Genomic DNA, 115343 nt, shown 5'->3' on the forward strand with positions numbered 1-115343 from the left:
GTGTGGTTGAAATCCCCGTGCTTTTAGCCGGGAAGAAGGCCGCCGAATACGAGAAGGCGGAGTATTTAGAGTCAAGCGACACGGCCCAACTATATAAACGCACCCACGACGCTGTTGTGCATGTCGTTCTAGAGATTAAGCCCAGTGAGTTGTTGAAACACGGCTTAATGGACAAGGACTTGTACAAGGAGCTTACCAAAGAAGAAAGGCAAACTAAGCTGAAAAACTCTGCAACAGGTTTTTTCATATCTTCGGATGGAATTTTGGTTACCAACTACCACGTAGCGCACATAAAATGCGACTTGAGCGCTCAATGGCCTGACGGCAGGAAAGTTAGCCTACGCAAGATAGCCGAAAATAAAAAAGCCGATCTCGCCATTCTTAAAATCGACAGTCCGGAACCAATGCGCGTAACTGCATTATCGCTTGCCAATGACGATGTCTTACCTAACGAAAAGTTGACTGCACTTGGTTATCCCAACCAATGGAACGCCTTACACCTCTCACCCGGAGAACTTCTCAAATCAGGCAAACGCAAGGATTTCTTGCCTAACTCTACCTGTCCGTCAGTAAAAGGTGTTCGTCAGTCACTTTCAATAATGCAAACCAGCTGCCATGAAGCACCAGGAGCATCTGGCTCACCGGTTTTAAATGAGACTGGAGAAGTCGTGGGAATAAACTTCGCCGGACCGTCACCGGATGCTGAGGACAAACCAATGCACAGCTTTGCTATTCCGGTTAAGGAATTGAAAAGGATTATGACAAGACTGCCGGAATTGCGAAACGTTATTGGCGAAACTAATTCACCAGCTCGACGATAGTTGCTATTCCTTGTCCTACTCCGATGCACATAGTAGCCAGCCCATAGCGGACTTTGCGACGCCTCATCTCGTGTACAAGTGTAGCCATCACGCGAGCACCAGTCGCACCTAGAGGATGTCCTAGGGCAATAGCTCCGCCGTTGACGTTCAATTTGGATTGATCAATGCCAAGATCTTGCACGCAGGCTAAGACTTGAATGGCGAATGCTTCGTTCAATTCGACAAGACCTATGTCGTTCATCGTCAATCCAGCTCTTTCAAGAACCTTCTTAGTAGCTGGAATTGGACCAAGTCCCATAACTGCCGGATCAACACCAGCGACTGCTGATGCTACATAGCGGGCCATCGGCTTCAAACCTAGCTCTTTGACTTTCTTGTCAGAGACAATAAGAACAGCAGCGGCTCCGTCGTTTATCCCGGAGGAATTACCGGCTGTAACCGTGCCGCCTTCGCGAAAAGCTGCTTTCAGTTTTGCAAGGTCAGCCATACTTGTTTCCGGACGCGGATGTTCGTCTTTGGAGACAACTATTGGAAGACCTTTTTTCTGCTTGACGGAAACCGATACTATTTCGTCGTTGAACTTGCCATCTTTGAGAGCGGCACCATATTTTTGCTGGCTGGACAAGGCAAACTCATCTTGCTCTTCGCGCGAAATTTTGTATTTTTCGCAGACATTTTCCGCTGTTTCACCCATGGAATAGGGGTGATACATTTTGGACAGCTTATCATTTATAAAACGCCAACCAAGTGTGGTATCAAACATTTTTAGATCGCCACGCGGCATAGCACTTTCAGGCTTACCCATAACGAAGGGCGCGCGTGTCATGGACTCAACACCACCGGCTATGTAAATGTCGCCACTGCCTGCAAGAATTGCCTGGCAGGCTTCATTGACTGCCATAAGCCCTGAACCACAAAGCCGGTTTACCGTGCCGCCGGCAACACTTACCGGCAGTCCGGCTAAAAGAGTCGCCATGCGTGCCACGTTGCGGTTGTCTTCACCTGCCTGATTGGCGCAACCCAATAAGACATCTTCGATTTGATTGGGATCAATGGCATTGCGTTTTACAAGCTCGGCAATAACCAGCGCTGCAAGATCATCCGGACGCATAGAGCCTAAGGCTCCTGCATAGCGCCCGATCGGTGTTCTCAATGCATCAACAATAAAAGCTTCCAAAGTTCCCCCTACGGTTGCACTAACCAAAACTGATTTTCTCTTACAAGCTCTGCCAAGACTTCCGCAGGGCAATTTGCATTACTTGCTACTTGTTCGACAACGCGAATATCCTGGTCATGCGCAAGACGCATCAGAGTATCGGCACTTGTTTTGTCCGAACCGGCCACTGTCCCACGCACGCGATAGTCCTTATCCTTAGCAAGTTCATCGAGCTTTGCCGCATCAGCAAGCGGGCTAAATACAAAAGCTGCTCTTACCATAGGACTTGTATCTTGAATAAGGTCTTTTGCTAAGTCAGCCGGCAATGACGGATTTTGTGCCGCCACACTCCTTACAAAAGTGTCGTCGGATTTAGTCAATTGTCCAAGAATGTACTCAGGACACTCTTTTTGGCCCGCCAAAAAGATCTTTACTGATACATCATTATCGTCAGCCAGCTTGATCAAAGCTTCCTTCGGCAAATCAGCACGAGCAAAAATAAGTTTTTCGACTTCCGAATCGCCGTCGCCGGCCAATGTAGTAAGTGCATCTTTCGGACACGACTTGTTTTTAGCTAGAGTTTGACGGACCCGAGACTGCGAATCTGCAGACAATCTGGTCAAAATAGTGCCCGCAGCATTCTCATTTCCGGCAACAGCTACTCGTACTTCCAATTCAGGATCTGCAGCAAGTAATGTTAGAGCCGCCGTTTCGAAAGTCTTATTTGCCAATCTTCGCCTTACGGATGGTTCTGAATCTTTAGCAAGTTTTACAGCCATGGCTGAAGAAAGTTTTCCATTAACGGCCAGCATTTCCTTAACGACCGTTGAAGGATGCTGAGAAAGTTTCAACATTATTGACTCAGGCAGATCAGTTCTTGCTGCCACTACTTGCACAACAGCAAGAGAGCTGTCATCTGCAAGTTTGGACAATTGTTCAAGGCCAGTATGGAGATTTTCCGCAGTGGCTGCTCTGACAATTGCTTCAGTGTCGACACTGAGCATTGCCAGCATAGACGTGCTGCAATTTGGATTTGCTGCCAATGCCCATCGTACTTTCGTATTAGCATCCTTTAGCAAGGCATTATGCATGTCAGAGGGCAAGTTCGGGTTTAAGGCTACTTCCGCTCTAACTTCCCATGCCGGATCCGCGGCTAGAACTCTCAATATGTCTGCCGGCGTAGATTCATTTGCGGCAACTGCTTCTCTAACAACAAGGCTTGAGTCTTTAGCCAAACCCTTCAATGTTTCGGCGGATGCTTTTTTGTTGGATGCAACAAACGACCTTACACCTAAATCTCCATCAGAAGCAAGGACGGAAAGACATTCAGGAGTTGCATTTACCTGGCGAGCAAGAAAAGATCTGACAAGACGGTCGCCCATTTTGCTCAAACGTTGCACAACATCGGGTGGCACATTCGGGTTTCGCGCCAAAGATAAAAGCAAGAATTCCGTTTGCCCTAGATTATTTGCTAAATCACGCAGAGCCTGAGGAGATGTTGCCGGATCAGATGCAATTAATTCATAGACACGGACTTGTTGATTCTTGGTCAACCTGCTCATTACAGTCGGCGAAAACGGCCGACCGCCTTTTACAAGTGCTTCAACAACAAATTGATCGGCATCACCTGCCAAACGGGACTTTATTTCGTCCGTGCATTTCGGATTTTGTGCAACCTGAGCACGCACTAAATCAGATGGATCTTTTGCCAATGTACTGAGTAACGAAGGTGGGCAATTGGCGTTTTTAGCTACTGCTAGGCGCAATCTTGGCGCCGGACCTTTTTCATTCCATACAGCAAGCTGTTGAGTTGGTTGAATAACAGCAGCTCTTGCTCGCGAAATATCCTTGCCGGATTCCTGCGAGAAAGCGGCAGTATTAGAAAGAGCCAAGGCCAATACGAACGGCACAAATTTTTGCGTCATGACAAGCTTCACCTCACCAAGAAATTTTAGTTCATTGGTGGACTTTCATGACGATTTCTTTGAGTTTTTCTCGGTCTATTTCCTGACTGGCATATTCGATATATTTCACCTGCCAGTCATCAAGGTCTTTCAATATCTCGGACAATGCCTGCCCGACGGCTCTGGCTGCAGCCAGGTCAATGCCCACTTCGCCGCCGGAGCCAATAGCAAACATACGAGCGCGCACCGAATAGCCCTGGGTGGCCTGAAGGGACAACTTCAGAAGGACGGAATTACGTTCTGATCCAACTGCCTGCCCAATGGCATAGACAATTTGCTGAAACTTATCCAGAGGTGCGGCAATGCCCTCTCTAGGAGCACCGACGAGCTTGTAATGCAAAAGCCTGTCTACTGCTTGCGAGAATGCCAAGGTAGTTATTGACTGCTGGTTATCAATGGCGTTTGAAATGGGTGTTAAACCATCACTCATTTCCCAGACAATCCGCATCAAATCAATTTCATCGCTTGTCAGCTCAGCTTGCGTACTAGGGTCCATCATTCGTCCGGAAGCGAGCAAATGATGCGAATCAGGATATCTTTCAAGCGGTGAATGCACGCCTTTTGGTAACTTGCCCCAGACAACCAAAATATTGTCTTGCGCCAATGCGCTATCAAGAAGCAGTTTGTCCAGAGGCTTGGTTACTTTCGCCGATTCGTGAGCAAGATCTGGTGGTGGTTGTCTTTGAATAAAGACGAAAATTCCTTCTCGCCATACAGAAGCAAATTCCAAAACTGCCGCGTTACCCAAGATACTTCCCAGCTTGGCATTAGTTAAAATGCCTTTTTCAAACAATGCTCTAAATTGCTGTCCTTTATACTCCACAGATAAGACTCCGGTTTCCCTGTTAGTGGAAAGAGTCTGCAAAACACCTGATGGATCCGTTGTGCCTAAATAACCAACCAGAGACTGGACGGATTTTTCTTCAGGGCTAGTTGTAACGACACGTTTAGTTTCTTCAGCACCCCCACCTTGTCCATAAAATGCTTGATCAGACAAAGCAATTTCCAATTGCCGACAACTCAAATAGCCTTTGGAAATAGCTAGTGATCCTAAAGACAACCGAACACTGTTGGATGTATTTTGCTGTTGAAAAAGCATCTCATCAAGTTGATCCTGGCTGACTATTCGCGACGCCAAAAGATATTCGCTCAGCTGAAAAGCAATTTTGTTCTTGAAGCAATTGACCAAAAAAGGCACTTTGGCAAATAGCGGATAAATTGCCTTCGACTCTTCAAGCGATCTCAATTCCTGTTTCAACTCATCCATTGTCAGTTTTCCAGGCTCTTTGGTCAGACGTTGAGAAAGGACGTTCAAAGGTGAGTAATTGTCGATGGCAGCCAATACTTTGTTGCGCTTGCGATGCGACTCTAGACCACCTTTGAGTTTGATACCAAAAGAGGTAAGTACGGGAATTGAAGACATAAGAATTTGTTCGGCTAGATCAGTCGACTTTTCCAGCTCGGCACCTTCTTCGGCAAATTTCCCGTAGACATGTTTCGCCAGCAATGGCGAATAGTCATAAACTTCAGCATGAGAGTCAAAAACACTGAAGCCTTTAGGTCCAAGTTGCGAATCCTTGGTAAAAACAATTACCTTGTCTTGTTTTACGACAGCCATGGCACCCGTGCTGCTAAGCACATTTTCAGCATGGGAAGCCAACTCTATTAGTGATTCGAACGAAAACAAAAAACCTGATTTGCGAGCATCAACTATCACAAAGTCGCACAGTTGTTTCACTTGTTCTAGTTTTTCCAGTTCAAGAACTGCATCAGGTCCAAATACCAAAAAGACAATTTTTTCTTCTGAGGCGGCATTAGCGACCTCACTTTGTCTTGTTTGCGACTGATTGGACTGAACGGACACGTCAACACCTTGTAATTGGCTTGTAATTTACACAGCCTGTAAATTACTATGCCCGCAATAGTGCCAAAAACAAACCCTAACAGGCTAAAGCTTCCAGAATTTCGTCGGCCAGCCAGCCTCTTTCAACCAGTATCTTACCTAAAGGCTTTTCGGAAGTACGCTGTTCAACCAGCGCAATACGCACCATATCTTCTGTTACCAGACCCAAGCCAATTAGACGCTGCCCAATCTGGTGAGGCGCATCGGCGGGGAGATTTATCAGCCGCTGGCTAAGTAAGAAACTGTCCAATTCCATCTGGGTTACAAGAGAGGCACTCTTTAATATTTCCCCAAGCGGTAAATTCAATATAGCTTGCTGTCCGAGAGCTTCCTGTAATTGTTCAAGACTGATTTTGCCGGAGGCGACCAGAAGCTGCCCTAATTTGGGCGGCAGCAGGGACTCTATGTCATCAGGCATTTTACTGGGCGAATCCTCGTCACCATCTAGAATCCGCTTATAAGCATCTTCAATACCTAGCGCAGCCTGGCGAGCCTGGACCCAAGACTGTGGTGTGGCCAGACAATCATCTTCATCAAGTGATGCCTTAAGGGCTTCATAAACCTGTGCAACTTCGTCTTTGCCGGCTGCTGGTGTCAGTCCGAGCAATAAATATGGACAAGTGGAACGAGCTTTTTGCAAGACTGTCATCGTAACCGTCCTCAATTCCAGTTTACCCCCGAACGCCCAGAACGGGAATAGACTTGTAACAGCAAGCGCCAATTAGATGCTGGACGGATTCTTAATGTTCCGGCTAAGCAAACCCAGAGAGCGCTTCTTTAAAGGCTTCCAGCTCATTAATTGGCTTTTGGCAGGTAAAGTTACGGCAAATATAAGCTGTCGGCTTACCTGATACTAATGGACGGTCTTTTAATAACGGCAGTTCAGAATGGTTGCTGGTGTCGTTTAGGACAACCGCGCTATTAGGCAAGTACTTTTTGCCGGCGGCAAAAACCATTTCTTGCGTTTCGTTAGTTCTGGCCGGATCAACAGACAAAACTATTTCAGCACCATTAGCCAAATGAAAGTCTAAAGCAGAAAGGAAATATGCAAACTGCTCGGCACCTTTGCCAAAATATGGTGCATACAAAGAAATGGTTGATTCAGCTTTTTTCCTATAAGACTCGCTGTCTGTAACTTTGGCCAAACGCAAAAGAGCAAACGCACAAGCAGCAGATGCCGATGGAATTGGTGCATCATAAAAACTCTTCGGGCGGGTAATTAGCGACTCGTGATCCGCACTTGTGTAGAAGAAACTACCATCATTCTTATCGAAAAATTGTTTGTCCATCACGTCGGCAAACTCAATTGCTTTTTCCACCCACTTAGGGTCCGCATCAACAGATGCCAAATCTAAAAGCGCCTCAGTAAAATATGCGTAGTCATCAAGGTAGCCATTGAGCTTGGATTTACCTTTGCCCCAAGTTCTAAGCAAACGCCCGTTTACTGACAATTTGGCAAGAATAAATTCGGCTGCTTTCTTTGCCGCCTGCAAATAACGCTCGTCGCAAAGAACGCGATAACCGGCGACAAAGCCTGAGATCATAAGACTATTCCAAGCGGTTAAAACCTTTTCGTCACGGGCCGGACGCACACGCTTGTTTCTGTAAGCCAATAATTTCTCGTTGATAGCGGACAAACGCTTATTAAACTCATCCACGCCGAGATTGGCTCTACGGGCCAATTCAGATGGGGTATCGGTCAAGTTCAAGACAGTGGTCTGGTGTTCAAAATTACCAAAAGGTGTAACACCATATACCTGGCTGGCGAAAGTAGCTTCATCAGAAGGAAGAATTTCGTCAATTTCCTTGGGCGTGAATACGTAAAACTTGCCTTCTTCACCTTCACTATCGGCATCGAGACTGGAGTAAAACGCGCCATCTTCAGATGTAAGCTCCCGCAAAACAAATTCCAAAACGTTTTTGCCTACTATTTTGTAGTAGTCGTTTTCATATACAAGTGATGCTTCCAAATAGAGTCTGGCTAAAAGCGCATTGTCATAAAGCATCTTTTCAAAATGTGGCACCAGCCATTGGCGATCCACTGAATAACGAGCAAAACCACCGCCAATTTGATCTTGAATGCCGCCCTGAGCCATTTTATTCAAAGTAAGTCCAAGCAAATCGTGTAATTGCCTGTCGTTTTTAACTTTGCGCAAAAGAAAAAACAATGCTGAGGCTTGAGGAAATTTCGGCGCACCGCCGAAGCCGCCCCACTGACGATCAAAGATCATCATCAGCCTTTCAAGAGCCGGCTCAAATACATCGAATGTCAGTTTGGCACCGGTTGGTTCCACTTCGGTCATTTGCCTTAAGTAAATGGCCATCTCATTGGAACTGGCAAGAACATCTTCCCGTTTTTCATGCCAAGTCTTGGCTACAGACAAAAGCACGCGCCGAAAACTCGGTAAACCATGTCTGTCTTGTGGCGGAAAATAGGTACCACCATAGAATGGTTTTAAATCAGGCGTCAAAAACACAGTCATCGGCCAGCCGCCGTGACCGGTCATCATTTGTACGGAGCGCATGTAAATATCATCAAGATCAGGTCGTTCTTCGCGGTCCACTTTTATTGGCACGAAATACTCGTTCATGATCTCGGCAATTCCGGGATCTTCAAACGACTCATGCTCCATGACGTGACACCAGTGGCAAGCAGCGTAGCCGATGGAAAGCAGTATTGGCTTATCGTCAAACTTGGCCTTTTCCAAAGCTTCGTCAGACCAAGCAAACCAATCGACAGGATTGTAAGCATGCTGCAAAAGATACGGACTGGTTTCTTCAATTAGGCGATTTGCTTTGGACTTGGTCATTTAGACTACCTTTCTCAATTGCTTGCGAAGACTTGTTTGTCCTATTCTGCAAAGCGATTTCATAAGCCCTTAAGGTGTCTGCTACGGTTTTGTCCCAGGTCAATTCTTGCGCTCTCAATCGAGCCGCCTCGCCCATGGCAGCGCAACGTTTTCTGTCGGCCATTAGATATTCCATTTGCTTAGCCAGTTCTTTTGCATCTAAGTGATCTTCCAAAACTAATCCGGTTTCACCGACAATTTCCGACACACCGGAGACGCGGCTGACAATCGGTGTAAGTCCTTTGAGCATGCCTTGCAGGGCAGTCATGCCAAACGGTTCCACTCGTGAAGGCAAAACAATGGCCATGCCTTGCTTATAAACGGCATCCATATCTTTGCGGAAGCCTAAGTAAGTAACCAATCCCGTTAAATCCATTGCCTTCAAACGCAGTTTATCCAAGGGACGCAAAGAAATACCGGCAACAATTAGATGGAATAACTTGCCTTGTTTTCTCAAGTGATAGCAGGCGGACAACAGCACATCCAGTCCCTTTTTGCGGTAACCGCGACCGACAAACAAGAAAGTAAACGGCTGTTTACCGGCAAGCTCGCTTGGCGCGCCTTGAACCTGACTAATATCTTGTACTGTTTCAAAAATATTCTTCTCTTGCACTTTAGGTTCAGCAAGCTTTGCTCCTGGATAGGCAATGACTGACGGCTTGCTTTCACTGATGTTGTAGTTGCTGTAAAAATCATCGCGGCAAACTTTAGCGGAAAAGACCAGACACTTTCCCTCGTTCAACAACAGTTGATCGTATTCATCGCGCAAACGATAACGAGCCAATAATTGAAACTTCGTCCAGTTAACCAAATTCTCCCAGCGTTTACCGACTTTATAGAGACGGTGCACACTGTGATTGTGAAATGTCACTACATCAACGCCATTAACAGGCAGGTGCTGGCTGTGCACGATATCAAATGAGCCGGCTTGTTTAAGCGCTCGACTAGCAGCTTCAAAATAATGAGTTAGGCGCTTATCTTTCGATGTACCGGCGGCAGGAGCAGGGAGATAATGGAAAGACAAATTGTCCGACTCTATAAGTGTGTTGCTCACTTCGCAAATCACTTTTACTGTGTGTCCGCGCTCAAGTAGACCTTCAACGAGTTTATGGGTGTAAAGTTCCAAACCGCCGTTTGTAGAAAACGAACGAACAACCATAGCGATATTTAGCTTGTTCAAAGCAGTCATCGGTACCACCTGCTTACTTAGCTACTTTGGCCTTGTTTGCTTGTTTTTCAGCGGCTTCTTGTGCTTCCAATAGCCACTGAGCTTCAAGAGCTGCCATACAGCCTGTTCCCGCAGCAGAAATTGCTTGTCGGTAGAGAGGATCTTGCACGTCGCCGGCAGCAAACACTCCCTTAATAGCAGTCTTCACGCCGTCAGTAACGATATAACCACTTTCATCCAATTCAAGCTGACCGACAAATAATTCGGTATTCGGCTTGTGGCCAATAGCAACAAAGACGCCGTCGGCAGGCAAATCTTCAACTTTGTTGGTTTTCAAATTGCGCAACTTAATGGATGTCACATGTCCAGCATTAACATCATCAATTTCATCGATGACGCTATCCAGGACAAATTTGATTTTCGGGTTGTCCATGGCGCGATCAACCATAATTTTGGAAGCACGGAATGAATCACGACGGTGAACAAGTGTCACCGATGAAGCGAAACGAGTTAAGAAAATAGCTTCTTCCATAGCCGTGTCGCCGCCGCCTACAACATAGACAACTTTGTCCTTGAAGAAAAAGCCGTCGCAAGTGGCACATGCGGAAACTCCATGTCCCATCAGTTTGGATTCAGATTCCAATCCTAATAATTTGGCAGATGCGCCTGTGCAAATAATCAAAGTGTCGGTTACTATTTCTTCGCCGCTTGTTTTGATAACAAATGGGCTCTTACTTAAATCGACACTTTCAGCATTGTCGAATATGAACTGCGTGCCGAAACGCTCAGCTTGTTTGTGCATGAGCTCCATAAGATCGGGACCAAGGATGCCATCGGGAAATCCTGGGAAATTTTCAACATCGGTAGTAATTGTGAGCTGTCCGCCGGCTTGCAAACCTTGAATGACCAATGGTTCCAAATCGGCGCGCGCGGCATAAATTGCCGCAGTCAGACCAGCTGATCCGGATCCTAAAATCGTTACTTTCTTACGAATGGCCATTTATCTTCCCGTACATCCCAATATCTTCTCGCTATATCGACTAAAAAGCGCTTGATGTCCCGGACATCAACATCACCAATTGTATGGCTGTGGAAGGCACATTGAGGGCAATTTGAGAATTACTTAAATAAGTGGCGATACTACAGTGGGGCGTAAGCCGTATGGAAGCTGCTTGCGGCTTTTGGCAAACAGTTTCATGGCGTGCTCGTTCTGGTTCTTGATAGCTTCAGAAGCCGCCATTTCCTCTGGTAAGTCCTTAATAAGCTCGCCAATGCGCGTCAAATCGTTAAAACGTCCTAAATCCTGCTGCGTTTTGTAAAGCCCAATACTGGTCAAGCCAAAGAATTCAGCCAGGAAAAATCGCCAAGACTTTACTCCCAGACGCAGTTGATGCAGCTCGGGTGGCGTTTTTGCCGACCTTTCCATATCCAAGACGGCTTTTTCCTGCTCAACCAGATATCTTTCCAGATGCTGATAGGCAGTTTCTTGTCCATAGCTACTTTCAAAAAGCCTGCGACTTAACTTTCTGGCTCGGCTGTTTAAACACTTGTCGAAATCTTTCACTAATTGATCAACATCTAATGCTTTGACGTACTTCTTGGCTTTCTTGTTCAGAACCTCTTGCTCAGTTTTCCACTTGTCAAGAGTTTCTTTGGTTACCCCAACCTTTGACCCAAGTTCAATGTTTACATCCATGTCTCGGGCTGCTCCTAATACTTTTAGTAGCTTCTGCAACTTCTTACCGACCTTTTTGGCAAATTTCTTGCTCTCAAATCCATCCCGCCGCAAAACCTCCCACACAGAATCCCAGCGCCTCAAAGCAATCCGAGCATCGTGCACTCTTTTGGAGCTGAATTTTTTCGACAATTGAAATAGTTCGCGCTCAAGTGCGTCCCAGACGGTAAAAGCGGTGTCTCTTTCAGAAACAACCCAGGTCAATGCAGCTAAGTGAGGTGGAATATGCGGTTCATAGGGCGCACTAAGACTAGCTTCTAGAGCCTTTCTAACCGAGGAACCACCCGACCCCGATTTCATTTGTCACATCCTTCAAATTTGTCTTCTCAATACAATCAAATCATTTGTCAGAACGCGCTGGAATATCCTGCTACTCAATCACTTAATATTGCGCAACAGCATCTTAGCTGATTCGATTATCGTATATCCGGGTAATCAATTTGTGTTACTCATTTAGTATGGATTGTAGTCTGGAGTCGCTCAATGCCCCAAAAAAGTTGTCTAATTGCGGTAAGCCTTTTACTATCTTTTGGTTTTGCTTTACCAACTGTCGCGCAACCGCCTGCAACAAATCCAGCTAAAGAGGTCGAAAAACCAGCAGCAAATCCCGCGGGCTTTGAAGAACATATGACTTTGGCCGCCGATCTATTCAAGAAAGAAAAAATTGAAGAGGCAATCAAGGAATTTGAAGCAGCTCTCGCCCTTGATCCAAATAATGTCGTAGTGGAAAACTGGCTCGGTTTTTGCCATCAGCAATTAGGGTTCAATTTGCAAAGACAAGACAAACAAGATCCAGCCGTTGCTGAATTTGAAAAGGCCATTCACAACTTTGAACGAGCAGTGGAACTCGATGATGATTATGCCGAAGGTCACAACAATTTGGCATCTGTTTATCAACAATTGTCGCGCAACGAGAAAGCCGAAGAGGAGTTCAAAAAGGCGCTCACCTTGAAGCCTGACTTCAAGGAAGCTCGCTTCAATTTAGCTTATGTATTGGCTCAGCTTAAGAAAAACGACGAGGCAATTGCTGAATTTCAAAAGGTAATTGCAGCCGATCCTAAATTTGCCGATGCTTATTATCAAGTCGGTTGTCTCTATCACAAGAAAAAGGACAACGCGAAAGCCGTTGAGTTTTATAATAAATGCTTGGAATTAGACTCCAAAAATGCCGCAGCTATAACCAAATTGGGCGTTATTGAATTACAGGCAGGCAATAAGGAAAAAGCCTTTGCCCAATTCGCTCAGGCCCTTTCAATTGATCCTAATTTCTACGAAGCTCACATAAACCAAGGCACCATCTACCTAGACAGCAACGACACATCTAAGGCACTGGAGAAACTTGCTAAGGCTTTAGAGATAAATCCTTATGATGATCAAGTGCATTTCCAACTAGGTAGGCTCTTTTTCCGCCAGCAGCGATTCAAAGACGCCATTGATCAACTCAATCAAGCAATTTATCTCAACCCGGAAAACGCCGATGCCAAACTAGAACTGGAAAAGGTAGTTGAGGCAAAGAAGAAGGTCTAAGTCGAATTAGCTTGCAGAATCCTTAGAAACCGCAGCAATGGAAAAGCAGACGAAAGCTTGAGAATAATGTTGCGACGAGCTTACTTCTTTAGCAAGTCAGCCAAAACGGCTCTGGAACGCTTGAGTACCAGATCCTTGCCGCCACGTGAATAGACAGCGCGGGCACGCTCCATAACAGAAGGCATCTTAACCGGTTTGTGCGCCGGCAATCTGTGGGGATTGCGACAGAATTCCTTGAGTGGCAGGACTGTTTTATACCATACAAAGTCCTGCGATAACGACTTTGCGCCCTGGCTATATTTATCGCGCAAGTCGTTACTTGAAATTAGTGCATCAATTGCATTGACCCAAGCTTTGACGTCTTTGTATGGCAGTGCCATGCCGGCAGAATTTTGGGAAATGAGATCGGCCAATTGATCTCCGCCTGTAGTCAAAATTGGCAATCCAGCCCAGAGATAATCAAGAATTCTTGTGCGGAAGGAAAATCTTGTTTCCGGAAGATCATAGTGAGCCGAAACAGCAACATCGGCGTCCAGCAAATAATTGACTCTGTCGGCATAAGAAATCCACGAGTCACCAAAGAAAACGTGTTTGTCCAGAACTCCTAATTCTGCAGCCAATTTCTTTGCTTCAATCACAATAGGCATTTGCGCAACTTGTGGGTTGGGCGACTTAATGCCCATGAAGTACAGCTTCAAATTCTTCTTGGTCTTGGACAGCTCTGCTACTGCTTTAATTATGGTCAAGGGATCAAACCATTGCCATATGCCACCACCCCAGACGAGAACAAAGTCGTCTTCATTTATTCCAGCGACCTGTCCTTTAATACCTGGTCCTGTTTTCTTAGCCGGATTTGCGGGCAATCCAAATGGCACTACATCAATTAGCTTGCGGAAACTGCCGTCGAATTTGTACATTTCGGGTGTCATGCGACCAAGTTCACAGAAGCGACCTAACCAATAATCTCGTTGTCGCTCCGATGCGCAAAGACAGAAGTCCGCTCTGAGCATGTGCTTTTTCAGGACTTGATGCATCAGTCGATAGCTGGACGAAGCAGTAACAGGATCATCTGCATACTCAGCTAAAATCGAGAGCAAATAAGGGTCGTAAAGATCTACAACAATTGGTTTATCCAAGTCTGCCAAATGCGGGTAAGTCTTCAGAACATTTGCTTGAACAAAAATAACATCAGCTTTCTCCGCGACCTTGTAAAGCTTGCCTTTACCCAGACCAGCTAAAAGTTTCACGCTGGACGGAGCGCCCTCAATGCCTTCCAAGTCCGTTGATCTTGGAGAATAAAGGATTACATCAAATTCATCTGCCAACTGCTTACCTAGCTCGACAGCCCGAATGGCAGGGCCTGCCATCTGTTTGGCGATAGGTTCGAGCGTAATAATGAGAATTTGGCGTCGCACTGTCATATCCGGCATATCTATGCCCTAAAGCAGCTGTATATCGGGCTCATTATATCCTGATAAGGCCCAATGCATTCCAGCTTTTAGGGGTCGGTTATAATTAGTGACTCATAAGTTGAAGGGGTTCCATGGCTGTCCAGGATCTTGTCAGCATTGTTATACCGAATTGGAACGGCAAGAAATTTCTTACCGGCTGTCTCGATTCGCTTGCCAAACAAACGTACAAGCCTCTAGAAGTGATTGTCGTGGACAACGGCTCACATGACGGCTCTGTAGAATTTCTGCAAGCAAATTATCCCGATGTAAAAATTGCCCGCTTTGATGTGAACACAGGTTTCAGCAAAGCAGTCAACAGAGGCATTTTGGAATCAGATGGTGAATTTGTCGTTTTGATGAACAATGACACCACTTGCGAAGACACTTGGATATCCGAACTAGTAAAAGCAATCAAGCAACATCCGGAAGCCGGCTCTGCCGGATGCAAGATGTTGGCTTATGACGATCACCGCATTCTCGATGGCGCAGGAGACGGCTACAGGCGAGGCGGCCTTCCCGGACGCATCGGACACAGAGAGTTCGATAACGGGCAATTTGATACAGCTCGCTACATTTTAGGTGCGTGCGGTGGGGCAGCATTATATCGCCGCAGTCTATTTGACGACATTGGTCTTTTTGACGAAGACTACTTTGCCTATCTCGAAGATGTCGACATGGGATTGAGAGCGCAAAATGCCGGTTACAAGTGCATTTATGTGCCGTCGGCAATTATTTACCATCTCGGTTGCGGCACAACAGGCAGCGGCTATTCACCGCTTGTAGTAAAACTGTCCGCCCGCAACAACTGGAACACTATCATCAAAAACATTCCAGGCAAATTGCTCTGGAAGTTCATGCCGCAAATACTTTATTGGCAAACTTACTATTTGGCAGTAGTCACCATACGTGGCGGACAAGTGCTGCCATATTTCCTGGGCAGCCTGCAGTCACTTATGCTTTTGCCGAAAATGCTCAAAAAGCGCAAAGAAATAAAGTCCAAGCGCCGTGTGCCTGTCGCCTACCTTGAACAAATTATTGTGCAATCAGAGCACGACTTAAAAGAATCTCGCGCTCGTTTAATTCAGCAAGAAGCAAAGTTAGCGCATTCTAGATAATTACAAACACGGAGGGTCCATGACCGTTACGACAGAAATCAATACCACCGAGCTCAACAAATTTATCGATGGTATTCGTCCGACATTTGAATCTTCGCTTAAAGAATTAGTGGATATCCCAAGTGTCTCAATGGATCCAAACCACAAGAAAGACATCGAGAAAGCAGCACAATCAGCTGTAAAGTTTCTCAAATCAATCGGGGCAACAGCTGAAGTAATCCCAACGGACGGCAATCCGGTTATTTATGGCGAAATTATCGCCGGCAAACAATTCCCCACAGTATCTGTCTATAACCACATCGATGTGCAACCTGCTGACGCCGACGAGTGGCTGAAGCCTCCTTTTGATATGCAAATTGAAAATGGTGTTTATCGCGGACGCGGCACAACCGATGATAAGGGACCGGCACTAACAGCCATGTTTGCCGCTAAGTTCGCCAAAGAGCAAAATATTCCGGTGAATATCAAATTCATCTGGGAATTGGAAGAAGAAATTGGCAGCCCATCTTTTGAAAAATTCTTGAACGACAACAAAGAGAAACTCAAGACGGATTCGATTTTAATTTCCGACACTATTTGGATTTCACGCGATCGTCCGGCTATTTCATACGGACTAAGAGGACTGCAAGGTGTTGTCGTTCGCCTGAAAACAGGTAAGAAAGATGTTCACTCAGGACTTGTCGGCGGACTAGCACGCAATCCAATTGGCGAATTGGCTAAACTCATTGCCGAATGTTATGACGCAGAAACAGGCGAAGTGAAAATTCCCGGCTTCTACGACGATGTAAATCGGGCTTCCGACACCGAGCAAGACAACTTCGTTAATTCCGGTTTTTCCACCGATGAGTTCAAGCGTGCTCATGAACTGACTTCTGTACGCAAGACCAAAGACATGAAAGAAGCTGCTGAACGTATTTGGGCGATGCCCACTTTTGAAGTGCACGGAATAGTCGGCGGCTACTCTGGACCGGGCGTCAAGACAATAGTGCCCCATCAAGCAGAAGCAAAAATAAGCATGCGTCTTGTGAAAAACCAAGATCCCACTAAGATGCTAGCTTTGCTCACCAAATTCGTAACGCAAAAATGCCCTGATGCGGAAGTTATTGCTGAAGGATCATTGCGTCCATATCTCGGTGAGTTCAGCGGACCATTTAACAAAGCGGCTTCTGAAGCAATGAAATTCGCCTTTGGCAAAGAACCGGCATTCACCCGCGAGGGCGGTTCAATTGGAGCAGTCGTAAGCATGAACGACATTCTCGGTGTACCGATTACATTCTTGGGATTGTCGCTGCCGGAACACGGGTACCACGCCATTAACGAAAACTACGATTGGCAACAAGCCTCAGGCGGCATGAAAATGTTCGTCAAATACTTTTCGCTCGTTTCACAAATCAAATAGACTAAAACCAAAGTTGCCGGTCCACCAAGGAACATATTGCTGCAATAGTTATCTATGCAGCTAGCACTTTTTGAGCGCAAACTAACAGCAATTTGCCTCGACACAGGAGCAAACTGGTCTCTTAAGGAAACATCAAAACTACTCTGGTTGTGTATAGTGTCCTCAGGGTTTTCCCCAGCAGAGTTGATTTAATGCGCGCAAAACTTTTTATGATGGCAGTGTCGGTCATCATGTGTGGAAGCCATTATGAGACGAGAATACACCGCAATTGCTTTTTTATAATTGCAAATTTTACTCTACGGTTATTACCAACCATAATTATGCCGCTGCAAGGGGTCTCTTTGCAAAAGTCCTCAATTAGATTTTTCGATGAGGGCAACTGCTTGAACAGCAATCGCCTCACCTTGACCAATAGGACCTAAGCGTTCTGCCGTTGTTGCTTTGACACTCACTTGATCGATATCTATTTTCAACACACCAGCTAGTCCGCGGCGCATTTCCTCGTAATGAGGTGACAGCTTCGGCTTTTCACAAATTACTACAGTGTCGACATTAGTAATTGAATAATTCAGTTCGCCCAACTTTGCCACAACCGCGGCCAACATTTCAAAGCTGCTGATGCCTTTTATATTTGGATCCGTAGGTGAAAACCAGGTGCCGATATTTCCTTGAGCAGAGGCACCTAATAGCGCATCTATTACCGCATGAGTTAGAGCGTCACCGTCAGAATGTCCTTCGACTCCCTTGTCGTGAGGGATTTCCACACCGCCCAATATCAGCTTGCGCCCTTCAACAAGGCGATGAATATCAAAGCCATTGCCAATACGCATTGCCTATGAATCTCCAACCACAAGCATGACAGCTGCGCCTTCAACAGTTTCGCCTGCTTTTACTTTGATCGTTTTAACAGTACCGGCTTTCTTCGCAAGAACTTCCGACTCCATTTTCATTGCTTCAAACAAAACAAGCTTTTGCCCTACTGAAACTTGCTGCCCTTCTTTGACAAAGATTTCTTTCACAAGTCCATGCATCTCGGCACGCACGTTACCGGAGTGACCGTTAGTCTCAGCTTTGATTGCCGGTGCAGATTGGGTTGAACTTACGGCTGGGGCAGAAATTGCTGTTTTGCCTTCCACCAATTCTGTGACAGCAACAGTAAATGTGCGTTCATTTACATTCACTTCAAAGCTGCGTGGACCAACACGTTTGACTTGCGCATTATCTGCCGGCGCCAAAGAAGTCCCTTTAGGTTGCGCAGGGGAAGCCACAGGTTTTGGAAAATCGGCGGCACGCTCTGTCAGGGTTTTCTTGAAGTCTCGCTCGACAAACATAGTGTCGATTTTGCCTTCCACAAAATTCTTGTCTTCAAGTAAGAGCAAATGGAAAGGAATAGTCGTTGCGACCCCTTCAATAACAAAGTCTTTTAAGGCAAGTTTAGTGCGAGCAATAGCTTCATCTCTGGTCCGACCCCAGACAATGAGCTTAGCCAAAAGCGAATCATAGAAAGGTTGAATTTCATAGCCCGAATAGCAAGCCGAATCAACACGCACCCAAGAGCCACGAGGCTCTTTCCAATTTGTAATTTTTCCCGGCGACGGCATGAATTGCTTGAACGGATCTTCTGCGTTGATACGACATTCAATTGCATGTCCGCGAGCGGTTATATCGCTTTGCTTAAAGGAAATTGGCTCGCCTGCTGCAATGCGAATTTGTTCTTTGACGATATCAACGCCTGTAATCATTTCCGTAATCGGGTGTTCTACTTGTACTCTGGTGTTTACTTCCAGGAAATAAAACTCGTCACCGAAGACTAGGCATTCAATGGTGCCGGCTGAAGTGTAACCCAATGCTTTTGCACCGGCAATACCGGCATCGAACATTCTATGTTTCAGTGCTAGAGGTAAGTGCACACCCGGACTTTCTTCCAGCAATTTCTGATGACGTCTTTGACTTGAGCAGTCACGCTCAAACAAGTGAACGACATTTCCTTGGTTATCACCCAGAATTTGAATTTCGATGTGGCGAGGTTTGTCCAAGTATTTCTCAACATAGACTTCGCCGCTGCCAAAATAGCTGGTGCCTTCTCTTTGGGCGCCGGCCAATGCCGATTCAATTTCCTCTTCCTTGCGAACAACACGCAACCCGCGTCCGCCGCCACCGGCAGAGGCTTTAATTGCCAAAGGATAACCGTATTGAACACCGAGCTCTTTTACAGCTTCAACTGTAGAAACCGGATTCAATGTACCGGGCACGACAGGCACTCCTGCTGCTTCCATCACACGACGTGATTCAACTTTTGAACCCATGCGACGAATTACATCAGGCTTTGGTCCAATGAAGGTAATTCCAGCTTTTGCACAGGATTCAGCAAACTCAGCATTCTCAGCCAAAAATCCATAACCTGGGTGAATGGCCTGGGCGCCCGATTTTTTGGCAATCTCAATAATTTGATTTCCATCCAGATAAACCTTATTGGGTGGTCCTGTGAGTTCATATGACTCATCAGCCAATGAAACATGCCTTGATGGCTTATCAGGCGCTGAATAAATAGAAACCGCCTTTATCCCCATCTCACGCAATGCTGTAATTACCCGAACGGCAATTTCACCCCGGTTAGCGATCAGAACCTTCGAAAATAACATTTATAGCTCCGGTCACATGCCACTTAACGACATGATTGGTTTTTTACTTGTGCCTTCGCCCGCTATCCAGCAACCGAAGTTCGCTCGGCTGCGTATTGCTCATCGCAACACTTGCCTCACTTTTCATATAGCTCCATTAGAGCTTACATAAATCTATCACGCCTGCCAATGGTAGGATCTTCAAGTTTCACAAGACTAGATGCCAAGCGCTCTTGCACCTCAAGGAAAGCCACGTTATGACCTTTTCGCACGTTTTTGTCGCCGGAGCCGGACTCATGGGTTCTGGTATCGCCTACCTCATTGCCAGCAAAACAAATGCACGCGTCAATGTATACGATATATATCCACAATCTCTTGAGCGCTCTAAAGCATCAATAGAGAAAATGGGCAAAGGCGCTGTCGAAAAAGGATTTATCAGCCAAGAGCAGCTGGCTGACGTCATGAAGCGGATCAAGTTCAGTGATTCCGACAAAGATGCTGCTGATTGTGACTTAGTTATTGAAGCAATTGCCGAAGATGTCGAAGCCAAAAGAGAACTCTTCGAAATTTTGGATAAGACTTGCAAGCCCTCAACAATTTTTGCCTCCAACACGTCTTCGCTGCCAATAACCACCCTGGCATCGGCAACCAAGCGCCGTAGTCTTTTCATCGGGATGCACTTCTTTTCGCCGGCGCACATCATGAAGTTGGTGGAAATTATTCCTGGACTGGATACATCGACTGAAACCATCGAAAAAATTCGCCAGTTCGGTCAACATCTAGGCAAAGTGCTCATCTGCTCGCGTGACATGCCTGGTTTCATCACCACACGCTTAGGACTAGTGCTTATCAACGAAGCAGCGTTTGCCCTGATGGAAGGCTTATCAAGTCCAGAAGAAATTGACCTGGGTATGACACTTGGCTACAACCACCCAATGGGTCCTTTGGCCTTAGCCGACTTCATCGGGCTGGATATTTGCCAACACATTTTAGAAACGCTAAACGAAGGTTTTGGCGATCCCAAATACCGTCCTTGCCCCCTAATAAAACAACTGGTATCGGCTGGTCATCTTGGTCGTAAAACCGGTCGTGGTTTCTATGAGTACAACGGTAAATAGGGTTTGACACCAAAGGTCAGCCTAAGTACTCTTTACGAGTTAGGAGGAATTCGTTTAAATGTTTGTTGGCGGACAAGAGCACAAAGGCCCATCAGTGGCGGAAATGCAGCGTCTCATTCGCGAACAGGCAAAAGTAGAATTCCATCTTGTCAACGGCGACAAACTAACAGGCAAAATTCGTTGGTTTGATGAGTACGCATTTTCACTCGTTGCCGACGGGCAAGAACCGATGACGGTATTACGTCAGGCAGTCATGGCCTACAGAGTCGTCTCTGAGACGAAGTAATTAGCGAAGCGAACTTGGGTTGCCGGAGCGTTAAATAAGTCATGCGCCCGTTCTTTAAATAATGCTATATTTAGCTCAATTGGTGGCATTTCCTTCTTTGCAGGTTGCTCGAGCTTATGTTTAAACGCCATTTTTGTCGCGCTGTAGGAATAGACCTCGGTACCGCTAACACTTTGATTTATGTTGACAATCAAGGCATTGTTCTTCGTGAACCATCAGTGGTTGCCGTTGACGATGAAACAAGAGTTGTTCTGGCAGTAGGCGAGGAAGCCAGAGCAATGATCGGACGAACACCTCAGGGCATTAAGGCTACGCGTCCACTGCGTGACGGTGTCATCGCCGATTTCAAATACGCTCGCTTGATGCTCGAGAAATTTATCGAACGCGTCATCGGCAAACAGACTTTTATGAAGCCCGATATCGCCATCGGCGTTCCGTCCGGCGTGACAGGTGTTGAGCGTCGAGCCGTCAGAGATGCAGCTTACAACGCAAGAGCCGGACAAGTTTATCTTCCTGAAGAACCAATGGCTGCCGCTATCGGAGCGGCGCTGCCTGTAACGGAGCCGACAGGCTCAATGATTGTCGATATTGGCGGCGGCACAACCGAGGTTGCTGTCATCTCCTTATCTGGAATTGTCGTCAACGAATCAATTAGAGTTGCCGGGGACGAATTGAATGAGTCAATCATTCAATATATGAAGAAGGTTCACAGCCTGGCAATTGGGGAAAGAACTGCCGAGGAAATTAAGTTCCGTCTCGGCTCAGCTTTCAAATCCGGCGAAAACGATCGCTATGAAGTGCGCGGCTTGAACTTAATAAACGGCTTACCACGGACAGTAACAATTAGCCGTGGCGAAGTACGCGAAGCTTTATCCGAGCCGCTCGTTTCAATCGTTGAAGCTATTAAGAGAACTCTTGAGAGAACTCCACCGGAACTAGCTGCCGACATTTTCAATCGCGGTATTGTTTTATCCGGCGGCGGAGCGCTTCTGCAAGGCTTGGATGAATTAATCACCAATGAAACAGAAGTACCTGTATTTGTCGCCGACGATCCATTGTCGTGTGTGGCAATAGGCACGGGCAAAATGTTGTTCGATCCGACTTACAGGCGCGTATTAGAGCAGTCTGCTAGCGAGAACTAAAAATGGCAGCCTCCAATCCAAGTAGGCTACCTATAAGTACTGAGGCTGTTGCAGAAGTACTCTTCTTGCTATTGCTCATTTGGATGATAGCTGGTCCTGTTAGTGGACTGGTTTTAACGACACATAGTCTTGTAACCGCCTTTATAAGCAAGAGCGCCTATCAGTTGCAATCAACAGGCGACATGGCCAAAAAATTACTTGCCTCATCGCAGAAGATAAAGGACCTTGAGAAAAAACTAGCCGACTCGGAATTGGAAGTTACCCGTTTTAAGCAACAAGCCAAAGACGTAGAAAAACTTCGCGCGCTGTTAGCCCTGCGTTCGTCTTCTGATAGACGTACCATGGCCGCCGATATCATTGCGCGCAATCCCGACAATTGGTTTGAACAAGTAACAATCGACCGCGGCAAACTGGACAATATTAAGGCCGGTTCTGCTGTAATTACGAGCAACGGCGTAGTTGGACAAGTGGTAAGTGCTTCCGACAAGGCAGCGGTTGTTCGCTTATTGACCGACCCCGATCAAAAGCTTGGTGTATTAATTGAACGCATAAATCAACCAGGTGTATTAGTCGGACGTCAACAAAAATCACCGGTAATTGATTACATTCCTGTTGGAACATCAGTAGAAGTAGGCGACAAAGTTACCGCGCTGGGCAACGGTGGTATATTCCCTTCAGGACACCCGGTTGGTACAGTTGCCGCCGTTCGCAGAGATGCAAATGGCACAACCTTATCCATTGACGTGAAGCTTTCAGAAAACTTCTTCAACTTGACTCAAGTTTTGGTGGTAGCGCCACAGGAGCTATAGAACGATGGCTATTCTGTCGATGAAAACTCGCAAAAAGTCCATCGATCTTGCCATCGTTACTTTGGCATGTAGCGCCGCCTGGATCTTACAGCTAACGGTTCTCAATCAACTCTTTTTTCAGGGAGCTATTTGTAATCTGCCTCTCACGGTTACTGTGTTGTGGGGTTATGTAGTTGGCTCATCACTTCCGGAATTGCGAGCGGATCAACTGAGGATTTTGCCTGTATCGGCAATTTTCTTGAGGCAACTCTTGTCCGGATCTGTTACAGGTTTATTAGTCGGTGCTCTGTTTGCCGCACTTTATTCGTCTGTTTCGCCCGTTTATCCAATAGCGTTTCCTCTAATTGGATTTATCACCGGCTATTTTTCAATGAAAAATTTGAATCAAGAAACGCTTTTTTGTATTCCACTGACTCTTTTAGCAACTGTTATGGCCGAAGGAATTATGGCTTTGCAATTAGGAATCATGGGCAGACCCTATGTATTTGATCATCTATCCCACATGATATTGCCGGAGGCATTGCTCAATGCATTGATTGCACCCTTTGTTTATTTCCCGCTTCGTGATTGGTACGAATTCCGCAGATCAGAGGCAGTGCTTGAACAATGACGCAGTCCCAATCACCACAAGATTTACTGCGTAAATTGGCTGAACAACAGAACCAGAGAAACATTGTTCGCGAGATAAGCTCGGCAAAAAGCAAAGGTTTTGTCATCGCCGCCATTCTTTTAGGCGCAATGTTGCTTCTGATGGCTCGTCTTGTTTGGCTGCAAGTAATACAAAACCACTACTACCAGACAATGTCCGTAGCTAATTCCACTCGCGTCACATTCTTGCGCGCACCACGCGGTTTGATATATGACCGCCACGGTAATTTGATAGCCACCAACAAGCAGTCACTTTCTCTGACAGCCGTATCACGACAAATTCCTGATGACGGCAAGCAACTTACCGACTTAGCTTTGCGTTTGGGCAGAGTTCTGGATCAGCCGGCGCTTGAACTTTATGAACGCTTGAAGAAAGCCAAGCTATCCAATTCAGTAGTGCCTGTTGTAATTGAGCGCGACTTAGATTTAAAAACTGTCGGTCGCTTTTTTGAACAGCAATTGTTTTTGCCGGGCGTAGATATTCTGCCGGATATTAGCCGCAACTACCCTCAAGGACCATTGGTAGCACACGTACTTGGCTATACAGGTGAAATAACTTCCTCACAGCTTAGTCGCAGACCGGAAAGACGCATGGGTGACATTGTTGGTCAGGACGGTATAGAACGCCTCTACGATGAGCAGCTGCGCGGAGTAGATGGTGAACAGCGCGTCAGAGTAAACGCACTTGGGCAATCTTTCTCAGCCGAAACAGCCAAGCCTGTTGTGACCAAAGACCCACAAGCTGGACTACCAGTCGTACTAAGTATTGATCTCGATCTACAAAAGGCCGCCTATGACGCTTTGGGCAAGAGGCAGGGCGCGGTTGTAGCCATTGATCCGCAAACCGGCGAAGTGCTTTGTCTGGTTAGTCGGCCAAGCTTTGATCCCAATGTTTTCACCAGACGTATTACACCAAGCGTCTGGAAAGAATTGAATGCTCCCGACCATCCTTTATATAACCGAGCTTTGTCAGGTTTCCCTCCGGGTTCAATTTGGAAAGCCATTACTTTGTTAGCAGCTCTGGATAATAAGGTAGTAAATCCGGACACGAAGTTGCACGTCTCAGGCGGCATGGCTTTAGGTAACTTCTTCTTCCATGACTGGACTTCGACACCGGGACTCTATGACCTTGTTAAATGTCTTGCCTGGTCACGCGACTCGGCCTTCTACCAAATGGCCCTTAAATTGACCCCTGAACAAATTCGCGAATGGGGGCTAAAGTTCGGCGCCGGTCGCCCAACAGGATTGGAATTGCCGCACGAGGGAAAGGGACTTGTTCCTGATTCAGCCTGGAAACTCAAGAACTGGCATGAACCCTGGTATCCAGGCAACACCCTGCACATGTCCATTGGACAGACTTTCTTGCAGGTCACACCTGCTCAGGGCGCGCGCATGTTTGCCGGCATCGGCATGAAGGGTCAAATCCCTGACGAACACTTCGTTATTAAGATTGGCAACAGGCAAATTCCGCCCCCTGCCAGAGAAGTCGTGAAGGTTAAGCCGGAATATCTGGATGTAGTTTTGCGTGGACTGAAGGCGGTTGTAGCCTCCGGTACAGGCGGCGCCACTAAGCTTGGAAATGTTGAGGTAGCTGGAAAGACGGGATCTGCCGAAGCGCCACCGGCTGGAAGCAAGACCCATGCCTGGTTTTGCTGTTACGCACCAGCCGATAAGCCCCGAATTGCCATCTGCTGCTTCGTTGAGCACGGCGGTCACGGTGGCTCAGCGGCGGCGCCAATTGCCCGACAGGTGCTGGAGAAATTCTTTGCCATAGGACCGGTGGAAAAACCCGCCGCCGAAGGTACACAGGCGCCACAAAAACCCAAACGGCGTCACTAAGTTTATAATGGAAATTCAGGGGACTGGTAGGTTCTAAAGATGTCCGATATAACAGCAAATAACCCGACAGTAATTCTGTGCAAGTATTGCCTTCGCGTCATGACCGAAGCAGAGTGTTCATTCTGCAAAGAACATGCAGTTGGTGAACATCGCACAGCAACAGTAACAAAGGCAAATACACCCAAGCCTGCTGAGGTGATGAGTCTTGCTCAACTTCGTCCTGTCGTTAATTTCCGCCTGAAGTCTAACAAAGCAATCATTGGTCGCGATCCTGATTGTGATGTGCAGCTAGGTGAAGACTTTTATGTCTCACGGCACCATGCACAAATTACTTTTGAAGGCGGTAAGTATTTCGTCGAAGATTTGGGAAGCAAGAACGGCACCAAACTAAATGGTTCACAAATTATTGTGCGCGAACCTTTAAAGCCAGGCGACATTATCACAATTGGACAAACACATTTCGTTGTTCAATGAGATCGACATAACTTATCCGGTTATCCATTTTCAAGTGGTATCACTAGCAGTGGCTCATATTAGACTGCCATAGCTGTTTTTTAGCAAACTAATGTAATAATCTAACAATTTTGTTTTTAAACATGTGGTTGATTACCTCAATCCTCCTGTTGGCTACAAGCAAGACAGCATACTGCTTTTGCGCATTTTGAAAGGCCGTGAAAAGAGAGGAATTTTCTTTGCACAATTGACCACCAGACATATTGGCTTGATACGCCGATCTTGATTACGCGGAAAAACAAGGTATTAATTACTTGTGCTGATTTTCAGTGTAGGTAACAAATGAGCAGCGCTCAACCGGGGACCAATTTAGGTAACTATCTTCGGGAGACAAGATTGTCTCGCGGATATACCAACGTAAATGAATATTTGCGCAAATACCAACTGCCGATTAGTTATGTCTATTACCGAGATATTGAGATAGGCAAGCGCAAGATTGGTCTTGAAAGTGCCAAAGTTCTCTGTTCAGCACTCCATGTCGACTATCGAGTCTTTTACACGCATCTGCTCAAGGATTTATTGCCCAAAGATGTAATGGACAGCTTTGTGCATTTGATTCTGCAGAATAACGGCACGCTTGATGTGACAGATCAGTCCAAAGAGCTGAAAAATATGCTCAATGAAACTAAGCAATCTGTAAAGCAACTGAATGATTCATTCGACGACGATCTCATTGACCCTAACTTGCATCAAGGAGTCACTTCGTTGAGCCCTTCGGAGCGCGAAAAAGTTTTGAATCGTATTTCCGATCTGATATCTGAATTAACAGCCGGACAAGACACCCCAAGCAAGACCGCCAAGCCATATTTCTACTCGCTTACTTTGGCCGCAAGACCTGATTACAGGCGCCCAAAGAAGAAATCATCTTCAAAAATGGGTAAAACCGGGCCCTAAGCATGGGAGAAACCGATCCCTCACCAATTGCTTAATTATTCTGTCTAAAGCAATATAGACAGTAAGCAGCTGGGAGCGACCAATGGCTAGTGATCGATTAGTCGGTTCAATTACAGAAACAGACGTACCGGACTCCCTAAAAGAGTTCGCGGCCCAAGCATTTTCTCCTAAAGCTAATTCTCAAGAAAAGCCCATCCTCATTGCCGACGGCATGGTCGATATGCCTGGTGTACCGCAAGGCGAAGATAAGCCTGTCGAGAAACCGGTTGAAACTCCAGTACAACTGCCGGATTACGGCAACGTGCACGGCAGAGAAAAACATCCGTATCCTGAATCCTGGAAACAAAATCCTTATCCTGAATGCTTGCCTAAGCTCCCACCCTATAATCCGGGATGCTACACCTACCAGCCTGGAACTCCATTCTGCCGCAGACCTTATGCGCCCACGCTTCCTACAATGCCTCATCCTATGGATGTGCGAAAAGCATATAGAAATCCGGAGAATGCAGTTGTTCAGTCAACCATGCGCATTGCTCTCGATCTAAATCAGCATCCTATGATGGATTCACATCCATCAGAAATAAGCAGGATGGATCCCTCTGCATGCTTCCTGAACATGATTCTTCAGCGCGTAGTCGGACGGCAATCGATGGGCAACACTGTTGAAGAGATTGCTTTTACGCTAGGAGACATTAAAGACCCTAATCACTTTTACGCGCATCCGCTTGGACAAGAGCAGCCCGGCGATATTATCATCGCCTACCCTCATGGCGGACACAGAGCCGAAGGTGCTGTTTACCTCGGGAACGGACGTGTAGCGTCTTACGACCCATCAACAAAACTGGTTTCAACAACAGACAGCATAAAAGCGTTCTATCCACCTAAAGACCCAAAAGAAAAACCCATCTACGATAAAGTCGTACTTTATCGCTGGGCGTCTTGGAAGAGTTTCTAAATCTACACTGCCACCATATGTGACACCATTTTTGACTTAAACTATTAGCCTAAATAGTTAAGTCCACCAGCGGCTTTAAGCTTGGCAACATCGAGATGTTGACGCTTGCGTCGATACGGTTATAATGACGTCTTTAATGAGCAGTACAACTTCTACTAGTACGCATCTCGGAAATTACCTACGGTCAGTGAGATTGAGCCGCGGGTATACCAACGTCAATGAATATCTGAGAAGTTACAGATTACCAATCACTTACGTTTATTATCGCGAGATAGAGATAGGCAAGAGGAAGCTAGGGCTCGAGACGGCCCGCTCGTTGTGCGACGCGCTAGAGGTCGATAGTAAGGCCTTTTATTACCATCTGCTAAAAGACATTCTTCCAACCGATGTGACAGAGCATTTCAAGAACATGTTGCCTGCCAAACAGCGCATGAGCGGTGAAGAGTTGGCGCAAGAGAAAGAAAGCATCGATCAAGCTTATCGAAATAGTTTTCTTAATGCGCTACGACTAAATTTCAGCATGTTGGAAAAAGAAGCTGCCAGATATTTCAAAGACAATTTGGATTTGATGCCTCTACTATGGTTCATTCATAGCGAAGAAGAAGTAAGCGAAAGCGATCTGGAAGAAGCAGCAAAGTCCAACGAAATAACAAAGCCGGTAAAGAAAATAATTAATGACTTCAAACGTCTTGGCGTTATCGAAGTTGACGAAGGAAAAGGTTCGAAATCAATCCGCAGGGTATATCCCACTTTTGTTTGGCGCGACAAACAATTACATTCAGCATATTTGCTCAACGAGACGGAAAAGACTCTTGAACAACAAAAGGAAACTGAATCGCCTGAAGAGCCAATTATCAAGTTCGGTATGGCAATGCTGTCAGATGAACAACGAGAGCGCGTGATGAACCGCGTCTCCGATCTACTTGCCGAACTCAAAGCAAGCAACGACAACGCAGCAGACAAAGACAGCGAACTTTATTACTTCTCCGTTCTTTTAGCTTCGCGCTAATTCATTTTACGCGGTCACTTCTTCAAGGCGCTTGAATATTGGTCCTTCATTGCGAACAGCTTGTCCGGCTGGTATTAAATCCCAAGCACCTTCAGCCTTCAATTCATCAAGCTTGTCGTCAAAGCCTAGCTGATACCAGATATTTTGCGCAAGCGTAGGCGTGAATGGATAAATCTCAATGGCCGTACGGCGCAAAATATCCAGCACTGTGTACAGCACTGTCTTGCCTTGCGCAGCGTTGCCATCTTTGAACAGAGTCCAAGGCTTTTCATCATTCATGTATTTGTTTGCTTGATCAACTAAAGCAAAAATTGCTTCTATCGCTTTTGCAAACTCGCACTGCTTAATGTGCTTTTCGACAACGGCATGAATCTCATTAGATTCTTCGCGTAGATTGTTCTCAAATTGACCATCAGGTACTTTGCCTTCGCAGTTACGACCAACAAGTGTCAAAGTTCTGTTGAGCAAATTACCTAAGTTGTTCGCCAATTCGGAGTTGACTTTGTTCAAAAAGTCTTCGTGACTAAAATCACCGTCCTTATCAAACGGCGCCGCAGCGAACAAATAAAAGCGCACAGCGTCTGCACCAAAGCGCTCCACTAATTGCTTGGGATCAATCACATTACCCAAACTCTTGCTTATCTTCTGACCTTCTACCGTTAAGAAACCATGAACAGAAATGCGCTTCGGCAACGGCAAATCAGCTGCCATCAACATTGCCGGCCAATAAATAGCATGGAACTTGGTGATGTCTTTGCCTATCAAATGTAAATCAGCCGGCCAGAATTTTTCAAACTGCTCTTTGTTGCCACCGTAGCCTACACCGGTCAAATAATTTGAGAGCGCATCAATCCAAACATAGATAACTTGATCAGGCGAGCCAGGAACTGGAATACCCCAAGACAGAGAGCTTCTTGCGCGAGTAACACTGAAGTCACCAAACTCCTCATCATCTAACTGATTAAGCACTTCCTTACGTCTGCCATCAGGAATTAACACATCCGGATTATCGGTGAGCCACTTGCGCAACTTGTCTTTGTACTTTGTCAGCTTGAAGAAGTAATTCTCTTCCAGACACATAATTGGTGGCTGTTTATGATTGGGACAATTACCGTCTTCATCTAAATCACGCTCGCGAACAAAGTCTTCGCAGCCTTCGCAATAAAGACCCTTGTAGGTATTCTTGTAAATGTCACCCTTCTTCTCCATAATCTGGAAAAGTTCTTGCACTGCGCTGCAATGCTTTTCGTCAGTCGTGCGAATAAAGCGATTGTAGGAAAGATTCAATTGCTTCCATGCGTCTTGAAACTTAGCGGCCATCTCATCACAAAATGCTTGCGGTTCTAACCCCTTAGCCTTGGCTGCTTTCTCAACTTTTGAACCATGCTCATCGACGCCTGTAAGAAAGAAAACATCATGACCCTTCAAGCGATAGTAACGAGCAAGAATGTCTGCAGCAATCTTCTCCAAGGCATGCCCAATGTGCGGAGCGGCATTCACATAATCAATAGCGGTAGTAACATAGTATTTGGACATAAATTTCTCATTTCAGTCATGTCAGGCTCAAGAAGCGGAGCAAGAGCTGCGATGAGCAGGTCGCAGCATAGCGATTAGCGGTTGCCGGAAGGCAAGCGAAGGTGAAGCAAAGCGCAACCGGAGCGTAATCGTCGATTATAATACTATATAGGACATAGTGAAAATGCTGGACAAAGTCGGGAAATAATTGGCATGAGAAGATCAGACGGTGAATCGTTGAAAGAGTTGAAGCCATTAAACGGTAAAACTATCATTCTGGGCGTTTCGGGCGGGATCGCAGCATATAAATCATGTGACCTGGCATCCGGGCTAAGACAGATGGGCGCCAGCGTTCACGTCGTTATGACTAGCAACGCCAAGGAGTTTGTCAGCCCCCTAACATTTCAGACTTTGACCAGAAATACTGTCCATTGCGAACAATTTGACTCGCTTGGCGAATGGAAGCCGGAACACATAGAATTGGCTCAGAAAGCTGATTTGCTGCTCGTGGCTCCTGCTACGGCCAATCTCATCGCCAAATTGGCGACAGGTATTTGCGACGATCTTTTGACGACTATTGTCATGGCAAGCAGAGCCAAAGTAATGCTGGCTCCAGCCATGAATCCTAATATGTTTGAGCACCCGGCAACTCAACACAATTTGAATGTCCTCGAGAATCGCTATCGTTACGAAGTTATTCCACCTGACATTGGCGAAGTTGCCTGCGGTGATTTCGGTCAAGGAAAGATGGCCTCACTTGACGTCATCTTGACAAGCATCGCGTCAACTATGTTGACCGGACCGATGCTTAGCGGACGCCATATTTTGGTTACCGGTGGTGGCACACGCGAAGCAATTGACCCGGTTCGTTTTATTGGCAACCGCTCGTCAGGCAAGATGGGAATTGCCATGGCTGACGCTGCCTATGCCCGAGGAGCTGACGTCACTCTAGTTTCAACCGTAGGTGTTGAGCGCCCATATCCCGTGATACTCGTTGAGACGGCACAAGACATGCAAGAAGCAGTGGAGTCGGAATTCGACAGTTGCGATGCTCTTGTTATGACGGCTGCCGTCGCCGACTTCAGACCACTAGCTTTTTCCGCTCATAAAATAAAGAAGACTGAATCGGATGACTTGGTTTTAGAGCTGACAAAAAACCCTGATATTCTGGACTTGCTTGGTCGGATGAAACAAAACGACCAAGTGATAATAGGTTTTGCCGCAGAGTCGGAAAGCCTTATGGTGCACGCAGCAGAAAAGCTGGCGCGCAAGAATCTGGACGCAATTGTAGGCAATGACATTACAGTGCCTGATATTGGATTCGGCTCCGACGACAATGCAGTAGTAATTCTCACTGCTGATGGTGGCAAAGAAAATCTGCCCCGCATGCCAAAACGCGCCATTGCCGAGCACCTATGCGATTTGCTCGACGAACTCTTCCATGCAAAGAGTACAGTAGCTGTCAGCAAGTAAGTAAGCCCTGAATTTGGTGTATACTCCTAGTAAAGTGTTAATTTACTAAGGTTTCGCCTTTTCGTGACCGGCGAAATCAAGAGGTTGTCAAAAGCCTAATTAGCTGACCAAAGTCACGGAATTGGAGAAAACCCCATGGCAAATGAATCCTCAAATAGTGGCTCCGGAATTGGTTCACTGTTTCTCGGTTTGGCAATAGGAGCCGTGGGCGGATTCACAGTAGCGTTGTTGACCGCACCAAAACCAGGCTCCGAAGTTCGTGGTGTCATTAAAGAACACGCTAAAGAAATTCCTTCACGCATGAATGAATTAGTAGATGACTCAGTTGATGTTTATGCGTCCGCTTTGAATTATCTGCAGCTGGTTGTTGAAGAACAGACCATGCGTCTAAAGCGCGCCGTTGCCGCAGGCAAACTTGCTGCTGCCAAAAAGCGCGAAGAATTAGAAATGGGATCCTCCGTACTGCCTTTCCAACACCGCTAGAAAGGGGATTTCCGTGGATCCAACTTTGGCACACGCAGGTGCAAGTTCATCAGTGCTCGATGTCTTCGTTGCCGTATCGGTAGCAGTTCTTGCATTCATTGGTTGCATGTTGTTTTTCTGTATCTCGCAGCTAACAGCGCAGGCCAACCGCACACTCACTGCATATGAAAGACTTGCCGATACTTTGGACCGCGAAGTGGTTCCCACAGTTGTTGAAGTGCGCGAAGTAATGGATGGTATTAAGCGTTTGCCCAACGTTACGGCTGCCCGCCTTACCGAAGTTACGCATCAAGTGGAAAACGTAGCCGGTTCGGTTGGAGAAGCAGCCGGGCAGGCTAAGAAACACTCCAGCGTTTTTGGCGCCGGATTATTTGCCGGACTAAAAGCTTACCTTTCTGGGAATGATGATGATGACATCGATTACCCGGCAAAGCAGCTTAGCGAAGCAAGAGGAGAAACTAATGTCAAACTCAAGTAATTTCCTAGGTGGACTCTTATTCGGAGGACTCTGCGGCTTTGTTGCCGGAATTCTCTATGCTCCAAAGACGGGCAGAGAAATGAGAAAGCAAATCGCCGAAACATCGGATGATCTCTACCATGAAGCCGAGCACCAAATTTCCAACTTCAAGGACAAAGCTGAAGTTGCATTAGGCGATATGCAAGTCAAAGGACAGGACATGCTGCGCAAAGCAAATGACACTGTTGTCGGCACAAAAGAACATTTAAAATCTCGCTTTGACGAAATTAGCGGACAAGGCAGCCGCGCTCTTGTCGAAGACATAGAGTAACTGCCACCAGATATGGTGCCCTCTTCACGCGCAGGCAACAAGAAGCGAAGCAAGAGCGGCGATGAGCCGGTCGCTGCGAAGCAAACGTGGAAAAGCCGGAAGGCAAGCGAAGGTGAAGGCGAAGCGTTGACAAAACGCGCAGCCGTAACCGGAGCGTCAAATGAATCACTTCGAATAAACCAGGCTATTGCCAAAACTGGGTTTTGCTCACGCCGAAACGCGGATGAGTTGATTGCAGCTGGAAGAGTGAAACTCAATGGCAAGGTTGTGAAAGACTTTGGCGTCCTTGTCTCGGATAGAGACAAGCTGATGGTCGACAACAAGCCTATTGCCGTAAAGCGCTACACATACGTTGCCATGTACAAGCCCTTTGGGATTGTGACCACTTGCCAAGACGAGCAAGAACGTGAAACGATTCTTGATTTGCTCCCGGAGAATCTTCAACACTTAAGACCGGTCGGACGACTTGACCTGGCATCGGAAGGACTGATGATTCTGACCAACGACGGTGACCTGACCCAAAAGCTTACCCACCCGTCCATGCACACCGACAAACGATACGTCGTAACTGTCAAAGGTTCTATGACACCCCGAGATCTAAAACTCATGGCATCAGGTATTGAACTCGACGACGGAATTACTCTGCCGGCAAAAGTTAGATTGTTAGAACACGGTAAAAAAATTCAATCAACAACATCATTTGAGCTGGTCATTACAGAGGGAAGAAACAGACAAATTCGACGCATGTGTGAAAAGCTTGGATATTCAGTAATTCGCTTGGTCAGGACTGGTATAGGTGCGTTACAATTGGGTAAGATGACTCCAGGAACCTGGCGTTACCTTACAGTAGAAGAAATCAATGCAGTCAACAATCAATATGGACGCTCCACTAGCTCAAATCGGTCAGAAACTAAAAACCGCTCGTGAAGCGCAGAATCTCACGCTTCGCAATATATACGAGAAAACAAAAATTCCTGTAGCCCACTTGCAAGGTATCGACTCGGGTAATGACGAAGATTTGCCGGAGCCGGTCTATGTCGCCGGATATATACGCCGCTACGCCGACATTGTTGGGCTTGATGGACATGGGCTGTCGGAAGAATACCGTTTTGCTGTTGAAGGACCTTCTACCAAAAAGGCAAAACCGGCCGGCGAATCGCATTACGTACCTCCGATAAATTACGGCAGACGCCACAATGATGCTCCACCAACATTTAAGACAATCTACTTCAATGCTATTTGGATTGTTGTCGTAATAGGTTTGATTTCCTATCTTTCAATGACGCAATTGAACAATCAAGCCAATCAGTCAGATCCTTCATTGGCTTCTCTAAAAGATTCCGCCAGCCGCTTTGCACAATTGTCCGGACAATCAACAGGTCCGGGAGGAGCAGCAATTGAACCCGGCACACCTGGAGATGGTTCCAGCCGCCTATCTTTGTCGGCCAGCCAACACGTCTGGGTAGAAGTTAAGTCCGTAGCATCCGGCGACAGCCTTTACACAGGCTACCTTGAGCAAGGTGACCGCAGAGACTTCCAAGACGCACAAGGTCTGCGAGTCCGCGCCGACAACGGCGGCAGCTTAGCTGTCTCCTTCGACGGCAAGTCAGAGACATTTGGTGAAGCCGGCAAAGTTGCCGAACGCACTTTTATGGCTAAAACAGCAGCCCCAGCCACCGAGCCTGTACAAGCTACTGCTCCAACATCAGCTCCAAGTGATGTAAAACCGGCTGCTGTTACCAGAAGACCAACTCGCACAGCTCAGTCCACAGAAAGACGTGAACGCTACCGCAATGTCGATGAGACTCCAAGCCGCGACTATATCCCGGGCGAATCCCTGGGCGGCGGCGGCACACGCTCAATTGACGTGCCTTACCGCTACACCGAAGGCCGTCTCGACAGCGACTAGTTATTAACATTGATGTGGGAACCACTAATGGATTCCTGGCTTTCTAGCCGGGAAATGCCATAATGTAGGGCTTCCAACCCCCTGACAAGCTTAAGTCGGGTTTATCTCTGGGAAAAGTCACGAGAAGGCGTAGCAGAGAGCTGCGATGAGCAGGTCGCCGCGAAGCCGCCAACGGTTGCTTGATAGCAAGCAAGGAGACGACACTAAATGTGTCGTCGAAGCAACCTCAAAAAAGACGGAACCGGAGCGTTACAAAAAGGATCTCCCCGTGAAAAATCCTAAAATTGGCGTAGTTACACTTGGCTGTCCGAAAAATACGACGGACACCGAAGTTATGTTGGGCATCCTCAAGGAAGCCGGGCTGGAAGTTACTTTCGATAATGACGAGGCTCAGCTTTGCCTCATAAATACCTGTGCCTTTATTGAAGATGCTCGTCGCGAGTCGGTTAAGACATTGATTGAGCTAGCTGACGAGGGCAAAGAGCTGATCATTACCGGTTGTTTGGCACAACACTACAAAGAAGAATTGCTTGGTGAAATTCCGGAGGCTCGTGCACTAGTCGGTACAGGCGATCTGACAAAAATTGCTGATGTCGTAAAAGCAGTGATTGCTGATTCGTCATTGCGCATCGTTGAAGTAAGTGATGTTCCAAACGACTATCACGAGGAAGTGTTACCTCGTCTCAATATCGGCTTTGGCGCTTCAGCGTATTTGAAAATTGCAGAAGGCTGCGATCACCGTTGTACGTTCTGTATCATTCCAATGCTGAGAGGAGATTTCCGTTCACGCACCATTGAGTCGCTCGTCGAAGAAGCAAAATACTTAGTGAAAAATGGCGCGCGCGAAATCATCCTCATTTCGCAAGACTCAACTTATTACGGTCTAGATATCTACAAGCGCATGGCACTGGCTGATTTGCTGCGCGCGTTGCACGAGATAGAAGACTTGCACTGGATTCGTATCATGTATTTCTACCCCAGTGAAACAAATGTCGAACTTTTAAAAACAATAGCTGAATTACCGAAAGTAGTTAAGTACGTTGATATTCCGCTGCAGCACAGCGATCCACAAGTATTGTCCAACATGGCGAGACCACAAAAGCCGGAAGTAGTTATTGAAGCTATCCGCAAATACATCCCCGATGTGGCTATCCGCTCAACGTTCATTGTTGGTTTTCCTGGTGAAACCGATGAGCAATTTGAGCATCTGTATAACTTCATTGAAGAACAGAAGCTCAATAGACTTGGCGTATTTACTTATTCACGCCAGACAGAAGTTCCTAGCGGCAATATGCCCGATCAGATTCCGGAAAAAATCAAAAAATCACGCCGTAAGCGCTTAATGGAGTTGCAACACGAAATCTCCACTGCAGCAAATCAGAAATTAGTCGGCAGAACAATTGAAGTTCTCATCGAAGGGTTCGACGAAGCTAAAGGCCTATACGTAGGTAGAAGCCAGTGGGATGCACCACAGGTAGATAACCAGGTATACGTCAAAGACCCGGCAGGCGACGTAATTATTGGTGACTTCGTGCCAGTGGAAGTTCAAGAAGCCCGCCCCTATGACCTTATAGGCATAGCGAAGCCGACCAGTTGACAGTTTGAACGTTTAGGTGGCAAGCTAATAAGATGATCCCCTTGGCAGCCCTTGGATACCCTTTATCCCTGGTCGCATGAGAATCTGGGTTTGCAAATGAACGAAGACGAACTAGCTGGCGGGCAAGACATCCATTTAATGTTGGGTCTATCTGAGTCGACTTCGCTCATGGAAGTGAAGAAAGCATACGCCCAGATGCTCCGCGCACTCTACTCCACTGATATGGCAAAATCCAAAACCGGTCTTGCGCGTCTAAAGGATATTCGACAGCGCATTCAAGGAGCACTCGACCAGCTAACTAAACTGCACAGGGAAGAACTCATTAACGAAATTGCCAAAAATGGTGTACGTCCCAAAATTGGACAGATGCTTGTAGCATGTGGACTTTTGACTATCGACCAGTTGGATGCTGCACTTGAAATTCAACGCAACACTCAATCGCACCATATTTTCATTGGTGAAATTCTCGTCAATGCCGGTTACATCACAGAAAAACAATTGGGCCATTATCTAAAACAACAAGAGCTTCTGCGCCTGCCACCTGATCATGAAGACAGATGGGGACAAAGACTCGTAGAACTTGGACTTGTCACCGAAGATCAACTCAATGTAGCATTGATTGATCAAAACAACAAATCAGTAACATTGCGCGAAGCGCTCATCAGCAGAGGCTGGCTGACAGCCGATGTCTTAGATCACATTTTCTAACCGCGCGTCAGTCTTAGACTTTGCCTCGAGAGGTCCTGCGAAATGCGGACTAAACTCTCAGCCATAGTCAAATGCGAGTAATCAAAATTCTTGCAAAAGAAACGCATCTCTTCAAGCGCATCTGCAGCTTGCGCAATTGAATAGCGCATCATGCGCACAGCAGCATCCAGTGATCTGGGACATGGCTCACGACTAAGTGAGTTGGATGCTTTGCGCAAAATTTGCTCGACGAGGTCCACATAATTTGCAAAATTTTCTACTAATTCGTCATCGTAAATATCCAATGACAATTCTCGAAGTTGTTTCCTGTACGCTGACAGAACACGCCCAACATCACGTCTTACGGGGTGGAATACTTTGCCCAAATACATTTCACGAGCTTGATCCTCACTAACCGCGCTGGTATCGAATGAAAATCTGCCGCGTTTAGATATACCTATTGAGCGGTCATAGTAAGCACGGCGTTCTTTGTCCATGAGCGTCTCATAGGCATCAATGAGAGCGCGCATATGTTCGTTAGCTTTTTCTTTTTCAGAATCACTTTTCTTGTGGTGCTCAAGGTCGGGGTGGTGGCTCTTAACCAGTTTCCGATAAGCGCGTTTAATCTCTCCTGAAGCAACATCAGGATCGACTCCCAGAATCTGATAGTGGGTTTTTGTGCGCTTGTATGCCACTTTCACATACTCCTTAACATAATTATGCCCGTAGAATATGTGCTGGGTGACGTCAGCCCGGCAAAACTGGGCAAAGTAATAACATGCTCGTATGTGAAAATTGCCAATCCCCCATAGAGCCATTTGAGGTCAAATGCCACCATTGCGGCACGGACCTCGAAACTGAGCCGGCGCTAACGGTGCCGGAAGACATGGTTGCGGAGCCTGAGTTGGCGGAAGCCTACCAGAGCTGGCTTGGACAAGGAGCCCAGGCACTCAAGCAAAAGGACTATGGTCAGGCTTCAGTTTGTTTTTCAGAGGCCCTCAAGCGCGCTCATGGATTGAAAAATGGCGCAGGCGAGGAATTCCTTGTTCGGCGAAAACTAGCATCCACTCTAGAAAAGCTGGACAAAGTTGAAGAAGCTCTACAACAATATCAGATACTTGTCGACACTGCGCCAAATGACGACATCAAGTCGAAGCTGCAAAGCAAACTAAGCGCACTGAGCAAAAATTCAAACGGGGAAGCTCCCGTCACTGCCGACAATAATTTCCATGCAATCGCAGGGCAAGACTATAAGTATGCTCCTTTGTATTGTCCACAATGCAGAAGATTGCTGGCGGAAGCGGAGATTTATAGCTATCGCAATTCGCGGGCGGCAAATACTTTCATTTGCGGTCACAGCGGCGAGCCTATCGTTAAACACGACCGGCTATACCAGCGCCGAATGAATGAAGCAAGCGAACAAGAGATGCGGGCAAATCTTGTTGCCAAAATCGCTTCGAGAAAAATCATTCGCGGCAAAGACAAAACAGTTGCCGCCCTACTAGCGCTCTGTTTGGGTTGCTTGGGCATGCATCGTTTTTACTTGGAAGAACGCGGCGCGGGATATGTCCTATTAAGTTGGTTTTCCATATTTTTCATAGTGGCGGTTTCACTTACTGCCAATGCCTTCAGCAGTTTGACTATTTCACCATGGCTTGTCGGACTTGCCTGGTTCTTTGCTTTTATTCCATGTTTTGTCAGCATTGTCGAAGCCGTTCAACTGGCTCAGATGGACGAAATAACATTCAACCTGACATACAACTTGGAATTGGTCCTGGGTTCAGTGCCGCCTGTGCAAACACGAGTAGAATCTCACATGGATGTCTTTTCCATGGAAATTAGCGATGAACCGGATGAATTTGACAGCCAATAATGATTTGCTTTAGATCGTCTTTCGGATTCAAATGACTTATTTTGATCTGAGAATCAGGAACTCCTGACGCTACTAACTTCTTACGCAATGTTTCGTATGTGCCGGACTGCAACTGTTTAAGTTCTACAGGAAGTAGTCTTTCGGATTCACGCTTGGTAGCATACTCGGAATTGAAGTTGGCCAATTGCTTATCGAATACTTGAGCCAGATTGCTTGGACAGCTTTCAGTTTCACCTTCAAAATAAAGCTCATAGTGCGGTTCAGGGCGAAACTCAGGCACGAGCGTGAAATAGCGTGACTTGATGTTTAACTGCCTGAGAGTTTCCGACATGGCTTTTGTCACTTGCAACTCGGTTATTTTCTCACCGGTAAAGGAAGAAACATTGCCGCCTTTATACTGGAATTCGATTAACGGCGTTTGGTTATGACGCCCAACTATTTTCACCACATCATTTAGATGATAACGATAGAGACCACCTGACGTCGTAAATAGAATGTGATAGTTCTGTCCCTGTTCAAGTTGGTCAGCTAAAAGCACAGTCGGATTTTTGCTTTCAATTTCCGATTCGGGAATGAATTCATAGAAGTGCGACCGCACTGCAAGCATTTGCCTATTGTTGCCCATATAGACAGAGCCACGTCCTTCACTGGCGCCGTAGGTCACATCGGATACCGGCAAATCACCAAAGAGTTCCGGGAAGTCCATCAAATAGAAAGAAGCAGCTGCTTTGGTCCAACAACAAATTACATTTAGTGTCGGCCAAATTTTGTGCGGCACAAATTCATCGCGATCTAATAGATGCGACAAGACTCGTGCTCGCTCAGGATTTTTCTTCACCAGCTTAGTTACAGCTGACGCCACATGCTCAGGCAATGGCTTGGGCGGATTAATAGTTCCATCAGCGACATCTTTTACGAGCTGCGGTCCATACGTTTTCAGGCGTTTTGCCAGAAGAACAATTGTGCTTGGGTTAAGCGTCATCAGCACACTCACCGGCAAGCACAAGGCAAGTCTCAGTATTGTGTAATAACGACTCTCGTAGTCTTTGATCAAGCACACTTCATAAGGAAGCGGTGAAATAAATCTTTTAACAACGCCAGGCTCTTCTTGAAATAGCTTTCCGGAAATCGCTCCGAAGGGAATGCCGCCTGATGTTCTGCCTTCTTCTGCCGGTGAAAAGACCGTCAGAGCTACACCATTGGACAAACCTGGAAAATCTTTCAGAAGATTGAAACCGGAAACAACAGAAGCGCGGCGAAATTCCATCATGTAGCCAGGAGTTATTGGAATGAGCTTTTGTGCACCAGTTGTGCCGCTAGTGGTGGCAAACATTGTCGGCGATTCTGTCGTGAGGACGGATTTTTTGCCGGCAGCAATTTGATCAATGAATGGTCTGTGCTTGTCATAATCAGAAATAGGGACTGCCTTTTGAAAATCGGCAACTGATTTAATTGAGGCGAAATTGTATTGGCGTCCAAACTGGCAATTTGCGTTTGCCCCTACTATCGAAAGCAATCTTTCGTTCTGGGCTGCCAATGGGGCATGTGACGCTTTCTCCAAAGCGTTGACTTCCGACCGACCCAAAACAAACAGCGATTTATAGATAATATTGCGCATTAATCAATATTCCTTTAGAGGCATTATACTTGCACGAAGAGGTGCTTTTCAGTGTTTTTGATTGTCTTGGCTAGTCTAATTACCCTTATTGTTTGCCTGGCGCAAATAATTTCCTTTCGCCGGCTCTACAACTATGTTGATGCCGAGTTGAAGCGCAAACCCAGCGCATATCAACCAAAGCTGGCGGTTGTCTTGCCATGCAAAGGCGTTGATCCCGGCTTCGCCGACAATTTGCAGAGACTATTGAGTCAAGACTATGGCGACTTTGAAGTTATTTTTGCCGTCGCTCAAGAAACGGACTCGGCATATCCCTATTTGCAAAATGCCATCAAAGAAGCACATAAATCTTTTCCCAATCGCAAGGCGCAAGTTGTCATAGCAGGTGTCAGCGACAAGTGCGCACAAAAGCTGAACAATCAACTAAAGGCTCTTAGCTGTGCATCGCCGGATAGAGAAGTTTTTGTATTTGTCGATTCGGATGTTATCGCCAGAGAAGATTTTCTAAGTTGCTTGATAGCCCCACTTGAAGACCCCAGCGTTGGCATTTCCACCGGCTACAGATTCTACATAGCCAGCAAAAATAATTGGGCATCGCTTGTACGCGCTCTTTGGAATCGCATGACTGCTTGGGAATTAGCCAATCCAAATTTGGCATACGCCTGGGGCGGCGCTATGGCTATAAGAAAACCCGACTTCGAAAGGCTGGATGTGCGTGGTTCCTGGCAGAAAGCAGCAACCGATGATATGTCGATGACGACACTGGTGAAAGACGCCGGCATGTCCGTGCGCTTCGTGCCGCAGTGCTTGGTTGCCAGCGATGGCGACTCCGACGTGGCGGAAATTTTTGACTGGACCAACCGCCAACTGATTTTGACAAAGGTCTACTATCCAAAGCTTTGGCGCAAAGCAATTGCTCGTGCAACTGTTATGGCCATTTGGCTGATAACCATTTTAATTGCCGGAGTCGGCGGACTGATTTCGCAAAATCCTGATTGGCTTTTGGCGACTGTAATAGGTTTAACTATTCTTCCTATCGAACTTTGGTTTCTGATAAGAGCGCAAAATTTATGGCAAAGAGTCATCCCGGATCGCAAACAATACATAAATGATTCTTTGGCAAGTTTTTGTGTAGTGCTGCCACTGGCGCACCTTGTACTGCCATGGATGACGCTTTTTTCAGTCCTGACCAATCGTATTCAGTGGCGCGGCATCATCTACGATCTGCGCGCACCCGACAACGTAGTTGTAGTGAGAGCTTAACAGCTGCTGACAACCGGTTTTAAGCATAGAAAAATGGGTGCTATCTGTTCTAGTATTAGGGGTGGAATCAACTACCCTCGCATTACTATGTAGTCTTTACTATTTTAGATGTCATGGGATTGGTGCCTTGGTGTGGCTGGGCATATCCCACACACCTAATAGTTTCTCTTGGGACCTATAAATTTTCGAGGCTAAATACATGTCGCAATTTGGAGTCATAACACTGACACCAGCCAGTTACCCTGAAGGACTGGCCGATCCATCCATCGCAATTGCCTCTGTCAGAGCCGGCGGTATAGGCGTCATCGATGTGCTGTTTGCCACTGACGCGCAAGCAAGGGAAGGCATTACACAATTGGTCAGCCGCACAAAAGGACAGTGCGGTATCAAATGTGGTATCAAACAGTTTAAAAACCTGCACGAGTATTTAAAACCGCTGGGCGAATCTTCCTGGGGCGACAAAAATGTTGTTATTCTTGCTTTTGATGAGAACAAAGCAAGCAACGCAACACTTTCTTCCGCCATCAAGAAAATCCACGAATTGCGTCTACTAGCAATTGTTGAAACAACCAACTCTCACGAAGTATCTCTTGCTCAAAATGCCTCAGCTGATGCAATCATCGTCAAAGGTCACGAATCAGGTGGATTTGTAGGCGACGAAACAGCATATGTCTTGGCGCAACGCATTATCAAACAATCCAAAATTCCTATCTGGGTACAAGGTGGAATTGGTATTAACACGGCAGCGGCTTGTTATGTGGCAGGAGCAGCAGGTGTTGTACTTGATAGTCAATTACTGTTGACTCGCGAATCACCATTACCTGCAAATCTCCAGGAAAAAATCGGTCAGATTGACGGCAGTGAAACATACACGGTCGGCAACCCTGACGATGCGATGATCCGTGTCTACAACAGACTTGGACAACAAACAATTGAAAAACTAGTTGAGGACATCAAATCAGACGATAGCGCGCGAGAGAAAATGGTTTACTTTCTCCGTCAAGCAAGTCAATTACCGCAACGCCAAAGACCTTGGCTCTTAGGGCAAGACAGTGTCTTCTCCTCTCAACTTGCAAAAAAATACGTAACAGTCGGCGGTATTGTATTGGCTGTTAAAAAAGCTGCTGTCGAAAACGTCGCAATTGCCAATGCGAAAAAGCCATTAGTCGAAGGCGCTCCTTTAGCGCTGGACAATAAGACAACTTATCCAATCATTCAAGGCGCCATGACACGCGTCTCCGATACTGCCGAATTTGCCTACGAAGTAGCAAATGGCGGCGCGCTTCCATTTCTAGCACTGGCATTAATGCGCAGGGCAGAAGTGGAGGAATTATTATCCGCCAGCCAAAAGCAATTGAAAGATCTTTCTTGGGGTGTAGGAATACTCGGATTTGTTCCACAACAACTACGCCAGGAACAAATGGAAGTAATTGAGAAGTATCGTCCGCCTTTTGCCTTGATTGCAGGAGGACGCCCTGATCAAGCAAAAGAATTGGAAGACATGGGAATTAAGACCTACCTCCATGTCCCTTCACCGCTTCTACTTAAGTCATTTATTGAACTGGGCTCGCGCAAGTTTATCTTCGAAGGCAAGGAATGTGGTGGACACGTAGGTCCACGTTCCAGCTTTGTACTTTGGGAATCAATGATCGATGCGCTTCTATCATCAGTTGATGCCGATAAAGCAAAAGACTTCCAAGTTGTGTTTGCCGGCGGTATTCACGATCAAATTTCAGCAGCAATGGTGGCTGCACTGGCTGCACCTTTAACTGAGCGCGGAATTCATGTGGGTGTGCTTATGGGCACTGCCTATCTGTTCACAAAAGAAGCAGTTGATGCCGGAGCCATCGTCAACAAGTTCCAGCAAGAAGCATTGAAGTGCGACAAGACGACATTATTAGAGACAGGTCCAGGGCATGCGATTCGTTGCATTCAGTCGCCTTACAAGCGTACTTTTGATGAGCAGAGAAACTCTCTGGAAGCTCAGAAAAAAGGGCGCGATGAAATTCGTGAGCAGCTTGAGTTGATGAATCTCGGTCGCTTGCGTATCGCCAGCAAGGGTTTAGCACGCATTGAATCAGCTACTGAAAAAGCATCCCTGTCCAATGTATCGGACGAAAAGCAATGGGCAGACGGCATGTATATGATAGGACAAGTCGCCGCCATGCACGACAAAGTCTTGACGATAGGTGGGTTGCACAAAGAAGTTGCCGACGGTTCAGCTGACTTTATCGCTAAATTTGCCGAAAGACATCGTGAAAAGCAAGTGGAAGTAAGCCACGCTCAGAGGCGCGAAGATGTCGCCATTGTCGGCATGTCTTGCTTGTTTCCAAAGGCGTCGGATCTTGAAGCTTTCTGGACAAATATCCTGAATAAGGTAGATGCAATTACCGAAGTTCCTAAAGATCAATGGGATGTAGACCAGTTCTTCGACGCAAACAGGTTAGCTCCGGACAAAATCTACTCTAAGTGGGGCGGCTTCCTCGCCGATTTCGTATTTGATCCTACTGCTTACGGCATTCCGCCAAGCAGCCTAGCATCCATCGACCCAATGCAGATAATCATGCTGGAAGTAACAAAGGCTGCGTTGAAAGACGCCGGTCTGTCAGAACGCGACTTTGCCCGTGAACGTACATCAGTAGTTCTAGCAAATGCCGGTCACGCTCCTATCACTGGACTATATGCATTGCGCACAGCTCTTAGTGCACAATTGCGCAATCTTGATCCGCAGTTCAAAAAGCAATTGGAAAAAGAATTGCCGGAATGGACAGAAGACACTTTCCCAGGATTTTTGGGCAACGTCACAGCCGGACGCGTAGCTAACAGATTTGACTTCGGCGGCATCAACTTCTCAATCGATGCAGCCTGTGCTTCCTCATTGGCAGCATTGTATGTGGGCATTCGCGACTTGCGTGCTCACAGCAGTGATATTGTCTTGATTCAAGCAATAGATACACACAACCAACCAGGCGACTACTTAAGCTTCAGCAAAGTGCACGCGCTGTCTCCACGCGGCAAATGTAGAACTTTCGACGCTTCCGCTGACGGCATTGCCATCAGCGAAGGCGCCGCTACAATCGTTCTAAAACGTCTTTCCGATGCTGAACGCGACGGCGATAGAATTTACGCAGTCATTAAAGGCATCGGTGGTTCCAGCGACGGTCGCGATTTGTCTTTGACCGCTCCCAGCCCGCAAGGACAAATGTCCGCTCTCAATCGCGCCTATCAAGACGCACAACTTTCACCGGCTTCAATTGAACTAGTCGAAGCTCACGGAACAGGTACAACAGTTGGCGATAGAGCTGAAATTGAATCACTGAGACAAGTCTTCGTGCAAGCAGAAGCTGCCAGCCAGTCATGCGCAGTGGGCTCAGTCAAATCAATGATTGGACATACTAAGTGTGCGGCCGGATTAGCATCTATTATCAAAGTCGCTAAAGCGCTTCACCACAAAGTACTCCCCGCTACCATGGGCGTAGAAAATCCCAATCCGGCTTGTGACTTTAGAAATGGACCGTTTTATATTAATAGCGAATCGCGTCCATGGATCCACACTGCAGAAAATTATCCACGTCGTGCCGGCGTCAGCGCCTTTGGTTTTGGCGGCACCAACTTCCATACTATCTTAGAAGAATACGAAACACCAACGGTAACCAGACATGAGCCGCTGATGAATAGATTCCCTTGCGAACTTTTCTTGTTCCAGGGTCAATCACGAGAAGAACTCTTCAAGTCATTGAAGCCAGTTGAAGATGCCCTTGCCCAGATAAATAAAATCCCGACAAGTGCAAGCCTCAGCAAAGACTTAATCGATCGATTCAACGGCAAGCCAACGATTGGTCATCTCGCCTATTCAACATATCTGCGTTGGCTGGAAACAAACGCTCAAGAAGCTAAGACTTCTGCTCAACAGCCTGGCGAAGTTATAGACAATCTTAGGGATTCGCTAACCAAGTCAGACAAGTTGACATTGGCAATCGTTGCATCAAATTTCGAAGAATTGCAAGAAAGAATTGCCCGAGCCAAACAATCACTTTCAGATGCAAACACCAATGAAATAAAAGATCCGCGCGGTATTTACTTCAGTGACAAGCCTTTGTCACAAAAGAGCAAGATTGCCTTTTTGTTCCCAGGACAGGGATCGCAACGCACGAACATGCTCAAAGACCTTGGTCTCTACTTCAAACAAATAAGAGAGACTTTTGAGCAGGCTGATCAAGTATTGAATACCAATTTGCCGAAGGCTCTGTCCGCATATGTTTATCCAGCTCCACCATTCAATAAGGAAGAGCAAGACAAACAAGAAGAGTCGCTGACAAACACTCATATTGCTCAACCAGCCATGGCAGCAGCTGACATGGCAATGCTGGCTTTGCTAACGTCGTTTGGGTTGAGACCGGATATGGTCGCTGGTCACAGTTTTGGTGAATACGTTGCACTATGGGCAGCAGGCAGTCTCAATGGCGAAGACTTGCTTGCCATTGCTGAAGAAAGAGGACGCTTGCTAGCCACCCCTTCAAGCAAAGTAAAAGGGGCGATGGCAGCCGTATCGGCTCCGTTAGAAACAGTCAAAGCACTGCTTAATAAAGTTCCAAATGTCACATTGGCAAATATAAACGCGCCTAATCAGTGCATTTTGTCCGGCGATGTTGAGTCAATCGAACAAGCAATAAAGACACTTTCAGGCGAAGTTAACATCAGACGTATTCCTGTCTCGGCGGCTTTCCATTCACCGCACATGGATTACGCGAAAGATCCTCTATATATTGCAATTGCCCGCAAGAAGATCAATACGCCTAAATTGCCTGTGTATTCCAATATTGATGCCAAACCACATCCAAAGGATCCAAATGAAATTGCCACTCGACTGGCGCAGCATTTAATTAGCCCGGTTGAGTTCGTCAAAGAAATTGAAGCTATGTACAACGATGGCGCGCGAATCTTTGTCGAAGTTGGCGCCGGATCTGTTATGACCAATTTGGTTGATGCGATTTTGGAAAACAAAATACATCAATCGATCTCGACAGATCGCACCGGTCGCAACGGACTCTTGCAATTGATGCATGCGCTTGCTCAATTAGCCAGCCAGGGCGTGCCTATCGATATTAGCCCACTTTATGAATCACGTGCTTCGGTAAATGCCTTTGCTCAGCCGGAATCTCTATTTAAAGCTAAGAAAAAGCTTCTCTACTTGGTCAACGGCGCTCGCTTTACGCGACTAATTGCCAGCGACAACGGCGGACTGGAAGTAGCACCTGCTATTCAAAGAGCTGACAAGCCAATAGCAACCTTCCCGACTGCACCGCCTCCAAAAACAAGCAGTCCTATTCAAAGTACTCCTCCAAATAATTCCCCCCAACAAAGTCCCATCAAGTCCCCAGCACCAACGGTAGCTAATATGAACACCAATCAACCGATAAAAGTGAACACCAACGGAAACGGCAATGGAAACGGAAACGGGAATGGACACAATGGTTCAAAACCTGTCATTCAAACACAGATACCAACGACACCAATGCCAATTGGGATAGGCTCATCTGATCAGGTGATGATGCAGTTCCAGCAAACAATGCTGAAAATGACTCAGAACTTTTTGGAGACCCAACAAAATGTGATGATTGCCTATCTGCAATCACGCAGTGGACAAGTCCCAAGCATACCTATGCAAATGGCGCCGATGATGCAGCAAATGCCAATGCCGCAACCTCAGTATGTGGAAATGCCTGTAATGCAACAAACTCCAATGCAGCCGCAGATACAGCATCAAGTCCAGCCACAATTGGCCGTCAATGCTCCGGCAGTTACACCGGTTGAGCAAGTTGTTGAACAGATTACTCATCAAACGGCTCCGGCGTCGACAGGTTCATCTTCACCTGAATTGAGCGCAGATGAATTAGTTGATCGCTTCCTCGAAATTGTCAGTGAACGAACCGGTTATCCACCGGAAATGCTCGATTTGAACCTCGACATGGAAGCTGATTTAGGAATCGACTCTATTAAGCGTGTGGAAATTTTATCCACATTCCGCAAAGTATTGCCGGAAACCAAACAACAGGAAATTGAAGGACACGTTGAAAAACTAGCAGGTACAAAGACGCTCCAAGCAATTATCGATTGGATTCGCGAATATGCCGGCGCCGGACCAAGCCCGGCAGCGTCAGCTCCGCCGCCTTCAGCTCCAGCACAAGCTCCGGAAGTCAAGGCGGCAGAACCGCCGACTCCGAAAGAACCGGAAATTCAATCGACAGTTATGCGAGGCCTCGTTGTCGAAAAAAAGCTCCAACCAGCCACGCCTAAATCTATCGAAATAGAGGGTGTGGTTGTAATAGCAAGCGAGAAGTCAACTGTAGCTGACGGCTTGCTCGAACAACTGGTGACAAAAGGTCAATCTGCCGTAATTGTTTCGCCAGCGGCATCAGTTAAGTCGGCTGGAAATAGATACTACGAAGCCAACTTGTCCGATACCGACAGTATCAAGCAAGTACTGGCACTCATCAATAAGCAGTATGGAAAAACAGCAGGTCTGATAAATCTGCTGCCCTTAAGCACTGCTTCTGACGACAACCTTGAAGTGCTGGATGTTCGTGCATTTTTCCAGTTGCTTAAACTTACAGAAAAAGACTTACGTGGTGAACGCAAAGGCAAAGCAATTGTTTCTGCAGTAACCACATTAGGTGGTGACTTTGCCAGCAGCGGACAACCATTGAAAGCAGGATTCAAGCCGCTTTCAGCAGGTGTTGTCGGCATGGTAAAAACAATCAGCCGTGAATGGCCGGAAGTAAAAGCACGCGCCATAGACTTCAGTCCGGAAATAAGCGAAAGCAAAATGGCTGAGCTCATTATTGGGGAGTTACAATCGGATGATGAACCGGTTGAAGTTGGTTATCACAACGATCAAAGAATTACGCTCGATGTAGAAGCAGCAGTTCTAGCTCCTACCGAACAGCAAATGTCGCTAGATTCTTCTTCGATTGTTTTAATTACCGGTGGTGCTCGCGGCATCACTGCAGAAATTGCAGTGGAAATGGCCGAGAAGTATAAGCCGACAATTATTCTGGTTGGCAAAATGCCCCGACCGGAAGGACAAGAATCAGCTGACACAGCAAAACTTTCTTCTCCACGTGAGCTGAAAGCGGCAATTATGGAAAGTCTGCGCCAGTCAGGACAGACTGTTTCGATTAGCCAAGTAGAGCAAATCTACCAAAAGCTATTGCGTGAAAGAGAAGTGCGCAACAACATCGCCCGCATAGAAGCGGCAGGTTCAAAAGTGCGCTACTACGCAATTGACGTGAAGGACCAGCAAGCTTTCGCAGCCTTCATTGATAGCATGTACGACATGTTCGGCAAGATTGATGCCGTAATAAACGGCGCCGGCGTTATTGAAGACGCCTTCATTGCGGACAAGTCAATTGAGTCCTTTAACCTCGTGTATGACACAAAAATCAAGAGCGCGATGACCTTAGCGCGCAAACTGAACTTTGATTCGCTCAAGTATCTTATCTTCTTCTCCTCAGTAGTTGGACGCACCGGCAATGCTGGACAAGTCGACTACTGCGCGGCTAATGAATCCATCAACAAACTGGCAGTTAGCTTAAGCAAGAAAACAAACGCTCGCGTGGCATCCATCATGTGGGGACCATGGAGAGGCGGTATGGCTCGTCCCGAAATGGAGAGCATCTTTGCCAGATACGGATGGGCAATGATTCCGCCGGAACAAGGACGCCAATCATTTGCTGAAGAACTTGCCTTTGCAAGCAAAGACAACGTCGAGGTACTTCTAGTCGGTAAGACTGTGACTGCTGACACACCAAAGCCGGAACATAAGAACGGCAATAATGGTCACAATGGCAATGGCAACGGTCACGACGGCAACGGCAAATCCGATTCGTCAGTAATAGTTGCCGCCAAGGGCGCCAGACTCTTCCAGGCAAACTTATTCCAGCCGAAAGCTGGAACAAGAGAGTTTGAATTGGTACTGGACCCGGCAAATGATCTTTACTTAGGCGATCACCAATTTGACGGTATTCCAGTATTACCAATGGTCATGGCTTTGGAAATGATGTTGGAAGCAGCAACGCAGACTTACTCTAGCTTGAATCTGACTTCGATTGATGACTTGCAGATTCCTTCAGGCGTTGTTTTTGAGTCGGGACCGAAGAAGTTTTACGTAAGTGCCGAAGAACAGTCATCAACTTCCGAAGAAGCAACTGTCAAAGCGCAAGTTGGCACCGGCGATAAATTGAGAAGAACCAATTTCCGTCTGCAAGCAAAATTGAGCAAAGCAGCCAGCATCGAGACAGGCTTGAATCTGCTTAAGCAGAAGCTCGCGGCTCGTGTCGTCGAACCTGAATCAACCATGCCAACAGCCAAGGAAATTTATGACAACTGGATGTTCCATGGACCAATCTTCCAAGGCATTCAGTCCATTGAGGCACTGGCTCGCACGGGAATTACAGGTTATGTAACCGGTGCAAGCCCAACTCGATGCCTGAAGAACACCAACGGTGAAAATTGGGTTATTGATCCTGTTATGCTCGATAGCGCGATGCAATTGGCAGGAGTCTGGACACGCAAATATCTAGACATGATGGTTTTGCCGACAGGATTCAAGAAACTACATCTTTTGGCTCCGCTGACAGGCTCGACATTTAAAGTCCAAGTATTTATTCCGGAAGACTTGAATTCGAATATCCTCAATTGCGATCTGGCAATTTGGAGAGAAGACGGTACGCCGGCAATATTTATTGAAGGATTAGGTGGAATTGGTAGTCGTTCGTTCAATCGTCTAAGCAAAGCACAGGCAGGGAGCGCAAAATGACCTCGCGGGCAAATGCCCCACGTAAAGTTGCCATCATCGGCATGGCTTGCATATTCCCCGGTGCGAAAGACCTGGGGTGCTTCTGGCAAAATATTGTTGCAGGTCAAGATGCCATTACTGAAGCTCCGAAGACCAAACATACCGTAGACAACCGCGTAGAAGTCGCACAGCCATACTCTAATCGCGGTGGATTTATAGGCGACTTCACAAACTTTGATCCGCTGGCATTTGGGATTATGCCTAAAGGAATTGAAGGCGGCGACCCTGATCAATTTCTCGCCTTAAAAGTTGCCTACGATGCACTTGCTGATGCTGGGTATGTAAAACGCAATTTTAACGGCGATCGTGCCGAAGTAATAATGGGCAGAACATCTGCTCCGGGAGTAGGTTCTCTCAATTTCATTCAGCAAAGCCAAACGGTCACACAAATAGTCGATGCTGTTGCACGTACAAATCCTCAATTGTCGGCTGATGACCTAAAAGCAATTGAGATTGAACTCAAACAAAGTCTTAAACCGCATGGCGCCGATGTCATTCCAGCGCTGATGCCCAATATTCTGGCAGGCAGAATTGCCAATCGCTTAGGATTTAGAGGACGTACGCTCGTTTTAGATTCAGCGTGCGCGTCATCTCTAACTGCTGTTGAAACAGGAGTAACGGATCTGCTTTCCGACAACTGTGACCTTGCACTTGCCGGCGGCGTGCACATCAATTCAAACAAGTTTTTCTATGACATCTTTTGCGGTCTAGGCGCACTTTCCAAAGCCGAACAAATTCGTCCGTTTGATAAAGATGCTGACGGGACAATTCTTGGCGAAGGTCTGGGAATAGTAGTCCTCAAAAGACTTGAAGACGCAGAAAGAGATGGCGATAGAATTTACTCAGTAATCTGCGGCGCTGCAAGTTCCAGCGACGGCAATGTCGGCGGCATTCTTGCTCCATCAATCGACGGCGAAGCATTAGCTCTTGAACGTGCCTACGACAAAGCAGGTTTCCCAGCTAATACGGTTCAACTTTTAGAAGCCCACGGCACGGGAACCATTGAAGGTGATGTGGTTGAGCTCAAGGCTATCGAAAAAGTTTTCGGCGAAGCCGACATGCCGACAATGGCAATCGGCTCAATCAAATCCATGATTGGTCATGCACAAGCAGCAAGTGGCATAGCTGGTCTTATCAAAACAAGTCTTGCTATCTATCACCAAATCTTACCTCCGACTCTTAACGTCAAAGAACCAAACCCGAAAGTAAATTGGTCGAAGTCTCCTTGCTACATAAACACGGAAGCAAGACCGTGGATAAATCCAGAGTACGGCGCAAAGAAGCCTCATCCTCGCCGCGCCGCAGTTAGTGCTTTTGGTTTCGGTGGAACTAATGCTCACATTGTTTTAGAAGAGCATGAGAGCCCCAAAGACACATCGCTTCTAACAGAATGGGAAAGCGAAGTTTGCATATTCAAGGCTACTTCTCAGTCTGATCTTGAAGCGCAAATCAACAGAACAATTGCCTACATCAGTAGCAATGCAGACGCACAACTTAAGGACATAGCCTATAGTCTCTACAAAGCCGCAACAGACAAGTCAGCATCCTACAAGTTAGCAATTGTAGCCTCTTCCGCTCAAGATCTAAGCTCGAAGCTCCAGCAGCTACTAGCCAATAAACTCATATCATCAGATGCTGCGGTTCAAGTAAGCAGCAACTTTGACAAAGGCAAACTAGCATTCATCATGCCTGGACTAGGCGCCGCTTATCCCAACATGCTCGCAGACCTGTGCATGCACTTCCCGGAAGTCCGTGAAGTATTTGATTTTGTCGATCACCTCGCTGTCTTGAACGGTGACAAAGCAATACCCAGTCGAACAATTTTCCCGGCGTCATTTATCAAGGGCAAAAAGCAACACGTTAACGCTGCCATGCTTGCCACAATGGATTCGGCAGTTATTGTCGTTCTCATGGCCGAGTGGGCATTATATACAGTCCTGAAAAACGTCGGCATCAACCCGGATGTTGTACTTGGATGCAGCACCGGCGAATTTGCCGCGCTCACAATGAGCGGCGCAGCCGATATTGAAAAGGCTGCACCAACCTTTTACAAACATGCAGTAGCTGTTGCACGTTCCGTGTCAATTGAAGGCCTAGCCAACTTGAAGACTTTCCGCGTAACTGACAATTACGACAAAGTAGAGAAATTGCTTACAGGACTCGAGGTTTACTTAGGCGCTGACCTCAGTCCAAAACAGCATCTACTTTCCGGCACTCGGCAAACAATGGACGAAGTCGCCACCCGACTACGTGCAAACTCCATCGAATTTCAACCCCTGCCCGTAGCCATTCCCTACCACACATCTCTAATGGATGAGGCAGTCACCTCAGGCACGTACGACGAACATTATTGCGCTCCTTCAATTACCGCCTGGTCTGGTTCGCAAGTCGCGCCTTATCCTTCTGATCCAAAAGCAATTACAACTATTGCAAAACAGTTATTCCGTCATCCAATACGTTTCCGCCAAACAATCGAAGCTATGTACGCCGACGGTGTAAGAACTTTCGTAGAAGTTGGTCCAAAAAACACTTTGGTGGAACTTGTAGGAGAGATTCTCCAAGACAAGTCTCATTTTGCCATCCCCACAAACCTGCAAAACAAATCAGGCATAACACAACTGAACCTCGTCATTGCCAGCCTATTTGCACTCGGCACAGATGTCGATCTTGAATACCTCTTCAAGCGTCGTTCACCCATGATGCTCAATTGGCAAGAAAAGCTGGCAAGCGGACCTTCGAAGACTACACTCCAGCTAGATCTCGACTATCCGGCTGTTTCATTCAAGGCAGATTCGCAGTTAATAGCAAAGCTCAATACCGAAAAACCACGACAGCAAGAATTCTTTGCTGAGTCCACTGGCGACATGCCAGGCGGTGAAGACTCTATTGTCGCAAATTATCTGCAGAGCATGGAGCAATTTCATCAACAACTGATGCAAACCCAAGAACAGGTTTTAAATGCTTTTCTCGCTCAGCCGAATGAAGACATACAACCTCAGCACACCGAATTCGATGCAATGGCGAGCGTAGCGTTGCCATGTATTGCCGGAGCCAATGTTCATCAATCCGAAACCGAGATAATTCTCGATAAGGTACTGGATCTTAATTCTGATCTGTATTTACTTGATCACGCCATTGGTGGAGTAACGGCTGCAGGCAGCGAACCACAAGAACGTGTGTTCTTGGTTCCCTTGATGGTTGCATTAGAAATCATGGCTGAAACGGCATCATTACTGGCGCCGCATTTAGTCATTACCAAACTTGAAAATATCAGAGCTCTCAAGCGAATTAGAGTTGAGAATGACCGCATGCCGATTCGAGTCATAGCCAAACTAAATGCTTCAAAGGAGGCTGCCGTCGACGTCGAAATTCAAAGTGAAAGAAGCAATAACCTGCTGATGTCTTGCCAAGTCGTTTTCGGACGTGGTTATGAGCAAAAGCCGACAGCACAAAGTCTTACTCTCGAAGGACAAAGAGCAGCACATCTATCCAAGAATGATCTATACACGTTAAAAACGATGTTCCATGGCCCACGCATGCAGAGCGTGGAACAGATCGGCAATGTAGGCAAGCGCGGCATTGATGGCATTGTTTCGGTTAGACAACCAAGTGATTGGTTTGGCTACTCACTTGCTCCGGCTCACTTCCTAATCGACCCGCTTCTCTTGGACAATGCCAGCCAACTCGTGCTTTTCCACCTGTATGAACAAAATGAGAACGTCACAGCGCTATTGCCTTTTCACATAAGCTCAATTGATTTCTACAATCATCCGTTGGAAAGGCCGTCTCACGTGACAGTACAAGCGCAGCTGCTATCATTGACCGACAAAGGAACAGAAGCACGCGTCGAAGTAATAAGCGACGGACAAGTACTAATTCGAGTCAACGACATCACAAGCAAACGAGTCATGCTGAGCGACAAACTGAAAGCATTTGTAGCAAATCCACAAGAAGTATTTCTATCGGAAACGCAAGATCAACTTGCCGCGTCTCTGGGTAATTGGTCTGTTATGTCGCTGCCTGGTGAAACGCTACCAGCAGATGCAACAACTCTAGAGTGGCTGACGGACTATATTTTAACCAAATCCGAGCGCGAATATTTCTCTCAAGATAACAAATTAGAGAAGCGCAAGCGTGAATGGTTAGCAGGAAGAATTGCAGCCAAAGATGCAATAAGAGCCTTTGTTGCGAAACAAGGAATCAAACTCTGCCCAGCAGACATTGAAATTTCTTACAATGACGCCGGACAGCCAGTGGTTTCAATCATTTCTCAAGCATCATTGGATATCAAAGTATCGATAGCTCACGCAGAAGGTTCAGGAATTGCCATAGCTGGAACAAGCGCATGCGGAATCGACTTGGAACCGGCACGTAACCGTGGTGGAGATTTCATCGATATGGCTTTCACCGAGAAAGAAAAATCGTTATTTGCCGGCAAATCCGAAGGCGAAAAGTGGGAAATCGTTACACGCATCTGGTGCGCAAAAGAAGCTTTGTCCAAAGCAATCGGACAGGGACTTGCTGGAGCACCCAAGACGTTTGAAGTAAGCGGATTTGACGCAAGCGGTTGGACAACCGTAAGCACTGCCAATGTTTCGCCGGTAATTGTTTTAACAACAGTTATCGACGATGTTGTAATTGCCTTAACCGCATACGGCTCTCCTGTCTCCATCAAGTAGGTTCAAAATGTCGCTTTCCGAAAAGACTTGCGTGCCTTGCCGAGGCGGAATACCGCCTCTAACCCGCACCGAATTCGAACCATTGCTTGCCGAATTGAATGGCTGGCGCGTCATCGACGATAAGTGCCTGCAAAAGACCTACAAGCTTAAAGACTTTGCCGAGGCTCTAGCGCTAACCAACAAGATAGGCGCCATTGCCGAAAAAGAAGGACACCATCCGGACTTACTCGTCCGCTGGGGTGAGCTAAAAATCGACTTATGGACCCATAAAATTGACGGTCTTAGCGAGTCAGACTTCATTCTCGCCGCCAAAATAGACAATATATCTTAAGTTCAATTACTAGATTAATTCTCATCCTATAGGCATGGTGAGAATACGAGTAAGTACCTATCCGCGCCGTATTAATTAGGCTACTATCGCCCCAGCATACGAATTCGGGGGCAGCCCTAATGGCTCTGGATAACAACCAATTACCATCAGACAACCTGAGCACCGCATTTACCCAGTCTGCCGCACCGGCTCTGGATAACTTCGTCGCCAACACCTGGAACGATAGCAATGGTTTCAAATCAGCTCAGCTGTTCGATTTGCCTGGTGTGCCCAGTGGACCGTACGAACCACAACCCCTTCAGCTTGCCCGCCTCTTAGACACTGGCTTCAGCAGCAAGGATGTAGTCGACGTGCTCAAAGAGCAAGTCAATCCCGAAAACGATAAACGAGCTCTGGAGCGCAACATCAATAACATCAAAGTTGTCTATATCGATGAATACGCCCGTTCGACAAACAATGCCGACTTTAAAATCGACAAAAACGGTACGCTCATCGTATGGGAGAACAAGGACCTTCTGAATAAAAAGGACCTGGTAATTGAAATCGAGCGTCCTGAAGGATATGTAGGCGCCCCGAAAGAAGCTCAACAGAAGAGTCTGGATACTTTAATCAAGAGCTTAGCCGACCATGTGATGAACAAAGAAGGCAAAGTTGAAGATGCCCAAGGTCTAGTCTCGGACAAAATCAAGAAATTGCTTCATGCCCAACCGGAGCCGGAAGCTCATTTTCCGCAAACAATGCAGCACGCCATGCAAAACATGCAGCGTTTTGCAGGCGGTGGTAGCGGTCAATTATCTTCAGCCGAAGCTGACAGCTATTTCCCCGAGCGTCAAGTAGAAAGACTCCACAACGAATCCGATACACAAGTATCATTGAAAGACGCTATCGCCGGCTTCGCGACCAGCGGTGAGCGTGAACCATACTATGCAATGCGTAACTTCGGTGACAGAGGCTTAGCGGTTGGTCGCTACATGTTCACCTCTGAGTTGTTAATTGAGTGGCTCGAGGATTTGCTCACAGACTGTGGCAATCCGCCGGATGGAAATAAAGTTCTCGCTAAATTGCTCAAGAGCATGAAGAACAAAGAACTCGCAGGTAAGTGTGCCAAAGCCATTCAATCAGGCGAATTCAAGAAATTCGTCAATGATTTAAAAACCGGTCACTTAAAGCCAGGCGATCCGGCAACCAAAGCTGCAATTGAAAAATTCTTGCCAAAAGAAATGCAAGAAGCAGTAGCCAGCCAAATGATCGACAAACTGGCAAAGACCGGCGCTGACCCAAGCAAAGTCGCAATGCACATGCTTCTTGGTCATGAACCAACTAAAGAAGAAATGGCTAAGCCGGAATATCAAAGACTTCAGGACTCCTTCGAGCGCTTAAATGCCATTTCCAACGTGCGTACACAGCACCCGCACGAAGACATTTCCTGGCAGGACAACGGCGGCAAGCTCACTTGCGCTCCACTGCGCGGCAGAATCACCGATCACTTCGGACATCGTGACCATCACCCGGTAACCGGTGCTCACGCTGATCACAAAGGCGTAGACTTGGTCCTTAACGACGATAAGATTCCTGCTCTCAGGTCAGGGATTATTGAGCAAGCCGGCAAGGCAGGAAATGCCGGATACAAAATCACTATCAATCACGGCCGCGATCATTTAGGACGCGAACTGAAAACTGTCTACATGCACATGCAGCCAAACCTGCAAGTACACGTAGGCGATAGAGTCTCCCAAGGCCAGTTAATCGGCTATCAGGGTGCCACTGGACGCGTAACGGGTAAACACTTGCATCTAGGTCTGTACATGAACGGACAAGCTGTTGATCCGATGAAGCATTTAAAAATCAACGCATAAGTAGGGGTATCTCAATGCCGGAAAATGATGTCGAGGCAAGTGGAATAAAGTATTCTTCAAGCCGTGATCTCAAAGAGTTGTTCGTCAAAAACTTTGATCGTCTTGATACAGGCAAACAAGACGGCATGCTGACCATAGACGAGATAGACAGAGCTGTAACAAACAACACAATCACAGGCGATGATGCTCAATTAGTAGGAGCACTCAAAGAATATTTTGGACCCCTGAAAAAGCTGACAAATGATCAGACAGGCTTTGAGTCTGGCATCACGCTAGCAGACATTGAAGCATTTGATGCTATTCAACAGCGCGTAGCAAAAGGCGATAAAGCCGACCTAGTATCAGACAAAGACCGGCTTATGGTAACAGGCATCGACTATGTGATGGCCGAAACCAAGCTTGCTGCATTGAACGCCAGCCCTTGCTTGTATGCGAACTCCAACCAACCGGAAGCTGGTATTGTCCCCGAAGCATGCGTTGTGCCGGAAGCTGTCTGCAATGACAAAGAGAAACATTCAAATGAAGGTGTCGACGGAATTAACGCAACAGCATTCCGTCAAGGAAAACTTGGAGATTGTTACTTCATGTCTGCGCTTGCTTCAGTAGCAGCAATGGATCCACATGCAATTGTCAAAATGATCAAAGACAATCACGATGGCACTTACACCGTTACCTTCCCAATTAGTCCTAACGAACCAATTACTGTTACGGCACCAAGCGAAGTTGAGCGTGCTCGCTACACGCGCACATTCTCCTTCGACAATTCAAATCCAAATTATGGCGACTGGCCAATCATTATGGAAAAAGCCTTCGGACAATGGTGCATCAACCGTCCGCTGCGCCTCTGGAGGAGAAGTCCTGCTGAATGGGTAGGAGACAAAGTATTCGGCAAAATAATTCCACAAGAAAATACAGATGGTGGCTCAGCAATTCACCGCGGACTTTTGGTGCTGACAGGTAAATGGCCGCATGTAGATTTCATATTCAACAACAGTGAGAAAAAACTGCACACCGCATTAACAAACATCGCCGAGAAGAAAATTCCCTCAACGGCATTTATAAGCCGACGTCCTGCTGCCATTGTCGGACTGGGAGAAGACTTAACTCCCGACGCAAAATTACTGGGCGGTCACGAATACGGCGTACTTGGATATGACCCCAAGGAAAGAATCGTAACCATTCGCGAACCAAATGGCTATTTCGAGCCATGCACTCCTGGTGGCATACCGGAAGACGGAGTCCGTGACGGTGTCTTCAAGATTTCGCTCAAGCGATTCCGCAAGAACTTTTCCGGACTTGCTTATTAACGCAACTTCTTGACAGCCTATTTTTGTTTTTCTCCGCTAAAAAACTTTACAGCGGGGTAAGTGATATTTAGGTCACTTACAATTTATGGATTACCCGTGCAGTCGTTCAAGGCTTCCGCTCATAGCAGCGCAGACACATCACCTATTCAATTCGCACCTTACCGGGCATCCAACCTGACGCGCGCCTACGTCATTTACGGCGAAGCGAGTGAATTAAACAAGACCGAACGTAACTTCAGTACACTTCCAGGCTTTTGTCTCATCGGCTGGCATACGGATCGCGTTGTCGCACTCAACGACATTGTTCAGATGCGACCGGAACTAACAATTGTCTATAGTCCTTCAATTTCCAGCGTTGATTATTTGTTTGCAAAAACCCTGAAGGAAGAAGTACCAACTACAAATATCATTTTCATTTCGAGCGAACCAATACCTGAGCAGTTGAGAAACTTACTTCGCTCAGGCGCTAGTGGCTTCTGTCTTAACTCAACTAATCCGCAAACACTTAACTTGGCTTTCCAAACAGTGTCGCTTGGTGCCGTTTGGATAGATCCAATTGTTGCCACCAACATTTTTAGCCCTAACAAGGCTGGCTCATCAGAAGAAACTTCCCAACCCGCGTTATCAGACAGGGAAAAGGAAGTACTGCATCTGGTGGCAGAAGGTCTAACCAATCAAGAAATTGCTTTGAAGTTATGGCTAAGTCGCGAAACAGTTAAGTCTCACGTCAAGAAAATCATGCGCAAATTATCTGTTAAAGACAGAACGCAGGCAGCTGTCGCTGCACTGCGCCTGGGATTAGCTGTTTAGAACTTATTTGGTGCCTGGATCAATCTCATCGCCCAAGCTGAAGGCTTGCAGGCTGAATGGTTTTTCGTAACCAGGACCGAAAGCATTCTTGCCGCCATAGAGCAAACCCTCACCGGTGCCGACAATCAGCCCACAAGGAACGCTTAGGAAGCTGGCAAAGAAGTTAGGTGGAAAGTCCTCGTGTCCGCCAATTTTGTCAGCAAATGTCTTGGTAAATTCGCGAATCCTGACAGAAACTTGGCGGGTCAATGCAATTGGGGTGCCGACAACAACGGTCGAACCAACACTCACCAGGCGAACAGGCAACATCGCCGAATTCTTCATCATTTCACCTGCGCCATCGGCAATTGCTGGAGTAGATGTTGCTGAAAATAAAGTTGTTGCGGTAATAGCCGCTAGTAAGACTTTGCTGAACGAGATTTTCATCTGTGGAACCTTCACGGGGGACCTCCTTGACCTAAGCGTGAAAATGATAATGCTTAAATTGATCTTGGGGAAGTCTTGGAAAGTGGTAGTACAATTGCGCCCGAGCATTAAACCAACATCTTGACAATGACATCCTCAAACACAAAATATCACCGCAAAGGCTTTGGACTCAAAGACGAGGTCCAAGTCGAGCTAAAGCGCGAATACGAATCGGACCTCATTAGCCATATACGCAAGAGCGGGAATTCACTCGTTGTCGGCGATGTGACTATCAAATTAGCTCAAGCATTCGGCTTTTGCTGGGGTGTCGACCGCGCTGTCTCAATGGCTTACGAGACACGCAAGCATTTTCCAGATAGACGCATTTGGATTACCAACGAAATCATTCACAATCCTGTCGTAAACAATAACCTGCGCGGCATGGATATCAAATTCACCCCCGTGACAGACGACGGACAAAAAGACTTCAGCAACATAAGCGAAGGCGATGTCGTAATTCTTCCAGCATTTGGTGCAAGCGTCGAAGAGATGCAATTGCTATCAGACAAGTCCTGCGAAGTAGTTGATACCACTTGCCCATGGGTATCTCGCGTTTGGAATCGCGTCGGAAAATATACCGACAGCGATTTCACAGCTATTATTCACGGCAAATACAATCACGAAGAAACAATCGCCACGTCATCCAGAGCAAAGACTTACCTTATCGTCCAAAATATGGCTGAAGCCGAATGGGTTGCTAACTACATTCTCAACGGCGGCAGCAAGGATGAATTCCAGAAGAAATTCGCTAAATCCGTATCAGCAGATTTCGATCCGGACAAGCATCTTGCACGTCTAGGCGTTGCCAACCAAACAACAATGCTCAAAGGCGAAACCGAACAAATCGGCAAATTGTTTGAATCAACAATGATGCGCAAATACGGCCCGGACAAACTCAACGACCACTTCCTAAGTCCCGGCGACACCATTTGTGACGCTACCCAAGAGCGCCAGGATGCGATGCTGCAACTCGTCGAAGAAAAACTCGACGTAATGGTAGTCATCGGCGGCTACAACTCATCGAACACTGGACACTTGCAAGAAATCGCCGTCCACAAGGGACTGCCTTCGTATCACATTGAAAGCGCTGCATCCATCGGCCCTGGCAACAGCATCACGCACAAACCAGTCAACGACACGAAACTTGTAACAACCGAATCCTGGCTACCATCAGGTCAAATCACCATAGGCATAACTGCCGGTGCTTCAACGCCGGATCAACTTATATCCGATGTAATTGCAAGAATTTTAGAGGCTCGCGGTCTCTAATTTTATTACCGCGCTGCCAGAGAGACGGCTTTTGCCACTTCGGCTATTTTTGTCTCGCACTGACGCTGGCTTAATTTCGCATCGCCTACCAGCACAGCCACGACTAAAGTAGCGTTATTTGGTCCTGTGACAATGCCTACATCGTTTGTTGAAACAGTCACGCCAAAGGCATGCCTTCCAGTGCCGGTTTTGTTGGCGACTATCCAATTTGTAGGGAAGCCGGCACGCAATCTGTTTTGCCCGGTTTCGCAACGACGCATTAGGTCGATCAGATATGTCGTCGACTTGGCTGAGAGCAACTTTCCAGATTGCAGTCTTGAAAGCACACTACAAATTGAACGCGGCGTGCAGCTATCCAACATGTCTGCACCAACATGATCGTCATCATGCAGCAATAGCTCCATTTCAAAGCGATCAACGCGAATGTCTGAGAATTGCTCGTCTTTGAGGAATTTGTCGACTGAAGTTGGTCCACCTAATAGTTTCATTATTGTATCTGCCGCACCATTATTACTGCGGCAAACCGCCTTTTCCAAAAGCGAAGATAGAGTCAGACTCTTTGTTGTTAGCGCCAGTGGATCAGGAACATAGGATTCGCGAATTCTAACAACGTCGGATTGTGTAAGCGGAATCTCTTGGTTTAGCTTGAGCTTGCCTTCGTCAACTTGGCGCAACGCCGCCATGGCAATTATGACTTTAGCTACACTCTGCATACGGAAACGCTCATCACCATTCAAAAACCACGACTGTCCGGACTGAACGTCGATAACACCAACGCCCAGATTCCCTTTAAAACTTTTGGCAATCAAATTGACGCGTTGTTGCAGCGATGCAACATCAAGGGCGAAAGCAGCATTTGCATTTATCAGCAGCAAACATGCTATCAACAGAATTCTCACTAGCATTGATCGATTCTCCGCAATCTTATAGGAGTAGATGCCCCAAATATTGGCGAATACCCGCTACGGCCAGCACACCCTGACCAACCGCCGTTGCAATGCGCGGATAGCCTGGAGTAGTAATGTCGCCGACAGCAAAAACTCCTGGTAGCGAAGTCTTGCAGTAGTCACCGACACGGATATGCCCAGTTGAATCAGTTTCAATCTGGTCTCTAACAAATGCAGTGTTAGGAGCATACCCAATTTTTACAATCAGCCGAGTTGCAGGAAGAGTCTCCTCGACTCCACCATTGGATGAAACTTTTACTGCGGATAATCTATTACCAGTACCATCAGCAACAAGAGACACTACTTTTGTATCCAGCAATATCTTGATGCGGGGGTCTTCTTCCGCCTGCGACTTCCAATCAGAACGAGCTCGCAATTTACCGGAACGATTGAGGAGATAAACCTGCGGGCATAGCTGAGCCAGCTCCAGCGCATCTCCTACAGCACTGTCACCACCGCCTACAACAGCAACAGTTTGTCCCTTCATATGATCTAAACATTGACCTGTGCGATAAACAACATCAAGACCAAATTTGTTCTCATCTCCAACACCGAGTTTTGCAACACTGTAACCAGTTGCTAAAACAATAGTCTTGCCAATCAACTTGCGACCATTTGCAACAATTGTTTTGTCGACCAAATCAATCTCTTGGATGTTGCAATTTAGCTCATAGCTGAACTTCATTGCTTCCACCAGTTCAACCAACTTGCCGCGTAATTGCTCCCCCGACGAATAATTCCCACCAGCAAAATTACGCAATGGATTAGGCACATCACTCAACTGTCCACCGAGTCGACCCGATCGCTCAAGAATGACAGACGTCAATCCCGAGTCTTTCAATTCAGAAGCACAACTGATGCCGGCTGGACCGCCGCCAATAATTACTGCATCAAAGTTGTATTGCCCGACCATTGAAGTTAAGACCAATCTCACAATAGTGACAGAGTGGGAAATGCCGATTGTACCCAATGCTGAAGATGAATGAAAGCCTGGGGTGCTTAAAGGCAAATCATGCTAGCATAGCCCTGAAATCCTAGCCCCGTCTTGGTTCCAGCCATGTCACAAGTGTCTATTACGAAAGAATCAGTCCTCGCCCAGGCGCCATTTATGCAAGCCTGCCGCCGCGATAAAGCCTCCCGCACGCCAATTTGGCTCATGCGCCAAGCCGGACGCTTCATGCCCGAGTATCGCGAAATTCGCTCGAAGGTCAAATTCCTCGACCTCTGTAAAAATTCACAACTTGCCTCTGAAGTCACAGTTATGGCGGTTGAAAAACTCAACGTCGACGCCGCAATTATTTTTGCTGACTTGTTGCTTCTTGTTGAACCAATGGGACTCGGTCTGGAATACGCAGCAGGCGATGGGCCTGTTATTCATCAACCAATTCGCTGTCAGGCAGATTTAGAAAAAATCCAAAACGTTGATCCATACGAATCACTCGGCTACGTTTTCGAAGCAATCAAGCTAACACGCAAAGCATTACCCGCAAATATTCCATTGATTGGATTTGCCGGAGCACCATTTACAGTTGCATCCTACATCGTAGAAGGCGGCAGCTCACGCCACTTCCTCAAGACCAAGCAGTTGATGTACACCGACTCTGCAACCTGGCACATCCTGATGCAGCGCATTGTACAAATCACAATCGCTTACTTAATCGGACAAGTTGAAGCAGGTGCACAAGTCATCCAATTATTCGATAGCTGGGTTGGCTGTCTGTCACCGCAAGACTACAGAACCTACGTCATGCCACACAGCAAAGCAATTATCGACGCTGTAAAAGAACACGCTCCTGTAATCCATTTCGGCACAGGTACGGCGACACTCTTGAAAGACATGAAAGAAGCCGGCGGCGACGTCATCGGCTTAGACTGGCGCGTCGAACTCGATCAATCCTGGAAAGAACTCGGCTACGATGTCGGCGTCCAAGGAAATCTTGATCCTGCCATCTTATTCTCCGACAAAGAAGAAATCCGCAAACAAGCAACCCGCATTCTCAAACAAGCAGCAAATCGCCCAGGACACATTTTCAATCTCGGGCATGGAATTCTTCCAGAAACCCCAGTAGAAAATGTTCAGTATTTAGTCGAAACCGTTCGAGAACTCGGTTAATTCATTGAACGACTAGAAGAACTCACGCATCCGTTTGCGCCAGACGTGGTAGTTCGAGTAGTGGGTGCCATTTATGGTGACACCGAATGGTGAGAGTTGGTCCATCATTTGTTCGCTTATTTCGGCGCATTCTTGTGCGTTGACTTTACAAAGCGTTTCGATAACGTCATTCAAGTGAGGCATGCGGCTGCCGTCGGCTAGGCGGGTGCGGCAGGCGAGGCTGGCGCCCACGGCTAAATCAGGTGCGTAGATGCCGGCTTCTTGTTTTAGGTACTGCATGTTTTCTTTGTCGACCGAGCCGAGGAATGTACTGGCGACTCCTACGCCTGACCATAAGTCGGCGAGGCGGTGTTTTTCTTGTTTGTTGATGATTGCTACTAAGACTGGTAATTCGTGTCCGTGATTTATCCAGAGGAATCGACCGACACCTTGGTCGAAAATGTTTTGGTGCGTTTTTGAATCGCAGTCGTGCAACGGCAGCAAGCCTGAGGATTTTCCAACTTTGTGCAAGTGGTGCAGAAAGGCTTGCGTGAAGCCCATTCCGTCTACGGTCAACCAGGAAAACATACTTTCTTGAATGTCTTGATGGAATTGGCAGCGAGGCTTGATAAGTCCTATAGCCATGCCGCGTCCTAAATAGACTGCAGGTGTGTAGCACTGGTGAATTTGTTGTTTGAAGTGTGACCAGCGGGTTTTCTTTCCAAGCACGATATCGAGAATGGCTAGTCCCATCGCTGCAGCTTCGGCAGCAACTGATCTCCAGCGTACTTCGAGGTCGTTTACTTTACGTGCGAGTTCAAATGGATCAGATCCTTTGACGGACTGTCCTAAGAAGCGAAAGAAGACACCACTTAGCTTATTGGCGTCACTAACTGACATTAGCTCGTCAGCTAATGAGTGCAGCATTACCTGATCAACTTTGAATTGATGGGCAGCAGCTACGGAATTGATAAGCGTACCTAGCGCCATTGCGCTCTCCATACCACCCCCGGTGGAATTACTGGACGACAAAGTACCAGCACAAAATTCGTTCAATCTCGGCTCCTGGTGATTTTTAGTAAGTGTTGGGATCAAATTCCAAACCCAGAAGCCTTGCCCGCCTTGGGTTGGTGTGGATTAGTAGGTTTTAATCTTATGCTGACAACCAATTCTTGTCAAGTGACTATCAGACAATTTAATCGAGTTATTGAGCTACACCAGCCTGTGATGCCCGTTTCGCGGCACTTTCAGGAATTGCTTCCAACTCACTATTTCGGCTGTGGGCAGCCATTATGGTCAGAGCAACTCCCCGTACCAGGCTGACGAAGGTTAGGACTAAAAACAGCCCGAAAACCATGTGCATGGCTTGGGAGAAGCCATAGATTAAGGCGACTGCCATCCCGAAAGCTATCTGACCGCGGACTTTGATAGGAGTCGTTGCCGGGTCGGGAATCATATATAAGGTGAAGAGGATAAATGCGGCGCTGGTCATGGGCACCAAAGGCACCAAAAGCGGTACGCCGAAAATTAAGTGGCGAGCGACAGCTTGAATCACAAAGCCACCAAGCCAGGCTAAAACTAACGGAAGTCTGCCGGTGCAGAAACCGTGAATGAGAATTCCAGTAAATAGAATGACACCAGGTACAACCCAGTCCCAGACGCCGGTTACGTTTTCCGTGAAGTGATAGGGCGGCGACATGCCGACAAATGGGAAAAGCAATAAGGTAATTGTGATACCAAAGTTTGACGGGTTGAAGAAGTGTTGGGTGCGATTGCCAACCGGTGCGCGAAATAATAATTTAGAAGCAATCGAAAGTACCGCGGCAAACACAACAGGTATTAATTTCTCATTAGGGAATAAGAGCATGCCGCAGGCAAAGCCGGTAATCATTGCCGGCAGGAAGAAAGTGATGACACCGAATAAGTCATTGCCTATGCGTGGCTTTCTGCCGTTAGCCCAGCAGTCGACCAATTCCAAAACCAGTTGCGCAGCACAAGCACTGCAGACGGCAATAAACGGCGTTATCCAAGCTTGTTCAAAACCTAATACGGTATGACCAAGGACATTCAAGACAATCATCAAGACGCCGAAATACCAGAGAGCAAAAGTACGGCGGCGAGCATCCCTGTTAGGGTAGAAGTTGAGCGTCGCAATTGCAGGCTCTTGCTTTGGCGTAATTGTTCTTTGGTTAGTTACTTGTGTGGCCATGTTAGTTTCCTTTGACCTCACTGCCTAAATGCACCAGGTGATAACCCGGTTCAAAAGTGCGTTTTTCTTCATGGACTTTTCCCTTACTATCGCGCCATAAGAGATCAACCGGCACAGCTGTGTTCACATCACCCAAGCCGAAATGAATTTCACTACTGCGCTTACCGGAATGGCCGCTGCCACCATCTACTTGAGCAACAGCTTCACGTCCATCAGGGTAATGCAATTTGGCAATTGCACCTACGGCATTCAAGTTCTGCGGACCTTCAGTCAGACGCAACGATAGAAAATTATTCTTGTCATTGGAGTCATTGCGATAAAAATATGAAGGCTCCCACTGGTTTGCAACAGCAAAGTCCAAGTCACCATCACCATCGACATCAGCTATGGCTATACCGCGACTTACCATCGGGTCGGCAAGTCCGACTTCTTTGGTTATGTTGTAGTAACGTCCGTCTTGAGCGCGTACAAAGAACGCATTTGGTTCATGACCATTGATATCATCGCCTGGTTTAAACGATGGCCAGTTTCTTGCGTCATGCATCATCAGGTCGTTGCCGGTGCCTAGTGCTTGCAATTCCGGCCAGCGATTAGTCTTCCCTTTGAGGAAACCAGTTGCTTGCATGGCTTCCAGTTTGCCATCGTTATTGAAGTCGGCTAGTCGAGCATCCCAACCCCAGCCACTGCGCGATAGATTTAGATCTTCACTTGCCTGCTTGTACAAAGGAGTCTGGTTTTTGCCCTGAGGCTTACTCAGCCAGAGGAAGTGGCTTTCCATAAATCCATATTCGGCTGCAATATTGCTTACGTAAATGTCGAATTTGCCATCGTTATTCACATCGGCAAAATCAACGCCCATACCTTTGTAGGAATCGCGACCGAGCACGGAAGATGCAGGCGTCATCATGTCACGCTTGCCTTCGACAACACTGAAATTGAGCGTGCCTGGCTTCGACTGATTCAAAAGAAGCCTATCGGGTCCAAGGTCATTTGCCAGGTAAATCTCAGGTAAGAGGTCACCGTTGATATCAGCTGAAGCTGCAGCGACTGTCCAACCACGCAAGACATCATCGGCAAGATTTGATTTAACTTCCTTGTAGCCGTCTTTGCTCCAAAGAAGAAAATGCTTCAAACCGCCGTTGTAAGACCTTGATTTGGAGTCGTGGAGTTCTTCCTGTCCTTTTGCTCTTGCATCAAGAATGCGCGAGCCGTCTTTGAAGTAGTTGCAGACGAGCAAGTCCTTGTGACCATCACCGTCAAAGTCAGCCTGTGTTACAGCACAGCTAAACCAACGATTTTCGTCAGCGTTTGGTCCGGCAATTAGTTCTTTTGGAATAAAAGCAGTCTTAGCTATCTCACCCTTCTGGTGAAGAAAAGCAATTGGTGTGCGTCCCCAATAATAGACAAGGACGTCTTGCAGTCCATCTTCGTTTAGATCGCATATCAATGCACCCATTGGTGCCATGGTGGCATCGACTAATTTGTCAGCATTGAGAATGGTGAGTGGATAACGTTGTTTCGTGCCCGGCACGCAGCCAACTAAAATGGCATCAGTTCGCGGGTCGATAAAGCAGTAGTCGTTATCGAGACCATCGCCATCAATATCGCCTAAAGCAATCGATGAACCGGTAGCGGAAATCCAGGCTGATATGCGCTTAAGACTTGGATGTACCTGGCGGACGACTTTCACACCCGAATTTGGGTATTGTGAGGGCTCAGGCATGGGCAATTTTGTAAACTTGAAGCCGGAGGCTAAATCAGCCTTTGCCGAGGCGGAAAGTCTATTCGGCTGCGCGGCAGCCCAGGTCAGCACGACCAGGAGGACGGCTAAAATACGGGCGGCATGAGGCTTCAAGTTCGGCATGAAAGCTCCCTTCAAGCATATCCAGGTGAACGATAAACCAGATAGGCAGGTAAGGCAAAGGTGCCAGGGATTTTAAGTTTTTAATATACGTAATAAGTGCTGATTAGACGGGCGTCTTCTAAGAAAATGTTGTACATGGAAGTTTCGGGGGAAACCAGCAAAAGCAAACATGTCGTCATTGTAGGTGGCGGCATCTCCGGCTTAGCCGCGGCTTACAAGCTCCTTGAATCAAATCCAAATCTTAAAATCACTGTCTTAGAGGCAGGAAATAGATGTGGCGGGGTCATTTCCTCTTTACGGCAAGGCGAACTAATCCTGGAGGAAGGTCCCGATTCCATTCTGACACAAAAGCCTTGGGCGCTTAATCTCATTAAGCGACTGGGTTTGGAAAAGCACGTAATTGAAACGGAAAAAGAAAATCGCCGAACTTATGTTGCTTGGGACGGAAAGTTACATGCGTTGCCGGAAGGTTTCATCATGTTGGCGCCAACCAACTTTGTCACATTTTTTGCCTCGACGTTATTCTCACCGTTAGGCAAATTGCGCATGGCACTCGAGAAATTTTTGCCGCCTAAAAGTGACCATGGTGATGAGTCATTAGCCAACTTTGTACGCCGCCGATTCGGCAAAGAAGCTCTTGAGCGAATTGCACAACCAATGATTGGTGGCATTTATACAGCCGATCCGGAAAAGCTTAGTCTTAAGGCAACGATGCCACGATTTATGGATATGGAAAAACAACACGGTAGTGTAATTTCCGGATTGATGAAGTCTGACAGAAAAGCGTCCGGCGCTCGCTATAGTTTATTCATTGCGCTTGATAAAGGGCTTGGATTGCTTGTTGACACACTTGTTTCAAAATTACCTGCTGACTCCATTAGAACCAATGCTGCAGTTGCCGGAATCACTAAGGACAACGCAGGATTCTCAATCAAGCTAATAAATGACGAGACTATTCATAGCGATGCTGTGATTATTGCGACGCCGGCAATTCAAGCAAGTCAAATGCTTTCTTCCTTTGATGCTAATTTATCGAAGCTCCTTTCGCAAATAGAATACGCGCCATCTGCCGTGCTCAATCTCGTCTACAACAAATCAGATGTTCCTAACTTCAACGGATTTGGTTTTGTCGTGCCGGCAAAAGAAAAGAGTTCAATCATTGCTTGCACGTTCGTAAGTCAAAAATATGCAGGTCGTGCTCCGCAAGATACAGTTCTCATTCGAGCATTTATGGGCGGTGCACTAGCCAAAGAGGTTTATGCTCAAAATGACGAACAGCTTGTTGAAAGCGCAAAAAAGGAATTGAAAAAATACCTGCACATTAATGCTCAGCCCAAACAAGCAAAATTAACCCGCTATCCAAGCTCAATGCCGCAGTATCACTTGGGTCATTTAGAACTCATCGCCGATATACAAAAACTATCCGGCGCGTATACCGGATTTGCGCTTGCCGGAAATTACCTGCATGGGCCGGGCATTCCAGACTGTGTTTTAACTGGCGAAACTGCAGCGGAATCTGTCTTGGAAATGCTCACATTAAAAGGCGAATTACAGTCGTCAATCGGTTAACATGTTCGTGGCGTTAAGGAGTCAAAATGCCACGCAATTTACCGGTCGGCAACGGGACAGTGCTCGTCAACTTTGACGAGACATATACGATGCGGGATGTTTATTACCCGCACGTTGGCGAAACCAATCAAACCTTTGGTCATGCATCGAAGTTTGGAGTCTGGGTCGACGGCGAATTTGCCTGGATGGGTCCTGACTGGATTAAGGATCTCAGATACCTGGACGAGACTTTGGTCACCGATGTGCGCATGCGTCATGAACGCTTGGGCATTGAACTTATTTTTCATGACACTGTCGAATTTCACCTTTGGGTTGTCTTGCGTCATGTGACTGTACGCGATCTCAGAGGTCAAAAGCGCGATGTACGTCTCTTTTTCAATCATGACTTTCATATTTCTGAAAATGATGTCGGCGATACGGCTTATTACGATCCGGCAAGCCAATCGGTAATTCACTACAAACGTGATCGTTGGTTTTTGATCAATACCTTCAATGGACAGTCAGGCGTGCAACAATTTGCCTGCGGAAAAAAAGAATTTGACTGTTTGGAAGGCACCTGGAAAGACGCTGAAGACGGACAACTTTCCGGCAGTCCTATTGCGCAAGGTTCAGTTGATTCAACAGTAGGCATCAATCTCACCGTTGAGCCAAACGGCCAAGCCGAAGCATACGAATGGGTCTGTTTTGGTATCAACTACGACAAAGTCATAAAGTTAGATTCCATAGTTAGACGAAATCCTGCCTTTTACATAAGAAGGACAAGAAATTATTGGCGGGTATGGGTCAATAAAGAGAATCACGAGTTTGGCGGATTGCCGGAAGACATCGTCGATCTTTACAAACGCAGTCTTTTAATTCTTCGTACCAACATTGATGACGGTGGCGCCATTATTGCGGGCAACGACGGAGACACGATAACTTTTGCGCGCGACACTTATTCCTATATGTGGCCGCGCGATGGAGCCTTATGTGCCTATGCCTTAGGACTGGCCGGCTTCAGGCAATTACCACAACGCTTCTTCGATTTTTGTTTGTCTGTGATTGGCGAAAAAGGTTATCTATTCCACAAATACAATCCTGATGAAACTGTGGCGTCCAGTTGGTTACCATGGTTTCGCAATAGCGTACCGGAACTTCCCATTCAAGAAGACGAGACAGCGTTAGTTGTCTGGGCATTGTGGAAACACTTCAGGCGTTTTCGTGAAGTAGAGGCATTGAAACCCCTATTCCGCAAACTGATCATCAACACTGCTGAATTTCTCATCGAGTATCGCGACAGCCAAACTCATTTGCCGCATCCGTCGTATGATCTTTGGGAAGAGCGTTATGGTGTGCATCTATTTACTGTTGCTTCGGTAATCGGCGCACTAGAAGCAGCTTCCAACTTCGCCTATGAATTTGGTGAAGACGAAGCAAGCGCCCGCTTTAGGAAGTCCTCCGAAGAAGTACGCGAAGCAATGATCAAATACATGTGGAACGAAAAGGAAAATCGCTTTGCCCGTATGGCGACTCGCTCCGGTGACGGCTACGAACTCGACATGACACCGGATGCGGCCAATTATGGCTTGTTCGCTTTTGGTGCTTTACCGGCAGATCATCCAAAAGTTGCCTCCACAATGAAGGCAATTGAAGATGAGCTCTGGGTCAAGACCGACATTGGCGGCATCGCTCGCTACAAAAACGATCTTTACTATCAAGTCTCCCAAGACACGGACAAGATTCCAGGTAACCCCTGGTTTATCTGCACAATGTGGCTGGCACAATATCGGATAGCCACGGCTAAGTCAGAAGCCGACTTGGACAAAGCCCTGGACATCATTAAATGGGTGAAAAGCCACGCCCTGCCTTCCGGAGTGCTTGCCGAACAAGTTCATCCGTACACCGGTGAACCTCTATCGGTCGCCCCACTTTCATGGAGCCATGCTACCTTAGTTATGTGTGTTCATGAATATCTCGGTAAGCTGAAAGCCCTGAAGGACAAAGCGGCAAAATGACCAGAGACACAACCAAAGAGAATGCCAAAAATTTTCCTGTGTTAGACGAACTGCACGACGCTGACGATTTAAGACTGAAAGAAGGTCCGGTGTTGGCCTGCATCGACATGGGCACCAACTCTTTTCACATGATTGTCTGCCGAGCATCGCACGAGCACAACCATTTTGAAGTCATTACTCGCATGCGCGAAGCGGTCCCATTCTTCCGCACTTCACTAACCGAGCACGTCATTGATCCCGAATCAGAAAAACATGCCATTCGCATTTTGCGCCGCATGCGTGACCACGCTCACGAAAAAGGCGCGCGCACAATAACGGCAGTAGCAACATCAGCCGTACGCGAATCCCGCAACGGAGCCGAGCTTCTCCGCAAGATTCGCCAAGAGCTAAATATTGACGCTAAGCGCATCTCCGGCCGAGAAGAAGCACGACTAATTTATTTGGGTGTTCTTTGGCGGTTACCGAAACTCACAGGACAGTTTGCAATTGTCGACATCGGCGGCGGTAGCACGGAAATTATCGTAGCCGATCGCGCGCGCACGATATTTTCTGAGTCCTACAAGTTAGGCGCTGCGCGTTTGACAGCTCAGTATTTTCCAAAAGACAAAGTTACACCAGAAGCGTTGGCGGCACTTCACGATGAAGTACGCGGCATGTTGCGTCCCTGTGCAGTGCAAATAGCTGCTTGCGGCGGCTTCAATCAGTTAATTGGCACATCCGGCACTATCTCAGCGTTGGTGAAAATCAACAGAGCCATGCACAGCAAAGATAGTTCGTCCGACAAAGAACCAGTTCACGGAACTAAACTGACAATAAACAACCTTGAAAAAATAGTCGACTACATTGAAAAGGCAAAGCTTGCCGGCATCAAGATAAAGGGTGTTAGCAACGACAGAGGCGCCACAATATTGGCTGGAGCAATTGTTTTGCTTGAGACCATGCGCTCATTAGGGGCAAACAGTCTTGAATATTGCGATGCGGCTTTGCGTGAGGGTGTAGTTGTCGACCGCTTCGTGCGTGGCGGCTGGTTAGAGTCTGGTCTTACCCAGCACCGAAATCCACGTGCCAACAGCGTTCACGAACTTTTGACCAAATATGGCAGCAGCAGCGAGCACACTTCGCAGGTAGCCAGGCTGGCGTTGGCAATTTTCGATCAGAGCCATGGCAAAATGCATCAATACGATGAAAGTGTCCGCGGTATCTTGTGGACTGCTGCCATGCTGCACGACATCGGCACCTTCATTGCCCGCAAAGGACATCACAAACACTCGTTCTACCTTATTAAAAACGGCGGTCTCCTGGGACATTCCGAAGAAGAAATTGACCTCATCGCCTGCATTGCTCGCTACCACCGAGGCAACGAACCAAAAGAGTCTCATAGTGAATTCGCGGCACTAACTCTGGAAGAGCGTAAGCTAGTTGCCGATATGTCGGCAATATTGCGCATTGCCGAGGCGCTAGATCGCAGTCATCGCCAGATAGTCCGCTCAATCAAGTTGACTTTCGACAACGACAAGAAAAATAAGGGTCCCCAGCACTTGCTTATCAATGTCAGCACAACAAAAAATGCTGATACAGCGCCGGAATCCTGGGCATTTGAAGAGAAAAAACCCGTTTTTGAAAAGCAATTTGCCCTGACCGCTGAGCTGCAGTTTATAGACTAGCTTTCAGTCCACTGTGTTCGGCTGCAACTTTGCTTTGCTCTTTTTCAGCAGCTTTCTTCACGTTGCTGAGACGTCTCTGCAATTTCTTGCTGGTGATGTCGTCCATAAACATACGTGGCACGTTCAAGCCCAAATCAACGTAAGAAGTTAGCGTCAACTCGCTGCAACGGTTGCTATCCAGCGGAGTAATTTCCCAGCTGCCTTCCATTGCTTTGAAATGGTCGGACTTGAGCAACTTGTACTCAATTTTGTGATTCTCCACTTCCTTATTGCTCATCACACAAACCGCTGTTCCAATGACAGGCAGAATGGCGAATTTTTGCTCGAGAGTGACTTCGGGTCCGTTCTGGCTTAGGACTTTGCTGTAAGCCAAGTCAGGATCGTGACTTCTTTCTTCGTGGATGGCTCGCCAGACAACTTCAGGGGTGGCATGTATATGGATAGATGCCGCCATGGAATTGCCACCGGCTTGTCTTGGTTTTTTAGATACTTTAGCTTCTTCACTAGCTTGAGCAATTCGGCAATAGCTTTTTGCGAATTCCTGATTGGGTTTAGTCTTAGCCTCGGCAGCAAACATGCTACCCAGCAATACTACGCCCGTTGCCAAAGCAACAATTGTGCTCTTCATTAGATTACCTCAACCGCTTTATGTTTACCGCGCAAAAAATAACACCGCTTGGCTCAGCTCGAAGCACTTTTATTCAGCATACTTCAAGCGACTCTTGAAATGTTATGTATAGCAAATCGACGCTTGAAAAGTCAATTTGTGCCCGAAATTAGATAAGTTTCCAAAAGACTCGAATTACACGCCCAGTGGGATAAAGACAGGTACCAGTCGGCGCCACTTTAATTCTTCAGCATACTGTTTGTACTGTTCACCAAACGTCTTAATTAGGAGCTGTTCTTCATATTTGGCTCTATTGAGCCAAAGTGGAGCAACTAAACAAACGGTTAGCAAAACAGCCGGCAAGCTCAAGCAAGCGATGGATGTACCGAGCAAAGACTGGATGATGCCGGAATAAGCCGGGTGCATAACCACTCCCAACAGACCGTCCTTGCGAATAGTCTGATTGTGGAGAACCTCAGCATCTGTCGAGAATGACTCGCCCAACGAGTACCAGCCGCCGATCATGAATATCAAGCCGCTGACGAAAATTGCCACGCCGAGCCAAGAAATAGCATCTTGGGCAGCTTCCGGCAGGAGGGCAGCTTGAGTCAAAAGCGGTGCGATATCCCAATTCAAAACTCCGTCACGGCAGAGGTGGGCAGGAATAATAATGAGTACCGTCAACAAAGAAGCCATTTGAGGAGCACGTTGAATAATATAGTTGTGCTCGTAGATTTTTCCTTTTCCGCGTCTGGAAAATCCTCTGTAGAGGACTGGCGTTGCGGCACAAATGCCGATTAGGACAAGAACAAGGGTTATTACAGTTGATAGATGAAAGTGCATTGTTTCCTCAGCAGCAATTTGTAGATTATAGCTTAAACACGCTGTCAGCTATTCCAGGATTGAGTCGGACATTTTTCCAAAGGGAATAGGTCCAAAGTTGTCCTTCCTGGTAATCGACCCAATAGCAGGGCAATAAGTTCCCTGGGTCAACAGCAATTCGCTTCCAAAGTCTCTTCGGAGAAGTTTCATAGAGTTCAACAACGAAGTATTTCTTTCCATCTTGCCACTCAACAGGGTCAGAGGTGACTTTGCTAATTTTTCCGTCGTTATAAACATATTTTTTTAGGGCTTGAGCCAATGAGAGAAAGTCCGAATCTACCATCGGCCAACCATTGATGCTCAGCAAGTAACTTGAGCGATCGGAGACTGTGCCGGAAAAGATGGATAGCACACCGCCCAAATGTCCTTTTACTTTGCCTGGTTGTGTCATTACGGCAACAGATCCGTCATTAGCTCCATCGGTTACTTCAATACGCATTTTGCGAGGCTTTTTATAATTCAAGTTGCCGCGCTGGCTTATTACCCGGCTCTTCTTAAAGACGTTCATTTCATAGAGAAACGAGTAGTCATTCAGGTCATCAGCTGCCTTGACCATACGATCAATGAAGGGCTTGCCGTCTTTGTCGGCATCACTGGTATATTGCTTAGCTGCCATTTGTTTGACTAAGGACCATGTGCCATTTTGCGAGTCAACATCAGCGGCTGCGCAGGCAGGGATGAGAGTCGTCCAGCCGACAGTGGCAAGAATTACTAGTAGGTAGCCGATATATCGCAAATTTCTGCTCATAAACAATTGACGCCTTTGGTAGCCGCTGGCTACATTATTTCATAGTGTTGGCACCGAGTATGAAACACTGCTCAAACTGACGTTAGAAATAGTTGCCAAGAGCCCATTTCAGTGGGATTTTCAACAATTCGAGCGGGTATAGTCATCTTAGTCCCAGAAAGGCTTCGCCGCCCGAAAGGCTTTCCTCAACGATGGAAAAGACAAATAAAGTAACCATTTCCAGCTATCAGGCAACTGACGGCACGACCCTTTCTTACAGATATTGGGCAGGACGCCCCGGCAGACCGGTGTTGGTCCAACTGCACGGAATAGAAGGGCATAGCGAGTGGCTGGAACCTACAGCCAATATTCTTAATGACGAAGGGATGACAATTTATGCCCCGGATAGGCGCGGGTCGGGGCTCAACAAAGAAAACAGAGGGCACTTCACCAGCAATAAACAACTGCTTTCAGACGTCCAGGAGATGCTCTATATCGCATCCAAAGAAGATGGACCCTTGTTTCTTGTAGGCAATTGCTGGGGAGCTAAGCCGGCGGTTGTACTCATTAGTCAGTGGCAGCAAGGCAAAGTCGAATTACCCAATATCAGTGGACTCATTTTGACGTCACCGGCGCTGGTTACAAAAGCTGATCTAACTTTCCCCCAAAAGATAAAGGTCGCTTTTGAATGGATCTTTGGCATCAAATCGCCTATTGCCATTCCGCTCACACCGGAAATGCTCACGGACAACAAGCCATATCTCGATTACATCATTTCTGATCCTAATCGATTGACGGAAGCAACCGCAGCCTTTTTCGCACAGACATTTTTCCTCACTGAGACTGCCAAAAGACAAGCTAGTAAAATAAGTCTGCCCTTGCTTGTCATGCAAGCAGGACGTGATGACATCGTCGACACGGCAGCTATCGAAAAATGGTTTTCACAGGCGTCATCGACAGATAAAACCTACAAGAATTTTTCCTGGATGGCACACAGTCTTGATTTCGACGTAAAAGCTGATGAATACCTAGATTTACTAATTAACTGGATCAACCAACATTCATGAACATACAAAGAGTCGACGCATTTGTCATTCGCTTGCCGTTTCGATTTTCTTTCGGGCACAGCATCGCTTCAAGAGCATATTCCGACAACCTTATCGTGCGTGTAGAGCTTGAAGATGGAAGTGTTGGCTTCGGCGAAGGCATTCCACGCGAGTATGTAACCGGCGAAACAATCGACGGTGCGCTTGTTGATGTGAGCACATTTGCCGCAAAACTACGCGGGCAAGATGCTGATGATTTTCACAGCGTCAAACAACTCATTCATGATCTGGCAGAAGAAGAAGGACTAAGTCAACGTCGTTCAGGAGCAGCTTTTTGTGCTGTAGAGCTGGCGGTGTTGGATGCTTACGGCAAATCATTTAAAACGCCGGTGGCACTGGAACTGGGCGAAATTCAACAAGAAAGTGTGCAGTACGGATCAGTCATACCATTCGGCAACAAGAAAATAATGGTGGCGCTTCTCTGGTTCTACAAGCTCTGGGGATTTAAGACAGTCAAGCTGAAAGTCGGCGGCACTCTTGAGGACGATTTGGCGAAATTGAAAATAGTGCGTCAAATAATGGGTGAAGATGCGATTATTCGCGTTGATGCAAATTGCGCCTGGGATGTGGAGCAAACTCTTACCGCAGCTGATAAATTCCAGGCATTCAACGTGGCTTCAATTGAACAGCCGATAAAAGCAGAAGATATTGATGGACTGTCCAAAATCGTCGCCAATGTAAAGCAAGAGATAGTCGTCGACGAAAGTTTATGTACGCTCGCAGATGCTAAAGAATTGATTGCGAAAAGAGCCTGCGGCGCATTCAATATTCGTATTTCGAAAGTCGGCGGTTTGCTGTTGGCTCAGCAAATGGCGCAACTGGCCAGGCATTCGGGACTCAGCGTGCATATGGGCGCGCAAGTTGGCGAAAGTGCAATATTAACTGCGGCTGGTAGAATATTTGCTGCAATTGAGCCGCCGTGTAAAAACTACGAGGGGTCTAATAACAGTTGGCTGTTACAACAAGACATATCTCGTGAAAACTTAACAGTGTCCTTACGCGGAAGGGGCAATATAAAGTTAGCAGATGGCCTAGGCCTTAATATATTGCAAAATCGAATAACAGGTCTTACACGGAAACAGATGCCAGATGCTCACGCGACCGATAAAGTGTCGCTCCCCAAGTAGAGGTTATAAGTTGGTACTTCGCAGTTCGTTAGTAGCAGTGGGTCAACTGCTTAGATCTATAAATCACGTCAGACCTTTTGTAGCCGGTGCAGAGCATCCTCGGCGGACGCAAGAGGCTAAACTGCTGAAAATTATCAGACAAAATCAAGAGTCAATTTACGGGCGTAAGCACCAATTCGACAAAATCAACAGCATCGAAGATTTTCAACGTCTCGTACCGGCTAACGAATACGAAGACCTGGCACCGTATATTGAAGCGGCGATGAATGGTCACAAGCGACAGCTGACTGTTGAAGATCCATTCATGTTCGCCACCACAAGTGGTACCACTTCAAAACCGAAATTCATTCCTATCACTGAAACGCATATGCAGGATTATATCCATGCATTTCAGTTGCACAATTACCACCTAGCCAAAGATTTCCCAAATGTAGCAACAGGCAGTTACTTGATCCTAACGAGCAACGATGAAGAAGGCAAAGTTGCTTCAGGCGTTCCTTATGGTGCCGTTTCCGGTGTTCTCAATCGCCGTCAGCCATCGATAATCCGTCAATTCATGACCTTGCCCTACGAAATGTGCAAGATAAAGGACATCGACTTAAAGTATTACCTGATGCTGCGCATTGCCTTAGCCAAAGATGTAACCGCATTGCTTGCCTGCAACCCATCAAGCATGATTTTGCTTGCCGATCAATTGCAAGAACATGCCAGCGATTTGATATCCGACATTTACAGTGGTACTGTACGCGAGTCATATCGTCCGCCGGCTCATTTGGCCGACGCGCTTGCTCCGCATATCACCATGAACAAAGAAAGAGCGCGGCAGTTAAGTGCTCTTCTGGACAAGCACGGCACACTTTTACCGAGCACTGTCTGGCCGAATTTGGAAATGCTGTCCTGTTGGAAGGGCGGACCAATGTCCTTCTATCTGAATCAATTGCCTGAATACTACGGCAACGTGGCAATTAGAGATTTCGGCTATATGGCTTCTGAAGGTCGCGGCTCAATTCCAATACAGAATGATGGTGCCGGCGGAGTCTTGGCACTCACATCGCACTTCTTTGAATTTGTGCCCGAGCTGACAATGGAAGCCGGACAACCAAAATTCCTTACAGCTGATCAGCTTGAGCTGCACGGACGCTACTACATTTACTTCACGACATCATCCGGCATTTACAGATACAACATCAATGATGTTATTGAAGTTGTCGGCTTTTACAACCGCACTCCTATAATTCAATTCATTCGCAAAGGCATGGGCATCAGTTCCATAACTGGTGAGAAGTTGACGGAAGAGCAGGTTAAGATTGCCTTGTCATATGCAGTCAATCAATTGCAATTGAAACAAATTCAACACTTCACCGCTGCTGTTGAACTTGATAAACCACCTTATTACACCCTTTACGCAGAATTGAAGAGTGATCTTCCAGAACCTGTACGCAATGAGTTTGTCCGTGTATTTGATCACTCGTTGCAAGCGCAAAATCTGGAATACCAGGATAAGAGACAGAGCAAGCGACTGGGAACCCCGGTTCTCAACATAGTGCCGCCTGGTACATACCTAAAATTGAGACAGCAGCGTGTTGCCGAAGGAGCTCCAGAGGCACAAGTTAAGATTCCGTTGTTAAGTTGCAGTACCGATTTCAGCAAATCTCTTGCTACACTAGCCATGGCGGAAGATTAGGAATAACGCTGACAGGAGCTAGCCCTAACAATGGACAAAACAACCGTTTTGGTAACCGGAGCCACAGGTCTGGTAGGTTTTAACGCAGTCAAACACTTGCTCAGCAAAGGTTTTATGGTTAAGGCCCTGACAAGAAGTTCAAGCAATGTCGCTGATTTGAAAAGTCTTGGCACTACCGGACAATTGACAATTGTGCAAGCAGATCTTGACGACAAGGCTCAGCTAGTTAACTGCATGAAAGGCGTAGATGTAGTAGTTCATGCCGCAGGCTTTGTTGATCCCTTGGGCAAACGAGCAGACATCTATAAAGTAAACGTAGAAGGAACAGGAAATATTCTTGCCGCTGCTGAAGAAGCAGGCGTCAAACAATTGATTCATATAAGCAGCTTGTCGGTAATTACCGGACAAGGCGACCAATATGGCTTGTCGGAAAAAGCAGAACTCAAATACTGCGGCGAAGCTTACGCTGATTCAAAAGTAGATGCGGAAAAATTAGTCACTTCGCAAAACGGCACTATCAATGTCACCGTATTACGTCCAGGCTTCATTTACGGTCCGAAAGAAAAGGCTTGGATGCCACGCTTGATAAATTCAATTGCCCAAGGCAAAGCAATGCTGATAGACGGCGGGCAAAAAGAAACGAACGTCATTTACGTAGGCAATCTTAGCCAAGCAATTGAACTGGCGATATTAAATGAACAAAGCTTCGGGCAAGTTTACAACCTAACCGATGGCGAAAGAGTAAGCAAGAAACAACTCTTTGATGCAATTGCCGATGGTCTTCAATTGCCCCGTGTCACTCGAGTGATACCGTCAGCTGTTGCGCGCACGGCATGCGAAGTTGTTTCAACAATTGCTCCATTGCTGCCTCTTTCAGCACGCAAAGGACTTTCCCGTTATTCACGAGCTGCTTTTAGATTGGCAGGCGTCAATCAAGGATTTGATATCAGCAAAGCTGAGCGCGAATTGAACTACACTAACCGCGTTCCCTTTTCGGAAGCAATGAAATTGACACTAGCTGATTTCGGCGCCAAGAAGGCGGGATAGGAAATGCAAACTTCAACAAATCCTATTCAAGCCTTTGTCATTGACTACATACAACGCCACAAACATCCGGTTAATGCAATTTTGCACATCTTCGGCGTGCCGATGGCATTCTATGGATTGTACGTGCTAATAGCAGGCGATATCAGCCTGGGCATTGGGCTTCTTATCGGCGGCTATCTTTTGCAGTGGCTGGGACACTCAGCGCAAGGCAATGAAGTCGGCGAAGTCACCCTAATCAAAAACATCATCAAACGCATAAGCGGCAAGTGCAAGGAGTGCTAAACGTGAAAGGACCAATCGTTGTTGACGGCGCAACAGGATATGTCGGCTCGCACCTTGTAGCAGCGCTTTGTGAAAATGGTTTTGACGTACGCTGTCTTGTGCACGAAGGCGCACGAGAAAAGGATATTGAATTTCTCAAATCACTCAATGCAAAAGTTTATGTAGCCGATTTGGAGAATGACTCTGCGGAGTTAAATTCAGCTTTTGCCGGCGCCGAAACGGCAGTACATCTAATTGGCAGCATCGCTCCACCTAAAGGTCAGACAATGCAAAATCTGCACGTCAACCAAACAAAGCAATTAGTTAAGTTGTGCCGGGAAAATCAAATCAAAAAGGTTGTGATGGTGACTGCACTTGGCTCATCATCACAAGCTGAAAGCAACTATCATTCAACAAAGTTTCAAGCAGAAGAATTACTGCGCACAAGCGGGCTTGGTTATGTCATCTTACGTCCTTCTCTTATCTTTGGACGCCAGGTCGGAAACAGAGACAGCAAGCTGGTTGCTCGGCTCATAGAAGCTATTGAAACAAAGCCTGTTGTACCGCTAATTAATGGCGGCGCCAATTTGATTCAACCAATATTTATTGGTGATCTTGTTGATGCCTTGCTTGCCGTTATCAAAAGAGACGACTTAGTCAATCAGACTTACGAATTGGGCGGTGCCAGCGTAATTTCCATGAAACAGTTTGTGGAAATGCTGATGGAGACTCTAGCCATCAAAAAACCCCTTGTTGGGCTGCCGACTCCTGTGGCCGTTATGCTTGCCACCTGCATGGAAGCAACTTCTCGAGTGCCGTTAATCAGCCGTGATCAAGTTCGCATTTCCAAAAACAACAACATCTGTGCGACCAATGATCTTTCCGTAAAACTAGGCATAGAGCCCCGCCACATCAGAGCCGGCTTAAATACTTACAAAGAAAAGCTTGCTTTAGTATAGGAGACAGTTCGTGAAAATCTTCGTCACCGGTGCTTCGGGTTTTATTGGGTCACAGCTTGTACCGCATCTCATTCGTGGTGGACATGAAGTGACAACTTTCGGACGCACGCAACCTGTCTTTGAAGGAATTCGCGCAACAGAATTCAATCACATCGTAGGGGACATAACAGATCAAGAAAAGGTCTCGGAAGCAATTAAAGGCAATGAGATTGTTTTTCACATGGCCGGTTTTATCTCTTATAGAAAAGTAGACAAACCACGCCAGTACGAAATAAATGTCTTGGGCACGCGTTATGTTATGGAGGCGGCTCTTAAGCATGGCGTAAAACGTGTCATTCATACAGGCTCAATAGCCGGAATGGGCATTCCCAAACCAGGCGAAGTTGCCGATGAAAACACGCCCTACAATCTTGCAGGACTGGGACTTAATTACTGCGACAGCAAGCATGACGCACAAATGGAAGTTCTGAAATACTGCAAAATGGGATTGCCTGCCTTAATCCTCAGTCCCGGTATTATTTTTGGCGAAGGCGATACTCACGTTCATCACCACACCATTTTTGCCGCCATCGCCAAAGGCAATATGTTCGGCTGCCCAGCCGGCGGTGTTACTTTCTCAGACATACTAGATGTGGTCGATGCCCACTTAAAGGCAATGACAGCGGGGCGTCCCGGTCAAAACTATGTAATCGGCAGTGCGAATTTAACCTATCTGCAGGCCGCAGGCATTTTCTGCCGAGTTCTTAAGACAAAGCCGCCGACAATCATCATTCCAGGCTTCATTCTTGAAACGCTCGGTAACATTTGCGAATTTATATTTCCCCTTTTGGGCAAACGTCCGCCACTTACAAGGCAAATCGCCTGGCTTTCGCAAAGACGCATATTCTTCAGCTCTGACAAGGCTATTAAGGAATTGGGGCTCCAGCAGACAACTTTTGATGAGACTATTATTCGCACCGCCCCATACTATTTGAGCCGAATTAGTAAGTCCGGCAGTAAACAGTTTGCTTTAAGTAAGTCCCATTAAAATCTATAGTTGGGTATAAGTAATACAGTGAATTGCGCAGATAGTTAGGGTATCTGTAGCTGATAACATGGATAAAGGGGGCTATCTGGGTTGTGCCGGTGACTTCAGAAACGATCAGCATTGTGATTGCCGAAGACCACGAGATAACTCGTGTGGGTTTAAGGCTTACACTTGAGCAGCTCGACGGCTTTGTTGTTGTAGGCGAAGCCTGCAACGGCAGGCAAGCTATTCAGGAAGTCTTAGATAAGAAACCCAAAATTGTCCTTATGGACATAGGCTTACCTTTAATGGATGGCATTGAGGCAACCAGACGCATTAAAAGTGAAGTGCCCGACACGGGCATTATTATGCTTACCTCGCACGACACCGACCGAGATATTTTTGCTGCCCTTTCTGCCGGAGCCGATGGTTATTGCGTCAAGGAAGTCTCCAGCCACCGTCTGGCAATTGCTATTAGAGCGGTTGTTGATGGTGCTGCCTGGCTGGATCCAGCTATCGCCAATCGTGTTTTAAGAGCCTGTGCAACCGGTGGGTCGCAAATGGCTAACTCGCAAGAAGCCGAGAAGTCCGATCATTCGCCGCTTTCGCAAAGAGAGATAAGCGTGCTTTCCTTAATTGTGGCAGGTTTAAGCAATCAAGAAATTGCCGAACGCTTAACCTTAAGCGTAGAAACTGTAAAAACGCACGTGCGTCACATTATGGAAAAACTAGCAGTTCACGATCGCACACAGGCAGCAGTGAAGGCCTTGAGACAAGGTCTCGTCTAACTCTTTTCCATTTCTTCTAGTCGTTTGATGCGCTCCATAATTGGCGGGTGCGTCGAATATAAATTGATAAACCAATTATCCGGATTGGGCTTCACTATATAGAGTGATGACAGCGCCGGATTGACATTGGTGAAAGGAATTTGCTGACTGCCTTTATCTAATTTAGCCAGAGCATTTGCCAGCGCTTCGGGATCTTGCGTAATCTCAGCGCCAGTTTTGTCGGCTTGATATTCACGCGCGCGAGATATTGCTAAATTGATAAGCGTGGCTGCAATCGGCGCAAGTATGACCAACAACAAAGAAAATAACGGGTTGCCACCGCCATTTCTATCATCTCTGTTGCCGCCGAGATAATAACCAAAGTGAGCGATCATCGTAACGACAGATGCAAGCACTGCTGCCATTGTCGTAATCAAAACATCTCTATTGCGCACATGCCCCAGCTCGTGTGCAAGAACAGCCGCCAACTCGCGCTTATTCATAATGCGCATGATGCCTTCCGTCACTGCAATTGCAGCGTGTTGCGGATCACGCCCTGTAGCAAAAGCATTTGGTGAATCTGTAGGGATTGCATAAATGCGTGGCACAGGAATTTGCGCGCGCTTGGCTAAACCTTCAACAATCTCGTAGAGTTCCGGTGATTCTTCCCGTGTCACCGGTTGGGCGCCTGACATTTTAAGAGCAATAGTGTCGGAGAACCAATAACTGCCGACATTTGTCAGAACAGCAAAAGCAAAAGCTATGTAGAGTCCTCTTTCACCACCAATGACACCGCCGACGAAAACAATAAGCGCGGTTAGGATACCCATCAACAATATTGTTTTAAGCGTATTCATTTATATGCTCCTTGCTGTTAGCTCTCATTCTAACTTGTCGGCAAGACCCTGCGCCAAGACAACGCCTTACAACCCAGCGGTTGTCAGAGGCTACAAAGCCAAGCCTGGCGGGACCTTGAGATGTTCTCGTAGGGGCGCATTGTATGCGCCCTTTGCTTCAAAGTATAATGTTGGCTTCAAGTGCCACTCAACCTGCTAAGAGGTCCAATATGCCCGTGAAGGAACATACCCGTATTGAGCGTGATTCGATGGGAACCATGGAGGTTCCAGCCGATGTTTTATATGGTGCCAGCACACAACGCGCAGTGCTGAATTTCCCCATTAGTGATTTGCGCTTTTCCCGTTCTTTCATCAAGGCATTAGCACTAATCAAATATTGCGCAGCTGAAGTAAATGCTGAATACGGCGAACTCGACAAGAAAGTTGCCGACGCTGTTAAGCAAGCTGCCATGGAAGTTGCTGAAGGTAAATTCGACGACCAGTTTGTAGTAGACATTTTTCAAACTGGCTCGGGCACATCGACAAACATGAATGCCAACGAAGTAATTGCCAATCGCGCAATTGAAATTCTTGGCGGAGAACGCGGCGACAGAAAACTCGTTCACCCAAATGATCATGTAAACAACGGCATGTCATCCAACGATGCTATTCCAACTGCTATTCACGTAGCAGCTCTTATCGGCATTGAGCATGAACTAATTCCTGCCGCTAAGAAGCTAAAAGAAAGCCTCGACAAAAAATCCAAAGAGTTTTGGAATATCATCAAAACAGGCCGCACTCACTTACAAGATGCAACACCAATTAGACTGGGACAAGAATTCCTTGGCTATGCAGGTCAGATCGAACGCGCAATTGAGCGCCTTGAGTACGCCAAAGGAAGACTTTCACAAGTAGCGTTAGGCGGAACAGCTGTCGGCACAGGAATTAATGCCCGCACAGATTTTGCCAAAAAGGTTTTGGAAAAACTTTCCAAACAAGTCGGCATAAAAATAACTGAGACATCAAATCACTTCCAAGCACAAAGCACATTGGATGAAGTGGTTGATACTTCAGGCATTTTGAAAACTATCGCTGTCGGCATGATGAAAATTGCCAACGACGTTCGTTGGTTAGGTTGTGGTCCGCGCGCCGGCATTGGCGAAATTGCCCTGCCTGAAGTACAACCTGGAAGCTCCATTATGCCTGGTAAAGTCAATCCCGTAATTGCTGAATCGGTGACGCAAGTCTGCGCGCAAGTCATAGGGAATGACACGGTTGTGGCGGTTGCCGGACAATCGGGCAACTTTGAATTGAACGTCATGCAACCAGTTGCTGCTTACAATCTCTTGCAGTCAATTGATTTATTGGCCAAATCGATGGACAACTTCCGCCTGCAGTGCGTCGACGGCATCAAGGCAACTGAAAGAGGACCGGAACTTCTGGAAGCCGGATTGATGCTCTGCACAGCGCTTGTGCCGGCAATCGGCTATGACGCGTCAGCAGCTCTTGCCCACGATGCTTTTGAATCAGGTAAAACTGTGCGTGAGATGGCTCGCGAGAAAACAAAGCTCACCGAAGACGAACTCAAGAAATTGCTTGACCCATCCAAGATGGTCGAGCCAGGCACCAAACAAGCCGGCGGCGGCGGTTAGTTTCAATCCTTATCTTCTACGAATGCTGCCTTTCCCAACCTACCTTCGACAGACAATCGCATTCGTTGGAGCGGTGTTGCTCGTTCTAACGTCCGCGGCGTTTTTAGCAAGCTTTTTTGCATCCTTATCACCATACTTTGAATTTTTGACCCATGCACGCTTCATCTATATTTTCCTTTTTGTAATTGCATTTGTCCTATTGTTGCTCACCTCTTATCGTTGGCTGACTCTACTTGCAGCAGCACTGCTTTCGTTTTCTTGCATAGGCGTCATCCAACATCTGTTTCCGCACCAGCCTCTGCCAAAAACCCACTCACATTTCCGGATCGTACAGATGAATCTCTGGGGTGGCAAGAATCGTGAATTTGAAGAAGCGATCAAAGTGGCACGTGATACCAATCCTGATGTAATTGCCTTGACAGAGGTCACACAACAGTGGTGGCTTACATTTACTAAAGCCTTTCCTGACTACAAATACCAGATTGTCGAACCACATTACGGTGGCATTGCTATTCTAAGCCGGCTTCCACTCGAAGCCCTTGAGATTAAGTACTTCAACTCCATCAAAAGACCACGCATTCATGCCCGATTAATGCTTGCCAATGGTTCCTGCGTAAATTTGCTTTTTGTGCATCCAGTCATTCCTCTTTACCGCAATCAATTACGCGATAAAGAATTCATTTTATTATCACAAGAAATCAACGACGAAAAGAATCCGAAAATTCTTTTCGGTGATTTTAATTGCAGCCCCTGGTCTCCGGTCTACGCGCAACTTTTGCGGACAACACAATTGGTAGACACGCAACAAGGTTTTGGACTCCAGCCATCGTGGGGACCACATTGGTGCCCAATACCTATCATTCCAATTGACCATTACTTCATTAGTAGCGATTTGTCCACCGTTTCTCGATACATTGGTCCTGATTTTGGCTCAGATCATCGTCCGGTTATTATCGAACTAGCTTTAAACTCTGAACTACCAATAAATTCAATGCTTAGTCCTCTAACTTCTCACTAACCATAAAACGTGGATGGCATGATACGAAATAACTTGAACTCAAAGTTGAGAATAGTCATCGCAGGACTGCTTGGTATATTTTTTCTTGCCGGCATCCTGTACTTAAGTCCGATAGTTCGCTTGTCGGTCGCAATTGATCAAGACATCAAACAGACCATGAATCTGCAAAATACACATCCGATACCATTTGATCGAAAGATGTGGCTGGAGTCGGGGTCTGGCACAAAACTGTACAGCAAATCGATCAGGCAAAAAATGCTAAACGACCTGTTCACGCACTACAAGTTAGTTGGCATGACTCGTCAGCAGTTGGATGAGTTACTTGGTCCAGGCACAGGCAAATGGAAACCAGCACTGGAAATTAGTTATCCTCTAGGATCTTTCGGATTTTTCGATGATATGTGGCTTGCTTTCGAAATCAAAAAAGGCATTGTTACTAAATACATCGTGACGCCCGATTGAGCTTCCTCCGACGGCAAATCTTTTTCAGTTCACACCGTAAATGTGTCCATACTGTTTTCAATGTTTACCGGCATTGTGTTCAGTCAGCTTTAATTTATGCGCTTGTGCAAGAATTCCCGGTAGTTATGTTACGACATGCTGCGTTAATATATCTATACTGTTGCATGTCTTATTTTAACCAGCAGTTAATATCCAACATCTAATGCTATAATAGAAATAACATTGGATGCTCAAAGTTAACTAACAATATGAGTACAAAACGAGACTACCTCAACCAAGGCCGCCCACTGACTCCGATGCTGTCCAGAATCATTCTGACAGCTGAGGAAGAAAACCGTCATGTCCTGAGGGTGTCGGATTTCAAGAAATTTTATCAAACCACCGACAATAATGCGCGCGCAATGATTGCTCACTTAGTGGACACAGGCTGGCTGATACGGCTTGGTCGTGGTTGCTACCAGCTTCAATCCGCAAAAACCGGACTTGAACCATATCCAACTGGCGATAAATTTGTTCTTGCTGGGCAATTTGCACCTGATAGTTTCATCGCTTATGGCTCCGCAGCCGAATATCACGGTCTCACCACTCAAATCTTTCAAAACGTACTGCTTGCCACTCCCAGGCGAAGAAATCAAATGTCGCAGCCGGAACTAAAGCTGCGCTTCATTTTGATCGACTCAGAAAATTACGTTGGATTTCAAAAGACAACTAAAGCACCCGATGTAAAAGTTGCCACCATAGAGCGAACAATTATTGACGCCATTGATCGTCCTGATCTATGTGGCGGTATTTCTGACCTGAAAGAGATCCTGAATAGGGCTCGCGGCAAAGCATCCATTCAACGTATTCTTGAGTATTTACCAACTTATCATTCAAAATCATTGATTCAGAGGGTTGGCTATCTTTTGGAATCCGAAGGATTTGGTCTGAAGCCAGCAGAAAAGAAACGTTTATTGTCCTGGTGTCATGGCAACAAAACCTATTTGTTTTCACGCAAGCAAGCCGGAACCACCAAACTTCAGCATTATTCAAAAGACTGGCAACTAGTAATTAATGCACCTGGTTTTTCGCCCATCCCTCACCAGAGAGATTAGTTGTGATAACAGAAAGCATTTTGGGACGCATCATTCATTCTTCCGGTGTTGATGATGAGCGGATTGTTCGGCTGGATGTGATCTCTGTATATCTTCTTCAAGCATTCAACGATGCAGGAATGTTTGATCATATGTGTTTCAAGGGTGGCAATTCGCTTCGCAAAATATTTGCCAGGAGACCAAGCAGGTTTTCGTTGGATCTTGACTTTGTTGATGCTTCATACCAACACCTGTCTGACGCTGGATTAACGGCTCATGATTATTATCGAGAGCTGCAACAACACATCGATCAACGCACGATTTACGATATTCATTGGCGTGTTGCGCCGGTGGCAGAGGAGGAATTAAATACAGATTCGGTGCGCTTTGACATTCATTATTTTATTTACGATGACAAACCCGACAGTAAATGGCAATCACGAACGGATAACTTACTAGCATTTGAATGTAGTCTTAGGCGTCCAGTCTTGCTGCCCAAAGAATTTCGCGAACTTCGCGAAGAGAGCTGGTTCAAACATCTTGAATTTACACCTTCAGCCATTCCGGTTTTGCAATTGGAAGAGGCAATGGCTGAAAAGATTCGCGCTGCCTTCCAGCGTAATAATGCCAGGGATCTTTATGATCTTTACCAGTACAACGAACTGGTATTTAATCCGGAATTGGTTCGGATCGCAGCCGTTCTTAAATGCTGGCAAGACAGGGGTCTTTATAGCGGTCCTACCAACTTTGATCCAGTTGAGTTTTTCACAAAACTACAGCCAACGACCTACAATTGGGAACCACTAAAACATCAGGTAGCGCCTCATGCCTGGGTTGAACCAGCCAAGCTTTTGCAAACCATTACCCAGCGATATGGTTTCTTGTCAACACTGACAGACGAGGAACAGCAACTGTGCTTAGATCGTTGGCAGAAGCGACAAGATCTTCATGACTCTCTCTGGCACCAACTCAGAACTCAGGCAGCGGTTACCGGTCAATAACGCCCTTACCCGACGTGAATACGTGGGCGGCGCCTTGGATCATGCTCCACTTCACGCAGAATTTCTCTGGCTACTGGGGCGGTTTCGCCTTCGCCGAAGAATATGTATTTGAATATGTATAGAAGCGGATTGCCTTCGGTCCATCCGAAATAAGCATGTGGCACGCATTGAGTGTTATCGCGAATGTGCAAAAGCAACGCAGCAATTGCATTAGGCACAGCCGTGCTTGTACAGCGCAAGACTTTGTATCCCTCAATCTCATGCCCATAAACATCAAGACAATCATCAATGAAGTCGGATGCATCACTTAGAGAAATCTCCAAGAAAATGAAGTCGCCTTCCGGAATTGTGATGCTGTGAATATCGCGCGATTCAGCTTCCTTGGCTGCATAACTGCTGCCGCCTGGTCTATGGGCGAGCAATCTCACTTCACCCATTGCATGCAATTTCGCTTCTTCGATAAATCTTCTTGCGTTGTCATCCAAAGTCACGGAACTAATTCGAAGTTCAATTGACCTAATTGCTCGCGAAACTAGTGATATGGTAAGAATTGCGCCCACGAAGAACATGGCAATCTGAAGACCTTCAGGCCGTTCAATCATGTTTACTATTGATGTGTAGACAAACACAATTGCAATAGCAAGATAAGCATACTTACGCCTTTGCTTCGATTTATAAGCAGAAATTGTCACAGCAACAGCCGCTGACGTAATAAGCACCAGTACGCCGGTCGCATACGCCCCAGCCTGAGCGTCAACGTCAGCCTTGAATATAAATGTCACAACATACGACAGTAGCATGAAGAACATAACTAATGGTCTGACTGCTGCCGCCCAATCAGGCGCCATGCCGTAACGAGGCAAGTACTGCGGCACCAAATTCAATAGTCCGGCCATTGCAGATGCTCCGGCAAACCAAAGGATGAGAATGGTGCTTATGTCATAGACAGTTCCAAAACCATCACCTAAAAACTTGTGAGCCAAGTAGGCTAATGCGCGTCCGTTAGCCGGACCATCCGGCTGAAAGGCTTCCGGTGGAATTAGTATTGTAGAAATTATCGAGCTGCCTATTAGAAAGACGCTCATGATGAGTGCAGCACTTGTCAGCAAAAACTGAGTGTTGTGAATTCTGCCTTCAGGCAATTTCGGATTGTCATCCGGTTTGCCTCTTACAAGTGGCATAACAGCAACACCTGTTTCAAATCCGGAAAGTCCCAGTGCTAGTTTCGGAAATAACACAAGCGAAATTCCCAACATCACCCATGGAGACTGGTAAGTAGAAAATAAATTCGCATGCCAGTTTGCCATCATTTCAGGATGCGCAACTATTTCTTTCATGCCGACAAAAATGACGTAAGCGTTCAATATCAAATACGGCACAACGAGTAAAACGGCAAAGCCAATCGCTTCACGAAAACCGACAAGAAAAATAACGCCTAGCGTTGTGAGCAATACAAGCGTCACACCAATCCTGTCTTGAAAAAAGGACGGCAAGTCCTCAAAAAATGGGTTCTCCACAATATGAGCCGTGGCGTCGGCAGCTGATAAAGTAATTGTAATAATGAAGGCTGTGCCGGCAAATCCCAGCAGCGCAAGGACAATAGCCTTCCCCTTCCAACCGGGAAGCAAGGCTTCAAGCATGGAAATGCTGCCCTGACCATGTGGGCTTTCTTTGGCAACGCGCCTATAAACAGGAAGCGCGCCAAAAACAGTTAACAATACAAGGATGAGTGTGGCAAACGGCGACAACAGCCCGGCAGCGAGAAAGGCAATACCTGGCTGGTAACCCAAAGTTGAAAAGTAATCTACCCCAGTAAGACACATGACCTTCCACCAGGCATCCGTGTGGGTTGGCATGCCTATCTTGGATTGTCTGATGCCCTGGAAAAACCAGCGCCTAATGCGGTTTGAGAGTTTTAAGGAGCGTCTATTCGCTACTGTAGTCACGACTTATGACCTATTTTCAAGCAAGTAATGATACTCCTCGTCATGCCATTTGTCTTGCTTCTTAAACAAACTGAGATTAGTTGTTGACAATCAAGCCTTACCTTTTAAAAGCGGGTACATTGGGGAAAAGGAGTCGGCCATGAAATGGACCTCTTGCGCAGCTTCGCCAACCAGCAAGAAATCTTCGCTGGAAGCGCTAATTGCTGATTGCGCAAAGCAAGTAAAAAAATCGCTTGGCGGATTAACACCCGACCTTGTTTTAGGTTTCATTTCGCCGCACTTCAGCGATGATTTTGAGCGGGTACCGCAAGTCGTCTTATCCAATCTCGGACCGACAAATTTTATCGGATGCTCGGCAGGCGGAATAATAGGCGGCGGTCAAGAAATTGAGCAAACACCAGGCGTGGCTCTGGCAGCGGCTTATCTACCTGAGGTGAATCTGCGTGCCTTCCATGTCAATGAGGATGAATTGCCGGATCTCGATGACCCACCATCGCGCTGGGAGAAGTTGCTGGGTGTTGCACAGAAAGACGATCCGAGCTTTATCATTTTGCCGGATCCGTTTTCATTCAGTATTGATGTATTTATTTCCGGACTCGATTACTGTTTTCCACGTGCGATAAAAATTGGTGGTTTAGCCAGCTCCGCTAGCCGTCCGGGACAAAATGCTTTATTCATGAACGACAAGGCTTTCCGCTCAGGACTTGTCGGTGTTGCCTTAACAGGCGACATTGAAGTAGATACGGTAGTAGCGCAAGGCTGCCGTCCAATAGGCAAGCCATTAAGCGTGACGCGTTGCCAGAAGAATCTGCTCTACGAGTTAGACAATAAACAAGCAATTATTGTCTTGCAGGACATTCTGGAAAATTTGTCATCACACGATCAAGGACTAGCGCGCAATGCTCTATTTCTCGGTGTCGTCATGGACGAATTCAAAGACACATTCAAGCCTGGAGACTTCCTCATCCGCAACATTCTCGGCATTGAACCCAACACCGGAGCCTTGGTGGTTGGCGAAATTCTACGCAATGCACGCACTGTACAATTCCACCTGCGTGATGCGGCAACTTCGGCTGATGACTTGCGCCACTTATTGAAACGCTATTGCGATGAACATCCTGAAGGTGGACTAGGAGCGCTGTTATTTTCCTGTCTTGGTCGTGGGCAGCACCTCTATGGTCATCCCAATCATGATAGCGAATGTTTCCGCGAATACTTAGGCGAAATTCCTTTAGGCGGCTTCTTCTGCAACGGTGAGATAGGCCCAATTGGCGGCACCACCTTTTTGCATGGCTATACTTCTTCTTTCGGCATCTTTCGAAAAAAAGCGCCGGCCAAAGCTTAGCTGTCCACAAGGTGTACACTATAGTTACTGCGTAGACTTGGAGGTCTGATAAGGTGTTTACTCGTGAAGCTTTTCTATCCAGCTTGATAGTCCTGTCACTCTCAGCGGTACAAGCTTATGCGGCTCCTGCAAAGAAGGCGGCACCGGCAAAAGCGGCACCGGCAAAAGCGGCTCCGGCAGCGGCACCGATGGCTCCTAATATGCCTATGCCAAAGACTCAAAACCTTACGCCTCAATATAACGCTTATGCAACTCAGTTGCGCAGCAAGCTAAATACCAACTGGAATTATCCGGATGGCAAAAACCATGTCACCATTCAATGCGTCTTGTCTGCCGATGGTATAGTTTCTGATTTTCAAATTTCGAGTTCACCCAAAAGTGCAGCAGCAGAAGAAGCGGCCAATCAAGCTTTCAATCAAGCGCAACCGCTTGATTCTTTGCCGGGTAATACACCATCGGCACGTCTGACATTGACGTTTGATTCCACATCGAGCCAACACGAAAGCTCTTCCAATTTAAAGACACATTTAGAACCGCTGGGAAAAGTCGCAGTTCCTGTTAATCCGTAGAATACGGAGGTCAATTTGTACTTCAACTCAAATCGTACAAGGAGATCAGTTGCGTGCGGACTGATTTTGTTAGCCATGTGGGGACTAGGTCAGAATAAAGCAAAAGGTCAGATAGGCATTGAAGGCACCAGACGCCCGATGTATGCCGGTACCTGGTATGAGGCAGATCCCGAAGTTTTAAAAAATCAGTTAGATCAATTCCTAGCAAAGGCAACTCCACCTGTTGATGAACAAAGTGCCGGCATTCTGACCAAAACGAATTCACCTGTAACTTCGCCTATTACTGCAATTATCGTACCGCACGCAGGCTATGTTTATTCCGGACAAGCAGCAGCTTACGCTTACAAGTCAGTACAAGGCAAAAACATCAAAAGAGTATTTCTTTTGGCGCCGAGCCATTATGTTGCCTTCCAGGGTGCGGCACTGCCGACAGCAACAACTTATGCAACACCTTTGGGCGATCTCTATGTAGATCGAGATGTAGTATCGCAGTTGCAGCATTATCCTGCCTTTAAGCGCATGCCGGACGTGCACAGAGTGGAACATGCTCTCGAAATGCAACTCGCTTTCATCCGGGAAGTACTCGGCGAAGTTAGTATTGTGCCCATTGTTATTGGTACTCTTCCGAGCAAGGCAGATGTTAAATTAACTGGTGAATTATTGCGTCGGTATATCACCAAGGACGATCTTGTTGTCGTCAGTTCGGATTTCACACACTTTGGTCCACGTTACGACTATCAACCTTTTACTACAAACATCAAAGAAAATATTCGAAAATTAGACGAGCAGGCCTATGATTACATAAGCAAAATTGATCTGACGGGCTTTTTGGAATTTCAGGAAAAAACCAAAGATACAATATGTGGTTTCTATCCGTGTTGTGTCTTGCTGTCAATGCTCGATACAGGCACTCACACAACCCTGCTTAATTACTACACGTCTCAAGACACCGCACAATCAGAAAGCGACAATTCAGTAAGCTATTTATCCATTGCATTTTCCGGCAAAGACTGGTCTCAACCGCAAAGCATAAAATCCGACAAACTGTCGGAAGCGGACAAACAGGCACTTCTGAAAATTGCGCGGTCAACACTTAATTCATATGTTGACAAAAAGACCGTACCTACACTGGCTGAATTGGGCATAGCACCAAGCAAAGCTTTACTAGAAGAAAAAGGCGCCTTTGTCACCCTCAACAAACACAAAGAACTTAGAGGTTGCATCGGTCATATCTGGCCGTTAAAACCATTGTGGCAATCGGTACAAGAAAACGCTGTTTCAGCATGCTCTGTCGACTATCGATTTGATTCGGTCAAACCGGAAGAGCTGAAAGATATCGAGGTGGAAATTAGCGTACTATCTAAGCCACGTCCCATTTCCAGTTACAAGGAAATCGTGCTGGGGCGCGACGGCATTGTTCTAGCTAAGAATGGCAAGCAGTCGGTTTTCTTACCTTTTGTCGCACCGCAATTCGGCTGGACACTTGATGAAACTCTTACCCAATTGTCTAAGAAAGCAGGACTCGAGCCCGATGACTGGAAAGAAGGTGCCCACTTCGATGTATTTCAAGCCGAGGTGTTTGAGGAAGGAAAGCATAACTAGATGAAATACTTCCCCCTACTTTTATTTTGCCTTCTTGTATTGTCTACAAGCCTAGCAAGTGCCGATGAACCTAACCCTAAAACCATTGTGGAAGCACAAGAAGTACGTGCGCTGCCAGGCAAATTAGACAAAGTGCCCGTATTCAATTCAAACAGTCCGGAAGTAGTGACTAATGAAGGCATTTTGCTATCCACCTTCCCCAAAGAAGGCAAAAGTTTTCCTGATGCACATTTGAATTATCCGCTGACAGGAAGATTCGATATCTTCACTCACCACATAGCAAAAACAGTAACTGAAAATGAAATCAAAACACTTTATCAAGCTCTTTTGATTCACAACAACTCAGATAAGAAAACAACAGTTCATATTTTGCAAATAGCTAGTTATCTAAGTCAACCGGATGCGCCTTTTGTGCCGTTACAAGACTACGCGGATAATACTGACGGCAACGTATTTGCCGGACCGGGTGATCGCGTGACCAGCGAACTCCTGCGAGAAACCACAAGCACTCCTGGCAAAATCATTCTAGCTCCGCACGAGACCGCTGTTCTTGCTTGCTGGGCAATACCTGTCACAGATCTGCAACCTCATTTAAACGGCAGATCGGCTTTGTTTAAACTAAAGTCTAATGGGCCTGTTTCCATCGCTGATCTGGCAACATTTGCCAAAGTAGACAGCAATCATCAAGATGTTGCGCCAAATTTAGACGATTGGTTAAAAGTACTAAATACAATGGATCTTTCAACACCAAGAGAAAAGGCGGCAACACCAACTCATGCAAGACCACTAATTTATGGCAGGGTAGCAGGAGTTGCCGAAGGCGATACTTGGTTGTGCAAGCCGAAGAAAATTCAAGTCCCGGAATTGGGCAAAGCCCTATCGTATGCAATTAGCTCAATAGACGGCGGTACCTGGGGTACAGAGCAAATTCAAAGCGCACCGCTTTTAGCTCGGTATCCCGACACAGCCTTTCAAGCTCACGGCAATTACGGAATCAAATACGATTTAACATTGCCATTGCATAATCCCGCTCCAACAGCGCGTACTGTAGCCGTTACGTTTCAAACTCCATTGAAGAGCGAGAAGAAAGAAGGACAACTAAGTTTTCTTTATCCTGTGCCGAACAAGATTTTCTTTCGGGGCACATTGCGCTTGAGCTACAAAGATGACGACGGACAAGAGCAGACAAAATATGTCCATATAGTTTCAAGACGTGGGCAACAAGGACAGCCGCTTATAACCTTGAAAATGAAACCCGGATCAACGCGCACTGTGAGAGTCGAATTCCTCTATCCCCCGGACTCAACACCACCGCAAGTGTTGACATTCAAGACGCTGCCGGCTGAAACAGCCGGCGCTCAATAAGGAGCCACACAATGGCTGATACGCTGAGAGAATACAAGAATTTGATTGTCGCTTATCTGCGCGATTACGAATCCTCCCGTATGGCTGGTGATTCAGATAAGCTCAGACGATTGACCGAAACACCTGACGACCTGCTCTTGCAAAAGTGGTTATGGATAGGCACCATCGTAGGCGCAATCGCCTGCTTCGGCATTATGTGGCCTGTTGCCGCACTTCTTCTGGCACCTTTTGTGACTTCGTTTATCATGGAGCCGTTGTGGATGATCATAAAGTTCGCCATGGGCGTGACTTTGATTTTATTTTGCTCGGCTATCTACGTAACCTTTAAAAAGAGCTGAGCTATAACCAACTTTATGGCTTTTGCTTGCGGCATGACTGTACCATCTTCTTCAAGCACATTCTTAAAGCTCGACAGAATTTTAGCGCCCTCTAGAAGGCTTAGCTGCAATCTATCCACTTGCGCATGACCACTCGTCTCCAGCTCGGCGATTCTTGCCGGCAGTTCGGCGCGGAGTTTAAGGCATAGATCGCCGGCACTTATATTTGGGGCGGTGGCAGGACGTTTTCTAATAATCAAAAGCAAGGATGAAGCTAAACACTTACTACCACCGCGAGCAACCATTCTTGTTGAGCGCTCAGTAGCCAATGTCCAATAAGTAGTGAGCATCCAGCCTGACGTAAGCAGTGATTCAAGCATTGCTTCCCAGCCACTGAAATCATCTTTTGGATTGAAAGCATAGAAAACAGCTGTAGGATATTTTGAGTCGGAAATACTTTGTATGCCGGCAAAAGAATCAGTGAGACCATCGATAAAATGCTTGCGTGCCTCTTTTTCATCGCCATCGAACCGATGAGGTGCCACGACGAGTTCCTCATTCTTAGGAACCAAATGATCGGAAAACAATTCCCTATGAATCCCGGACAAAGAACGTTTCAGCCACACATAGAAGAAATCAGAAAGGTCGGCATAACTTACATAGTTGTAGTAAGGTGGATCAGTTACTACTACAGCCGAACTTGTTGAACCCTGGCAGTCAACGGAATTCAATTGACGTATTACACTGGTTTTTTGCGTTTGAGAGGAGCGCGGCAAATTATTAACAGCTGATGCCACCCACTCACTTGCGGTGGCGATTGTAAGCGAACCGTCAAGTATATTTGCCTCGGCAAAGTCCCAGGTCATTTGCATTGCTTGGCGTCCAAATACTTGAGCGACATTTTGATTGGTTGTATTCCAGGGATTTAAAAGAGTTGAATATCTAACTAAATGATTGACGGCAAATGCCAGATAAGTTGCAACTGCATCAGCGAAAGCCGCGAGTCCCGATCCACCCGATTCCAGAGTAGTGCAATCATCAGGCAACTTCCACATGCCCGATTGCATAACATGAGCTTTCACTTCTTCGACTAAATCGCTGAGTACGCATAAAGAAAGAAGTTGACGCGGCATAAAATAATCGCTGAAAGTTTTAAACCCATAAGCACGTCCCTGCGCGTTGCTGGCAAATGTTCCACGAGTTTTTTCATTGGGAATATTGTTAGTCCGGCGATAAATGTCTAGAGCTTTTGCGCAAGCCTCATTCAATTCGGTCATCTTAGTCAATGAGTACGGCAAATATTTACGACCACGCTTGTTCTGAACAACAGTTGCTAGAGGCAAAAACCCCAACTGACTGTTCTCGGCCTGCAAATGAATGTACTTGCCCTTCACAACTTCGCTGCAAACCAAACACTGGAAAGCCGCTTTTGCCGCTTTACCTGTTTCCAAAATCAAACGGGTGCCGGCTGCCAGGCGCGGTTTAAGTTCGTCATCAGCCTTGCCATGAATTATCTCAAAACCAACTTTTCCATCCTCAACAAGCGGATTGATCCAGGCTTGCTTACCGGCTTTCGTACAAAGCCAAAATTTACTAATTAGTGGGACGTCGACGACACAAGTCGGATTTGGACATTTGACCGAACGACAGTAGAGCCAGGCAATAACTTTTTGACCTTCGTTAGGATAGAGATAATCAAGCCTTCTTTTACTTTCCTCTTGCATCCAATTGCCATAAAAGCTAATTGCCTCAGTAAGTGATGATCCCTGCGCGAATTTTTCCGGAATCTCGATTAGGGCTTTGTTTATTATCACTGCCAGAGGATTAATGTCAGAACCGTGTGCTTCCAGCCCCAAGCGTTTCGCCTCTAACGGAATGGAACCACCACCGGCAAAAGGATCATAAATGCGCGGTGGCATGCCGCCTGTTGCCTTTTCGATTTCCAACCGAGCTTGAGCGAAAACCTCATCATCAGATGCGTTTGCACCAATAAGAGTTTCCATGATGGAGAGCAATCTATCTCTTTCACGGCTTTGCTCATCAAGGCTTGGAAAACGCTCAGGGCAACTTGCCGGATCATCTACTAAGGACGCAAATAATATCGCTCGGCAAACAGCTAAAGGTTTGCGCGACCACCACAGGTGAAGCGAGCGAGGATGCCCTTTTAGAAAGGGATTTTTGTCCTTTTGAGCGGCAATATTCAAACTATTAAGCGGAAGCGTAACCTCAATTAGCTTTTGTCTCGACATTGCTTCAGCTCTTGGTAACAGTAATCGACAACGTGACAGTTACGTTTCACAATAGTTTGCTGCAACTGCGTAAACTTTAGTCATAATACACGACAGTAATACCGATTAGACAGCTTATTAGCAATACATTCTTGAGATCTTCGCATGGCAGAAAACAACTTCGACAAATTCATGGTCCCTCCAGGCGAGAAAATATCTCTCAAAAGAGATTACAACCCAAGCTATCGTCCAAATGATTTGAATTCCGATGAAGCAGAGGACAAACTCAAACAAGGCGTAAAGAAATTAGCTTCCCTGCAAGACAAGCTTTCGGCACAAAACGCACTTTCCGTGCTAATTATCTTCCAGGCACTGGATGCCGCCGGCAAAGATGGGACTATAAAACACGTCATGTCCGGTATTAACCCACAGGGTTGCGACGTGCATGCTTTCAAACAACCATCGACAGAAGAATTAGATCATGATTACCTCTGGCGTTGCGCCAAACGACTCCCCGAACGTGGTCGGATCGGCATATTCAACCGGTCATACTATGAAGAAGTGCTCGTAGTGAGAGTTCATCCCGAACTTCTGGAACAGCAACATCCACCTTTAAAAGCCTCACCAAAACTTTGGCAACAGCGCTTTGAAGAGATGAACAATTTTGAGAAGTATTTGACACAAAATGGCACCACAATCATAAAGTTCTTCTTGAATGTTTCCAAAGAAGAGCAGAAAAGACGTTTTCTTGAGCGGATTGAAAATCCGGAAAAGAATTGGAAATTCTCGAGCCAAGACATTGTCGAAAGACAATACTGGAAAGATTACATGAAGGCTTATGAAGAATGCTTCAATCACACATCCACAAAATGGGCACCGTGGTATATCATTCCGGCGGACTACAAGCCGTTTGCGCGACTTCTAGTTTCCGACATAATCAGCAGCAAGCTCAAAATGCTCAATCCCGAATATCCTCAATTGAGCAAACAAAAATTGAAAGAGCTTAAGTCAGCCAAAGAACAACTTTTAGGTGAAACGAAATGAAACAACCACCTGGACCCAAAGGACACTTTCTCTGGGGCTCGGGTATGGCCGCTATAGAAACACCACTGACTCTTTACGAAAGTGCGTGGAAAGAATTCGGCGACTGCGTAAGGCTCACGAGCATTCCAGGATATTACTGGTACTTATTCACGCATCCGACAGCCGTTGAACATGTTTTGCAAACACACCAGCAAAACTTTCGCAAACCGGATGTATTCAATCGTCCGATGTCGCTGCTTGTCGGCAATGGTCTAGTAGTATCTGAAGGCGCATTGTGGATGAGACAAAGGAGGCTTGCTCAGCCCGCATTCCACAAAACGAGATTAGCCTTGCTTGCGCAATCGATGGTCGATACAACTATAGAACATATAAACAATTGGGAAAAACTGACCACCGAGTCAGTTATCGACATTGCAGATGAAATGGGTGCCTTGACACTGGATATTGTCGGCAAGGCTCTATTTAGCACTGACCTCCATGAATACTCCGAACGAGTCGGTACAACCATGCGCATAGCGCTCGAACACGTCAATTACCGCATGGGACATGCATTTAGTCTACCTGAATGGGTACCGACAAAACGTAATCGCCAGTTTCTAAAAGCAAAAGCTGAACTTGATTCAGTAGTAATGGAAATCATCTCAAAGCGCCGTCAATCAGGAATTGATGAAAACGATCTACTCTCTGCACTATTGCGGGCGACAGACGACGAATCGGGCGAATCAATGTCCAACGAGCTATTGCGCGACGAAGTAATAACACTCATGCTTGCCGGGCATGATACAACTGCTGCAGCCCTAACATGGACATGGTATTTGCTGAGTCTCAATCCGGACAAAGAAGCCATTCTTCTAGACGAATTGAAATCAGCGTTAGGTGGCAGAATGCCATCAGTGGAAGACTTGCCGAATCTTCCTTACACAAGAATGGTCATCGAAGAGTCCCTTAGGCTATATCCGCCTGCCTGGGGTATTATTCGCGAAGCAAAAGAAGACGAAGAAATTGGCGGCTATATTGTGCGCAAAGGTAGACCGATAACTCTCGTTCAATACATCACTCACAAGCACCCCGAATTTTGGGAAGAACCTCATGCTTTCATGCCGGAGCGTTTCGAAAAAGACAAAGTCGCTCAACGCCCAAAGTTTGCCTACTTTCCCTTTGGCGGTGGTCAACGAGCCTGCATAGGCAAAGAGTTTTCGCTCATGGAGGCAACGCTGGCATTAGCAGCAATTGCCCAAAAACTTAAGTTTATTCCTCTGCCGAATCAAAATATTGATCCGGATCCCACATTTACTCTTCGCCCAAGATATGGAATTAAAGCGCATGTTCTTAAAAGAGACAACTAAAACCAGGAACCTAGTGAGTACATTGCCTCTTCGCATAGTGTTCTAGCTACTATGGCTTAAAAATTGACATTGTTGCAGACGCCAGGGATGGCGCTTATGAACGTCCGGACAACTCAGGTCCGGACTTTCATTTTGTTGAGCGCGGCTGTTAAAATTGGTGTCTGTTAGCGGAGAGCCAATTGACTACCTTTAAACCCATGCAATTAGATCTAGCTTCAAGAGCCCATCTTGAGATGGTGATGGCAGGGCTACTACCTGACTTTGATAAAGCCGCCAAGAAAGAGGCGCACGATGCGAAAAGCTATCAGGCGCATACGGACAAATTAGAAAGGCGCGATCTGCGCGAACTTCTTTGGAGTTCAATAGATAATCCTGATTCAAGAGATCTTGATCAACTTGAGTACGCGGAAAAACTTCCTTACGGCACTTATCGATTGGTCGTAGCTATTGCCGATGTCGATGCCTATGTGAAAAAGAACAGTGCTATTGACGTGCACGCTGCAAGCAACACGACGTCTGTTTACACGGGCATCGTCACATTTCCCATGTTGCCGGAAGAACTTTCTTATGACCTTACTTCGCTTCTTGAAGGAGTTGATCGCGAGGCAATGGTCGTGGACATGCTCCTCAACGAAGATGGCAATGTCACGGAAAGCAGCATTTATCCAGCTATAGTTCATAACCATGCCAAACTCAATTACGAAATGGTGGGAAGATGGCTGGAAATTGGAGGACCGGCACCGGAGAAAATTGCAGACACCAAAGGTCTTACCGAACAAATTCATTTGCAAAATGACATTGCCCAAAAGATTCAAAATTGGCGCGACAAGCAGGGTTCGCTTGTTTTGAAAACCCTTGAGGCAACGCCTATTACTGCAGACGGCACAGTAATTGACTTAGTTGTCGTAGAAAGTAATCCTGCGCGTTTGGTCATTGAGAATTTCATGATTTCTGCTAATAGAACTGTATCTAAGTTTCTAGAGAAAGCTAACGTCCCTTCTATTAAACGTATAGTGAAGATTCCGGATCGCTGGGACAGAATCGTCGAAGTTGCCGAACAGTACGGTGAAAAATTACCGCACAATCCGGATGCCCGAGCGTTAAGAGAGTTTCTCCTTTCGAGAAAAGAAGAAGACCCATTACGTTTTCCTGATCTTTCGTTGACCATCGTCAAACTATTGGGACGAGGTGAATATGTAATCGAAGTTCCAGGACAAAAAGACATCGGACACTTCGCCCTGGCGGTGCGCAACTATACTCATTCCACTGCACCCAATAGGCGTTATCCGGACATGGTCACTCAACGCCTGCTGAAAGCAGTACTTACTGCGTCCGCAATTCCGTATTCCATGGATCAATTAGAGGAAATAGCACTTAACTGCAATCACAAAGAAGAGGCGGCTAACAAGGTTGAGCGCACGATGCGTAAATTGGCGGCCGCCGTCCTATTGTCCAGCCACATTGGAGAAACATACGAAGGCATTGTCACCGGTAAAAAGGCAGGCGCCACATTTGTGCGGCTGATAAAACCGCCGGCAGAAGGCATGATTGTTCGAGGTCAACACGGGGTGGATGTCGGTGACAAAGTAAAAGTGAGGCTGGTGGAAATTGATCTCGAGAATGCCTACATCGACTTTGCTAGAGTCGGCAAACATCATCGCTAAAATAATACTCTTATAGTTATAGATTAAAGAGAAGTTGTTCGCTTCAAACCCGCTTGGTTAGCGATTTGTAACGCGCGTCTGTCAAATTTTATCTCACCAACGCACTACTCCGAAACGATGAAATAGTCACACAATTCGGCTCTGTCTATACCTAACTACGACCTTCAATATAGCGAGGAAGTCCTTACGATAACTAACTCGTGCTAATGTTGTAAAGAGGTTTGTGGGGGCACGAACCAGCCTCATCTAGAGGCAAGTGGTTAGGGGACACTTTTAGGGATATAAAAATTATGCGATTCGATCCACGTGCAATCGTTGGATTGCTTTCGGCTGGCCTACTTTGTCTACAATTGAATAGCTTTGCTCAAGAGGCACCCCCTACCTCGAACGAAGTTGATTTGAGTTCCACTCAACAGAGTGTGGCAGCTACGACTTTGCCGACATTTAGTTCTGTTTCAATAAATGTCGGCGACGTCGCCAGGACTGTAACACCGACAGACTACTTAACGCCTGCAGAGACAATTGCTGTCATGCAGGTATTGGCGCAGGGTCAGCAGTCAATTCTACTTGGGGCATCAGGTAACGCAGTTGGCGGCACCTTCCACATCACTTCGTCAATTACTCAAAATCTTCATAGCCTGGTGATACCGCAAGGGGTCACGGCGATAAGTGACTTTGCAAATATATCTGCACTTTCGATGACCGGCAATTTTGTTAACTCCGGAACTTTCTATGCTGTTTCCTCCAACTCTGCCATTACACAGGCAGCCATAAACAGCGCAAATATATCCAACTTAGCCGGTGCAACAATTACGTCTGTCCTTCCGACAAGCGGTTTGGCAGGATGCAGCAATTTAGTTTCAAGTCTTAGTTTGGTATTAAATGCCACGAACAACATCTACAATGCCGGCACTATTGCCAGCAGTGCTGACTTGACGATGACTGCAGGCGGTGCCATTACCAATACCTCTACTGCTTCCATGACTGCCGTCATGCAAGCAGTGAATAATGTCAATTTGATGAGTTCTCTTATTGAAAATTCCGGCGTGATTGCCGCGCAGATGGGCAATATCAATATCGCCAGTGCCACCGCTCAAAATCTCGTTATAAATAATATTGCCGGACGTTTGGAAGCAGCGCTAGGTTCGATAAATATTAGAGACGCAAATTTCACCAGCAAGAATCACATGTTGCTTTGGGGCGGCGATGTTGTGAGCGAAGTTTTGAATATTTATTCCGGAACTGGAGTTGCCAGAGTTAACGTCAATGACCTAGTGGGACTCACCAATATTTATGCAGGTGAGGCTCATGTACAAGCAGCAACCAGCTCTTTAAACTTAGGCACGATTGAACTTTCCGGTGATCCAACTTTCTATAACACCTTGGGAGACGTAACCATTAATGGTCCACTGGAATTCGCCGGTGCACCGCTGGCAGTTGTCGCAAAAGGTGACATACTCACAGCTTCAGGCGTCGGCAATATCAAAACGAGTTCTACAACAGGACATGCAGGAGCCATAACACTTATCGCCGGTGCTGATGTGCACTTAGTGTCTGGAGGTCCTAATGATGTTTTGCCAACCAATCCTCAAAATCCCGGCGACACGACAACACAACTAGAAATCCGAGGCGCCAGCTCAACAGGCGGCAGCATCACACTGACAAATGTCACTGCTCTGGAAGCTGAAGGGTCGACAACCAGCGGAACAGGAGATGGCGGTGCAATTACACTAATTGCTTTTGCTGATCCGGACGACGGCTCGAAAGGTGTTATCAGCGTGCCGACAGGTTTAACAATTAAATCCGGAGGACGTCACGCCAACGGCAATGTGACAATTATTGCCGGAGCGACATCCGGAACATCAATCACTACAGGCGCTATAAATGTCAACTCGGTAGGATCATCAACAAACGTCAATGGCACATCACAAGACACGATAACGGCCTACGCAGCAACGCCAACGCTAACCGCCGGCACCTATGTATATATTCAAAACGGAGCAATGACAGGTTCATTCACACCGGGCACATTGCAATCTGCAACAGTGAATTTAGGCACATTGACAGCTAAAGCCGCTAACATAGATATCAATGCCGGTGGCAACGTGACTATTAGTTCAATTGCCGACAGTTCAACTGCCGGCACCGGATCATATGACGGCGGTAGTGTCGTGATTCACTCCGGTGCTGATGTATCACTAGGAGCCGTCACGGCAAGTGGCGTCGGCACGGGCAAGGGTGGAAACGTTGATATCTCCGGCGACGGAGTCGTATCAGCAACTAGTGTAACAGCCAGCGCTTCCACATCCGGAGCCGGCGGTACTATTGCCATGTATGGAGGCACTTCGCTTACTCCTGGAACCGTGACTGCTGCTAGAGTCGGCAGCTTTGCCGGCGGCAAAGTCACACTATCCGGTACTGATGTAATACTCAAAACAGTCACAACAACAGGCGGACCATTGGCAGTTGTGGCCTCAGGAAATATCACGACCGCCTCTTTACCAACAGTTATTGACACATCAAGCACCACAGGTAGTGGTGGCGCGCTGACGCTTATTGCCGGAGCGGCATTCACAAACACTTCGACCAGCCAGCTTTCTGTAACAGGTGCTTCCACAACCGGCGGCATCATCAAGCTAATTACGCCGAATGCAATTACTGGCCTCACAAGTCAGGGTTCCACAACAAGCGGCACCGGCGCAGGCGGCAATATAACCTTGATCGCCTATGGCAAACCATCAGATGGTAGTTTGGGCACAATTCAGCTGCCCTCAACCGTACAAGTGAGAGCCAGTGGCGGCGTGTCTGGTGGTACCAATGGCACTGTCACAATAATTGCTGGCGCCGGCAGCGGCACGGCTATCGATATGGGAAGCCTCGCTTCAAATATTGGCACTCTAGGTACAGGTGCAATTACAGTCGGTACGACAGCAGCGAGCATTACCGGTGGGAGTGTATCAATCAGCGCAGGAGCCATCACTTCAGGATCTTTTGGTCTGGGTACCCAAACATCAGCTGGAGTCAATATCGGGAACTACACGTCCGCAGCAAACATATACATTAAGAGCGCATCCGTCACCGACATTTCCTCAATTAATACAAGCGCAAACGGCGGACGTATTGATATCATAAGCGACTCAAGTTTGACGGTGACGGCATCATCCGGTACCGGACTAATTATGAGAGCCTCGGGTTCGGGAGCAAACACAATTCTGTTAAGTGCTTCGAGCGGCGCAATTACACTAGCCGATGATCGGACATTTGACGCAGGAACGGGTGGTTCTGTGTCATTTGTAGCCGATTCAGCCGGAGGAGCAATTAATATAAGCTCCGGCAACACCGTCACCATTCAAAACAGCACCGCTACGTTCAGAGCGCCTAATATCAATCTCTTGGGAGCCAATTCAAAAATAACTTCAACAAAGACAACCGGCACCGGCATCATTATTGATAATGGCACCGTATCGGAAACTCTCACAATCAAGGGACCTGACAGTGCAACAGGTGGCACAATTTCAACTAGCGGTTCATCAGTTACTGTGACGGCCAACAACAATCAAGATGTAGCATTCACTAAAGTTGCCGGCACGAACACCTCCACAATTAATTTCAACGCGCCAACCACAGTAACAGCAACCAATTCTACTACGAGTATCGCCAGCAGCGTGACCGTGGCAACAAACAACGCATTTACTTTCAACGCAAATAACGGCACCTTCACCAACAACGGCACTATTTCCTCAACAGACACCACCTTAAGAGTGCAAAGTACCGGAACTCTGCTCTTAAACGGTACTCCGGCAGCGGCAACTTCGATTACCGGCACTAACGCACAAATGATTGTATCTGCCGCTTCGAACTTAACGGTTGCATCAGATTATGCATTCAGTCTCAGTTCGACTGGCACTGCCAGTATCTCGTCAACAAGTGGCTCTGTTGAATTACAATCCGGTGCAGAAGTAACAGTCAGCGGCGGCAGCAGTCTTTCATCGACAACGCCTTTATTGGCAGTATCCACATCCAACCTGAAACTTAACGACGGCTCCGGTTTCATTATTAATAAAACAAGTAATATGGGAGCACAGTTTACTTCTCCGACCAGCACCTTAACCGTAACTTTGGCAAACGACAGCGACGCACATGTTCAAACCACAGGCGCAAGTCTTTCATTTGCCGCCACTGGCACATCCGCAGCTGTTAACTTCACCAAGTCCGCAGGCGCTGACGCATCAAGCCTAGCAGTCACAGGTGGCACCGTAACGGTAACCTCAGCCGATTCAATATCAATTGGTGCAGCTGTAACAGTGTCAACCAATAACACAACATCACTCACGTCTAATTCACTAAGACAAAATGGAGCGCTAACAGCCAGTCAGGGTAATGTGGACATAACCACAAACACGGTAACAGCTAATGGATCTATCTCGGCAACTCAATCAGGTGCGACGATAACCGTTCACAATCAAAGCAGCCCGACAACAGCCATGCAACTATCAGGCGATCTCGCCTTTGCCGGTGGTGCCGTAACAATTACCAGCAATGGTACGGCCTTAACCATTGCCAGTGGTTCCGACATTAGTGCAGACAATGACATCACGATTAATAACACCGGCGCAAACGTCACTGTCGCCGGCTCAATTTCAGCTCCCTCCAAGACAGTTGCTGTTAACATTTCCGGTTCCGGAAATGTGCTTGGCGGTGGTGGAACCATCGCCGCAGACAGCGTTGAATTTTCTCTCGCCAACGGAGATATAGGCACATCCAGCCAGCCAATTTCAACAGATACCGGTGACATATCCATCTCCTCATGCGACGACGTATACATAAGTAATGTCTCGCAGCTCAATTTCACGAATTTCGGCGGCGGAAATATTGGTCTATTCACCGGAGATGATCTCTACATCGACCAGACCATTAATATTGCTGGAAACATCCAACTGGTAACCGCTGGCACTCTCCATCTGGACAATACTCATTCCTTGACCTCCACAAGCGGTCAAATTACCCTCGGCGCAGATCTTTTGGAAATCAATGGAAGTATTACCGCCGGGCAAATTACTCTCTATTCTGCCGGAACTCGCGAAATTGCCGTCGGCAGTACAACAAATGTGAGCGGCAAAGTCGATCTCAATACATCTGTCTTGTCCTTGCTTTCCACCTCACAGTTAACAATAGGCAAATCCGACAGTTCAGCCAACATCAGCCTTGCAGGCACCGTAACTCTCTCAAGCATGAGCGCTGTGCCAGTTACTAATCTGACATTTGCTACGGCAGGAAATTTCTCATCATCAACTTATGCAATTCAAGCTGGCTCCAACACAGTCAACTTCGTTGCCGCAGGAACCGTAACTGTTGGTAGCCTCACCGGCACGGCTCCAGTACTAACAATGACCGGCGGCAACGTTACACTGACTGCCAGCGTCACCGATCTACATTTAGGCAGCTCGTCAGTCAACACGATGAATCTCACTGTGGCAGGCAACATAGTTATCGACCAAAATGTATCCAGCACTGGTTCAGCAAGCTTAATAACTACAGGTAATACATCTCTGAGCGTGGCTTCAGGCAAAACACTAAGCTCGACTAACGGACCGATGACAATTAGCGCTCGCAGTTTGAGTCTGTCAGGAAATGTGACTGTTAGCTCCGGATCTTTGACAATTTATCCCAATGACAGTCAAGCCGTAAAAGTAGGAGCCTCAGGAACCACCTCAGGAGTATTCAACCTGACCACAGGAGTTTTGAGTCACGTATCAGCAACTTCTTTGGTAATTGGAAAATCTACAATGTCCGGCAACATAACTATTGGCGGTAACATCGACCTGAGCACGATAGCGGCAAGCTCATTGCCGAGCATGACTTTCTTGACGGCAGGTACATTCAACTCAAACAACAACTCATTTACCTTGGGTTCAGGTCAACTCGTAGTAACGTCTGGTGGCGATCTATCAATAAACGGAATTACGGGCACAAACCCAACTGTCACATTAACCGGCATGGGAGTTTGGCTATTAAGCCCAATCTCCACATCGGCGGGCACCATATCTGTCACAGCAAATTCATGGCTCGCCATTTCCGGCGATATCACCATGTCCAGCGGCGGCACATTGACGGTAGCCCAAGTAACCAGCAATGGTCCATTTAACATCAATGCCAATATTGGCGGAAGCTCAACAACGGTAAATCTAAGCTCGGCTTGCTGGCAAGGACTATCACAATTGTCCGGTGTAGTAATTGCAAATTCGTTAACTTTAACCGTAACCGGTGGCAACATCGGTACTTCGAGCAACCGCTTCGATACACAAGCTTCGGCAATAACGGTAAACGCCAGTAACCGAAATGCGTACCTGGCAAATTCCGGAACACTTACTCTAAACAGCTCTACTGCCGGCTACTTAGATTTGAGCAATGACAATAACATGACCGTATCAGGAGCGCTCAGCACCAGTAGCATGCAACTTGCAACTTCGGCTAATAATGGCTCAATCACCATAAGCAATAACATTAGCTCCCCGAGCTATTTAGTACTGTCGGCTCATGGCTCCGGCAATATATCGCAGACGACAGGTTCTATCAGCACAAGTGCTCTCTGTTTGATTTCAACCTCAGGAAATATTGGTAGCAGCACAGCCAAAATAAACACAAACGCATTTTACCTGCAAGTAGCCACAACTGGAAACGGATACATCCAGTCGACTGGTTCAGTGTATGTCGTACAACCTACAAGCGGAAATACGTTGTCTATTCAGTCAGGTGGACAGTTAGAAGTTGGTTCAACAATCAACGCCACCACGCTTACACTGGCGAGTGCCGGAACAATCATCATTACCGGTAATATTACAGCCACAACAGCGACACTTAATGGCAGCGGCAATGGAAACATTTTACGCAACGGCGGCGTTATTACTGCCACCACACTTGCTTTGTCGACTGGCTCAGGCACAATAGGCACATCAAGCAACAAAATATCCACAACAGCAACCAGCATCTCTGTAAGCAATACTGGCGGACTGCATCTAAATTCAACCAACACCGGAACAGTAACGCTAACAAGCATTGCCAGCGGCTACGCAGATGTCAGCGTGGCTGGAGCCATGGATGCAACTGGTGACGTAAATGGCACCTTCGGTGTTGAGCTTAATAGCTCTGGAGCCATGACCGTCAATGATGTTGCAGCAACAAACGGCAGTGTGTCGTTAACTGCAGACGGGGGCACACTAACAATTGCAGCCGGAGCCGTTGTGCGAGCAGACGAAGGCAATTTGAATATTAGACAAAACGACACGACAAACGGCTATATCCTAATTGATGCCGGAGCTAATATTGGAGCATTCACAGTCGGCACTCCCAATGCCAGCAAGGGCAACGTCACAATAACTATCGGAGCGCCACCATCAACGCCGACAGCAGGAAGCACTCCATCCAACGTCACAGAATACATCGTCGCTGGTGGACAAATCTTCTACGGCGCAAACGGCATAGACGCCCAACCGTCAACCAACACCTTAAACGCGATTGGCGGCACAATGATCTTCGACACCGGCAGTCGCTCGTCGTCAGCTATTACATTGGGTGGCGGCGTCACAATCACTGCTGATCCGCCACTTCTCCCGGATGACTCCTTAGTACCAGGCGGACCGGATGCAGGAATTAACCTCGGCTTTTCCGACATAGTAATCGAATCTCATCATCTAGATGGAAATTACATAAATCCATTCCTGCAACCAATTGCCTATACGCCATCTATCGCACCTGATGAAGAGATTCTCGAACCAATCAAAGGAATGGCACGCACCGAATTCGGTACATCAACGATAAGACACTCGCAATTTTCAAAATTCAATCTTGAAGAAGGCTATGTCTCTCACAGCTCAGGCGACATTCTTGTTGAAACCAAGTCCGACGCAGTACGTATCGTTGCAGGCAAGCACTCTGTACAGATCGCGCCGAACACGGTAGTCCTAATATCCAAAGAAGCTCAACTCATCAAAGTCAGACCGCTCTATGAAACCAGCTCCAACGCAGTCAGAGTCTCAACAGGCAACATGTCCACACGCGTATTTGCCGGACAAGAACTCATTCTGGCTGAAGACGAAGACTCACTAAAACAGACTCTAGGAAATGATTCCATCGGACGCAGAAAAACACACATGGACCCAATACCAAACAATGGCATCATTCATCGCTGCGAAGTCTCGCCAATTTCTCTGATAGAGAACAATTACATACTGACCAAACTCATACAAAGTACGCATGAGCGCGACAAGCAAGTTACGAAGAAACTAGTAAAAATGGCCGCATGCATGATGTCCGTCACCAACAGCCACGGACCATACTCCAGCAAGCCCTAATAAATATATGTAGACAATAAAAAACTCCCGAGGCTGGATTCGAACCAGCGACCAAGTGATTAACAGTCACCTGCGCTACCACTGCGCTACTCGGGAATAGAAGGTTTCTTATATTAACATGTCAGCAACCGGGTTCTAACCCCTGAAAACCCACCCCGGCATGAACCCAAACCTCATGACATCACCCGTAGGGCTTGAGAGCTCTCTGGGTGGCTGTTTCCGGTACGGAGCGTTGTCACAGGTAGCTGGCTGAATATTGCGGAATCTGTAAACAGTAATTTATTTGTTTGTCTTCGGTTGAGTCATATTGGACCAGATACGCGAAATGTCTTCGCAAGTTGCTTTCAGCCTGGCCTCACCGGGCTTATTTTCGTCCAAACCTTGACCAGCATAGTGCAGATCTTCTGCTATCTTGCGAAGCGTATCTTTTGCCGGAAAGGTGTCTGTATTTTTGGGATTTGCCAAATTACGCAAAGCAGATGCACCGGCCAGACCTAACATTGCTATTCTCTGTCGCAAATTATCAACAGCATCATCCATAGCATACCTGCGCATAGAATTGAAATCACCGCGATTCAAGGCAATCGCATAAGGCGCATATGGATCGCCTGCTGCATGTACGGTTGCTAAAGGATCAACGCCCATGCCGGAAAGGCGGTCAACAACATCACTAGGCAGATTGTCATAGAAGGTCGTTATGGCCCCATTTGTAATATCATCCGCACCAGGACTGCCATCTGTCGGCAGTGTATGGTGATGATCCTCAGGACCACCACCGGCTTGTTGGTGATGATGCGCTTCCGGGTCCATCGCGCTCGAAGCTGCTGCCAAAGGTGATGTTGTCGGTTTCGTTGTTTGACTGGAAGCAGGAGGATCTTTTGAGTTTACAAAATCATTTAAAGCTGCTGTCGTCGTAGGATCCAGTATAGGCAAATCATCCGATGCCGAACCAAACAATATCCGTTCTAAATTTCTCAATCCAGGGGACTTGTCCTTATCGCTTTGTGCCGAGGCATTAGTGCCGGATTTCTTATTGGCCAAGCCCATAGGAACAACTTCTGTTTGAGGTTTAACAGATGCTTTTACGTTATATGGTCCTCCGGATTTTCCTGTTATTTGCACATCATGCTTGTAACCCGGAGATATTCCGTCTTCTTGAGCGCAGCTAGGCGCAGGAATAGTAGCTAACGCAACAAGCACGCTTAGTACTGTTGGCTCAAGCTTTTTCATTTGTACCTGCCTTTCAGGCTGTTTCGTTATTGATTCTCATGCACTTGTCGATATCGAACTCGAGAGCGCTACGCATGCTTCTTTCCGAAGCGCTGCTGCTGCCAACTTGTTCCTTCAAATCCTTGAATCGAGATACAAGTTTCAATGCAAACTCACGTGCTTTTTGCTTTTCAGCTGAAGTGTATGAATTGCCGCTGGATACTCTGCCTGCTGCATCAAGTGACATTTCCAAAAACTGCTTGGTCATGCGATTGTCGCCTCTAGCCAACTTGTCTGCAAGTTTTGCTAGACCTTCGTAATCGTTGGGTCCGACACTCAGATCATCGGCCGCACTGCTTACACGCGAGGGAGATTCTGATTGCGGAGCTTCCTGCAGGCGTTTGCCGAGATCGGTAAATTCCTGCATTTGGTCATTGAGTGCCTGAGGACTTGGCGCTTGAGCTGTTTGTTTAAGAGCGGTCAATACTTTTTCGGCTGCGTCTGTGGAGAGTTTATCGCCCATTAGCTTTTGCAACTCGGCTGCAATTTCTTGTGCTGTTGGCCCTTGAGCCGTTTGCTGATTCTGCTGTCCATCTTGACCCTGTCCTTGCCCACCGCGCATTTGTCCGGCCATTTGGCTTGCCGCTTGCATCATTTGACTTACTAATCCCATGATGCCTTGAGCAGTATTCATACCCATTTGATTCATCAAGTTTGGATTGCCGAACATTGCTTGTTCGAAATTGCGCATCATTTGATCTCGCCTTGCCTGAGCAAATAGGCGACCTAATTGCCTTTGCTGGCGCTGTTGGGCCTGTATTGCAGCTTGCGCCAAAGCCTGCTGCTGCTGGGCTAATTGGTTAAGCCCTTGCTGCATTTGATTGGCTGTTTGCTGTTGCTGCTGGGCCATTTGATTAGCTATTTGCTGCTGCTGATTGGCTAACTGTTGATTAGCTTGACGCTGCTGATTAGCAAGTTGTTGGTTGGCTTGCTGCTGCTGCTGGGCTAATTGCTGATTAGCCTGGCGCTGTTGCTCTTGCAATTGTTTTGCCAATTCCTCTTGCTGCTTCTGCATCTGCTTAGCCAACTCCTCCTGTTGCTTCTGCATTTGCTCAGCCATCTTTTTAGCGACATCTTCTAGTTCTTGTTTGGTCACAGGAGCATTATTTTGCCCCGGCTGTTGTGCAGTCTTTTCTTCCGGCTTCTGATTTGGATCTTCCTTCACCAGGTTTTTACCGGCGGCATCCTCTCCAGGCTGCTTAGCTGTTTCGCCAGCCGGCTTTCTTTCCGGATTCTGAATCACCGACAGAGGCATAGCTTGTGGCGATGCTGGTTTAACGATGGCAGATATCGAATATCCGCCGCCTTCTTTACCGGTAATTTGGAACGTCGTTGAGTAGGGCTGTTCCTCTGCCACAGACACAGTTGACTGTCCTGCAATAGTCAGCGGCACCAGCAAAGAAAGCAATAAACGATTATTTGTCCTCATGATCTTTTCCTCAGACAATGGTTGTGTGTGGTGACTCGGACTACTGCGCTGTGCGCTGTCCTCCGGATGACGGATTGATTGTGATGACTTGAGAATTCCCGCCCTGCATGTCAATTACATTCGGCGAGCGATTTTCAATTCTCAATTCAACAGGGCCGGCTAGTCCTTCTACTCCATAAACCATAACGGTTACTGTTGTAGATTCACCTTTCTTGAGCACAGTCTTTGGAGCACTCATTTTTACTTTCAGGTTGCAATACCTACCTCTTGCAGTTCTGCCGCATTCAGTAAAGGTAATATCAGTTGGTCCAACAATATTACCAGGGCTTTTCACCACAGTGCCGCGCGGACCTTCTGCTAACGGCGGACATTTAACGCCACCACACTTAACACCTGTATTGCCAGAATAACCGTCACAGCCACCACCAATTGTAATTGGCTTACCTGTTTGACCAGCTGTCGGCATTGTGCAACCACCAGGTGGATAGCCTGGGTTCATTGGTTTTTGTGGATGTGGTACCGGCTTTGAACAAACCGGTTGTCCATTGTGTGTTAGAACCAAGTCAATTGGATCTCTTCCCAATCCACAGACAAATGTCGGAGGATTCATCGGTG

86 protein-coding genes and 1 tRNA gene (2 of these 87 only partly in view) are annotated in these 115343 nt (G+C 46.8%); 57 read left to right on the forward strand and 30 right to left on the reverse strand.

All coding sequences use genetic code 11. The features are described from left to right. On the forward strand, positions 1-821 hold the 3' portion of the coding sequence (locus K2Y22_10590) for a serine protease (GenBank protein MBX9878892.1). It extends 64 nt beyond the left edge of the window; the window shows 821 of its 885 coding nt (coding positions 65-885); the start codon falls outside the window, past its left edge; its stop codon occupies positions 819-821. On the opposite strand, the gene K2Y22_10595 is transcribed toward K2Y22_10590, so the two are convergent. The 8 genes from K2Y22_10595 to K2Y22_10630 all read right to left on the reverse strand — a co-directional run bounded on the left by K2Y22_10595 (position 799) and on the right by K2Y22_10630 (position 11896). Beyond that, positions 799-1998 (reverse strand): acetyl-CoA C-acyltransferase, encoded by a 1200-nt coding sequence (locus K2Y22_10595; protein MBX9878893.1) that lies wholly within the window; start codon positions 1996-1998, stop codon positions 799-801. The genes K2Y22_10590 and K2Y22_10595 overlap by 23 nt on opposite strands. Before the next feature lie 8 nt (positions 1999-2006). Next, positions 2007-3902: a hypothetical protein gene (locus K2Y22_10600; GenBank protein ID MBX9878894.1), complete on the reverse strand. Its 1896-nt coding sequence runs from the start codon at positions 3900-3902 to the stop codon at positions 2007-2009. A 31-nt stretch (positions 3903-3933) separates the two neighbouring features. Further along, positions 3934-5805, reverse strand: a complete 1872-nt coding sequence (locus K2Y22_10605; protein MBX9878895.1) for a DUF4388 domain-containing protein — start codon at positions 5803-5805, stop codon at positions 3934-3936. Positions 5806-5881: 76 nt separating this feature from the next. Beyond that, the gene (locus K2Y22_10610) at positions 5882-6493 is read right to left on the reverse strand and encodes a hypothetical protein (GenBank protein MBX9878896.1); all 612 of its coding nucleotides are present in this window, start codon (positions 6491-6493) and stop codon (positions 5882-5884) included. 103 nt (positions 6494-6596) lie between these two features. Beyond that, positions 6597-8654 (reverse strand): thioredoxin domain-containing protein, encoded by a 2058-nt coding sequence (locus tag K2Y22_10615; protein ID MBX9878897.1) that lies wholly within the window; start codon positions 8652-8654, stop codon positions 6597-6599. Next, positions 8623-9882: a glycosyltransferase family 4 protein gene (locus K2Y22_10620; GenBank protein ID MBX9878898.1), complete on the reverse strand. Its 1260-nt coding sequence runs from the start codon at positions 9880-9882 to the stop codon at positions 8623-8625. The genes K2Y22_10615 and K2Y22_10620 overlap by 32 nt, the downstream gene beginning before the upstream one ends. Positions 9883-9895: 13 nt before the next feature. Beyond that, complete coding sequence (trxB, locus tag K2Y22_10625; protein ID MBX9878899.1) at positions 9896-10861, reverse strand: thioredoxin-disulfide reductase; 966 nt, start codon at positions 10859-10861, stop codon at positions 9896-9898. A 123-nt stretch (positions 10862-10984) separates the two neighbouring features. Continuing rightward, positions 10985-11896: a CHAD domain-containing protein gene (locus K2Y22_10630; protein MBX9878900.1), complete on the reverse strand. Its 912-nt coding sequence runs from the start codon at positions 11894-11896 to the stop codon at positions 10985-10987. A 183-nt stretch (positions 11897-12079) separates the two neighbouring features. Between K2Y22_10630 and K2Y22_10635 the strand changes: the two genes are divergently transcribed. Further along, a complete protein-coding gene (locus tag K2Y22_10635; GenBank protein MBX9878901.1) occupies positions 12080-13123 on the forward strand; it encodes a tetratricopeptide repeat protein in 1044 nt (347 codons plus the stop codon). Between the two features lie 80 nt (positions 13124-13203). On the opposite strand, the gene K2Y22_10640 is transcribed toward K2Y22_10635, so the two are convergent. Then, positions 13204-14553 (reverse strand): glycosyltransferase, encoded by a 1350-nt coding sequence (locus tag K2Y22_10640; protein ID MBX9878902.1) that lies wholly within the window; start codon positions 14551-14553, stop codon positions 13204-13206. A 113-nt stretch (positions 14554-14666) separates the two neighbouring features. Between K2Y22_10640 and K2Y22_10645 the strand changes: the two genes are divergently transcribed. Together K2Y22_10645 and K2Y22_10650 are read left to right on the forward strand one after the other, a co-directional pair. Then, a complete protein-coding gene (locus K2Y22_10645; GenBank protein MBX9878903.1) occupies positions 14667-15689 on the forward strand; it encodes a glycosyltransferase family 2 protein in 1023 nt (340 codons plus the stop codon). 19 nt (positions 15690-15708) lie between these two features. After that, positions 15709-17088, forward strand: coding sequence for a M20/M25/M40 family metallo-hydrolase (locus K2Y22_10650; GenBank protein MBX9878904.1), 1380 nt, complete (start codon positions 15709-15711; stop codon positions 17086-17088). Between the two features lie 353 nt (positions 17089-17441). On the opposite strand, the gene ispF is transcribed toward K2Y22_10650, so the two are convergent. Beyond that, positions 17442-17918, reverse strand: a complete 477-nt coding sequence (gene ispF / locus K2Y22_10655; GenBank protein ID MBX9878905.1) for a 2-C-methyl-D-erythritol 2,4-cyclodiphosphate synthase — start codon at positions 17916-17918, stop codon at positions 17442-17444. Positions 17919-17921: 3 nt separating this feature from the next. Then, a complete protein-coding gene (locus K2Y22_10660) occupies positions 17922-19730 on the reverse strand; it encodes an acetyl-CoA carboxylase biotin carboxylase subunit (GenBank protein MBX9878906.1) in 1809 nt (602 codons plus the stop codon). Positions 19731-19966: 236 nt separating this feature from the next. Here K2Y22_10660 and K2Y22_10665 point away from each other — a divergent pair, with 236 nt between their 5' ends. The 10 genes from K2Y22_10665 (at position 19967) to K2Y22_10710 (ending at position 28922) form a co-directional block, all read left to right on the forward strand. Beyond that, positions 19967-20827: a 3-hydroxybutyryl-CoA dehydrogenase gene (locus K2Y22_10665; protein MBX9878907.1), complete on the forward strand. Its 861-nt coding sequence runs from the start codon at positions 19967-19969 to the stop codon at positions 20825-20827. Between the two features lie 58 nt (positions 20828-20885). After that, the gene (locus K2Y22_10670) at positions 20886-21113 is read left to right on the forward strand and encodes an RNA chaperone Hfq (GenBank protein MBX9878908.1); all 228 of its coding nucleotides are present in this window, start codon (positions 20886-20888) and stop codon (positions 21111-21113) included. Between the two features lie 116 nt (positions 21114-21229). Next, entirely contained in the window at positions 21230-22255 is a 1026-nt protein-coding gene (locus K2Y22_10675) for a rod shape-determining protein (protein MBX9878909.1), read from the forward strand. 2 nt (positions 22256-22257) lie between these two features. Then, positions 22258-23064, forward strand: coding sequence for a rod shape-determining protein MreC (gene mreC, locus K2Y22_10680; GenBank protein ID MBX9878910.1), 807 nt, complete (start codon positions 22258-22260; stop codon positions 23062-23064). Between the two features lie 4 nt (positions 23065-23068). Next, a complete protein-coding gene (mreD, locus tag K2Y22_10685; protein MBX9878911.1) occupies positions 23069-23674 on the forward strand; it encodes a rod shape-determining protein MreD in 606 nt (201 codons plus the stop codon). Beyond that, entirely contained in the window at positions 23671-25551 is a 1881-nt protein-coding gene (gene mrdA, locus K2Y22_10690) for a penicillin-binding protein 2 (protein ID MBX9878912.1), read from the forward strand. Before mreD ends, mrdA begins: the two co-directional genes overlap by 4 nt. Positions 25552-25590: 39 nt before the next feature. Next, complete coding sequence (locus K2Y22_10695) at positions 25591-26025, forward strand: FHA domain-containing protein (protein MBX9878913.1); 435 nt, start codon at positions 25591-25593, stop codon at positions 26023-26025. Positions 26026-26346: 321 nt separating this feature from the next. Beyond that, a complete protein-coding gene (locus K2Y22_10700) occupies positions 26347-26958 on the forward strand; it encodes a hypothetical protein (protein ID MBX9878914.1) in 612 nt (203 codons plus the stop codon). A gap of 82 nt (positions 26959-27040) precedes the next feature. After that, positions 27041-27913: a hypothetical protein gene (locus K2Y22_10705; GenBank protein MBX9878915.1), complete on the forward strand. Its 873-nt coding sequence runs from the start codon at positions 27041-27043 to the stop codon at positions 27911-27913. Positions 27914-28106: 193 nt separating this feature from the next. Next, positions 28107-28922 carry a hypothetical protein gene (locus K2Y22_10710; protein MBX9878916.1) on the forward strand — a complete coding sequence of 272 codons (816 nt, stop codon included), beginning with the start codon at positions 28107-28109 and terminating at the stop codon, positions 28920-28922. A gap of 6 nt (positions 28923-28928) precedes the next feature. Here the strand turns inward: K2Y22_10710 and metG are convergent, their stop codons facing one another. After that, the gene (metG, locus tag K2Y22_10715; GenBank protein MBX9878917.1) at positions 28929-30458 is read right to left on the reverse strand and encodes a methionine--tRNA ligase; all 1530 of its coding nucleotides are present in this window, start codon (positions 30456-30458) and stop codon (positions 28929-28931) included. Positions 30459-30650: 192 nt separating this feature from the next. On the opposite strand from metG, the gene coaBC reads away from it, so the two are divergent. The 8 genes from coaBC to K2Y22_10755 all read left to right on the forward strand — a co-directional run bounded on the left by coaBC (position 30651) and on the right by K2Y22_10755 (position 37395). Next, positions 30651-31910 carry a bifunctional phosphopantothenoylcysteine decarboxylase/phosphopantothenate--cysteine ligase CoaBC gene (coaBC, locus tag K2Y22_10720; protein MBX9878918.1) on the forward strand — a complete coding sequence of 420 codons (1260 nt, stop codon included), beginning with the start codon at positions 30651-30653 and terminating at the stop codon, positions 31908-31910. A gap of 135 nt (positions 31911-32045) precedes the next feature. Continuing rightward, positions 32046-32393 (forward strand): YtxH domain-containing protein, encoded by a 348-nt coding sequence (locus K2Y22_10725; protein MBX9878919.1) that lies wholly within the window; start codon positions 32046-32048, stop codon positions 32391-32393. Between the two features lie 13 nt (positions 32394-32406). Next, positions 32407-32871 carry a hypothetical protein gene (locus K2Y22_10730; protein MBX9878920.1) on the forward strand — a complete coding sequence of 155 codons (465 nt, stop codon included), beginning with the start codon at positions 32407-32409 and terminating at the stop codon, positions 32869-32871. Next, complete coding sequence (locus tag K2Y22_10735; GenBank protein MBX9878921.1) at positions 32855-33181, forward strand: YtxH domain-containing protein; 327 nt, start codon at positions 32855-32857, stop codon at positions 33179-33181. Before K2Y22_10730 ends, K2Y22_10735 begins: the two co-directional genes overlap by 17 nt. Positions 33182-33193: 12 nt before the next feature. Next, the gene (locus K2Y22_10740) at positions 33194-34108 is read left to right on the forward strand and encodes an rRNA pseudouridine synthase (GenBank protein ID MBX9878922.1); all 915 of its coding nucleotides are present in this window, start codon (positions 33194-33196) and stop codon (positions 34106-34108) included. After that, complete coding sequence (locus tag K2Y22_10745; GenBank protein MBX9878923.1) at positions 34041-35090, forward strand: DUF4115 domain-containing protein; 1050 nt, start codon at positions 34041-34043, stop codon at positions 35088-35090. Before K2Y22_10740 ends, K2Y22_10745 begins: the two co-directional genes overlap by 68 nt. 268 nt (positions 35091-35358) lie before the next feature. Then, positions 35359-36687 carry a 30S ribosomal protein S12 methylthiotransferase RimO gene (rimO, locus tag K2Y22_10750; protein MBX9878924.1) on the forward strand — a complete coding sequence of 443 codons (1329 nt, stop codon included), beginning with the start codon at positions 35359-35361 and terminating at the stop codon, positions 36685-36687. Between the two features lie 96 nt (positions 36688-36783). Next, positions 36784-37395 carry a hypothetical protein gene (locus tag K2Y22_10755; GenBank protein MBX9878925.1) on the forward strand — a complete coding sequence of 204 codons (612 nt, stop codon included), beginning with the start codon at positions 36784-36786 and terminating at the stop codon, positions 37393-37395. Here the strand turns inward: K2Y22_10755 and K2Y22_10760 are convergent. Then, positions 37392-38069: a DnaJ domain-containing protein gene (locus K2Y22_10760; protein ID MBX9878926.1), complete on the reverse strand. Its 678-nt coding sequence runs from the start codon at positions 38067-38069 to the stop codon at positions 37392-37394. The two genes, K2Y22_10755 and K2Y22_10760, sit on opposite strands and share 4 nt — an antisense overlap. A gap of 83 nt (positions 38070-38152) precedes the next feature. On the opposite strand from K2Y22_10760, the gene K2Y22_10765 reads away from it, so the two are divergent. Continuing rightward, entirely contained in the window at positions 38153-39247 is a 1095-nt protein-coding gene (locus tag K2Y22_10765) for an NINE protein (protein ID MBX9878927.1), read from the forward strand. On the opposite strand, the gene K2Y22_10770 is transcribed toward K2Y22_10765, so the two are convergent. After that, positions 39213-40865: a GH3 auxin-responsive promoter family protein gene (locus K2Y22_10770; GenBank protein MBX9878928.1), complete on the reverse strand. Its 1653-nt coding sequence runs from the start codon at positions 40863-40865 to the stop codon at positions 39213-39215. The two genes, K2Y22_10765 and K2Y22_10770, sit on opposite strands and share 35 nt — an antisense overlap. 51 nt (positions 40866-40916) lie before the next feature. Between K2Y22_10770 and K2Y22_10775 the strand changes: the two genes are divergently transcribed. The 7 genes from K2Y22_10775 to K2Y22_10805 all read left to right on the forward strand — a co-directional run bounded on the left by K2Y22_10775 (position 40917) and on the right by K2Y22_10805 (position 59965). Then, the gene (locus K2Y22_10775; GenBank protein MBX9878929.1) at positions 40917-42125 is read left to right on the forward strand and encodes a glycosyltransferase family 2 protein; all 1209 of its coding nucleotides are present in this window, start codon (positions 40917-40919) and stop codon (positions 42123-42125) included. A 199-nt stretch (positions 42126-42324) separates the two neighbouring features. Continuing rightward, entirely contained in the window at positions 42325-50943 is an 8619-nt protein-coding gene (locus K2Y22_10780; protein MBX9878930.1) for an SDR family NAD(P)-dependent oxidoreductase, read from the forward strand. Continuing rightward, positions 50940-55661, forward strand: coding sequence for a polyketide synthase dehydratase domain-containing protein (locus tag K2Y22_10785; GenBank protein ID MBX9878931.1), 4722 nt, complete (start codon positions 50940-50942; stop codon positions 55659-55661). Before K2Y22_10780 ends, K2Y22_10785 begins: the two co-directional genes overlap by 4 nt. Positions 55662-55668: 7 nt before the next feature. Next, positions 55669-55992, forward strand: coding sequence for a 4a-hydroxytetrahydrobiopterin dehydratase (locus K2Y22_10790; protein MBX9878932.1), 324 nt, complete (start codon positions 55669-55671; stop codon positions 55990-55992). Positions 55993-56111: 119 nt separating this feature from the next. Further along, positions 56112-57848 (forward strand): M23 family metallopeptidase, encoded by a 1737-nt coding sequence (locus K2Y22_10795; GenBank protein MBX9878933.1) that lies wholly within the window; start codon positions 56112-56114, stop codon positions 57846-57848. Positions 57849-57862: 14 nt separating this feature from the next. Beyond that, positions 57863-59155: a hypothetical protein gene (locus tag K2Y22_10800; protein ID MBX9878934.1), complete on the forward strand. Its 1293-nt coding sequence runs from the start codon at positions 57863-57865 to the stop codon at positions 59153-59155. A gap of 96 nt (positions 59156-59251) precedes the next feature. Continuing rightward, positions 59252-59965 (forward strand): response regulator transcription factor, encoded by a 714-nt coding sequence (locus tag K2Y22_10805; GenBank protein MBX9878935.1) that lies wholly within the window; start codon positions 59252-59254, stop codon positions 59963-59965. Positions 59966-59968: 3 nt separating this feature from the next. On the opposite strand, the gene K2Y22_10810 is transcribed toward K2Y22_10805, so the two are convergent. After that, a complete protein-coding gene (locus tag K2Y22_10810; protein ID MBX9878936.1) occupies positions 59969-60406 on the reverse strand; it encodes a hypothetical protein in 438 nt (145 codons plus the stop codon). Positions 60407-60517: 111 nt separating this feature from the next. Here K2Y22_10810 and K2Y22_10815 point away from each other — a divergent pair, with 111 nt between their 5' ends. Then, positions 60518-61699 (forward strand): 4-hydroxy-3-methylbut-2-enyl diphosphate reductase, encoded by a 1182-nt coding sequence (locus K2Y22_10815; GenBank protein ID MBX9878937.1) that lies wholly within the window; start codon positions 60518-60520, stop codon positions 61697-61699. Between the two features lie 5 nt (positions 61700-61704). Here K2Y22_10815 and bla read toward each other — a convergent pair whose 3' ends face one another. Together bla and K2Y22_10825 are read right to left on the reverse strand one after the other, a co-directional pair. Beyond that, positions 61705-62604: a class A beta-lactamase gene (gene bla / locus K2Y22_10820; GenBank protein MBX9878938.1), complete on the reverse strand. Its 900-nt coding sequence runs from the start codon at positions 62602-62604 to the stop codon at positions 61705-61707. A 19-nt stretch (positions 62605-62623) separates the two neighbouring features. Then, positions 62624-63559: an NAD(P)/FAD-dependent oxidoreductase gene (locus K2Y22_10825; GenBank protein ID MBX9878939.1), complete on the reverse strand. Its 936-nt coding sequence runs from the start codon at positions 63557-63559 to the stop codon at positions 62624-62626. A gap of 144 nt (positions 63560-63703) precedes the next feature. On the opposite strand from K2Y22_10825, the gene hemE reads away from it, so the two are divergent. Further along, positions 63704-64759, forward strand: coding sequence for a uroporphyrinogen decarboxylase (gene hemE / locus K2Y22_10830; GenBank protein ID MBX9878940.1), 1056 nt, complete (start codon positions 63704-63706; stop codon positions 64757-64759). A gap of 12 nt (positions 64760-64771) precedes the next feature. On the opposite strand, the gene K2Y22_10835 is transcribed toward hemE, so the two are convergent. The 3 genes from K2Y22_10835 to K2Y22_10845 all read right to left on the reverse strand — a co-directional run bounded on the left by K2Y22_10835 (position 64772) and on the right by K2Y22_10845 (position 68811). Continuing rightward, positions 64772-65794 (reverse strand): DUF1702 family protein, encoded by a 1023-nt coding sequence (locus K2Y22_10835; protein ID MBX9878941.1) that lies wholly within the window; start codon positions 65792-65794, stop codon positions 64772-64774. Between the two features lie 148 nt (positions 65795-65942). Next, positions 65943-66947 (reverse strand): hypothetical protein, encoded by a 1005-nt coding sequence (locus K2Y22_10840; protein ID MBX9878942.1) that lies wholly within the window; start codon positions 66945-66947, stop codon positions 65943-65945. 1 nt (position 66948) lies between these two features. Then, positions 66949-68811: a CRTAC1 family protein gene (locus K2Y22_10845; protein ID MBX9878943.1), complete on the reverse strand. Its 1863-nt coding sequence runs from the start codon at positions 68809-68811 to the stop codon at positions 66949-66951. A gap of 135 nt (positions 68812-68946) precedes the next feature. On the opposite strand from K2Y22_10845, the gene hemG reads away from it, so the two are divergent. From hemG to K2Y22_10860, 3 genes are read left to right on the forward strand one after another with little or no spacing between them, the layout of a single operon-like run. After that, positions 68947-70380, forward strand: a complete 1434-nt coding sequence (hemG, locus tag K2Y22_10850; protein ID MBX9878944.1) for a protoporphyrinogen oxidase — start codon at positions 68947-68949, stop codon at positions 70378-70380. 26 nt (positions 70381-70406) lie between these two features. After that, positions 70407-72374 carry a glycoside hydrolase family 15 protein gene (locus K2Y22_10855; protein ID MBX9878945.1) on the forward strand — a complete coding sequence of 656 codons (1968 nt, stop codon included), beginning with the start codon at positions 70407-70409 and terminating at the stop codon, positions 72372-72374. Beyond that, positions 72371-74038 (forward strand): Ppx/GppA family phosphatase, encoded by a 1668-nt coding sequence (locus K2Y22_10860; GenBank protein ID MBX9878946.1) that lies wholly within the window; start codon positions 72371-72373, stop codon positions 74036-74038. Before K2Y22_10855 ends, K2Y22_10860 begins: the two co-directional genes overlap by 4 nt. Here the strand turns inward: K2Y22_10860 and K2Y22_10865 are convergent. From K2Y22_10865 to K2Y22_10875, 3 genes are all read right to left on the reverse strand, one after another. Beyond that, positions 74028-74666 carry an SRPBCC family protein gene (locus K2Y22_10865; GenBank protein MBX9878947.1) on the reverse strand — a complete coding sequence of 213 codons (639 nt, stop codon included), beginning with the start codon at positions 74664-74666 and terminating at the stop codon, positions 74028-74030. The two genes, K2Y22_10860 and K2Y22_10865, sit on opposite strands and share 11 nt — an antisense overlap. Before the next feature lie 174 nt (positions 74667-74840). Further along, a complete protein-coding gene (locus K2Y22_10870) occupies positions 74841-75488 on the reverse strand; it encodes an isoprenylcysteine carboxylmethyltransferase family protein (GenBank protein MBX9878948.1) in 648 nt (215 codons plus the stop codon). 25 nt (positions 75489-75513) lie between these two features. Next, the gene (locus K2Y22_10875; GenBank protein MBX9878949.1) at positions 75514-76275 is read right to left on the reverse strand and encodes a hypothetical protein; all 762 of its coding nucleotides are present in this window, start codon (positions 76273-76275) and stop codon (positions 75514-75516) included. A 191-nt stretch (positions 76276-76466) separates the two neighbouring features. Between K2Y22_10875 and K2Y22_10880 the strand changes: the two genes are divergently transcribed. The 8 genes from K2Y22_10880 (at position 76467) to K2Y22_10915 (ending at position 84232) form a co-directional block, all read left to right on the forward strand. Then, a complete protein-coding gene (locus K2Y22_10880; GenBank protein MBX9878950.1) occupies positions 76467-77321 on the forward strand; it encodes a lysophospholipase in 855 nt (284 codons plus the stop codon). Further along, a complete protein-coding gene (locus tag K2Y22_10885) occupies positions 77318-78487 on the forward strand; it encodes a hypothetical protein (protein ID MBX9878951.1) in 1170 nt (389 codons plus the stop codon). Before K2Y22_10880 ends, K2Y22_10885 begins: the two co-directional genes overlap by 4 nt. Positions 78488-78497: 10 nt before the next feature. Further along, complete coding sequence (locus tag K2Y22_10890) at positions 78498-80171, forward strand: GH3 auxin-responsive promoter family protein (GenBank protein MBX9878952.1); 1674 nt, start codon at positions 78498-78500, stop codon at positions 80169-80171. A gap of 30 nt (positions 80172-80201) precedes the next feature. Then, positions 80202-81218, forward strand: coding sequence for an SDR family NAD(P)-dependent oxidoreductase (locus tag K2Y22_10895; protein ID MBX9878953.1), 1017 nt, complete (start codon positions 80202-80204; stop codon positions 81216-81218). A 3-nt stretch (positions 81219-81221) separates the two neighbouring features. Then, complete coding sequence (locus tag K2Y22_10900; GenBank protein MBX9878954.1) at positions 81222-81500, forward strand: DUF962 domain-containing protein; 279 nt, start codon at positions 81222-81224, stop codon at positions 81498-81500. A 2-nt stretch (positions 81501-81502) separates the two neighbouring features. Then, positions 81503-82438, forward strand: a complete 936-nt coding sequence (locus K2Y22_10905) for an NAD(P)H-binding protein (GenBank protein MBX9878955.1) — start codon at positions 81503-81505, stop codon at positions 82436-82438. 10 nt (positions 82439-82448) lie between these two features. Beyond that, positions 82449-83465 carry an NAD-dependent epimerase/dehydratase family protein gene (locus K2Y22_10910; GenBank protein MBX9878956.1) on the forward strand — a complete coding sequence of 339 codons (1017 nt, stop codon included), beginning with the start codon at positions 82449-82451 and terminating at the stop codon, positions 83463-83465. Positions 83466-83563: 98 nt separating this feature from the next. Beyond that, complete coding sequence (locus K2Y22_10915) at positions 83564-84232, forward strand: response regulator transcription factor (protein MBX9878957.1); 669 nt, start codon at positions 83564-83566, stop codon at positions 84230-84232. Here the strand turns inward: K2Y22_10915 and K2Y22_10920 are convergent. Next, complete coding sequence (locus K2Y22_10920; GenBank protein MBX9878958.1) at positions 84229-85068, reverse strand: zinc metalloprotease HtpX; 840 nt, start codon at positions 85066-85068, stop codon at positions 84229-84231. The two genes, K2Y22_10915 and K2Y22_10920, sit on opposite strands and share 4 nt — an antisense overlap. A 209-nt stretch (positions 85069-85277) precedes the next feature. On the opposite strand from K2Y22_10920, the gene K2Y22_10925 reads away from it, so the two are divergent. The 5 genes from K2Y22_10925 to K2Y22_10945 all read left to right on the forward strand — a co-directional run bounded on the left by K2Y22_10925 (position 85278) and on the right by K2Y22_10945 (position 90253). Further along, on the forward strand, positions 85278-86699 hold the full coding sequence (locus tag K2Y22_10925; GenBank protein ID MBX9878959.1) for a class II fumarate hydratase: 1422 nt from the start codon (positions 85278-85280) through the stop codon (positions 86697-86699). Positions 86700-87033: 334 nt separating this feature from the next. Continuing rightward, on the forward strand, positions 87034-87717 hold the full coding sequence (locus K2Y22_10930; GenBank protein MBX9878960.1) for an endonuclease/exonuclease/phosphatase family protein: 684 nt from the start codon (positions 87034-87036) through the stop codon (positions 87715-87717). Between the two features lie 18 nt (positions 87718-87735). Further along, positions 87736-88179, forward strand: coding sequence for a hypothetical protein (locus K2Y22_10935; GenBank protein ID MBX9878961.1), 444 nt, complete (start codon positions 87736-87738; stop codon positions 88177-88179). 248 nt (positions 88180-88427) lie between these two features. Then, on the forward strand, positions 88428-89273 hold the full coding sequence (locus tag K2Y22_10940) for a type IV toxin-antitoxin system AbiEi family antitoxin domain-containing protein (GenBank protein MBX9878962.1): 846 nt from the start codon (positions 88428-88430) through the stop codon (positions 89271-89273). 2 nt (positions 89274-89275) lie between these two features. Continuing rightward, positions 89276-90253, forward strand: a complete 978-nt coding sequence (locus K2Y22_10945; GenBank protein MBX9878963.1) for a nucleotidyl transferase AbiEii/AbiGii toxin family protein — start codon at positions 89276-89278, stop codon at positions 90251-90253. Between the two features lie 5 nt (positions 90254-90258). Here the strand turns inward: K2Y22_10945 and K2Y22_10950 are convergent, their stop codons facing one another. Beyond that, a complete protein-coding gene (locus K2Y22_10950) occupies positions 90259-92199 on the reverse strand; it encodes a hypothetical protein (GenBank protein ID MBX9878964.1) in 1941 nt (646 codons plus the stop codon). A gap of 139 nt (positions 92200-92338) precedes the next feature. Between K2Y22_10950 and K2Y22_10955 the strand changes: the two genes are divergently transcribed. The 5 genes from K2Y22_10955 to K2Y22_10975 are packed head-to-tail and all read left to right on the forward strand — an operon-like array spanning position 92339 to position 97418. Next, on the forward strand, positions 92339-93544 hold the full coding sequence (locus tag K2Y22_10955) for an FIST C-terminal domain-containing protein (GenBank protein ID MBX9878965.1): 1206 nt from the start codon (positions 92339-92341) through the stop codon (positions 93542-93544). A gap of 53 nt (positions 93545-93597) precedes the next feature. Then, the gene (locus tag K2Y22_10960; protein ID MBX9878966.1) at positions 93598-94113 is read left to right on the forward strand and encodes a TonB C-terminal domain-containing protein; all 516 of its coding nucleotides are present in this window, start codon (positions 93598-93600) and stop codon (positions 94111-94113) included. 15 nt (positions 94114-94128) lie between these two features. After that, complete coding sequence (amrB, locus tag K2Y22_10965; protein MBX9878967.1) at positions 94129-95715, forward strand: AmmeMemoRadiSam system protein B; 1587 nt, start codon at positions 94129-94131, stop codon at positions 95713-95715. Beyond that, complete coding sequence (locus K2Y22_10970) at positions 95716-97080, forward strand: DUF3370 domain-containing protein (GenBank protein MBX9878968.1); 1365 nt, start codon at positions 95716-95718, stop codon at positions 97078-97080. It begins immediately after the preceding gene. Positions 97081-97091: 11 nt separating this feature from the next. Continuing rightward, positions 97092-97418 (forward strand): hypothetical protein, encoded by a 327-nt coding sequence (locus tag K2Y22_10975; protein MBX9878969.1) that lies wholly within the window; start codon positions 97092-97094, stop codon positions 97416-97418. Here the strand turns inward: K2Y22_10975 and K2Y22_10980 are convergent. After that, on the reverse strand, positions 97394-99646 hold the full coding sequence (locus K2Y22_10980) for a DUF1156 domain-containing protein (protein MBX9878970.1): 2253 nt from the start codon (positions 99644-99646) through the stop codon (positions 97394-97396). The genes K2Y22_10975 and K2Y22_10980 overlap by 25 nt on opposite strands. A gap of 144 nt (positions 99647-99790) precedes the next feature. Here K2Y22_10980 and K2Y22_10985 point away from each other — a divergent pair, with 144 nt between their 5' ends. From K2Y22_10985 to K2Y22_11000, 4 genes are all read left to right on the forward strand, one after another. Further along, entirely contained in the window at positions 99791-100669 is an 879-nt protein-coding gene (locus tag K2Y22_10985) for a polyphosphate kinase 2 family protein (protein ID MBX9878971.1), read from the forward strand. After that, the gene (locus K2Y22_10990) at positions 100666-102015 is read left to right on the forward strand and encodes a cytochrome P450 (protein ID MBX9878972.1); all 1350 of its coding nucleotides are present in this window, start codon (positions 100666-100668) and stop codon (positions 102013-102015) included. The genes K2Y22_10985 and K2Y22_10990 overlap by 4 nt, the downstream gene beginning before the upstream one ends. Positions 102016-102194: 179 nt before the next feature. Further along, positions 102195-103679, forward strand: coding sequence for an RNB domain-containing ribonuclease (locus K2Y22_10995; GenBank protein ID MBX9878973.1), 1485 nt, complete (start codon positions 102195-102197; stop codon positions 103677-103679). Positions 103680-103969: 290 nt separating this feature from the next. Next, positions 103970-112030 (forward strand): hypothetical protein, encoded by an 8061-nt coding sequence (locus K2Y22_11000; GenBank protein ID MBX9878974.1) that lies wholly within the window; start codon positions 103970-103972, stop codon positions 112028-112030. A gap of 24 nt (positions 112031-112054) precedes the next feature. Here the strand turns inward: K2Y22_11000 and K2Y22_11005 are convergent. From K2Y22_11005 to K2Y22_11020, 4 genes are all read right to left on the reverse strand, one after another. Beyond that, positions 112055-112126: transfer RNA gene (locus K2Y22_11005), tRNA-Asn, on the reverse strand. Positions 112127-112309: 183 nt separating this feature from the next. Next, the gene (locus K2Y22_11010; GenBank protein ID MBX9878975.1) at positions 112310-113260 is read right to left on the reverse strand and encodes a hypothetical protein; all 951 of its coding nucleotides are present in this window, start codon (positions 113258-113260) and stop codon (positions 112310-112312) included. 13 nt (positions 113261-113273) lie between these two features. After that, on the reverse strand, positions 113274-114728 hold the full coding sequence (locus K2Y22_11015) for a hypothetical protein (GenBank protein MBX9878976.1): 1455 nt from the start codon (positions 114726-114728) through the stop codon (positions 113274-113276). A gap of 40 nt (positions 114729-114768) precedes the next feature. Next, on the reverse strand, positions 114769-115343 hold the 3' portion of the coding sequence (locus tag K2Y22_11020) for a hypothetical protein (protein MBX9878977.1). It continues 601 nt past the right edge of the window; the window shows 575 of its 1176 coding nt (coding positions 602-1176); its start codon lies beyond the right edge, outside the window; it ends in the stop codon at positions 114769-114771.

Source organism: Candidatus Obscuribacterales bacterium, assembly GCA_019744775.1.
GTDB lineage: Bacteria > Cyanobacteriota > Vampirovibrionia > Obscuribacterales > Obscuribacteraceae > SBAT01.

Bases quoted from the DNA above. Each gene is read 5' to 3' on its own strand.
- K2Y22_10600 (MBX9878894.1), bottom strand. From the start codon at position 3,902: ATGACGCAAAAATTTGTGCCGTTCGTATTGGCCTTGGCTCTTTCTAAT.
- K2Y22_10610 (MBX9878896.1), bottom strand. From the start codon at position 6,493: ATGACAGTCTTGCAAAAAGCTCGTTCCACTTGTCCATATTTATTGCTC.
- K2Y22_10615 (MBX9878897.1), bottom strand. From the start codon at position 8,654: ATGACCAAGTCCAAAGCAAATCGCCTAATTGAAGAAACCAGTCCGTAT.
- K2Y22_10620 (MBX9878898.1), bottom strand. From the start codon at position 9,882: ATGACTGCTTTGAACAAGCTAAATATCGCTATGGTTGTTCGTTCGTTT.
- trxB (MBX9878899.1), bottom strand. From the start codon at position 10,861: ATGGCCATTCGTAAGAAAGTAACGATTTTAGGATCCGGATCAGCTGGT.
- K2Y22_10630 (MBX9878900.1), bottom strand. From the start codon at position 11,896: ATGAAATCGGGGTCGGGTGGTTCCTCGGTTAGAAAGGCTCTAGAAGCT.
- K2Y22_10635 (MBX9878901.1), top strand. From the start codon at position 12,080: ATGCCCCAAAAAAGTTGTCTAATTGCGGTAAGCCTTTTACTATCTTTT.
- K2Y22_10640 (MBX9878902.1), bottom strand. From the start codon at position 14,553: ATGCCGGATATGACAGTGCGACGCCAAATTCTCATTATTACGCTCGAA.
- K2Y22_10645 (MBX9878903.1), top strand. From the start codon at position 14,667: ATGGCTGTCCAGGATCTTGTCAGCATTGTTATACCGAATTGGAACGGC.
- K2Y22_10650 (MBX9878904.1), top strand. From the start codon at position 15,709: ATGACCGTTACGACAGAAATCAATACCACCGAGCTCAACAAATTTATC.
- ispF (MBX9878905.1), bottom strand. From the start codon at position 17,918: ATGCGTATTGGCAATGGCTTTGATATTCATCGCCTTGTTGAAGGGCGC.
- K2Y22_10660 (MBX9878906.1), bottom strand. From the start codon at position 19,730: ATGTTATTTTCGAAGGTTCTGATCGCTAACCGGGGTGAAATTGCCGTT.
- K2Y22_10665 (MBX9878907.1), top strand. From the start codon at position 19,967: ATGACCTTTTCGCACGTTTTTGTCGCCGGAGCCGGACTCATGGGTTCT.
- K2Y22_10670 (MBX9878908.1), top strand. From the start codon at position 20,886: ATGTTTGTTGGCGGACAAGAGCACAAAGGCCCATCAGTGGCGGAAATG.
- K2Y22_10675 (MBX9878909.1), top strand. From the start codon at position 21,230: ATGTTTAAACGCCATTTTTGTCGCGCTGTAGGAATAGACCTCGGTACC.
- mreC (MBX9878910.1), top strand. From the start codon at position 22,258: ATGGCAGCCTCCAATCCAAGTAGGCTACCTATAAGTACTGAGGCTGTT.
- mreD (MBX9878911.1), top strand. From the start codon at position 23,069: ATGGCTATTCTGTCGATGAAAACTCGCAAAAAGTCCATCGATCTTGCC.
- mrdA (MBX9878912.1), top strand. From the start codon at position 23,671: ATGACGCAGTCCCAATCACCACAAGATTTACTGCGTAAATTGGCTGAA.
- K2Y22_10695 (MBX9878913.1), top strand. From the start codon at position 25,591: ATGTCCGATATAACAGCAAATAACCCGACAGTAATTCTGTGCAAGTAT.
- K2Y22_10700 (MBX9878914.1), top strand. From the start codon at position 26,347: ATGAGCAGCGCTCAACCGGGGACCAATTTAGGTAACTATCTTCGGGAG.
- K2Y22_10705 (MBX9878915.1), top strand. From the start codon at position 27,041: ATGGCTAGTGATCGATTAGTCGGTTCAATTACAGAAACAGACGTACCG.
- metG (MBX9878917.1), bottom strand. From the start codon at position 30,458: ATGTCCAAATACTATGTTACTACCGCTATTGATTATGTGAATGCCGCT.
- coaBC (MBX9878918.1), top strand. From the start codon at position 30,651: ATGAGAAGATCAGACGGTGAATCGTTGAAAGAGTTGAAGCCATTAAAC.
- K2Y22_10725 (MBX9878919.1), top strand. From the start codon at position 32,046: ATGGCAAATGAATCCTCAAATAGTGGCTCCGGAATTGGTTCACTGTTT.
- K2Y22_10735 (MBX9878921.1), top strand. From the start codon at position 32,855: ATGTCAAACTCAAGTAATTTCCTAGGTGGACTCTTATTCGGAGGACTC.
- K2Y22_10740 (MBX9878922.1), top strand. From the start codon at position 33,194: ATGGTGCCCTCTTCACGCGCAGGCAACAAGAAGCGAAGCAAGAGCGGC.
- K2Y22_10745 (MBX9878923.1), top strand. From the start codon at position 34,041: ATGCAGTCAACAATCAATATGGACGCTCCACTAGCTCAAATCGGTCAG.
- K2Y22_10755 (MBX9878925.1), top strand. From the start codon at position 36,784: ATGAACGAAGACGAACTAGCTGGCGGGCAAGACATCCATTTAATGTTG.
- K2Y22_10765 (MBX9878927.1), top strand. From the start codon at position 38,153: ATGCTCGTATGTGAAAATTGCCAATCCCCCATAGAGCCATTTGAGGTC.
- K2Y22_10770 (MBX9878928.1), bottom strand. From the start codon at position 40,865: ATGCGCAATATTATCTATAAATCGCTGTTTGTTTTGGGTCGGTCGGAA.
- K2Y22_10780 (MBX9878930.1), top strand. From the start codon at position 42,325: ATGTCGCAATTTGGAGTCATAACACTGACACCAGCCAGTTACCCTGAA.
- K2Y22_10785 (MBX9878931.1), top strand. From the start codon at position 50,940: ATGACCTCGCGGGCAAATGCCCCACGTAAAGTTGCCATCATCGGCATG.
- K2Y22_10790 (MBX9878932.1), top strand. From the start codon at position 55,669: ATGTCGCTTTCCGAAAAGACTTGCGTGCCTTGCCGAGGCGGAATACCG.
- K2Y22_10795 (MBX9878933.1), top strand. From the start codon at position 56,112: ATGGCTCTGGATAACAACCAATTACCATCAGACAACCTGAGCACCGCA.
- K2Y22_10800 (MBX9878934.1), top strand. From the start codon at position 57,863: ATGCCGGAAAATGATGTCGAGGCAAGTGGAATAAAGTATTCTTCAAGC.
- K2Y22_10815 (MBX9878937.1), top strand. From the start codon at position 60,518: ATGACATCCTCAAACACAAAATATCACCGCAAAGGCTTTGGACTCAAA.
- bla (MBX9878938.1), bottom strand. From the start codon at position 62,604: ATGCTAGTGAGAATTCTGTTGATAGCATGTTTGCTGCTGATAAATGCA.
- K2Y22_10825 (MBX9878939.1), bottom strand. From the start codon at position 63,559: ATGGTCGGGCAATACAACTTTGATGCAGTAATTATTGGCGGCGGTCCA.
- hemE (MBX9878940.1), top strand. From the start codon at position 63,704: ATGTCACAAGTGTCTATTACGAAAGAATCAGTCCTCGCCCAGGCGCCA.
- K2Y22_10840 (MBX9878942.1), bottom strand. From the start codon at position 66,947: ATGGCCACACAAGTAACTAACCAAAGAACAATTACGCCAAAGCAAGAG.
- K2Y22_10845 (MBX9878943.1), bottom strand. From the start codon at position 68,811: ATGCCGAACTTGAAGCCTCATGCCGCCCGTATTTTAGCCGTCCTCCTG.
- hemG (MBX9878944.1), top strand. From the start codon at position 68,947: ATGGAAGTTTCGGGGGAAACCAGCAAAAGCAAACATGTCGTCATTGTA.
- K2Y22_10855 (MBX9878945.1), top strand. From the start codon at position 70,407: ATGCCACGCAATTTACCGGTCGGCAACGGGACAGTGCTCGTCAACTTT.
- K2Y22_10860 (MBX9878946.1), top strand. From the start codon at position 72,371: ATGACCAGAGACACAACCAAAGAGAATGCCAAAAATTTTCCTGTGTTA.
- K2Y22_10865 (MBX9878947.1), bottom strand. From the start codon at position 74,666: ATGAAGAGCACAATTGTTGCTTTGGCAACGGGCGTAGTATTGCTGGGT.
- K2Y22_10870 (MBX9878948.1), bottom strand. From the start codon at position 75,488: ATGCACTTTCATCTATCAACTGTAATAACCCTTGTTCTTGTCCTAATC.
- K2Y22_10875 (MBX9878949.1), bottom strand. From the start codon at position 76,275: ATGAGCAGAAATTTGCGATATATCGGCTACCTACTAGTAATTCTTGCC.
- K2Y22_10880 (MBX9878950.1), top strand. From the start codon at position 76,467: ATGGAAAAGACAAATAAAGTAACCATTTCCAGCTATCAGGCAACTGAC.
- K2Y22_10885 (MBX9878951.1), top strand. From the start codon at position 77,318: ATGAACATACAAAGAGTCGACGCATTTGTCATTCGCTTGCCGTTTCGA.
- K2Y22_10895 (MBX9878953.1), top strand. From the start codon at position 80,202: ATGGACAAAACAACCGTTTTGGTAACCGGAGCCACAGGTCTGGTAGGT.
- K2Y22_10900 (MBX9878954.1), top strand. From the start codon at position 81,222: ATGCAAACTTCAACAAATCCTATTCAAGCCTTTGTCATTGACTACATA.
- K2Y22_10920 (MBX9878958.1), bottom strand. From the start codon at position 85,068: ATGAATACGCTTAAAACAATATTGTTGATGGGTATCCTAACCGCGCTT.
- K2Y22_10925 (MBX9878959.1), top strand. From the start codon at position 85,278: ATGCCCGTGAAGGAACATACCCGTATTGAGCGTGATTCGATGGGAACC.
- K2Y22_10930 (MBX9878960.1), top strand. From the start codon at position 87,034: ATGAATCTCTGGGGTGGCAAGAATCGTGAATTTGAAGAAGCGATCAAA.
- K2Y22_10935 (MBX9878961.1), top strand. From the start codon at position 87,736: ATGATACGAAATAACTTGAACTCAAAGTTGAGAATAGTCATCGCAGGA.
- K2Y22_10940 (MBX9878962.1), top strand. From the start codon at position 88,428: ATGAGTACAAAACGAGACTACCTCAACCAAGGCCGCCCACTGACTCCG.
- K2Y22_10955 (MBX9878965.1), top strand. From the start codon at position 92,339: ATGAAATGGACCTCTTGCGCAGCTTCGCCAACCAGCAAGAAATCTTCG.
- K2Y22_10970 (MBX9878968.1), top strand. From the start codon at position 95,716: ATGAAATACTTCCCCCTACTTTTATTTTGCCTTCTTGTATTGTCTACA.
- K2Y22_10975 (MBX9878969.1), top strand. From the start codon at position 97,092: ATGGCTGATACGCTGAGAGAATACAAGAATTTGATTGTCGCTTATCTG.
- K2Y22_10980 (MBX9878970.1), bottom strand. From the start codon at position 99,646: ATGTCGAGACAAAAGCTAATTGAGGTTACGCTTCCGCTTAATAGTTTG.
- K2Y22_10985 (MBX9878971.1), top strand. From the start codon at position 99,791: ATGGCAGAAAACAACTTCGACAAATTCATGGTCCCTCCAGGCGAGAAA.
- K2Y22_10990 (MBX9878972.1), top strand. From the start codon at position 100,666: ATGAAACAACCACCTGGACCCAAAGGACACTTTCTCTGGGGCTCGGGT.
- K2Y22_11000 (MBX9878974.1), top strand. From the start codon at position 103,970: ATGCGATTCGATCCACGTGCAATCGTTGGATTGCTTTCGGCTGGCCTA.
- K2Y22_11010 (MBX9878975.1), bottom strand. From the start codon at position 113,260: ATGAAAAAGCTTGAGCCAACAGTACTAAGCGTGCTTGTTGCGTTAGCT.
- K2Y22_11015 (MBX9878976.1), bottom strand. From the start codon at position 114,728: ATGAGGACAAATAATCGTTTATTGCTTTCTTTGCTGGTGCCGCTGACT.